Origin of the sequence: Bradyrhizobium arachidis, assembly GCF_024758505.1 — a bacterium.
GTDB lineage: Bacteria > Pseudomonadota > Alphaproteobacteria > Rhizobiales > Xanthobacteraceae > Bradyrhizobium > Bradyrhizobium manausense_C.
In genome coordinates, this window is record NZ_CP077970.1 from 3,427,975 (window position 1) to 3,543,317 (window position 115,343).

Here is a 115,343-nt window from a genome sequence, read left to right on the forward strand (position 1 = left end):
GCGGAGGGCAGGGTCTGGTTGAAGAACGTTCCGATCACGTTGTAGCGCATCGCGCGCGGCAGCTCGAGCGGCGCGCCGCATTCGGCGCTGATCTCGCGCCAGCGCAGCACGCCGACGAAGATCTGCAAAAACGTCACCGCGATCGCCATGGCGATCCAGAACAGGCTCGTCACGGTGAAGCGCGAAACCAGTTCGGATGGATTGACCTTGCGCAGCGCCAGATAGAGCAGCGCCGCTGAAATCACGATCTTGGCCGTCGACAGCAGAATTCGGCGCATCTCGCCCGCGTTTGGACAGGGTTTTTGAGAATAGGCTTAAATCGACGCCGCGCGCCGGATTTGGTCGCTTTGGTATGGTCTTGGCGTCAATCTTGCAATACCCCGATCCTGCAATACTCGTGGCAGGTTTCTTGGCAGGTTTCTTTTGGCAGGTTTCTTGGCCGGCACTTGCGATCCCTGCGATCCGCTGGCTAAAGAGACGCCAGCTGGCGCCACCACACAGGAAGCCTGGGCATACCAGGCTTTGGGAACAGGATGACGGATCAGGCGATTTTGGTTACGGGGGCCGCCGGCTTCATCGGGTTTCACGTCGCCCGCCAGCTCCTGGCCGAAGGCCGGCCGGTGATCGGGCTCGACAATCTCAACAGCTATTATGATCCCGCGTTGAAGCGCGCGCGGCTCGATGTCCTGCGCGCGGAGCGCGGCTTCTCCTTCGAGCAGACCGACCTTGCGGATCGCGAATCCATGGCTGATCTGTTCGGCAAGCACCGGTTTGCGACCGTCGTTCATCTCGGCGCCCAGGCCGGCGTGCGCTACTCGATCGACAATCCGCAGGCCTATGTCGATTCCAACCTGCAGGGCTTTCTCAACGTGCTGGAGGGATGCCGGCACAACGGCTGTCGTCATCTCGTCTACGCATCGTCATCTTCCGTTTACGGCGGCAACACAAAAATGCCGTTCGCCGAGGCCGACAGGACCGATCATCCGGTCAGCTTCTACGCCGCGACCAAGAAGGCCAACGAGGCCATGGCGCAGTCCTACAGCCACCTCTACCGGCTGCCGGTCACGGGATTGCGGTTCTTCACCATCTACGGGCCGTGGGGCCGCCCCGACATGGCCATGTTTCTGTTCGTAAACGCGATCATGGAAGGACGACCGATCCGGCTCTTTAACCATGGCAAGATGCGTCGCGACTTCACCTATGTCGACGACGTCACCCGTGTAGTATCAAGGCTGATCGCACGGATCCCCGCGGACAATCCGGCTGCCGCCAATGCGCCGTCCAAGATCTACAATGTCGGCAACCACCATCCGGAGGAGCTGATGCATGTGGTCGGGCTCATCGAGCGCGCACTGGGCCGGACCGCGATCAAGGAAATGCTGCCGATGCAGCCGGGAGACGTGCCCGCAACCTTCGCCGATGTCGCCGATCTGATGCGCGATACCGGATTTGCACCGTCGACCCCGATCGAAGAGGGCGTCCGCAATTTCGTCGCCTGGTATCGCGACTATTACAAGGTCTGAAATGACGATGAATAAACGTATCATTCCCCTGATCATGTGCGGCGGTGCCGGCACGCGGCTGTGGCCCGCTTCGCGCGAGGTGCGGCCGAAGCAGTTTCTGCCGCTGTTCGGAACGCGCTCGACGTTCCAGGACACGCTGCTGCGCGTCTCGGACGCCTCGCTGTTCGATCGTCCCATCGTCATCACCAATGCGGCCTATCGCTTCATGGTGCTGGAGCAACTCGTCGAGATCGGCATCGAGGCTGACGTCATCCTCGAGCCGATGCGCCGGGACTCTGGTCCAGCGATTGCTGCGGGTGCGGCTTTTGCGCAAACGCGCGACAGCGAGGCTATCGTGCTGGCGCTCGCTGCCGACCATGTGGTGAAGGACGCCGCCGCCTTCGTCGCCGCCTGCCGCCAGGGACTGGTCGCGGCGCAAGCGGGACAGATCGTCACCTTCGGCGTCAAGCCGGAGCGGCCGGCGACCGAATACGGCTACATCAACCCGGGCGAGGTGATCTCCGGCGAGGTGCATGCGGTCGCAAAATTCGTCGAGAAGCCGGACGCCGTGAAGGCATCCGACTATGTCAATTCGGGCTATTTCTGGAACAGCGGCAACTTCATGTTCCCGGCCGCGATGCTGCTCGACGAATATCGCAAGGTCGATGGGGCGAGCGTGCAGGCCGTGTCCGACGCGGTGACCAATGCCGGCCGCGACCTCGGCTTCGTGACGCTGGATCCGACGGCGTTTGGTGCGGCCAAGGCGATCTCGATCGACTATGCCGTGATGGAGAAGACCGCGCGCGCCGCCGTGGTGCCGGTGTCCTGCGGCTGGTCCGATGTCGGCTCCTGGCACGCGGTGTGGGAATTGTCCGACAAGGACGCGCAAGGCAATGCCGCGCACGGCACCGCCGTGTTCGAGGATTCCCGCAACTGCAACGTCACGAGCGATCACGCGCTGGTCGCGCTCGAAGGCGTCGACGATCTCGTCGTGGTGGCGACGGCCGACGCGGTGCTGGTGTCGCGCCAGAAGGATGCCAATGGCCTGAAGCGCCTGGTGACCAAGCTCAAGACGGTCGCGCCGAAGGTCACCGAGGAGCATCTCAAGGTGCATCGGCCCTGGGGCAGCTATCAGTCGGTCGACAACGGCGAGCGCCACCAGGTCAAGCGCATCGTGGTGAAGCCGGGCGGGCGGCTGTCGCTGCAGAAGCACCACCATCGCGCCGAGCACTGGATCGTCGTCCGCGGTGCGGCCCGCGTCACCGTCAACGAGACCGTGAAGACGGTGCACGAGAACGAGTCGATCTACATCCCGATGGGCGCGGTGCACCGGATGGAGAACCCCGGTAAAATCATGCTGGAACTGATCGAGGTTCAGACCGGCAGCTATCTCGGTGAGGACGATATCATCCGGATTGAAGACGACTATCAAAGGTCGTAACCAGCAACCTCGAATCACGCGAACCGGGCCGGCCATGGCGGTATAAGTCGGCGGCTAAGGCCCGGGGAACGTGTAACTTTTTGAATCAAATCGTGTCCGGACAGGTATCTCGGCATTCGCCACATTTGTGGCGACGTGCTAGGAGGGTGGCCGGGGATTTGCGCTGAATCGGGGTTCGAACACATGAGTTCCAAAGCGTCTGCACCGGCCAAGGGGGCCTTGCGCGTCGGCGTCATCGGCGCTGGCGTCATGGGCAGCAACCATGCGCGCGTGCTAGCGGGGCTGCCTGGCGTCAGCCTGGTCGGTGTCGTCGACCCATCGCCGGCGCACCGGACGCGCGCGACCGAGCTCGCCAATTGCGTGAGCTTCGAGAGCCTCGATCAGCTCTTTGCCGAAGGCGTCGATGCCGTCACCGTGGCGGCGCCGACACATCTGCATCACGAGATCGCGCTCGCCTGCATCGCCAAAAAAATTCACGTCCTCGTCGAGAAGCCGATCGCGTCCACGGTCGAGGAGGGGCGCGAGATCGTGACGGCGGCGCAAGCCGCAGGTGTCACGCTGATGGTCGGCCATGTCGAGCGCTTCAACCCGGCGGTCGCCGCCGTGAAGCAGGCGATCGCGGGCGAGGACATCCTGTCGATCGCGATCACCCGTGTCGGCCCGTTCCCGCCGCGCATGTCGAATGTCGGCGTGGTCATCGACCTCGCGGTGCACGACATCGATCTGATCCGCTGGTTCACCGAATCAGACATCGTCGAGGTGCAGCCGCAACTCTCGAGCGCGGTCGCCGAGCGCGAGGACATCGCGCTGCTGCAGTTCCGCACTGCCAACGGCGTGCTCGCCCACATCAACACCAACTGGCTGACGCCGTTCAAGGCGCGCAGCGTCACGGTTGCGACCCGCGACAAATATGTCATGGGCGACCTGCTGACGCGCCAGGTCACCGAATGTTTTGGCTTCAAGCCGGACGGCGCCTATTCGATGCGGCATCTGCCGGTCGGTCATGACGAGCCGCTCCGCGCCGAATTGATCTCGTTCCTCAAGGCCGTTCGCCACGGCGAGACGCCGGCGGTGACCGGTGACGAGGGGGTTGCCAGCCTTGAGATCGCCACGCGCTGCCTGGAGACGCCGAGCCGGCCTGCCGCGGCCTCCGCGACCCGCAAGGGACCGCGCCGCGTCGCCGGCTGATCCCAATCCATGTCGAGCACTCAAATTTCGCAAGGCGCCATGAACCAGCATCTGCGTTCCGATCCCATTCCCTTCATCGATGTCGGCGCGCAGCGCCGCCGGCTCGGCGCCTCGCTCGATGCGGCCGTCAAGCGCGTTCTCGACCATTGCCAGTTCGTCAACGGCCCCGAGGTCGCCGAACTCGAGAAGCAGCTGGCGGCCTATTGCGGCGCCAAGCACGTGATTGGCTGCGCCAGCGGCACGGATGCGCTGTTGATGGTGCTGATGGCGAAGAATGTCGGCCCCGGCGATGCCGTGCTCTGCCCGTCCTTCACCTTCATCGCAACCGCGTCGCCGGCGGCGCGGACCGGCGCAACACCGGTCTACGTCGATGTCGACGAATCGACGTTCAACATGAGCGCCGAGTCCCTGAAGCGCGGCATTGCGACCGCGCGGAAGGCCGGCCTGAGGCCCGCCGTGATCATTCCGGTCGACCTGTTCGGACAGCCCGCCGATCACGACGCCATCGCCGAGATCGCCAAGGCCGAAGGCTTGTTCGTGATCGACGACGCCGCCCAGAGCTTTGGCGCAAGCTACAAGGGCAATAAGCTCGGCACGCTGGCGCTGGCGACCACGACCAGCTTCTTCCCGGCCAAGCCGCTAGGCTGCTTCGGCGACGGCGGCGCGATCTTCACCGATGACGACGAACTCGCCGCCACGCTGCGCAGCATCCGCGTGCACGGCCAGGGCGTGGACAAATACGACAATGTCCGCCTCGGCCTGACCGGCCGGCTCGACACCATGCAGGCCGCGATCCTGATCGAGAAGCTGAAGATTTTTGACGACGAGATCGCCGCCCGCAACAGGGTTGCGGAGCGCTATGCGCGCGGGCTGAGCAACGTGGTCACCGTGCCGCGCCTCGCGCCGGGCAATACCTCGGTCTGGGCGCAGTACACCGTCCGCCTGCCCAAAGGCACCGATCGCGACGGCTTTGCAGCCGCGCTGAAGGCCCAGGGTGTGCCGACCGCGATCTATTATGGCAAGTCGATGCACCAGCAGACCGCCTACAAGCAGTATCCCGTCGCCGAGGGTGGGCTGCCCGGCTGCGAAAGCCTGTCGCAGGACGTCATCAGCCTGCCGATGCATCCCTATCTGGACGAGGCGGCCCAGGAGCGAATCATCGCCGCTGTGCGCGGCGCGATTTCAACCTGATTTCGCCGTTCTTACCCTCTCCCCTTGTGGGAGAGGGTGGCTTCGCGGCACGCGAAGCCGGGTGAGGGGTCTCTCTCCGCACGGAAAGCGCGGAGAGAAACCCCTCACCCGAATGAGTTTGCGTCTACCCGCGGCGATGCCCTCTCCCGCAAGGGGAGAGGGCGCAGCAACGCGCATCGCAAGATGCAATCGACGACCGTCCGATAAATCTCTAGAACGAACGCATGCTCGGACGCATCTTCACAGTCGGCGGATATACGCTGCTCTCGCGGCTGACGGGGTTTGCCCGCGACATCATGCTCGCGGCGATCCTAGGTGCGGGGCCGGTCGCGGACGCTTTCTTCGTCGCGTTGCGTCTGCCCAATCACTTTCGCGCAATCTTCGCCGAAGGCGCCTTCAACGCCGCCTGGGTGCCGGCCTATGCCCATGTCCATGGCGAGAAGGGCGAGGCGTCGGCAAAGCTGTTTGCCGACCGCATCTTCACGCTGCTGTTCGCCACGCAACTCGTGCTGCTGGTCGTGGCCTGGCTGTTCATGCCGCAGGCCATGAGCATCCTCGCACCGGGCTTCAGCGAGGATGCCGAGCAGCGCAAGCTCGCGATCGAGCTGACGCGGATCACCTTTCCCTATCTGCTGCTGATCACGCTCGTGACGCTCTATGGCGGCATGCTCAACGTGATGCAGCGCTTTGCCAGTGCCGCGGCCGCGTCGATCCTCCTTAACGTCGCGATGATGATGACGCTGGCGGTCGCCGTGTGGTTTCCGACGGCCGGACATGCCGCGGCCTGGGGCGTGTTGATCTCCGGCTTCCTGCAATATTTCCTGCTCGCCGGCGATCTCGCGCGCCACGGTGGTCTGCCGCGTTTTGCGCCGCTCAAGCTCGACGAGGATGTGCGCAGTTTCTTCAAGGCGTTGGGACCTGCGACATTGGGATCGATGGGGACCCAGGTCGCGTTGTTCGCCGACACCATCATCGCGACCTTCCTGCCCGCAGGCGCGCTGTCGGCGCTCTACTATGCCGACCGTCTCAACCAGTTGCCGATCGGCGTGATCGGCATCGCCATCGGCACCGTGTTGCTGCCGGAGATGTCGCGGCGGCTGACGGCAAACGACCATGATGGCGCGATGCAGGCGCAGCGCCGCGCCTTCGATTTCACGTTGCTGTTCTCGGTGCCGTTCGTGGCGGCTTTCCTCACCGTGCCCAATGAGATCATGCGCGCGCTGTTTGCTCGCGGCGCATTCTCCAAGGCCGATGCGGCCGCTGCTGGCGCCACACTCGCGGCCTATGCCATCGGCCTTATTCCGTTCGTGCTGATCCGTAGCGCAGTCGCGACCTTCTATGCCCGCAAGGACACGGCGACGCCGGTTCGGGCATCGCTGACAGGCATCGCGGTCAACGTCGCGCTGAAGTTTGCGCTGATGGGAACGTTGGCGCAGATTGGTCTTGCGCTGGCGACCGCCGTCGGCGTCTGGACCAATCTGCTCTTGGTGCTCTTCTTCGCCGTGCGTCGCGGCTTCCTCGTGCTCGATCGCGCTTGGCTGCTGTCGCTCGCGAAGTTCCTGTTGACAGGCGTCGTCCTTGCCGCGGCCTTCTGGCTGATCGCGCGCTTCAGCGCGACCAAATTTGCTCCCACGCAGCCCTTCCGGGACGAATTGACGCTGGTGCTGCTCGCCGTCGGCGGCACGGTCGTCTACGCGCTCGCGATCCTCGCACTGTTCGGCCGCCGCTGGCTGCTCTCGTTGGTGCGCGGCTAGACGAGCCTCAACGAAGTTATTTCTGCGCCACCTGCACCTGTCGTAGCGCGGCCAAGAGGCCAGCGCGCAGCTTCGGAGACGGGGCTGTGTCGCGGGCGACGGTGGAGAGGTGCAGGTCGATCCACGTGCCTGCCTCGACCCGCTCGGCCCGCAAATTGGACTGGACGGCGCCTGGTACGGAGACATCGAATGCCACCACCTCCCACGCGCCCTCCCGCAGCATCTCGACCCGGATTGGTGCGCGGGCGCCGGCGAAGGCTGGAGAGCGCGATTCGCCGTCTCAGAACGCTTTGAGCCCCTTGTAATTCTGTGCGGGCTCGAGCCAGCCGCTGACGATCAGCAGCGGCTCCTTCCGGGTCAGCTTCAAGTAATTGGGCTTGGCGCTCGCCGTATCTTGAACGAGCAAAGGGTCGGAGATTTTCACGAGCACCTTGCTTTGCGGCACCGTAAATGTGAACGGGCCTTCGGACCGGGCCACGCCGCTCGACGCGATGAGCGCGCCGATACAAATCGCGCACAGCAGCGCAAATCCAGGCCCGGCATGTGATCGCATGACTCCCCCTTTTCAAAATCGCGCAAAATCATAGCCTGCGCCGGAATTCACGCATACTCGCATCGTCCGTGCAGGCGTGCGGCGAGGCGCTCGCCTCCAGGATGCAAGGAAGTTCTGCACATCCCTTGATTTTGCGCTGTCGCCGTGGTATTGGCGCCGCATGATCAAATCGTGGCGCACCCTCAACTGCAACCATGTGACCCGCTTCGGCTGGGCGGTGGGAGGAGTCGCGCGCTAGGAATCTGACGACGACATCTTTTCACCAGGCCCCGCCGGCATCGGACGGGGCCTTTTGTTTGGCCACGCTCCCTGCCGGCACAACAGCAGGAGCATCCCATGCCACCCCAACAGACGAACGTCGCGTCCGAGGCCGGGCGCGATGCCACAGCGTTCCGCATCAAGCCCTCCAGCGCGTTGCCGAAAGGCGTAATGCGCGAGGCTGCACGCCTCAATGCGTCGATGGCAATCTCGGAAACGGAGGCTGCTCGACCCGGCGCGGCATCGACGCGAAACGTCCTGGGCCTGATTGGGCGATATTGGCTTGCGTTTCAAGAGCGGCGCCGGCGCCAGCGCTTGAACACTGCCCTGCACGAGCTGAGTGACAGGGAGTTGATGGATATCGGCTTGACGCGCGCTGACATCGACTACGTCACGCCTCAACGATCCATCGATACGCTCAGAGACAGTACGGCGCATTTGTGGAGTCGTGGTGTGATGTAATTGATCAGCCGCCACATGCCGGTTTCGTGACGCCGGGCCTCGCCCCGCATCCGTGCGGGGCGATGCTTTTCCCGGCCTGCGACCAATGGGTATGGGTAAAGCCGTTTGCGCTATCCGTTTTTCCGCTGCAATATGGCGGCAAAACAACCAATAGGAAACGGAGACAAGATGGCTGCTCCCATCAAGTTCGGCGTCGGTCAAAGCGTGCTTCGCAAGGAGGACGACGCGCTGATCCGCGGCAAGGGCCGCTACACCGACGATTATGCGCCGCAGGCAGCCCTTCGCTCCCTGGTGCTGCGCTCGCCGCATGCCCACGCCAAATATACGATCGATGTGAGCCGCGCCCGCGGGCTTCCCGGCGTCGCGCTGATCCTGACTGCCGACGATGTCAAGGATCTCGGCAACCTGCCGTGCCTGTTCAACCTCGAGACCGACCCGTTCACGGGACCGCCATATCCGATCCTGGCCAAGGACGAGGTGCGCCATGTCGGCGATTCCGTCGCCTTCGTGGTGGCCGAGACCATCGACCAGGCCCGCGACGCCATCGAGGCGATCGAGGTCAAGTGGACGCCGCTGCCGGCGGTGACCGGCGTCGTCAATGCCGTGAAGAAGGGTGCGCCGCAGGTCTGGCCCGACAAGCCCGGCAACGTCCTGTTCGACGTCTCGATCGGCGACAAGACGGCGACGGAAGCTGCCTTCGCCAAGGCGCATGCGGTGGCCGAGATCTCCATCGTCAATCCGCGCGTGGTCGCAAGCTTCATGGAGACCCGCGCGGCCGTGTGCGAATACGACGCGAAACACGACCATCTGACGCTGACGGTCGGCAGCCAGGGCAGCCATCGCCTGCGCGACATCCTCTGCCAGAACGTGCTCAATATCCCGACCGACAAGATGCGGGTGATCTGCCCCGATGTCGGCGGCGGTTTTGGTACAAAACTGTTTCCCTATCGGGAATACGCCCTGATGGCGGTCGCGGCGCGAAAACTGCGCAAGGCTGTGAAATGGGCGGCCGACCGCTCCGAGCATTTCATGGGCGATGCGCAGGGCCGCGATAATGTGACCACCGCCAAAATGGCGCTCGCCGAGGACGGCAAATTCCTCGCGATGGATTGCGACCTGATGGGTGACATGGGCGCCTATCTGTCGACCTTCGGGCCGTATATCCCGCATGGCGGCGCCGGCATGCTGCCCGGCCTTTATGACATCCAAGCCTTCCACTGCCGCGTGCGCACCATCTTCACCCACAGCGTGCCGGTCGATGCCTATCGCGGCGCGGGTCGCCCTGAGGCGGCCTATGTCATCGAGCGCCTGGTCGATGCCTGCGCGCGCAAGCTCGAGATGACGCCCGATGCGATCAGGCGCAAGAACTTCATTCCGACGAAGGCGCTGCCCTACAAGACCGCGACCGGCAAGGTCTACGATTCCGGCGACTTCGCCGCGCATCTGAAGCGCGCGATGGAGATCGCCGAATGGAAGGAGTTTGGAAAGCGCGCCAAGGCCGCGAAGAAGCAGGGCCTGATCCGCGGCATCGGGCTCGCGAGCTATGTCGAGATCTGCGGTGTGATGGGGGAGGAGACCGCCAACGTGCGGCTCGATCCCAATGGCGACGTCACCGTCCTGATCGGCACCCAATCAAGCGGCCAGGGCCACCAGACGGCTTACGCACAGATCGTTGCCGAGCAGTTCGGCCTGCCGCCGGAGCGCGTGCACGTTCACCAGGGTGACACCAAGGAGATCGCGACCGGGCTCGGCACCGGCGGCTCGGCCTCGATTCCCACTGGCGGCGTCTGCGTGGAGCGCGCCACGGGCGAGCTCGGCAAAAAGCTGAAGGAGATTGCGGCGCAGGCGCTGGAGGCCAGCGCGGGCGACCTCGAGATTTCCGGCGGCGTGATCCGCATCGCCGGCACCGACCGGTCGATCTCTTTCGCCGATCTCGCCAAGCGCCCGGGCGCCGATCCGTCCAAGATGAACGGCAGCGCGACCTTCGCCAGCGCCGATGGCACCTATCCCAACGGTACGCATCTGGCGGAAGTCGAGATCGACCCGGCCACCGGCATCATCAAGATCGTCAACTACGTGATCGTCGACGATTTCGGCAAGACGCTCAATCCGCTGCTGCTCGCGGGCCAGGTGCATGGTGGTGCCATGCAGGGCATCGGTCAGGCGCTGATGGAGCAGGTGGTCTATGGCGCGAGCGACGGCCAGCTCATCACCGCGACCTACATGGACTACGCGCTGCCGCGTGCGGCTGATGGTCCCGCCTTCATCTTCGAGACCCACAACGTCCCCTGCAAGACCAATCCGCTGGGCGTGAAGGGGGCGGGCGAGGCCGGCGCGATCGGCTCCTGTCCCGCGGTGGTCAACGCCATCGTCGACGGCCTCTGGCGCGAGTACAAGATCGACCACATCGACATGCCGGCGACGCCGGAGCGGGTGTGGGTCGCCGTCAACGAGCATCATCGCCGTCACAGCCTCTAGAGCCTTTTCCGTTCCGATAAAATCGGAACGAGGCTCTAGAGTCTTGTTATGACGCGTTTTCTTGACGCGAACCGGTATCCACTTCGCTTGAAAACGCTCTCAACCTTGATCTCCGCGTGCGGGAATAAACGCCCGCCGCGGGGTTCTACTCAGGGATGGCTGTTAATGCCCGCGAGGCGGGCGGGGCGGCCGCACCGTCAACGCCTGCGAGCGGGAGAGACTTTTCAATGAAGCGGATGATTGTTGTCATGGGCACCCTTCTGTTGGGTGCGGGCGCCGTGATGGCGCAGCAGGAGATTGCGGTTAAGCAGGACAATCTGATGCGATCGCAGGCCAAGAGCATGTACGGGGTCATCCTGAAGATGACCAAGGGGGAGATCCCCTACGACCAGAAGGCCGTCGACAATGCTATTGCCAGCCTGGAGGCCGACGTCGGCAAGATCGCAAAAACCTTCGAGGTCAACCCCAAGCAGGACGTGGTCGACGCGACCTACGGCTCGTCGCCAAAGGTCTGGCAGAACAAGGCCGATTTCGACTCCAAGATCCCGCCGGTGCAGAAGGCGATTGCGGACGTCAAGGGCAAGATCAAGGACGTCGCGAGCCTCAAGGCCGCCTATACGAGCATCAACGACCGTTGCAGCGACTGCCACGAGACGTATCGGCTGAAGCTGAAGTAGGCACGCGAATCCGCGTCATTGGTTCGCGTTGAGCAGCAGCTCCGTGATGCGGTTGTCGGCGCGGCGAAGCCGCCGACAAAGCTCGCGGTTGATGTTCAAGAGCACCATTACATAGGCCTGGATGTCGGCCTTGTAGCATTTGTAGAGTTCCCGTGCCGTGAGCTCATAGAGCACGGTCGGGTTCTGTGCGACGACGGTGGCCGACCGGTTCTGCATCTCGATCAGCGTCATCTCGCCGAAAAAATCGCCGGGTGCCAGACTCGAAATGGGAATTGCGCGTCCCGAATCCGCACGCTTGCTCACCACGAGCTCGCCGGAGTGAACGATGAACATCGAGCGCCCCGGATCTCCTTCCGCGACGACAATGGCGCCTGCATCGAAGTTGCGTTCGACCAGCATTGAGACCAGGAGATCGAGGCTTGCGTCCGAGAGGCCACCAAAGAAGGGCGTGGCGAGCAAAAATGCTTTCAGATCGGGGGAGCTGACAGCCATCGAGCCAATATACTCCCGCTCCCGGCGGCGGCAAGCGAGCCCGCCGCACTCTCGTGCCCCGGACGCAGCGCAGATGCGCTGCTGAGCCGGGGCCCATCTCACGGCGCGCGGCTGTGCGGCCATTTGGGTCCCGGCTCGGCGCCGCAACGCTTACGCGCTGCAGCGTCGGATACGAAAAGGCCGGCCGCTCTTTCGAGCGCCGGCCTTGCTGGCAATGTGCCGAAGCGTCTGGTGCTTCGCTTACTTCATCACTTACTTCATCACTTGGCCGCGGATCTCGCCGCCGGGGTTCGCCGCGGTGTGGATGTTGATGTAGTACTTGCCGGCCATGAGGTCGGCGGCCTGCGCGTCGGTGAGCGTGGCTTCGCCCTTGACCGGGCTCGTTCCGGCATTCGGGATCGCGACTGCAACGCCGGCGTTCTTGCCGGCCTCGGCGGGTCCGTGGAAATGCGCCGCGGTTGCCGGGCCCGACAGGCCAGAATAGGTCACGGTCCAGGTGAGCTTCTTGCTCGCGGCGTCATAGGTCAGCTCGGCCGTTCCGTTGCCGCCGGTGGTCGTCGCCGGCACTTCGGATTTGCCGTCCAGCGTCGCCTTGAGCGCGTCGGCCGCGCCGGCCTGACCGGCGAACGCAACGGCCACTCCAAGGGCAAGCGTGGCAAAAATGACCTTTTTCATGGTTCTCTCCCTGTTGACGTCAATGGTGGCAATTTCCAAACAGTGCGGCGTGGAATTTATTCCCGCTTTCGGGTCAGGCCATCTAAATTATTCGTGGCTGGAGCGATCGCGGTATGACCCCTATGTTCGCAGGTCTTCGATGAAGGCCTTATGAATGCGACGAACGCTCCTTGCCGCTCTGCTTGCCGCTGCCGCGGCGCTCGGTCTCTATTGGTGGTTCACCGCGCCCGCAGCGCTCGCATTGCCTGCGGCATCGCGCGCGCCCGATCTCGTCAACGGGCAGGAGGTCTTCAACGCCGGCGGCTGTGCGTCATGTCATGCCGTGCCGAACCAGGGCGATCGTTTGCGGCTCGGTGGCGGCCTGCCGATCAAGTCTCCGTTCGGCACCTTCTATGCCCCGAACATTTCCTCTGATACCACTGATGGAATCGGACGCTGGAGCGAGGCCGATTTCGTCAATGCGGTAATGAACGGCGTCTCGCCGCAAGGCGCGCATTATTTTCCGGCGTTTCCCTACACGTCCTATCGTCGCGCCAGGATCGATGATGTCAGAGATCTCTTCGCCTATCTGAAGACGCTGCCGGCCGTCTCAGGCCGCGTGCGCGATCACGACCTGCCGTTTCCGTTCAACATCCGCCGCAATGTCGGCGTCTGGAAATTGCTGTTCATGGACGACAGGCCGTTCGTGGCAGATAGCACGCAAACCGCGCAATGGAATCGCGGCGCCTATCTCGTGAATAGCTTTGGGCATTGCGCCGAATGCCACAGCCCGCGCAACCTCCTCGGCGGGCTCATCACGGCGCAGCGTTTTGCCGGCGGCCCCAATCCGGAAGGCGAGGGCTGGGTGCCCAACATCACGCAAAAGGGGATCGGGGAGTGGAGCGAGAAGGACATCGCCGATTTCCTCGAGACCGGCGACATGCCCGAGGGCGACAGCGCCTCCGGCGCCATGCGGCCGGTGATCAAGAACCTCGCGCAGCTCACACCTGAGGATCGCGCCGCGATGGCGGCCTATCTGAAATCGCTGCCGCCGGTCGAGGGGCCGAAGCCGCCGCCGCGCAAGCCGACGGGGGGGTAGATTCTTGTTTTGACGCGTTTTCTTGACGCGAACCGGTGCCCACTTCGCTCGAAAACGCTCTAGCTGCCCCCGAACGCCTTGAAGGTGATGATGGTGAGAGTGTCCTGGATGCCCGGCAGCACCTGCACCTTCTCGTTGATGAAGTGGCCGATGTCGGTGTCCTTGTCGACGTAGAACTTCACCAGCAAATCGTAATTGCCCGCCGTGGAATAGATTTCCGAGGCGATCTCGGCTTCGGCGAGCGCGTTGGCGACCGTGTAGGACTGGCCGAGCTTGCATTTGATCTGGACGAAGAAAGGAACCATCGCGTTACTCCGAAAGCATGATTTGGCGGCTAATAGGCCAAAAACAGGAGGCTTTAGCAAGCGAACTTGCTGACTGCGGGCATGCGCGAAGTCGCCGAAGAGAACACCAGCATCAAAGGACGTCGTCCCTGGCCACGACGCGAGCTGGAGGTCGTTGCGAATCGCGGCTTGCAACGCGCTCTCGAAGACGCGTTCGTCCGATCCGGGGCATCGCAGTGCACAACAGCCCCGCACGTCATCTCGACATCCCCAACCCCGTTTTGCGAGGGCATTGAGGACCCGGAGCGGAACCCCATATTTCCGGCAAGGGAGTTCTGGCTGTGCAGACGGTAAAGGCGACGCTCGTTGCGGCGATAGCAGTCGTCGCTCTGGTTGTCTCCCTCCTTCCCTGCCTAGCGGAGGAGACGGGCCCTCTTGCACTGAACGTTTCGATCGAGGGAGCGATCGGACCAGCGTCGGCCAGCTACGTGAAGGAGGCTCTGGCCAAGGCAGGCGAACGACGCGCCGAGATGGTCATTCTGCGTCTGAATACGCCGGGCGGTCTCAACACCAGCATGCGCGAGATCATTGCAGATGTGCTCGCCTCGCCCGTTCCTGTCATCGGTTACGTCGCTCCCTCCGGAGCGCACGCGGCGAGCGCCGGCACCTATATTCTTTACGCGACCCATATCTCGGCGATGGCGCCGGGCACCAATATCGGTGCCGCGACGCCGGTGCAGATTGGCGGTCCGATACCGGGCCTGCCGAGCGGCACTCCCGACAAGGAGCGCAAGGACAAGAAGGATGGCGACAGCCAGCCCGAGCCGAAGGACGCGATGACGGCCAAGGCGACGAACGATGCCGTCGCCTTCATCCGCAGCCTCGCCGAACTGCGTGGCCGCAATGCGGACTGGGCCGAGAAAGCGGTCCGCGAGGCCGCCACGCTCTCCGCCAACGGCGCGTTACAGGCAAGTGTCATCGACCTCATCGCACGCGACCAGGCGGACCTGCTCAGGCAGCTCGACGGTCGTGTGGTGGAAGTTGCAGGCGGCAAGACGCAACGACTGGCGACAAAGGATGCCGTGGTCGAGACGATCGATCCCGGATGGGTCTCGCGATTCCTCGCCGTGATCACCGATCCCAACGTCGCGTTCATTCTCCTGATGGTTGGCGTTTACGGGTTGATCTTCGAATTCATGTCCCCCGGCGCGGTCGCCCCGGGAGTCGTCGGCACGATCTGCCTCCTGCTGGGTCTCTACGCCCTCAACATGCTGCCGATCAACTATGCCGGCCTTGCCCTGATGCTGGTTGGGATCGTGCTTCTCGCCATCGAGGCTTTCAACCCGACCGTCGTGATCGGCCTTGGAGGGCTCGTCGCCTTTGTGCTGGGCGCGCTCATGCTGTTCAGGGTCGAGGCGCCCGGCTACCGGCTGTCATGGACGGTCGTTGCCATCGTCGCGGCGACACTCGTCGGCTTTGTTCTCGTCGTGTTCGGCGCGCTTCTGCGCGTTCGCGGTGGTCCAGTCAGGGTAGGCGCGCAAGCCATGCGAGGCCTGTCTGCCGAGGTCCTCGATTGGTCCGAGAATGAAGGTCACGTCTTCGCGCATGGGGAGCGCTGGCAAGCGCGCGGCGCCGAAGCGTTCAAGCCGGGCGAGGAGGTCGAAGTCGCCAACATCATCGATCTGACGCTAGTGGTGCGGCGCGCGCCCGCACGGACCGACGGAGGCACTTCATGACGCTCGATTATTTGACCTATGCAGCGGTCGTGCTGCTCGTCATCATTTTTTTGACCCAGGCGATTCGCATCCTGCGGGAATATGAGCGCGGCGTCGTCTTCACGCTCGGCCGCTTCACCGGAGTGAAGGGCCCGGGCCTGATATTGCTGATCCCCGTCGTGCAGCAACTCGTGAAGGTCGATCTCAGGGTGATGGTGCAGGTCGTCCCGCCCCAGGACGTGATCTCGCGCGACAACGTCTCGGTCAAGGTCAACGCCGTTCTCTATTTTCGTATCGTCGATGCCGAGCGCGCCATCATCAAGGTCGGCGACTACATGGCCGCGACGAGCCAGCTCGCGCAGACCACGTTGCGCTCGGTCCTTGGCAAGCATGAACTCGACGAGATGCTCGCGGAACGAGACAGGTTGAACGCCGACATCCAGGAGATCCTCGACAAGCAGACCGACGTCTGGGGCATCAAGGTCACCTCGATCGAGATCAAGGATGTCGACCTCAACGAAACCATGGTGCGCGCGATCGCCAAGCAGGCCGAGGCGGAACGGCTGCGGCGCGCCAAAGTGATCAACGCAGTAGGCGAGCAGCAGGCCGCCGAAAAGCTGGTCGAGGCCGGCAGGATCCTCGCGCAGGAGCCGCAGGCGATGCAGTTGCGCTATTTCGCCGCGCTGCATGACATCGCGGGCGAGCGGTCCTCGACCGTGGTCTTTCCGCTCCCGATGAATCTGCTCGACCATCTTAGCCCGCGGAGCTAGCCACGGATGCCGCCAAAGCCTCCCTGAGCCGCTTTGCCAGCTCGGCCGTCCGATAGGGCTTGGTCAGAACGATCGATTGCGCGTGCGCACGTCCCTGATCGACCAGGGTCTCCAGAGGGTAGCCGGAGGAGAACACCACGGGCAGGCCAGGGCGGATCTGGCGGGCCTGGTCGCCGAGATCCCAGCCGCTCATGCCTCCAGGCATGATGATATCGGTGAACAGCAGGTCGATGTCGGCATTGGTGCGCAGCAGGTGCAGGGCCTCGCTGCCGTTGACGGCGGCGATCACGCGATAGCCGAGCGCTTCGACCCTGAGGATGACGGAGGAGCGAACGAACGGATCGTCCTCCGCGATCAGGACCGTCTCATGGCCACGGGGCACCGCGTGCTCGCTATCGGGGACGGTGCCAAGCGAATGCTCGGCGGCTGCATTCGGCAGATAGATCCGCACCGTCGTCCCCAATCCGCTCTCGCTATAGATGGAGACGTGGCCGTTGGACTGTTTGGCAAAGCCATAGACCATGCTCAGGCCGAGGCCAGAGCCCTTGCCGACCTCCTTGGTCGTGAAGAACGGCTCGAAGGCGTGCTCGATGACCTCGGCGGTCATGCCTTCGCCGTCGTCGGTGACGGAGATCAAGGCGTAGCTGCCGGATATGACCTCCGGATGCAGGGTGCGGTAGTGGTCGTCGATCGACGATATCTCCGCGCTGAGCGTCAGATGACCGCCGCCCGGCATCGCATCCTGCGCATTGAGGGCGAGGTTGAGCACCCCGGATTCGAGCTGGGCCCGGTCCGCATAGGCCAGGATGGTGCCGGGACCGAAGGCGGTCTTGATCTCGATGTTCTCGCGCAAGGTGCGCTTGAGCAGCTTGTGCATGGAATCGAGCAACTGCCGGCAATCGATCGCCTGCGGTTGCAGAAACTGCCGGCGGCTGAATGCCAGCAGCCTCTGGGTCAGCTCCGCGCCGCGCTCGCCGGACTGGCAGATATCCTCGGCGAACCGCCGCAGGTCGGGCCGAGCCTTGAGCTGCTCGCTCAGGTGCTCGGCATTGCTGACGATGACTGTGAGCAGATTGTTGAAGTCGTGGGCGATGCCTCCGGAGAGCTGGCCGACGGCCTCCATCTTCTGCGCCTGCTGAAGCTGCTGCTCGGTCAACTTGCGCGCGGTCAGGTCGTGAACGATGCCGACGAAGATCGGCTCGCCGTCCTGCAGCGCGCCACCGACCGACAGATCCACCGGGAATGTCGATCCGTCCTTGCGAACGCCGAGGCCCTCGCCGCCATCGCGGAAGTAATTTTCATGCGCTGCACCCTGGTCGGCGGGCAACAGGAGTTTGACGTTTTGGTTGAGGACTTCGTCGGCGCGATAGCCGAACAGGCGCTCGCAGGCCGGGTTGAACAGCAGGATGCGATCGTCCGCATCGAACAGCATGACGCCGTCGACGGCGGTCTCGACCACGGCGCTGAGCCGCGCCACGCTCTCGCGCAGCGCGCGCTGGGCTTCGCTCACCTGCCGCAGCAGCATGGATGTGTCGCGGTTCTTGGTCTCCTCCTCCTGCAGCGCGGCCTGGACCTGGCGGAGCTCGAACGGGGAGGGGATCGTCAGGATCTTTGGCAGCAGCGGCCAGAGCGCGCCGGCCGTGAAGATGGAGGCCGCCGCCGTCAGCGCCTTGACCAGTCCCTCGATGCCGTAGGCCGGCACCCACAGCGTATAGATCGACAGGATGTGGGTCAGCCCGCAGGCCATGATGAAGACCGCAAACGCCCAATAGACCCAACCGAATTTGAGGTCGCGCCGCTTGGTGACCAGGATCGCCAGCGCGAAGGGGATCGAGAAATAGGCCGCGGCGATCAGTGCGTCCGATACCACATGAAGCCAGATCAGCTCAGGCTCCCACAACAGGCAGATCCCGTGTGGGGAGAGCATCGAGGAATCGAGCAGACGTTGGAGGAAGGCCCACATGATTGATCCTCACAGGCGTGCAGGCCGGGGACGCGGCCAGCCCCGCGGTCCCGCGGGCAGCGGTTCCGCATGCGTTCAACGTCTCATTCATCGATGCGTGGGCTAAATGCCAACCCAATTTTTTGCACCGTGCGCACGGTTGGGGGACGACAATCCCGCGGCAGACGGCCGTACGCATCTGATTCGCGGCCTGCGCTTGCCGGCCACCGGCGCTCGCGCTAGGACGTGCGATCACCCCCGTTCATCCCAAGCGAGCGTCCGGCGATGACGACACCGATAGCGCTGACAATTGCAGGCTCCGATTCCAGCGGCGGCGCGGGCATCCAGGCCGACCTCAAGACCTTTGCCGCGCTCGGCGTCTACGGGGCCTCCGCGATCACGGCGCTGACCGCGCAGAACACGACTGGCGTCACCGGCATCCACGCAGTGCCGGCCGATTTCGTCACCGCGCAGATCGATGCCGTGCTCTCCGATCTCGCGGTCGGTGCAGTCAAGATCGGCATGGTGGCGCAGCCCGGCAGCATCGAGGCGATCGCCGCCGCCCTGACGCGCTGGTCACCGCGGCACATCGTGCTCGATCCCGTGATGGTCGCGACCTCCGGCGATCGGCTGCTGGCGACTGAGGCGGTCGAGGCATTGCGCAGAAGACTCATTCCGCTCGCCTCGGTGATCACGCCGAACCTGCCCGAGGCGGCCGCGCTGCTGGACACGCCGATCGCAACCAGCGAGGCCGAGATCGAGGGCCAGGGGCGGCGCCTGCTCGCGTTCGGCTGTCGCGCCGTGCTGATCAAGGGCGGCCACGGGCAGGGGGCTGACAGCATCGACTATCTCGTCAGCGGCGACGGCACGATCGCACTGTCGGCGCCGCGCGTTGCCACCAAGAACACCCACGGCACCGGCTGCTCGCTGTCATCGGCGGTCGCAGCAGGCCTTGCCAAGGGCGAGGACCTCGAGCAAGCCGTGCGCGATGCCAAGCGCTGGATCAGCGCGGCGATTGCGGCTGCAGACCGCTTTGCCGTCGGCCACGGCCACGGGCCGGTGCATCATTTCCATAAATTCTACTGAGTGCGGCGGCCGCGTTCGTGCGGCCATCGCCTCGCCCCATGTCGCCAGATTGTCGCACGCGGCTGGTATCCGCTGAGTGCGCGAGGCGAAATATGATTCGTATCTGCAAGCGCCTCGCAGGTTCGAAAATCGTCATCCCCCTGTCACGGGACATTGTTACAGGCTGATGTATGGGAAGTTACGATATGAGTGACGAGAGTCCCGAACGGCGCTTCCGGACCTTGTTCATCTCCGACGTTCATCTCGGAGCCCGCGGTTCGCAAGCCGATCTTCTCCTCGACTTCCTGCGCTACCACGACGCCGACACCATCTACCTCGTCGGCGACATCGTCGACGGCTGGGCGCTGAAGTCAGGCTGGTACTGGCCGCAATCGCACAACGATCTCGTGCAAAAGCTGCTGCGGAAAGCGCGCAAGGGCGCCAAGATCGTCTACATCCCCGGCAATCACGACGAGTTCTTGCGCAACTATTACGGCACGCATTTCGGCGGCATCGACGTGGTCGAGAACACCGTCCACACCGGCGCGGACGGCCGGCGATATCTCGTGATCCACGGCGACATCTTCGACCTCGTGGTGCAGAACGCGCGCTGGCTCGCCCATCTCGGCGACAAGGCCTACGACTTCGCGATCCAGATGAACCGCTTCGTCAACTTCTTCCGGCGGCTGTTCGGCGTGCCCTATTGGTCGCTGTCGCAATGGGCGAAGCTGAAGGTCAAGAACGCCGTCAACTATATCGGCGCGTTCGAGCAGGCCCTCGCCGCAGAAGCGCGGCGGCACGAGGCCAATGGCGTGATCTGCGGCCACATCCACTACGCCGTGATCCGCGACGAGGGGGACATCCGCTACATGAATTGCGGCGACTGGGTGGAGAGCTGCACGGCGTTGGTCGAGCACGACGACGGCCATTTCGAGATCATCACCTGGGCCGACCAGTTGCAGAAGGCAGCACCCATCGTGCCGGTGCCAGCACGGGCGGCATAATGAGGATACTGGTCGCGACCGACGCATGGCATCCCCAGGTCAACGGGGTAGTTCGGACGCTGACCAAGCTGGCTGACGCGGCCAAATCGCTCGACGTCGAATTTTCGTTCCTGACGCCGCAATCGTTCCGCACCTTCGCGATGCCCAGCTATCGCGACGTGCGGCTGGCGATGCCGCGGCCGGCGCGGATCGCGCGGCTGATCGAGGAAGCCCGGCCCGACAGCATTCATGTCGCGACCGAAGGGCCGATCGGGTTGATGGTGCGCCGCTACTGCCTGCAGCGCGCGTTGCCGTTCACGACGAGTTTTCACACCCGCTTTCCCGAATATGTCCGGGCGAGGGTGCCGGTTCCGGAGTCGCTGATCTGGCGGGCGCTGCGCCGCTTCCACGGCGCGAGCCGGGCCGTGATGGCGGCGACACCAGCGCTGGTGCGCGAGCTCGGCGAACGGGGATTTGAAAATGTCGTGCTGTGGCCACGCGGCGTTGACACAAAACTGTTCCATCCCCGCGCCATCGACCTCTGCCTGCCGGCGCCGGTGTTCCTCTGCGTCGGCCGTGTCGCGGTGGAGAAGAACCTGGAGGCGTTCCTCGCGCTCGATCTGCCCGGCACCAAGGTGATCGTCGGAGACGGCCCGGCGCGGGCCTCGCTGGAGCAGGCCTATCCCGATGCTATTTTCCTCGGCGAGCGGCACGGCGAGGCGCCGGCTGAAATCTATGCAGCGGCTGATGTTTTCGTGTTCCCCAGCCGGACCGACACCTTTGGCCTGGTGCTGCTGGAAGCGCTGGCGAGCGGCCTGCCGGTCGCGGCCTTCCCGGTGAAGGGGCCCCGGGACGTGATCGGCGAAGCGCCGGTCGGCGTGCTGGACGAGGATTTGCGCAACGCCTGTCTCGCCGCGCTCGATATTTCCCGGCAGGCCTGCGTCGAATTCGCCGCTGACCATACCTGGGAGGCCTCGGCGCGCGCTTTCGTCGACAGCATCCTGGCTGTCGGTGCGGTGCTGCCCCCTGCCGGCGGGCTGGAACATCAGCGTTTCGTGGCCTGATATCCAAGACCCTATATCTAAGACCGTCACGCGGGGGTGTCTTTCCAGCCGTCACCCGCCGCGGTACTAATTGCACATGACGGAACAAACACTCCCGGTCGGCCCCGCCGACATCGATGCCGCAGCGCGCGTGATCGCGCCCTTCGCCATCCGCACGCCGCTATTGTCATTCCCCGTGCTCGACGAGCGCGTCGGCGCAAAAGTGTTCTTGAAGCCGGAGATGCTGCAGCGGACCGGCTCCTTCAAATTCCGCGGCGCCTTCAACAAGGTGGCGTCGATCCCGCAGGACAAGCGCAGGGGCGGCGTGGTCGCGTTTTCGTCCGGCAACCACGCCCAGGGCGTGGCGGCGGCCGCAAAACTCCTCGACATGCACGCGACCATCGTGATGCCGGCGGATGCGCCGCTCACCAAGCGCGAGCGGACAAAGTCCTATGGCGCCGAGGTCGTGCTCTACGATCGCGACCGCGAGGATCGCGAGGCGATCTCGCGCGGCATTGCCGAGAAGCGCGGCGCGACCCTGGTCAGGCCCTATGACGATCCCTTCGTCATCGCGGGGCAGGGCACGGCGGGGCGCGAGATCGCGGAGGACATGGCCGCGCGCGGCATTGCACCCGACATCGTGGTGGCGCCGGCTTCCGGCGGCGGCCTGATCGCGGGTGTCGCGACCGCCGTGAAGGCGCGCTATCCGCTGGCACAGCTCGTCGTCGCCGAGCCCGAGGCCTTCGACGATCACACCCTTTCGCTCGCCGTCGGCCATCGCGAGCCGCACGCGCCGGCCGGCCGCACCATCTGCGATGCGCTGATGGCGCTGATCCCGGGCGAGATGACGTTTGCCATCAACAGCAAGCTATTGTCGCGCGGCGTCACCGCGTCCGACAAGGAGGTCGGCGCGGCCGTGGCGTTTGCCTATCGCGAGCTGAAGCTGGTCGTGGAGCCCGGCGGCGCCGTCGGCCTCGCCGCGCTGCTCGCCGGCCGGCTCGATGTCGCCGGCAAGAACGTCGTCATCGTGCTCTCCGGCGGCAATGTCGATGCGGATCTCTTTGCAGAGCTCGTGGCCTGAAGCGGACTGACGTCATGCCCGGGCTTGTCCCGCCTGCGGGGCCGAAGCCCCTTCGGCGCGGCGAAGGCCCGGGCATCCACGTTCTTGGTTCTGCGAAAAGGTCGTGGATGGCCGGGCATAGGCGAGCGGAAGCGACGCCGTCCTTCGGACGGCTATGCCCGGCCATGACGATGTGGGAAGAGCTCGCGCGTTTCATGAAGCCTGAAATGTAGAAGGGGCGGAACGCTCGGCGTTCCGCCCCTTTGTCGTGTCTTGAAGCCGTGGATCAGTGCATGAAGCCGCCGCGGCGATTCATGCCGCCATTGTTGCCGCCATTGTTCTGCGGTGCCTGGTTCATCGACTGCTTGAAGTTGTTGTTCACGGTGACGTTGTTGATCCGGTTCGGTGTGTTGTTGAACTGCGGGCGGTTGTTGACCTGCACCGAGTTCGAGGGGTTGTTGTTCAGTTGCTTCACGATCCCGGTGTTGCCGGTGTTGACGCGGATCGGCGGCTGGCTCTGTCCGGTAGTCGCCGGACCATTGGTCTTCACGTCGATATTCTTGACGTCGACCTTCGTTCCGCCCTTGCCGACATTGGTCGGCGGCAGGGTCACGATCTTGCCCGGGTTGATGCCGGTGTTGCCAGTCGCAGTGTTGCCAGGCGTGGTGTTGCCGGCGGGCAGCGTCACGATCTTGCCGACGACACCGGTGTTGGACGGCGTGCCGGTCGTGGTGTTGGTCGGTGCCGGCAGCGTGACGACCTTGCCAGGAACCTGCGACGGCGTCTCGACCGGCTGCTTGGGCAGGTTGTTGCCGGCCGGCAGCGTCGTGACCTGACCACCATTCTGGCCGCCATTGCCGAGCTTGCCGATGACGTTGCTGTCGATCGGGATCGGCTTGTTCTGGCCGACCGGCAGGTTGCCATTGCCGAGCCCGCCACCCTGCTGAACGATCGGCAGGTACTTGTTCGGGCCGAGATTAGTGACCTTGAGCGGCGCGATGTTCTGCGGCGCAAGGAAGTGGGTCGCCTGCATCAGCGGGATTTCCTTCGGCTGCAACTGCAGCTTCAGGGCCGACTGGGCATAGGGGCTGTTGGAGTAGCTGTCGTAGAAGCTCTTGTAGGCGATCGGCGAGTTGGCAAGCACTGTCTTGTGCCAGGCGTTCGCGATCAGCAGGTTGGCGAGCAGCCAGCGGATGCGGTCGCACAGCGGGTCGTGCGGGTACATCTGGATGAACTCCTGATAGTACTGCGGCTGCCCCTCAGAGAGCACGTAGTCATAGGCTTGGCGGGCCGAGCGGCTTGGCAGGTTCGACGCCATCTGCACGACCGGGGCCTTGATCGGCGCGCGGTTGGCCGCAACCGCGGTGTCACCGAAGAAAGTGAAGTCGGAGGTTAGCGAGGAGCTCTCCCACGGCACCTGCGCGCCGTCGGTGGTCTGGTTCACTTCCAGGCGCACGCGCTTGAAGAGCTGCTCGATCGGCAGGTTCGGTTCACGCGCGATGTTGAGGAAGGCTTGCGTATAGGGGCTGTGGCCGCCCTGACCATCGAGCGCTTCAGAACCCGGCGCGGTGGAGTAACCGACGATGGAGCCGTTCGGCGCATCGACGATCGCAAGGCCACGGCCGGCATCGTTGACGCTCGGGAAGGGGTTGTTGCGGCAGGCGTCGAGAATGACGATGCGCATGCGGCTCGGGATCGTCTCCAGCGTCGACATCACGTCGACGAGACGAACCGAGTTGCTGACCAGCTCATTGGGGCTGGAGACCTTCGCATCGACAGGCACGAGATAGTTCTCGCCGGCGAGCTGCACGCCGTGACCGGCGTAGTAGACCATCGCCACCGTGTTGGTGCCGCGCGAGGCGACCTTGGCGGAGAAGTCCTGCACCACCCTCAGCATGTCGCTCTGCGTCAGGTCGGTCGCGGAGATCACCTCGAAGCCGGCGGAGTTGAGAAATTTTGCCATCGACTCGGCGTCGTTGTCGGGGTTCGCGAGTTGCGGCGCATTCCGGTAGTTCGAATTGCCGATCACCAGCGCCACGCGTTGCTCAGGGCTCTGCTGCGCGACCGGGATGGCCGGCGCGACGGGGGCGGCTTGCGCGGGGGCTACTTGCGCAAACGCCGGGTCGCAGGCGACGCCGACCAGGCTTCCCAGGACGCTGGCGGTCAACAGAAGGGATTTTAGGCGGAACATGGCGTGCTCCTTTGGCATTGGTCTCGATGCGAGATTGGTGGCCTGCACGCTAGAACGCGTTCGAGTTTTGGGACGTGATGTCAGTCACCATGGTACCATGCGTGATCTGGGTCACGCTGGAACCAGAGTATCGTCAGGAATCGATTGCCAACCGGGTCATGTTCGGGCGGCATTCATATCTCAGGAATCGCGTCCTTGTGCCCCGGACGCAGCGCGGCAACGCTCATGGCGTTGCAGCGCGTCCGGGACAAGAGAGGGGGCTGCTAGTTACATCCGTCATTGCGAGCGCAGCGAAGCAACCCAGGGTCTTTCCGCGGAGGGATTCTGGATTGCTTCGCTACGCTCGCAATGACGGCGTTTAAGCGGCGCGCACTCCTTACGAGAAGAACGCGATCTTCTCGACCTGGGTCATGCGGCGGATCGGCGCCAGCGGATCGTTGGCCGCAGTGCGCGGGGTCTTGAGCATGCCGCTGGCGAGGATGGTCGCGCCGAGCGAGGGCTCCGGGGCCGGCGCGGGCATGGGGACCGGTGAGGGCATCGGAAGCGACGTCACCTGCGCTACCACGGGCTCGGGACGCTCCATCACTGCGGTCGCGGCTTCGGCGATGGCTTCGCGCAATTGCGCGATCGTTTCGGCCATCCCGGCTGAAACGGGCTCCGCGACAACAGGCTCTGCTGCGAATGGCTCCGCGGCGATCGGCTCTGCTGCGGCCGGCTCCTCCGCGACGGGCTCTTCCGCGACCGGTGCCTGAACCTCTGCTGCAACGTCGCTGAACTCGCCAATGATCTCGTCGAACTCCGGATCGGGCGCGGCCATCTCCATCGCGATCGCCGCGAGAACGGCTTCGTCCTCGGCCTCTGCTGCGGCATCGAGCTGAGGTTCATCGATGACCTCGGCGAGTGCGGCAGGTTCAGCGACATCCACGTCGACAGCAATGGGGCTTTCCGCGACCTCGGCGATTTCAATCGCGCCGACGTTTTCGACGGCGGGGGCTTCCATCGTCTCGGCGACATCAGTTGCGGCGATCTCTGGCTCGGGCTCCACGGCGATTTCTTGCGCCGTCTCCGCAACGGCCGCAGGCGGTTCGCTCACCGCCATCTCCATCGCGATGTCCGCGGGCGGTGCTTCCGCAACGTCAGGCGCTTCCTGCGCCGGGGCGGGGGGAGGAGGTGCGGCCGGAGCCTGCCTGGCGGTGGCGCCGCCGCTGCCGGCCTGCTCGATCTGGTCCTTGAGCAGGTCGAAGGCGACCCTGAGCTCGACGCGCGGATCGATGGTGGTTACTTGCCCGCAGGCGCCCTCGATGGCCGCGAGCTGCGAATCAATCAGGTCGCAGATTCGGCCGTCGGCGCCGATCTCGCGCCAGCGCCAGGAGATCTCCTTGATGATCCGCACGCCCCGCTGGATCGGCCCCAGGCTCGCTTCGATCAAGCTCGGATCGAACGCTGCGCCTGCCAGAGTTTCGGCCTCACGCACGGCGCGGCGGATCGCGGCGAGCACCTCGGGCACGCGATCCTCGACGACCGGTTGACGCTGCGCCGCAAGGGTTTCCTCGATTTTGGCGACCGCGTCGAGCACCATCCTTGTGTCGGCGTTGCGGTTGCGCTTGGCGTATTCGCCGAGGAACCAGCGGCCGCGCGCGGTCTCCATAAAGGCTTCGCGGATCGCGTCGTAATCCTGCTCGTTCGGCTCGGCCGCACGGGCGGACATCGGCGAGAGGGCGAATGCTTCATTGGCCATGGCAATCTCGTCGCGCAAATCAGTGCGCGTTACTGTAACGATCACCACGATATCGACCGAATCGCAATTGAATTGATGCCGCCCGAATCACAAATCCCCACAGCATCTGCGTCGCAAGGCCGGCGATTCGCGATTCGGCTGGCGCTGTTCTACTCGACATCGTTCGGACTCCTCGGCACGCACCTGCCGTTCTTCCCGGTCTGGCTCAAGGCCGTCGGCATCGATCCCGGCTGGATCGGGATCATCTGCGCCGTGCCAGCGGTGACGCGCTTCACCTCGCTGCCCTTCGTGACCGCCGCGGCTGAACGCCGCCACGCGTTGCGCGCTGCCATGATCATCTCCGCCTTTGCCGCGGCACTCGGCTTCGCGCTGCTCGGCACGCAGCATCAGCCGATAGCGGTGCTGCTGCTCTATATCGTCACCTGCGGGTTCTGGACGCCGCTGATGCCGCTGACGGATGCCTATGCGCTGCGCGGCGTCGCCCGTTACGGACTCAGCTACGGCCCGCTGCGGCTGTGGGGATCGGTCGCCTTCATCGTCTGCGCGCTCGCTTGCGGGCTCGCGGTCGATGTGATCACGGCGCGCGCATTGATCTGGGTGATTGCATCGCTCGCGACGCTGTCGGCATTCACCGGTCTCCTGCTCCGGCCGCTCGACGATGTCAGGCGAAAGACCGCGGTGGTGCAGGGCGGCAAGCGCCTGCTGCGCGATGCGAACTTTGTTGCGATCATCGTTTCGGCGGCGCTGATCCAGTGCAGCCACGTCGCCTACTACACCTTCGCCTCGATCAACTGGCAGGCGCATGGTCTCAGCGGGCTGACGATCGCTGGACTCTGGGCGCTCGGCGTATTCGCCGAAATCATCGTGTTCGCGGTGTCGCCGCGGCTGTCGCTGCATCCGTGGCTGCTCGTGGTGATCGGTGGTGCCAGCGCGGTCGTGCGCTGGTCAGTCACGGCGAACGAGCCGCAGCTTGCCGTGCTCGCGATCGTTCAGCTCGGGCACGGCCTCACCTTCGGACTCACGCAGATCGGCGTCATGAACCTCCTGGTGCATCACGTGCCGTCGCACCAGATGGCGCGCGGGCAGGGCTATTACGCTGCTACCGCCGGCCTGTTGAGCTCGACGACGTCGATCATCTCGGGTGCGATCTACGCCCGCTATGGCGAGGGTCTCTACTACGTGATGGCCGCGATGGCCGGCACCGGCGCGCTGCTGATGTGGTCGATGCGGCACCGGCTGACCGCTCAGCCCCAGAGCGCGGCCTCCGGCGGATAGACCAGGCTGCCGTCGTAGCGCAGGGCGTTGTCGCGGTCGCGCTTGAGCAGCAGCGGGCCGTCGAGATCGACGAAGCGGGCCTGCGGAGTCAGCAGCATCGCAGGCGCCATCGATAGCGAGGTCGCCACCATGCAGCCGACCATGATCTCGAAGCCGAGCATCTGTGCCGCATCCGCCATTGCGAGCGCCTCGGTGAGGCCGCCGGTCTTGTCGAGCTTGATGTTCACGGCGTCGTAGCGGTCGCGCAAAGGCGCGAGCGAGGTGCGGTCGTGAACGCTCTCGTCGGCGCAGACGGCGAGCGGGCGCTTGATGCGGGCGAGCGCCGCATCCCGCCCGGCCGGCAGCGGCTGCTCGACCAGGGTGACGCCGGCTTGGGCGCAGGCGAACAGGTTCTGTTCGAGATTGGCGTCGGTCCAGGCCTCGTTGGCATCGACGATCAGCTCCGATTCGGGGGCGGCCTTGCGGACGGCTGCGATCCGTTCGGCATCGCCATCGCCGCCGAGCTTGATCTTGAGGAGCGCGCGCCGTGCCGCCTTGGCGGTCGCGGCCGCCATCGCCTCGGGGGTACCCAATGAGATGGTGTAGGCGGTGGTCCGCTCCCCCGGGACGGGACGGTCGAGCAGGTTCCAGGCACGCAACCCGGCCTGCTTGGCCTCAAGGTCGATCAGGGCGCAGTCCAGGGCGTTGCGGGCCGCGCCCGGCGGCATTGCTGCCTGGAGGGCCTGCCGGTTGAGGCCACTCGCAATCGCCCCCTGCATGGCCTCAATGGCCGCAAGCGCAGCTTCCGGGGTCTCGCCATAACGCGGATAGGGCACGCATTCGCCCCGGCCGATGAGGCCTGTGCGGCTGATCTCGGCCACGACGGTCACGGCCTCGGTCTTGGCGCCCCGGCTGATGGTAAAATGACCCGCGATGGGGAAGCGCTCGATTCGCGCAGTCAACATTGGAAGTTTGGGCGAAGTCATTTAAAACTCTGGCAATTTCGAACCGGTACGTTGCCTCGTGCAACTAACTATGACGGGTTGGGGATACCTTCTTCAAGGTAAGGGCGCGTGCGCAACCATCACTTTTCCGCTGCTTCATATGCCGCTTCAGGGGAGCGCGCATTTTGAGCGGCGATCCGAAACTCGAGCGGATTGCCAAGGGCAATGCGCTTGCATTGTGTGCGACCGGGGCCTGGACCGCGAGCTTCGCGCCCAGTCTCGAGCGCATCGTGGCGGATGCCGAAAAGCTCGCTGGCAGCCGGCAGAACATCTTCATCGACGTCTCCGAGGTTTCCAAGCTCGACACCTTCGGCGCCTGGCTGATCGAGCGGCTGCGCCGCAGCCTCACCCAAGGCAGCGTCGAGGCGCAGATCGCAGGTCTCTCGGCGAATTATTCCAGCCTCGTGGACGAGGTCCGGCGTGTGAAGGCCACGCCGGTGATCGACAGCAGCACGGTCACCATATCAGGCATGCTGGAGCAGATCGGCCGCGCGGTGGCGGGCGTTGCCGGCACGGTGACGAGCCTGGTCGACATGCTCGGCGCGGTGCTGGCCGCGGGCGGCCGCGTGCTGATCCATCCGCGCTCGTTCCGCCTGACCTCGACCGTGCATCACCTCGAACAGGTGTGCTGGCGCGCGGTGCCGATCGTCGTGCTCATCACCTTCCTGATCGGCTGCATCATCTCGCAGCAGGGCATATTCCACTTCCGCAAATTCGGCGCCGACATTTTTGTGGTCGACATGCTCGGTGTGCTGGTGCTGCGCGAGATCGGCGTGCTCCTGGTCGCCATCATGGTCGCGGGCCGCTCAGGCAGCGCCTACACTGCCGAGCTCGGCTCGATGAAGATGCGCGAGGAGATCGACGCGCTGCGCACCATGGGCTTTGACCCGATCGAGGTGCTGGTGCTGCCGCGCATGCTGGCGCTAGTGCTGGCCCTGCCGATCCTCGCCTTCCTCGGCGCGATGGCCGCGCTCTATGGCGGCGGGCTCGTCGCCTGGCTCTATGGCGGCGTCGATCCCGAGGCCTTCCTGCTCCGCCTGCGTGATGCGATCTCGATCGATCATTTCATCGTCGGCATCGTGAAGGCCCCGGTGATGGCGGCGGTGATCGGCATCGTCGCCTGCGTCGAGGGCCTCGCCGTGCAGGGCAGCGCGGAATCGCTCGGACAGCACACGACGTCCTCGGTGGTGAAGGGCATCTTCTTCGTCATCGTCATGGACGGCGTGTTCGCGATCTTCTTTGCGTCGATCGGAATGTGACGATGGCTGGCGAAATCCAAAATCCCATCATCCGCGTCCGCGACATCACCGTGCAGTTCGGTTCGACGCGCGTGCTCGACGGCCTCAACCTCGACGTCAAGCGCGGCGAGATCCTTGGTTTCGTCGGCCCGTCAGGCGCCGGCAAATCCGTGCTGACGCGCACCATCATCGGTCTGGTGCCGAAGGTTGCCGGCCGCATCGAAGTGTTCGGCGTCGACCTCGATGCATCTGACTCCTCGCAGCGCCGCGGCGTGGAGCGGCGCTGGGGCGTGCTGTTCCAGCAGGGCGCGCTGTTCTCCTCGCTCACCGTGCGGCAGAACATCCAGTTTCCGATGCGCGAATATCTCAACGTCACGCAGCGCCTGATGGACGAGATCACCATGGCCAAGCTCGCCATGGTCGGTCTCAAGCCGGAGGTTGCCGAGCGGTTTCCCTCGGAGCTGTCGGGCGGCATGATCAAGCGCGTGGCGCTGGCACGCGCGCTCGCGCTCGACCCCGATCTCGTCTTCCTGGACGAGCCGACCTCGGGCCTCGACCCGATCGGCGCGGGCGACTTCGACGAGCTGGTCAGGACCCTCCAGCGCACTTTGGGCCTGACCGTTTTCATGGTAACCCACGACCTCGACAGTCTCTACACAGCTTGCGACCGCATCGCCGTTTTAGGGAACGGTAAGATCATTGCTGCAGGGTCGATCGCCGACATGCAGGCCTCGCAGCATCCCTGGTTGAGGCAGTATTTCCATGGCAAGCGCGCCCGCGCGGTCATGAGCTGATGTAGCCGGAGCACCTGATGGAAACGCGGGCAAACTACGTGCTGATTGGATCGTTCACGCTGGCGGTGATCGCCGCGGCGATCGGCTTCGTGCTGTGGTTCCAGTCGCTCCACACCACCAAGCAGCGCAGCCCGCTGCGGGTCGTGTTCGAGGGGCCGGCGGCAGGCCTCCGCAACGGCGGCAGTGTCAACTTCAACGGTATCAGGGTAGGCGAAGTGGTCTCGGTGAAGCTGGACAATCCGCGTCGGGTTGTCGCGCTCGCCATGATCGAGAACAAGGCACCGATCCGCAAGGACACCCTGGTCGGCCTCGAATTCCAGGGCCTGACCGGCGTCGCCGCGATCTCGCTCAAGGGGGGCGAGGAGGCCGCACCGCCGCCGCCGCTGGACGAGGACGGCATCCCGATCCTCACCGCCGATCCGACCAAGCTTCAGGACGTCACCGAGGCGATCCGCGGCACGCTGCACAACATCAACAAGCTCGTCGCCGACAATCAGGAGTCGGTGAAGAACTCGCTGAAGAATCTCGAGACCTTCACGACGTCGCTGGCGCGCAATTCCGAGCGCATCGACGCCGTGATGGCCAAGGTCGACGGCGTGATCCTCAAGGCCGACAATCTCATGCTCGGCCTCAACACGCTCGCCGGCGGCAAGGACGGTGGCGAGCTGTTCCAGGCCGTGAAGTCGATCCGCGAGCTGGCCGACGATTTTGACAAGCGCTCGGGTGCGCTGATGGCCGACGGCCGTCGCACCCTCGGCGACATCAGCCGCGCCGTGAACAATTTTGACCGCAACCCGACCCGCGTGCTGTTCGGCGCGAGCAACAGCTCGCAACCGGCGGCCGCGCCGGCCGAGCCGCCGAAGCCGGCGCCCGCCGCCGCCAGCGGCAGGCGGCAATAGCGGTCGCACGCCTCACGGCCATTTCCTCGCGTTAGTCGAATGCAGCAACACCGCCATTGATTTTGGCGGTGACTGCACGCATGAGCCGCGCTGATCCCGCGCATCGCGAGCCCTCGCGATACGAAAGTATGGGGGGTGGCCGAGCCAAGGTAGGGGGAGGGGCTCGCAGCCGATCTCGGTTATATCGCGCGCAAGTCGCGCTCGAAGAAAGGCGCGTCGTTTCCACTCACAGGGAGGAAAGCGTGATACGCCTTTTGCTGCTGCTGCCGTTCATCGGCCTGATGATCGTGCCGTTCTACAATGTGAGGGAGCCCTATCTGTTCGGCTTCCCGTTCTTCTATTGGTATCAGCTCGCCTGGGTGCCGCTGACCTCGCTTCTGACTTTCATCGTCTACAGGAGCGTGCGTCATGCTGACTGACGTCGACAACGCCGCTTTCGCGGTCTTCATCGCGCTGTTCGTTCTCGTCACCGGGATGGGCTTCGTCGCAGCGCGCTGGCGCAAGCCGGAGACGCTCGCCCATCTCGACGAGTGGGGTCTCGGTGGTCGCAAGTTCGGAACGTGGATCACCTGGTTTCTGGTCGGCGGCGATTTCTACACCGCCTATACGGTGATCGCCGTCCCGGCGCTGGTCTATGCCGTCGGCGCCTACGGCTTCTTCGCGCTGCCCTACACGATCATCGTCTATCCCTTCGTGTTCGCGGTGATGCCGGTGCTGTGGAAGATCGCCAGGGACCGCGGTCACGTCACCGCCGGCGACGTGGTTCGCGGCAGCTACGGCTCGCGCGGCCTCGAGCTCGCGGTCGCAGCCACCGGCGTGCTCGCGACCATGCCCTACATCGCGCTGCAACTGATCGGCATGGAGGTGGCGATCAAGGCGCTCGGCCTGCATGGCGAGGTGCCGCTCGTCCTGGCGTTCCTGGTGCTCGCGCTCTACACCTATTCGTCGGGCTTGCGTGCGCCGGCCCTGATCGCCTTCGTCAAGGACATCATGATCTACATCGTGGTGATTGCCGCGATCGCGATCGTGCCGTCCAAGCTCGGCGGCTACGGCGCGATCTTCACGGCGGCGGATGCTGCATTCGCGGCCAAGGGTTCTGGCGGCGTGCTGCTGTCTCCGGCGCAGATCTTCCCCTATGCCTCGCTGGCGCTCGGGTCGGCGCTCGCCGCGTTCATGTATCCGCATACGCTGACCGGCATCTTCGCGTCTTCCGGCGGCAACACGATCCGCAAGAACGCGGTGCTGCTGCCGGCCTATACACTGCTGCTCGGCCTGCTCGCGCTGCTCGGCTACATGGGGCACGCGGCGGGGCTCAAGCTCGCCAGCAACAACGACGTGGTGCCGGCGTTGTTCAAGACGCTGTTTCCGAGCTGGTTCGCCGGCTTCGCCTTCGCCGCGATCGCGATCGGCGCCCTGGTGCCGGCCGCCGTCATGAGCATCGGCGCGGCCAATTTGTTCACCCGCAATTTCTGGAAGGTGTGGATCGATCCCGCCGTGACGCCGGCGGGCGAGGCCAAGGTCGCCAAGATCACCTCGATGCTGGTGAAGGTGGGCGCGCTGCTCGCGATCCTGCTGATGCCGACGCAGTTCGCGCTCGACCTGCAACTGCTCGGGGGGCTCTGGATCCTGCAGACCCTGCCGGCGCTGGTGTTCGGCCTCTACTTCAACTGGTTCTCCAGCACGCCATTGCTGATCGGTTGGGCCTGCGGCCTTGCGGGCGGATCGTGGCTCGCCTGGTCGGACGGTTTGAAGCCGCTGCACAGCATCGACTTCGGCGCCGGTCCGGTTGCGATCTATACCGGGCTCCTGGCGCTGGCGCTCAATATCGTCGTCGCGGTCGCCGTCAACCTGCTGCTCAAGGGCCTGCCCCAGGGCCGGCTGTCGCGCGAAGCTGCCTGATCGGCTAGCCGGGGATTGATCGAGGTCCGTCGGCCCGGGGTTCCCCGGACTTGATTGGGCCTCGATCGAGCTAAAAAAGGCTCAGTAGCTTCCGTTCCGGTAGAATCGGAACGGAAGCTCCTAGATTCTTGTTTTGACGCGTTTTCTTGACGCGAACCGGTGTCCACTTCGCTGGAAAACGCTCTAGTATCCGGCGCTCTCCGGCCCGGGGGATTATCCCAGGCCGGAGAGCCGGTCTCGGGTGAGGGATGTCTTGCAGGGGTGGTTCGTTCTCACGGTCGCAGCGGCCTATGTGACCGCGTTGTTCCTGATCGCCTGGTGGGGCGACAGGCGAAGCGTCGACGGTCCCCTGGTCTCGCCGGTGTCCTGGACGGCGGCGATCAGCTACTGCCTCACGCTCGCCGTCTACAACACATCCTGGAGTTTTTACGGATCGGTCGGGCGGGCCGCCACCACCGGGCTCGACTTCGTCACCATCTATGTCGGCCCGACATTGGTGCTGCTGTTCGGCCAGCGGCTGCTGGCCAAGGTGATCGTGATCGCCAAGGGCCAGAACGTCACCTCGATCTCGGACTTCATCGCCGCGCGCTACGGCAAGAGTCAGGCGCTGGCCGCGTTCGTGACGCTGGCTTCGCTGCTCGGCGTCCTGCCCTATATCGCGCTCCAGCTGAAAGCGGTGGGCAAGAGTTTTGACTATCTGATCCTGCAGCCGGAGCGGGCAAACGGCGAGAGCCTGCAGTTCTGGCAGGATTCGGCATTCGGCGTCGCCGCCTCGATGGCGCTCTTTGCGATCGTGTTCGGCGTCCGGCACGTTCATGCCAGCGAGCACCATCGCGGGCTGATGCTGGCGATCGCCTTCGAGAGCGTGGTCAAGCTGGTTGCATTCCTGGTCGTTGCGCTGTTCGTTTTGTTCGGCGTTTCCGGCGGGCCGGCCGGCCTGTTGGCGGAACTCCAGTCCGACCAGCAACTCGGACGTATCTTGACGTTCGATCCGTCGCAGCCGGTGTGGCCTTCGACGATCATCATCGCGGCGATCGCGTTCCTGTGCCTGCCGCAGGCGTTCCATGTCGCCGTTGTCGAGAACGAGACGCCCGCGCATACGCGCACCGCGGCCTGGCTCTATCCGGGCTATCTGCTGCTGTTCAGTCTGCTGATCCTGCCGATCGCGGCGGCCGGGCTCGCCAGGTTCGGGGCGATGATGGATCCCGACACCTACGTCATCTCGCTGCCGATCGCGTCGGGCGCCACGACCGTCAGCCTGATCGCGTTCCTCGGCGGGCTTTCGGCTGCGACTGGGATGGTCATCATGACCTCGGTGGCGCTGAGCACGATGCTTTGCAACGACGTCATCATGCCGCTTCTGCTGCGCTGGCAGTTTCTCGGACGGCGCACGCAGAGCTGGTCGGTCTCCTCGACCCTGGTGGCGGTGCGCCGGCTGTCGATCCTAGCCATCCTGCTGCTGGCCTATCTGATGCACCGGCTGGTCAATCAGGCCTATCCGCTCACCGTCATCGGCCTTTTGTCCTTCGTGGCGGTCGCGCAGTTCGGGCCGGCCTTCATCGGCGGATTGTACTGGCAGCGCGCCAGCAAGGTCGGCGCTTCCATGGGGATCGCCGCAGGCTTCTGCGTCTGGGCCTATACGCTGCTGTTGCCGTCGGCCGGACCGTTGTGGCCCGCGGTGGAGCGGATCGCGCACGACGGTCCGTGGCAGATCGCCTGGCTGAGGCCGAATGCGCTGTTCGGTCTCGACGGTTTTGACGCGATTTCGCACGCGACGCTCTGGAGTCTCGCCGCCAACATCGTCTGCTTCGTGGTGTTCTCCCTGCTCAGCAGGCAGACGACGGTCGAGCGCAACCAGGCTGCTGTGTTCGCCGAGGGCGCGGTCCACGATACGATCCCAAGACTGTCCTCGCGCGTGGTGGTGCGGCTCGAGGACCTTCGCGCGCTGGCGATGCGCTTCGTCGGGCTCGAGCGCGGCGCTGCGGCGTTCGACAGCTATGTCGCGACGCGCGCGGCCGGTCCCGGGCCGCGTCTCGACCAGTCCGGCCTGGTCGACCTCGACTCGATCCGGTTCACCGAAAACCTGCTGGCGGGCGCGATCGGCGCGGCCTCGGCGCGCGTGGTCATTGCCGCCTCGCTGGAAGGCCATTCATTGTCGCGCCGCGCGGCGATGGCGATGCTGGACGAGGCCTCCGAGGCGCTGCGCTTCAACCGCAGCCTGCTCCAGAGCACGCTCGAAAGCGTGCCGCAGGGCATCTGCGCGTTCGACGCCGACTTCAACATCACCGCCTGGAACGGACGCTTCATCGCGCTGTTGGACTTGCCGCCGGACCTCGTGCGGGTCGGCCTGCCGCTGGCGGAGCTGATCGCCTTCAATGTCGGGCGCGGCGAATATGCGGCCTCCGAATTCGCCGCACTGCTGGTCAATCGCGACGTCGCGGCGCAAATCTGGCCCTATGTCTATGAGCGCAAGCGGCCCGACGGCACCGTGCTCGAGATCGTTTATGACCGTGTTGCCGAAGGCGGCTTCGTATCGACCTACACCGACGTAACCGAGCGCCATCGGGCAGCCGAAGCGCTGCGCCGCGCCAACGAGGATCTCGAGCTGCGGGTTCGCGAACGCACCGAGGCGCTCGAACAGGCGAAGGCGGAGGCCGAGCAGGCCAATCTCGGCAAGACACGGTTCCTCGCCGCGGCCAGCCACGATCTGCTGCAGCCGCTGAATGCTGCGCGGCTGTTTCTCTCCGCGCTGGAGGAGGGCCTGCGCACTGTGCCCTCCGGCGCCGCGAAGGAGCGCACCCTGGCCGAGAGCGCGGTCACGGCGCTGCGCTCGACCGAGCACGTGCTCGATACGCTGCTCGACATCTCCTCCTACGATTCCGGCACCGTGCGCGCCGAGCCGGTCGACTTCCCGATCGCGGACCTTCTGGTGCAGTTGACGGTTGAGTTCTCCGCCATGGCGCGGGAGCGCGGGTTGGTCTTGCGCGTCGTCGACTGCGGGCTCATCGTGCGCAGCGATCCGCATCTGCTGCGCCGGATCCTCCAGAACCTGTTGTCGAACGCGCTGCGCTATACGCCGAAAGGGCGGATCCTGCTCGGCTGCCGCAGCCGCGGCGGCGCGCTGCGAATCGAGGTCTGGGACACCGGGGTCGGCATCGCCGAGAGCGATCACAAGCGCATCTTCGAGGAGTTCCAGCGGCTCGCGCCGGGAGCGGACAAGGGGTTGGGGCTCGGCCTTGCGATCGTCGAGCGCATTTCGCGCCTGCTCGGTCATGCCGTCGACCTGCGCTCGCGCCAGGGCCACGGCTCCTGCTTTGCCGTCGCGGTACCGCGAGCGCATGGGCGCGGAACGTCCCTGCAACGCAAGGCGATCGACGCGGCTGCGCAGGTCACGGAGCGACCGCTGACGATCCTGTGCCTGGACAACGACACGACGATCCTCGAGGGGCTGACGGCCTTGCTCACGGCCTGGGGGCATCGCACCGTGGTCGCTTCGGACATCACCGCGGCGATGCAGGCGGCAGCAAGCTGCCTGCCGGACGTCGTTCTGCTCGACTACCACCTCGACGGCGTCAGCAGCGGTCTGGATTTTCTCGACGATCTGCGGCAGACCACGGCCGGCGATATCCGCGCGCTGATCGTCACCGGCGATCGCAGCGAGCAGGTCCGCAAGGAGGCCAGGGTGCGGGGTTGCGAGATCCTGCACAAGCCGGTCAAGCCGGCCGCGCTGCGGCGATTTCTCGCCGGCGAGGCGCTGAGCCGGCAACTGGCCGCGAAACAGGTTACGGCATGACCACACGCATCGTGATTGGCGACGACCATCCGCTGGTGCAGGCGGCGCTCCGCAGCGCACTGTCGAGCGTGCTTGATGATCTCGACATCATCGCCTGCCAGTCGCTGGACGAGGCGCTGCAGGCGCTGACCGGGCGCTCGGAGGATGTCGATCTGATCCTGTGGGATCTGACCATGCCGGGCATCCAGGGCTTTGCCGCGCTGTTCATCCTGTCGGCGCAGTTTCCGACCGTGCCGGTTGCGATCATCTCGGCGCGGCAGGACGCGGCCACGATCCGCCGCGCCATTGCCTACGGCGCTTCCGGCTACATCCCGAAGTCGCTGAGCCTGCCGGAGATGGCGGACGCCGTCACGCGCATCCTTGCCGGTGAAATCTGGATGCCGCCGAATGTCGGCGGCCGCGGCTCGGTGCAGGGCGCCGACGTCGAACTCGGCGCACGCATGGCATCGCTCTCGCCCCAGCAATTGCGCATTCTGGCGATGATCGTCGAAGGCAAGCTCAACAAGCAGATTGCGGGCGAGCTCGACATCGCCGAGCAGACCGTGAAGGGCCACGTCTCGACCATCCTGCGCAAGCTCGGCGTCGGCTCACGCACCCAGGCTGCCGTGCTCGCGGAGCGTTTGGCGTTCGGACTTTGACCACGCAAAAACGAAAACGGAGGCCGCGAGGCCTCCGTTTCCTTTTTCGTTGCTGTTCGCTGCTTATCCCAGCCGTCCTGCCGCGTGGGCGAGCAGGGTGTAGACCAGGCCCGTCTCCGAGGTGAGGTGGCTGCGCAGCTCCTGCGGGCCGCGGCCGTCGCGGGCGACTTCGTCGAGCAGGCGTTCGAACTCCGCGACGTAGCGGTCGACGGTGCCCTTGAAGTTGCGGTCGGCGCGGTACTTGCGGGCGACCTCGTCAAAGGCCTTCTGGCCGGCAGGCGTATAGAGCCGCTTGGTGAAGGCCTTGTTCTCGCCGCGCTGGTAGCGATCCCACATCTCGGCGGCGAGGTTGCGGTCCATCAGCCGGCCGATGTCGAGCGACAGCGACTCCAGCGGATTGCCGCCGCCCTGCGGCGCCTGCGGCTGAGCTGGACGGCCGCGCGGTGCTTCACGGCCGTTCGGCGCGGTCTGGCCCGCGTCCGTCCGGCTCAAGAGGTCGGACAGCCAGCCGTCGCGGCCCTGGTCGTTGCCCGCGGGGGCGACCGGCGGTGCTTCCGTGCGGCGCGAGGCGGGCACGCCGAGGTCCGGCGGCGGCAGGGTCGAGGCGCTGCCGGTGTCGCGCATGCGCGTGTCGGTGCGAGTACCGGCAGTCGCCAGCATCGGCTCCTCCTGACGGGCGACCGAAGCGCGGCCCGTCGTGGAGACGTCGAGGCCGCGGCCGTGCTGGGCCACGATGCGGTTGAGCTCGGCGAGGGCCTCGATCTGGTCGACGATCACCTTGCGCATCTGCGCGGTGCTCTCGGCGGCCTCCTGCGGCATCTCGAGCACGCCGCGGCGCAGCTCATTGCGGGTGGCTTCGAGCTCGTTATGCATCTCGAACGCCATCTGCTTCATGCTGGACACGAGGTTGGCGAACTTCTCCGCCGACTGCTTGAACATCGCATCGGCTTCGTCGGTGGTCTGCCGATAGATGTCGTGCATGGCGTCGATGGTCTGGCGGTGCTCCTCTTCGGAGGCCGAGCGCACCGCCTCGAACTGGCGGGTGATCGCGGCCGATCCGGCGCCGGCGGTCTCGGCGACCACGCGAGCGATGTCGCGGGCGCGTTCCTCGGCGGCTCCGAGCGATTCATCGAGCAGCCCCGTGAAGCGCGACAGACGCTGGTCGAGATCGGCCGTGCGCAGGTCGATCGTGGTGACGAGCGATTCCAGCGCCTGCTTGCGTTCGGCGAGCGAGGCGGTGGTGTTCTTGTTGCTCTGTTCCACAACCTGGGCAGCGTCGACGAGCGCTTTGCCGTGCGCGTCGAACTGGGTCGAGAGCTGGCCGAGGTCTTCCAACGCCCTGGTGGTCTTGGCGTTGAAGACGTTGAGCTGATCTTCCAGCGTCTGAGTCGCCGCACCATTGCGCGAGGTGACGTCGTTCATGGCCGAGACGAAGTCGGCGACGCGGGTCACCAGCGCGCGCTCGAGCGAGTTGAGGTTGTCGTGCGCACCGGTCAGCACCTCCTGGAGGAGGATGTTGCCTTCGCGCAGACGCTCGAACAGGGCGACCGTGTCGGTGCGCAGGATCTTGCTGGTTTCCTGCATCTCGGTGACGGCCGCGATCGAGACCTGGCGCGACTGGTCGATTGCCGAGCGCGAGGCCTGCTCGAGGTCCTTGAGCGACTTGTTGACCGCGCCCGTCGCGATCTCGCTAGCCGAAGTGATGGTGCGGGCGACGTCGTTGCCGTTGCCCATCATCGACTGAGCGAACGCCTGACCACGCGTCTCGATCGACTTCAGCGCGTCGGAGGTGACGCGATCGATGTCGATGGTGAGCTGGCTGGTCTTCGAGCCGATCGCATCGACCAGCGCACCGCGCTTGGCGTCGATCATGTTCGACAGACGGTCGGCCTGCTGCTGGACGTAGGTGACGATCTCGTCGGTCTTGCCGGTCATGGCCTGGCCGAAGCTGCCGCTGGCGGCGAGCACCGAGCGTTCGACGTCCGCCGAGCTCGACTTGACCCGCGAGCTCGCCTCGTTCGAGGCGTTGATCAGCGCGTTCTGCGCATTGAGCGCGCTGGTCTGGATGTCGTTGGTCGCGTTCGTCGTCGCGGTGGAGAGCGCGCGCTCGATGTCGGTCGAGATCGCACGGATCTGGCTCGCCGTGTCGGCGGAGGTCGCGGTGAGCGAGGTCTGCGCCTCGCGTGCGCTGTTGAGGATCGTCGAGGCCGTGTCGGCACCGACCGCGGTCAGCGTGCGCTCGATATCGGAGGCGAGCGACTTGACGTGGTTGGCCGCTTCCGAGGACGCGGTGATCAGCGAGCCGTGGGCGTCGCGGACGCCCGCGGTGATGGACTCGATCGTCGCGCCGCTGGCTGACGACAGCGCACGATGCATCTCCGCCGCCAGCGACTTGACCTGCGTGGTCGAGTCGGCCGAGACCGCAAGCAGGGTGCTCTGCGCGTCGCGGGCGCTGGTGGTGATGGTCTCGGCGGTCGACAGGCCGGCCTGCGAGAGCGAGCGCTGCACTTCGGCCGTGAGCGACTTGACCTGGGCGGCCGCATCCGTCGACGCGGTGACCAGGGTGTTCTGCGCCTCGCGGGCACCGGCCGTGATGGTCTCGGCGGTGGCGGTGCCGGCGGTCGAGAGCGAACGTTGCACCTCGACTGCAAGCGACTTCACCTGTGTTGCCGCTTCGGTCGACGCATTGACCAGGGTGTTCTGCGCCTCGCGGGCGCCGGCCGTAATCGATTCGGCGGTAGCCGTGCCAGCCATCGACAGCGAGCGCTGCATGTCGGCCGACAGCGCCTTGATCTGGTTGGCGCTCTCGCTCGAGGCCGCAATCAGCGCGGTCTGGGCGTCGCGGGCGCCGGTGGTGATCGCCTCGGCGGTCGTGCTGCCGGCCATCGACAGCGAACGCTGCACGTCGGCGGTGAGCGTCTTGACGTGGTTGGCCGCGTCCGAGGAGGCGGTGACGAGCGTGGTCTGCACCTCGCGGGCACCGGCCAGGATCGAGGCTGCGGTTGCCGAGCCTGCCGCCGACAGCGTGCGTTCGACGTCGGCCGACAGCGCCTTGATCTGGTTGGAGGTCTCGCCGGAGGCGGAGACCAGGGTCGACTGCGCCTCGCGGGCGCTGGTCAGGATCGCGTTCGCGGCTCCCGTGCCGACCGCGGTCAGCGCGCGTTCGACGTCCGCCGAGGTCATCTTGAGCTGCGCATTGACGTCCGAGGAGACCGTCATCAGCGACTGCTGTGCGGTGCGCGCACCGGTCTGGATGGTCTCGCTGGTGTTGACCACGAGGTTGGTCAGCGAGCGCTCGGCGTCCTCGACATGCGAGCGGATCGTGGTGGAGATCATCTCGGCGCGCGACATCAGGTCGTCGCTGGCCTGGCGTCCGCTGCTCTCGATGCGGCCGGCGACGGCCTCGACCCGCGAACCGAGCAGGTCCTCGAACTGCGCCACGCGCACGTCGATGTCACTGGCGACCGAGCCGACCTTGGTCTCGATGGCCTGGTGGATATCCTGGAAGCGCGCCGTGACCGTGTCGGCGAGGTGCGTGCTGCGGGTGTCGATCGTGTCGGTAACGCTGGTGATGCGGCGGTCGACCGCCTCGATCGCCTGGGCGGTGCCGTCCGACAGGGTCGAGGTGAGGAGGGTGAGACGCGAGTCGACCGACTGCACGGCCTGGGCTGCCGTGTCGACCAGCGAGGTCGTCAGCACCGTCAGGCGCGAGTCGATCGAGTGGAGCGCGTCCGCGGCGCCACCGGTCAGCGACGTGGTCAGATGCGTCAGACGCGAGTCGATGGCCTGGAGCGCCTCGGCGGCGCCGCCCGTCAGCGACGTGGTCAGGTGCGTCAGGCGGGAGTCGACGGAGTGGATCGCCTGCGTTGCGCCGTCGGTCAGCGATGTCGTGAGGTGGGTGAGGCGGGAGTCGATCGACTGGATCGCCTGCGAGGCACCGTCGGTGAGCGAGGTGGCGAGCGTATTGAGACGGCCGTCGATGGTCTCCGTCACCGCCGTGGCGCGGGTGTCGAACGACTGCTCGAGCGCGGCGACGCGGCCGCCGAACTGCTCGTCGAAGAACTTGATGCGGCCCTCGACGGACGAGTCGAGCGTCGCGATCCTGGTGTTGAGCGAGGAGTCGAGGCTGGTGACGCGCTCGCCGAGCGTGGTCTCGAACTGCATCAGGCGCTGGTCGAGCGAGGCCGTGATCTCGCCGCCGTTCGAGGTGAGGCGGGTGTCGAAGGTGTCGACATAGGTCTTCAGCGTCTCGGCGATGTCCTGGGTCCGCTGGCCCATGCGGTCGACGATCTCGCCGCCGAAGGTCTTCACCGTGCGGTCGAACTCGGAGATGTGGCGCGTGATCAGCGCGCCGAGCGTGCCGGAATCGCGGGCGAACTTCTCCACCAGCTCGGAACCCTGGTTCCTGACCAGTTCGTCGAACGCGCTCATCTGCAGCGACAGCGAGTCGTGCGCGGTCTCGGTCTGGCTCACGACCTTGGCGACGAGGGTGTTGACCGTGGCGTCGAGCGCTTCGCTCGCTTTGTCGCCGCTTGTCATGATCTGGCCCGCCAGGCGGTTGCCGGCGTCGTCGATCTTGCTGGAGAGGTCGTTGGAGCGCAGCTCGAGCTCGAGCAGCAGCGAGTCCGAGGAGTTCTTCAGGGAGTCGTGGACCTGCTCAGTGCGTTCGGAGATGCCGTCGACGATCGCCGACGAACGCTGCTCGAATTCGCCGGTGATGCGGTCGATGCGCTCGTTCAGCATCTCGTGGACGCGGTCGGCGAGGTCGACGAACTCGTCGTGGACGTGGCCGGTCTTGAAGTTGAGGCTGGTCGTCAGCCGCTCGCTGGCGTCGAGCACGGCGCGTGTGGTCTCGGAACTGGCTTCCTCGAGGCGATCGAGCAGGTCGCCGCCGCGCTCGCCGAGCGCGAGGATCATGTTGTCGCCGGCGTTGCTGAGCGCCTGCGTGATGTGCGCGCCGCGCTCTTCCAGCGCGCCGGTGATGGACTTGGCGACCTCATCGACGCGGGAAGCGATGGCGTCGGAGATCAGCGCGATGTCGTGGCGGAGGTCGATCTGCACGCCGGAGATGGCGCTGCGCACCTGCTCGGCCTGGCCGACGAGGTTGTCGCGCTGATGCGCGATGTCCTGCAGCAGGGCGCGGATGCGCACCTCGTTGTCGCTATAGGCGCGCTCGAGCGCGGCGACTTCGTTGGCAACGAGCGTTTCGAGCTCGCCGGCGCGCGCGATCGCGCGCTCGATGCCGTCGCCCATCGCCGCGACCTCGCGGCGGATCGCCTGGCCGACGGTGACCATGGAATCGGAGGCCGAGCCTTCCGGCTCGGAGAAGCGGATCGCAACCTGCGACATCGCCTGCGCGATCATGCGCATTTCCTGGCCGCGCCAGACGAGGCTTGCCAGGAAGTAGAACAACATCACCGGCGCAAAGAACAGTGCGACGAGGCCGGCAAGCACCAGCACACCGCCGCTCTGGCCCATCGCCGACTGGATCGAGGGCAGGAAGCCGAACGTCAGCGCGGCACAGGCCGCGAGCCAGATGCCGGCGAACACGGTCGCGAAAGTATAGACGCTGCGGGCAGGGCGGCCCTTCTGCAATGCCTGGAGGATCTGGCCGATGGTCTCACGGTCGTCATTGGCGGCGCGGCGCGAGGTGCGCGGCTCCTCGATCGGCTCGAACACAGGCCGTTCGTTTGCGGCAGGGCGCGCCTCGAAGGTCGGCTCGTCGAAGACCGGCGGGGCGGGCGGCGCCACCGGGGGCGTCGTCTCGTTGCGCGCCGAGGCCACGCGGCTGGTATCCGCCGCGGTGTCGCTGATGTTCAGGGCTTCCTGGATTGCAGAAAGCGCGACTTCCGTGGGGTCTTTGACCTTCTTGGGAGTGTTCGCCATGTTCAGTTGAGCCCTCGTTACTAATACACGTCCCCCGCGAGCCTTGCCCCGTTGCAAGCCTACAGACCGGCGCATGCTGCTTGTGCGGATGCGAGCCGTCCCCACCCGGACGGCTTGTCCGCCAATTTCCGCAACATCCTATTGGCAGAGCGTCGCGAATGAAATGCCCGCGATTAAGACAATCTTAATCATCGTTAACAGGATTGGGGCGTAACGCCTTAGCAATAAATGAAATTCTCCACGGGACTCGCCGGATTGCGGCAACTTTTCGTCAATATGGCGGCGGAATTGGGTAAAATATGGATAACGTTCCGTTAACCATTTCCATGGTTGGGTTGACCCCACGCTCGCCGCCGGACCGGCGGTCCGAAATGCGATGCCGGGGCCCGCGCCATGATGCCTGAACTGCAACGGATGGACTGGATGCCCTCGCCGCCGCTTGCTCCGCTCGACAATCCCCTCGATCTCGACCATCTCGCGCGCATGACGCTCGGCGATGCCGCGCTGGAACACGAGGTGCTCGCAATGTTCGCCGAGCAGTCGACCCGGCTGATCGCGGCGATGGCGGCTCTGCCGGCGGATGCGTCAGCGCTCGCGCACAAGCTGAAGGGCTCGGCCCGCGGGATCGGCGCCTTCGCGGTGGCCGATGCCGCAGCAGGGCTCGAATGCGCGCTCCGGACCGGCGATCACCCGTCCCGTGCCTTCGCGGAGCTGAAGGAGGCGGTGGCCGAGGCGCAGGACGCGATCGAGACGATTTTGCGCCGGGCTTGAGCCGATCCCAAAATCCACCGTATTGCCGGGGCTTTGCGCACTAGCGCGCCGCCTATCGACCCGTTATAGGACAGCCCGGACCCTCCTCATTCCCAGCTTCCGGCAGCACGAGCGCACATGGCCAAAATTCACTATGTCGACCACAAGGGCGAAACCCGCACGGTAGAAGTCGAGAACGGCGCGACCGTGATGGAAGGCGCCATCCGCAACGCCATTCCCGGGATCGAGGCCGAATGCGGCGGCGCCTGCGCCTGCGCCACCTGCCACGTCTATGTCGACGAAGCCTGGCGCGAGAAGGTCGGCAGCCCGACGCCGATGGAGGAGGACATGCTCGATTTCGGCTTCGACGTGCGCCCGAGCTCGCGCCTGTCCTGCCAGATCAAGGTGTCCGACGACCTCGACGGGCTCGTGGTGTCGACACCGGAGCGGCAGGCCTAGAGCTTCCGTTCGGAAGCTCTGGATTCTTAGTTCTGACGCGTTTTCTTGACGCGAACCGGTGTCCACTTCGCTCGAAAACGCTTTGGTTTTTCTTACTCCTTCGGCGGCGCGACCTCGATGCCGCGCTTGTGCCAGGGTTTCAGTTTCTCCACGACTTCAGCCGTGAGCGGCGTCGGCCGCCGCGTCGCCTCGTCGATCATCACGCCCACCGACATCGCCGACGCGACGCATTTGCCTTCGGAAAACACCACCTGCTCGAAGGTGACCGAGGTCCGCCCCAGTTTCACGACGCCGAGCCCGAGCTCGATTTTCCCCGGCCAGTGCAGCTCGCTGCGGAAATGGATGTCGAGCCGCACCATGATCCACGCCAGCCCCGGTGGCGTAAGTCCGTATTCAGAGCTCTTCATCAGCGTGACGCGGCCGGTCTCGAAATAGGTGGCGTAGACCGCGTTGTTGACGTGCTGGTTGGGGTCGAGATCACCGAAGCGGACGTTGTCACTCAGCCGGTACGGAAAATCCTCCAGGCGCGGCGTCGAATCCAGGCGGCTTGGTGCATTCACCGATTGATCTCCCTCATTGTCCGCCCGTTACAGCCCAGTTATTCCGGCCCGACAAGTGGGCGGCGGGGAAGGCGGCTACCGCTTTTCTGCCTTCCCTGATCCGTTCCCGTTGGCTAGACAGATGGGGCCCTTCCTGCCCGCCGGGCCAACCGATCAAGACCGATAAAGAGACGACATGAGCGACGCGATCAAAACCGATGTGCTGATTATTGGCGCCGGCCCTTGCGGACTGTTCGCCGCCTTCGAGCTTGGCCTTCTCGACATGAAGGCGCACTTCGTCGACATCCTCGACAAGGTCGGCGGCCAATGCGCCGAGCTCTATCCGGAAAAGCCGATCTACGACATTCCCGGCATTCCGCATGTCTCGGGGCAGGGGCTCACGGACGCGCTGATGGAGCAGATCAAACCGTTCCACCCGACCTTCCATCTCGGCGAGATGGTCGAGACGGTGGAGAAGATCGGCGATCCCGGATTTCGCGTCACCACCGACGCGGGCAAGGTGTTCGAGTGCAAGGTCGTGGTGATCGCAGCCGGCGGCGGCTCGTTCCAGCCCAAGCGCCCGCCGGTGCCGGGCATCGAGGCCTATGAAGGCACCTCGGTGCACTATGCCGTGCGCAAGATGGAGACGTTCCGCGACAAGAACGTGCTGATCGTCGGCGGCGGCGATTCAGCGCTGGACTGGACGCTCAATCTGCATCCGCTCGCCAAGCGCATCACGCTCTTGCATCGCCGCGACGAATTCCGCGCCGCGCCTCACAGCGTCGAGCAGATGCGCGCGCTGGTCGCATCCGGCAAGATGGATCTCAGGCTCGGTCAGGTCACCGCGCTGTCCGGCGAGAGCGGCAAGCTCTCGGGCGCGACCGTCAAGGGCAACGACAACAGCATTGCCGAGATCGCCTGCGACGCCCTGCTGCCGTTCTTCGGCCTGACCATGAAGCTCGGCCCCGTCGCCAACTGGGGCATTGCGCTGGAGAACAATCTGGTGCCGGTGGAAACCAGCGCCTTCGAAACCAACGTGCCCGGCATCTTCGCCATCGGCGACATCAACACCTATCCCGGCAAGATCAAGCTGATCCTGTGCGGCTTCCACGAGGGCGCGCTGATGTCGCAAAAAGCCCACCGCTACGTCTATCCGGACAAGCGGCTCGTGTTCCAATACACGACCTCGTCGTCGAGTCTGCAAAAGAAGCTCGGAGTCAACTGACAGAGGGGCGCATACCCCCTGTTCGTGGCGCTGGAACCCTTCGCGAAATAGCCTTAGTCTGCGGCCATCCAGTCGTGGGTTAGCAAGGTGATCATAATGCGGAATATCTTTTCCAGCTTCCGACTGCTCTCTGCCGTGACAGGTGCGGCGCTGACGCTCGTGATGCTCCAGCCCGCATCAGCTCAAGTTCAGCAGCAGCCGACGGCCGCCGGGCTCTGGCAGAAGATCGAGGATGGCAAGCCGGTCGGCTGGTTCCTCTTCATCGATCGCGGTGGTGTCTTCGAAGGCGTGATCGCAAAAACCTTTCCGCGGCCGGGCGACGACCCGAACGAGGCTTGCAACAAGTGCACTGACGATCGCAAGAACGCGCCGGTGCTTGGCCTGTCCTTCGTGCGCGACATGAAGCGTGACGGCTTGAAGTACGAAGGCGGCAACGTGCTCAACCCGCGCGACGGCAATATCTGGAAGGCCAACATGAAGGTCAGCCCGGACGGGCAGACGCTGACCTTGCGCGGCTATCTCGGCATTTCCCTGCTCGGCAAGGACGAGAGCTGGACCCGCCTGCCTGATGCCAACATCGCGCAGATCGATCCCGCCATCGTCGCAAAATATCTGCCCGCGCAGGCCGCCGCCGCGGTGAAGCCGCCGGCCGCGCCGAAGAAGAACCCAGCCCCAGCAATGGCGCCCGCGCCGAAGCAGTAGGGCTGCGAGACGGCACGCAGGGCCGTCATTCAAAGGGCTAATCGCCCCAGCAATCTGAACAGTAGTTCCCCGGACTGCGCTTTGGCTCTTGTTTTGCATAGCCTGAAGCCAAAGCTGCTGGGGGAGCGAATCGCTGTTTCCACGCCTGCTGCAACCCTGCAGCCGGAGGACAGCGGCGCTTGCGCCCCGCGGCGAACACGATCCGCGGAGACGACGAATGCCTGCGAGACTGCGTGCGGCTTTGGTGCTCGGGCTCATGGCCGGGCTCGCCAATTCGGCACTGGCGCGCGATGACGGCCGTTTTGCCAATTCGCCGCTAAAACCCTGGTTCGAAAGCCTGCACAGCGAATTCGGGGCATGCTGCTCCGATGCCGACGGTTACGTGCTGGCTGATGCCGATTGGGAATCCTATCAGGGCAAGTACCGCGTGATGATCGACAATGTGTGGGTCATCGTGCCTGACGGCGCGGTGCTCACGCAGCCGAACAAGATCGGCCGCACGATGGTGTGGAAGCACTATATCGACGGCCACCCGCGCGTGCGCTGCTTCATGCCGGGCAGCATGACGTAGTTTTCCTATATTTGAGCATGATCTCCGCGCAAACGCGTTCCGCGTTTGTCGCGAGGGAAAACCGCGTCACACTTTTCGCTAACGCGGCCCTTCGGGTCCGGATCATGCTCTAGAACCTGTACGTCACGCTGCCGAGCACGGTGCGGCCGATGCCGTAAAAGCAGTCGCCGCGTGCCAGGCACGTGGTGACGTGGCGCTTGTCGAAGAGGTTGCTGGCGTTGACCTGTAACCGCCACGGACCGTTGTCGTAGCGGACCATGGCGTCGAACAACGTGTAGTCCGGCGTTCGGATGGTGTCGGTGCCGTCCCAGGACTGTCCGATATAGCGTACGCCGCCGCCGACGGTGACGCCGGGCAGGCCGAGCACCGTCAGGCGATATTTTGCCCACAGCGAGGCCTGCTGCTCCGGCACGGTCTCGACATGCTTGCCGGCATTGTCGCCGCTTTCGACGCGCGCATCGAGATAGGTGTAGGCGGCGATGAGGTCGAGATCCGGCGTGACGCGCGTCAGCACCTCGAGTTCCGCGCCGCGAATGCGCACCTTGCCGGTCTGGACCGAGAGCAGCGGATTGTCGGGGTCGCTTGCCAGCCGGTTTCGCTCTGTCGTATCGAAGATCGCGCCGTTGATCGCGTTGCCGGGCGCGGGATTGTACTTGAAGCCGAGCTCGACCATTTCGCCGCGCTGAGGCGCGCAGACGGTTGCGCAGACCGCTGCGCCAAAGATCGGATTGAACGATTGCGCATAAGTCACGTAGGGCGTCAGGCCAAACGGAAGTTCGTACATCAGCGCGGCGCGGCCGGTCGTCGCCTGGTGGGTCTCGACCGGCAAGCCCTGCGTAGCGCTGGTAACGTAGTCGTGGCGCAGGCCGAGGACCGCGAGCCATGGTCCCAACCGCAACTGGTCCTGCGCATAGATGCCGAGCTGGCTCTGTTTCAATTCCGGCTCGGCGCTCATGGCCGGCGGTGCGATGCCGGTATAGACCGGCGCGTAGAGGTCGAACGGCGTCGCATCATAGTCGCCGCCGGATGACGCGCGTTCCCTGAAATTGCGATAGTCGACGCCGAACAGCGTCTTGTGCTGGACGGGGCCGGTTGTGAACTTCAGCTCGGCGTTGCTGTCGGAGGTGAGGGTGTCCTTGACGCTGTCGCGGGCCCAGACGAAGCGTGCCACCGTGCGCCGCGCGGGATCGAGGAACGGATTGTCCGGGTTCGTGTACACGTCCGGATACATGCCGTGATAGATGCCCTCGACATGGGTGTAGCGCACGTTCTGCCGGACCGTGAGCGCATCGTTGAAGCGATGCTCGAACAGGCTGGAGATCGCGCCGGTTTCGGTCTGGTAGCGGTCCCAGCCCGGCTCACTGGTGAAGCGGTTGACCGGAATGAAGCCGTTGGGACCGGGATAGAGCGTGCCTTCATGCGGCAGGAAGGCGGTGGTCGAACCGGTCTTGTCCTTCTGATAGGTGCCGAGCACGGTCCAACTGGTGTTGTTGGTCGGCCGCCATGTCAGCGAGGGCGCGAGCAGGATGCGGTCGTCCTTGACATAGTCGGTCTGTGTGTCGCTGTCGCGGAACACGCCGACGAAGCGGTAGAGCCACTCACCGTCCCTGGTCAGCTTGCCCGTGGAGTCGAGCTGCACCTGCTTGCGATTGAAGCTGCCATACTGCACGCCGATCTCGTTGGCGCTTTCGGCCTGCGGCCGCTTCGAGATCAGGTTCAACAGGCCTGCCGTCGAGGTGTCGCCGTAGAGCACGGAGGAGGGGCCGCGCAACACCTCGATGCGCTCGAGCGTGTAGGGATCGGGCCGCCATTCGTTGAACAGCCAGGTGTTCACCACGCGCGTGCCGTCGAGATAGATGTTGGGATCCTGGCCGCGGACGCGCGGATAGTCGCCGCGCGAATCCGCGCCATAGGCATCCGCAAACACGCCGGGCACATAGCGCAACGACTCCTGCACATTGGTCGCGCCCTGGTCGATGACGCGGTCGGCGGTGACGACGGTGATCGATTGCGGCGTCTCACGCAGCGGCGTGTCGGTCTTGGTACCGGTCGCGCTGCGGCTCGCGACATAGCCGCGCACGGGGCCCGTCGCGGTTTCGCCGGCGCCGGCGCCTTGCCCCGCCACGGCTGCATCATTATTCGCCGGCGCGCGCTGAGCCTGGCGGCGGCGGCTTGCTGCTTGCGCAGCCTGGCGCGCGCGAGTCTGGTTGGCGCGCACAGCGGGACGCGACGACTGCTCGACGACGACGGGCGGCAAGTCCTGCGGCGCGGGTTGAGCCTCTGCTTCGGCGAACGCCATCATGCCGGCCAGCATCGGCAGCACGCTGCCGAGAATTCCCGTCGTCTTCAGATATGTTGTCATTCGCGACCCCATCATTTCGGTGGGGACGACTAACAAGCACCATCGTCACGCTGAAGAGCCGGAGGGACGCAACGGCCCCTCAATCACCCGTTTTAGAATTAGTATTCCTGTAAACGGAACGCACGCCGCTTGATGCGAACGCGCGCATGCATGAGAGTTAGCGTGGGGGCGTGCGTCTCCACACCAGCGCTCACATCATCCGAGCCCCAATGTTCGGCCAAAGTGCTGCGCACGCATCTGCAAGATGACGGAAAGAGTTTGGTGACGACGTTTCAGTCGCCTTGATGAACTGCGACAATATTCTTCCTTCGAATGCGCTCCTCAGTGGGCGCACGCGCGTTATCATCGGGGCGGCGCGAATTTGCGGAGGAAGGAATGGGTATCGAGGCAGAACTGAAATTCCGCATCCCCGCCCGCAATCTGAAGGCGCTGCGCCGGATTCCCGGAGCCAAGTTCGGCCCTCGATCTGAAACCGATCTGGTCTCGACCTATTTCGATACCGCGAACCACAAGCTGAAGCGCCGTGGCCTGACGCTTCGCGTCAGACAAAATGGCAAGACGAACATCCAGACCATCAAATCGGCCAACGGCGCGCAATTTGGTCGCGACGAATGGGAAACGGAGATCAAGGACAGTGCGCCTGACCTTGGCAAAGCCAAAGGCACGCCGGTCGAGCCGCTCGCGACCAGGAAGTTGCGCCGCAAGCTGAAGCCCGTGTTCGAGACCTCGGTCCATCGTACCACAGTGCCTTTGCGCACCCGACGAAGCGAGATCGAGCTTGCCGTCGATCGCGGTCGCATCACGGCGGGACGCCGTTCGAGCCCCATCGAGGAGGTTGAGCTCGAGCTCAAGAGCGGCCGGCCGGTCGATCTGTTCCGGATCGCCAGGGCGCTGCAGCGCAAGTCCGGGGCCGAGCTCGATCTGCGCTCGAAGGCAGAGCGGGGATATGATCTCCTCCGGAACAGCGGCCATCCAGTCACCGCCGTCGAGCCAATCGAGCTGAAGCCTGGCCTGACCCCAGGTGAGGTGTTTCGCTTGATCGGGCGCGCCGCGTTCCGGCATTTTTCGGCCAACGTGGACCCGGTCCGCAACGGCGATCCGGAAGGCATCCATCAGATGCGGGTTGGACTGCGGCGGCTGCGTACGGCCATATCGCTGTTCTCAAAAGTCCTCACCGGCGCCGGAATGGAAAGCATCAAGACCGAGCTGAAATGGCTCACGTCGGAGCTTGCGCCTGCGCGGGAGATCGACGTCTTCGTGACGGAAAACGTCGAACCGGCGACGCACGACGCATTGCTGCATCGGGGCGGCAAGGCGATCAAGAAAGAGTTCTCAGCGAGGCGCAAAGCCGCATTCGCGCGTGCGGCAAAGGCGGTCAATTCGCAGCGCTACCGGTCGTTGCTGATCGACACCCTGCAATGGATCGAAGCGAAACAAACGGTGGCGACCGGGGATGCCGGAGCGCGGATTGACGAATATGCCGACGACCTGCTGCGTCGCCGCATCAAGAAGGCACGCAAGGATGGCCGGCATCTCGGCGAGATGTCGATCCCGGAGCGGCACAAGTTCCGTATCAGGATCAAGAAGGTCAGATATGCAATCGAGTTCCTTGAAAGCCTTTATCCGGGCAAGCGCGAACAGAGACGGCTCGCGCGCATGTCAAAGCATCTCAAGCGGATTCAGGACGCGTTGGGCTCGCTCAATGACTTCGCCGCACATCGCGAGATCGCCGTCGATGCCGCGCTCAATGAGTCCCGTCGAAATGGCCGAGTGCGCGCTTTTGCATCGGGCATAGTGCTCGGCCGCGAGGATCAGGCGATCAAGCCGCTGATGAAGGTCGCGACCAGGGAAGCGCGCGGGCTCGCCGCATTTTGATCGGGATCAGGTCACTGGCGCGGGGTTGAACAGCGTGAGAAGCGCTCTGTCGACGGCCGTCCGCGCATTCGCTGCTTCATGCCGGGCAGCATGACGTGAAGCGCCTTCTTGCTTGCGTCCGGCGGCGTGGATCATCGCAGGCGGAATGCGGCGGAGCGGATGTCGGAGGGAGTCGCGTTGTAGGCGCGGCGGAACGCCCTGTTGAAATAGGAGATGTCGCTGAAGCCGCAATCGAAGGCGACCGCACTGATCGTGCGGGTCGCCAGGTCCGGGTCCTTCAGCATCTGCAGCGCGCATTCCAGCCGGCGGGCCATCACGAACTCCGAGAAGCTGGTGCCGTCACGCTCGAACAGCTTGTGCACGTAGCGCGGCGAGACGCCGTGGCGCAACGCGACGCTCGCCGCCGACAGTTCGTGATCGCCGACGTTCTTGCGAATGTCGGTCTTGATGGCCTGAAGCCGTGCGGCCGCAACGCCGCGCCGTTCCGCTTCGTGCGCCACGTCGGCGCTCGTGCCGAGCGCGAGCGCCGCGAGATCAATGATGTGGCTCGCGACCGCTTGTGCGATCGAGGGGTCATCGAGCGGACCCGCCGCATGAAGCGCATTCACATACTGCACGAGCAGTCGAAGCGCGCCATTCTCGGCAGGGATCTGGCTCGCATAGGCTGAATCGAGATCCTGCACCAGCGCCGCAAGTTCCGGCCGGGGCAGCACGATGGTCAGGAATTGTCCGGGGCGGTGCATCGTGCTGATCGACGGATCGGTGCCGGAGATCACGACGGCCGTGCCGGGACGGCCGATGATCTCGCGTCCGAGCTGCCGCGTGGTCGAGGCGCCACTGATCAATACCGAGAGGCCAAAGCCGTCCCGGGCGCCGACGAGGTGCTGCCGGGTGAGGTGATAATGCGCAGGCGATCGCGATCCAGCGACGAGGCCGATGCCCGGCAGGCTCTGGAAGGTCACGCTGGCATGAAACGGCTCATCGCCGATCGGCTCGATGTCCACATTCGCGATGCTGCGGCCGTAGAACTCGCGCCATTTGGCGAGGCGTTGCCGGGCGGGGAATGCGTCTGTGGAGATCCGGGCCGGAGCAAAGGGTGATTTGGGCGGGGCCATAGAGAATAGTTGCGGTCGAGCGTCCGGCGGTTCGATCGACTATCAGCCGGAAACGCACCGAGCAACTGCGTGAGGCGACATCTTGTTGTCCGAATGCATCATATGCGCAGCTTTGATGGTCGAGTTCGCATCCGTCCTGTTGTGTTCACTCCGGTCCAAGTCGCGCGCGGCGCCGACGATTAAATGATCCTGCGGCGGGCATGTTCGCCCGCTCGGGATTCGCGCAACGCGCGCAGGGCTGTCGGAAGGGACGTGGGAATGGTGGACGGGGCGGCGAAGCAGGAACGGTTCGGGGCGTTGGAGCGCGGGCAGAGCTCTCCTGCGGTGGCGCGTTATCCCGGCCTCGTGCGCCTCGGCATTGCATGCGCCTGGCTTGCCTTGCCGATCAGCGCCGCGACTGCCCAGACGGTGCGCGCTCCTGCACCTGCAGCGGCGACCGTCGCGAGTTGGGCCGGCTTTTATCTCGGCGCGGGCGCCGGCTACGGCGCGACCGCCTTCAACGAGGCGACATACAGCTTTGACGCGCAGTTCTCCGGGACGCAGCCTCGGGCGGGGCAGGGGGCGTTTGCCACACTGCTCGCGGGCTACGATTGGCAGTTCGCATCGCGCTTCGTCCTCGGGGCGATGATCGATGTCGATTTCGGCGGACCTGAGGCCCGCAACGACTTTTCGGGCTTTGGCGTTCCCGGCCCCTTTCATTTCAAGCGCGAAGGTGCGTGGTCGGCGGGCGTGCGTTTCGGCGTGTTGATGACGCCTGATACGCTCGTCTATGTGCCGGTGGGCTTCCGCCAGGCCAGGTTCTCCTGGGAAGATGCGTATTTCTCCTTCATGAGCCAGCCGATCGGGCGTTCGGCAACGACCCAGGGCTGGTTCGCAGGTCTTGGCCTTGAAACGCGGATCGGCGGCAACTGGACGCTGCGCGGAGAGTATCGCTACGCGGCGTTCGGCGATGTCTGCGCCGGCAGCCGAACGTTCCAGACCACCTCGATCTGCCAGGGCACGCAGCCGACCTTCGGCATCACCCGCATCGAAGACCTGGTCGAGCAATCGTTTCGCGTCGCGGTTGCCTATCGCTTTCCAACCGGCGCGCCGCTCGACACCACGGGATTTGGCGCGACGGCTGGCTTGCGCAACTGGACCGGCTTCTACCTTGGCGGCGGCGTCGGCGGTGGAAGCCAGCACATGAGCAACCGCAGCTACGACTACCTCACCGGCAGCTATCAGACGTCCGTTGATCTTGGCGGCCGGGGCGTGCTCGGGACCATTCTTGCCGGCTACGACCACAAGTTCGCGCCGCATTGGGTGGCAGGTGTGTTCGCCGATGGGGAGTGGAGCAACATCGGCTCGCGTCAGGTGCAGAACAACGGCATCAATTCGAGTAGCGGTTCGTTCACGCGCGATCGCGCCGTCTCGGCCGGTGCGCGCCTCGGCTGGCTCGCGATGCCCGATACGTTGCTCTATGTACCGGTCGGCTACACGCAATCGCACTATTCCTGGGACGGTTCGTTCCACAGCTTCAGCCCCGTCGACAAGAAGACCTTCGATGCCTCGCTCGGCGGAATCTTCGCCGGGTTCGGCATTGAGACCATGTTCGCCGATCACTGGTCGCTGCGCGGGGAGTACCGCTATGCCTGGCTGAGCGGCAACGTCTGCGGCGGCAGCACCGTGGTCCAGGTCACCCCGATCTGCAAAGGCGTCAACGACGGCGTCGATTACGTCCTGCGCACCGAGAATTTCCGCGAGCAGACGGTGCGCGCCGTCGTCTCGTACCGGTTCAATTGACGGCCGCAGCAGCGTCGTTGGCGTGAATCTCCTTGTTGCCGAAATGCACCGGCGATCGATGAAAGCAGGACGAATGCACTCCAGTCCAAGCTGATTTCGCTCCAGTCCAAGCCTCGATCGGCACGGTCCCGTAGATTCGTGCGACGTCGAACGAAAGGAATTGATCGTGAAGAACGCGCTTCTCGTTGCCGCTGCGATGGTCCTGGGTGGAGTGGCCGCTGCCGACGCGGCCGATCTGCCGCGGCCGTCCTATGTCAAGGCGCCGCGGCTCGAGGCCACGCTGTACGACTGGACCGGCTTCTATGTCGGCGTCAATGCGGGCTATGGCGTCGGCCGCAATCTCACGAGTTCCGGCTTCACCGGCACGATCTTCAATGAGACCAATCGGCTCGCGCCGCAGGGCGGGCTCGGCGGTGTGCAGGCAGGCTATAACTGGCAAGCCGGGAATTTCGGTCTCGGCAATGTCGTCGTCGGTGTCGAGGCGGACATCCAGGGTGCGGACCTCAACGACGATCGCTGTGGCATCTTTGCGCTGACGAACTGCACCGCCACCGGCGTGCGCTATGCGCAACGGCTCGGCTGGTTCGGCACGGCGCGTGGCCGCATCGGCCTCGCCAATGGTCCGGTGCTGAGCTACGTGACCGGCGGCGTCGCCTATGGCGGCGTGCGGACCAGTCTCAGTGAGACAACCGACAGCTTCGCCACCAGCGAGACGCGGACAGGCTGGACCATCGGCAGCGGCGTCGAAGCCGCTCTTGCCGGCAACTGGACCGGGAAAATCGAATATCTCTATCTCAATCTCGGCACCCAGACCGGTGCTGGCACCCTGCTGGCGGCGCCGACGAACTTCTCGTCGGATATCCGCGAGCACATCTTCCGGGTCGGGTTGAACTACCGCGTGGGCGGCGCCTCCTATCGAGAGCAACCGGTCGCGAACTGGGCAGGCTTTTATGTCGGCGGCAATGTGGGTTCGGCGATCGCTCGTAATGACAGCACCTATGGTGTCGCCGGCACGGCCGACCCCGGACGCCACGAACTGAGCCCGAAGGGATTCATCGGCGGCGCGCAGACCGGTTACAACTGGCAGGCATCCAACTGGGTGTTCGGCCTGGAAGCCGACTTTCAGGGCTCGACCCAGCGCGACAACGAGCTGTGCCTGGTGTGGTGTGGCATCGGCGGCGTGCCGTTCCTGGACGACGTCACCATCGATCAACGGATGACCTGGCTCGGCACGGCGCGGGCGCGCATCGGCTATTCGGTCGGATCATCCCTGTTCTATCTGACTGGGGGCGCGGCCTATGGCAATGTCAGGACGACTCTTGTCGACACCAGCAATTTCGGCGTCTTCGCCTCCCAACAGGTGACGTCGTCGCACAGCAGGAGCGGCTACGTCGTCGGCGGCGGTCTGGAGTCACCTGCCAATTTGTTCGGCCTGCTCGGACCGAACTGGACGGCGAAGACCGAATATCTGTTCGTGGACCTCGGCAGCGTCACCGACGTGCACACCACCATCTTCGGCGCAACCTTCGCTCATACCAGCCACTTGCAGGAGCACATCTTCCGCAGCGGGTTGAACTACCACTTCAACACGCCTGTTGTCGCGAAGTACTGAGGCGCCGTCACGTCACCGGCGCGGGGTTGAACAGCGTGAGATCGTTGTGGATGCCCCAGCGGTCCGACCACGGTTTTGTGCGGCCGCTGGCGACGTCGAGGATCAGGCGGAACAGGTCCCAGCCGGTTTCCTCGATGGTCTTCTCGCCGGTGGCGATGCGGCCGGCATCGAAGTCGATCAGGTCTTTCCAGCGCCGCGCGAGCTCCGAGCGCGTCGCGACCTTGATGACGGGTGCGGCCGCAAGGCCATAGGGCGTGCCGCGGCCGGTGGTGAACACCTGCAGCGTCATGCCGGAGGCGAGCTGGAGCGTACCGCAGATGAAGTCGCTCGCAGGCGTCGCCGCAAACAGCATGCCCTTCTGCGTCGCCTTCTCGCCCGGCGAGAGCACGCCGGTGATCGCGCTCGAGCCGGACTTGACGATCGAGCCCAGCGATTTCTCCACGATGTTGGCGAGGCCGCCCTTCTTGTTGCCCGGCGTGGTGTTGGCGCTGCGATCGGCGCCCCCGCGCGCAAGATAGGAATCGTACCAGGCCATCTCGCGCACCAGCGCGCGGCCGACGTCCTCGTTGATGGCGCGGCGGGTGAGGAGCTGGATGGCGTCGCGCACCTCGGTCACTTCCGAGAACATCACGGTGGCGCCGGCGCGCACGAGGAGATCCGCGGCAAAACCGACGGCCGGGTTCGCGGTGACGCCGGAAAACGCGTCGCTGCCGCCGCATTGCAGGCCGATGATGAGATCGGCGGCGGAACAGGTCTCGCGCTTGCGCCTGTTGAGCACTTTCAGGCGGGCTTCCGCCTGGGTCATGATGGCATCGACGATGGCACCAAAGCCGTCAAAGGCCTCGTCCTGCATGCGCACGATGGCATCGCTGACGCCTTCGGGCACGAGGCGCTCGGGCGCGAGCTTTTCGCAGCCGAGGCCGACGACGAGAATCTCGCCGCCAAAGTTCGGGTTGAGGGCGAGGTTTTGCAGCGTGCGGATCGGCACCACCGCATCGGGCGCAGTGATGGCGACGCCGCAGCCATAGGCATGGGTGAGCGGCACGACGTCGTCGACGTTTGGATATTTTGGCAGCAGCTCGGCGCGGATGCGCTTCACCGCATACTCCATCGTGCCCTTGACGCATTGCACGGAGGAGGAGATGCCGAGGATGTTCTTGGTGCCGACGGAGCCGTCCGGGTTGCGATAGCCTTCGAAGGTATAGCCTTCGAGCGGCGGCAGCGGCGCCGGTACGGCGGTCGAGATTTCGAGCTTGTCGAGCGCGGGCGCCTCCGGCATGCGGATGCGCGCCTCATCCACCCACTCGCCGGCGAGGATGAGGGAGGCGGCATAGCCGATCACCTCGCCATAGCGGATGATCGGCGCGTCCTGCGCGATGTCGACCAGCGCCGTCTTGTGCCCTTGCGGGACGAAGGCGCGCAGCGTCAGCCCGCAGGTAAAACGGGATCCGGCGGGAAGCCCGAAATCATTGACCACGATCGCGACATTGTCGCGCTCGTTGAGCTTGATGTAACGGGGCTGCTCTTTCGCTGCGACTGACTGGTCCATGAGGACTCCGAATGTGTAGGGCGGGTTAGCCTTGCGACTGCGCGAAGCGCAGTTCGCTCAGCGTAACCCACCAACGTCTTTATCCGCGTAAGCAGAAGAGGTGGGTTACGCCTCGCGGACTGCTCGCGCAGCCGCGGGGCTAACCCACCCTACGATATCGTCAACCCGGATTGGTGTAGGCGGTCTTCACTGTGGTGTAGAACTCCCGTGCATAGGAACCCTGCTCGCGGGCGCCGTAGCTCGAGCCCTTCCGGCCACCGAACGGCACGTGATAATCGACGCCGGCGGTCGGCAGATTGACCATCACCATGCCGGCCTCGCTGTTGCGCTTGTAGTGCGTCGCGTATTTCAGGCTGGTGGTGCAGATGCCGGAGGCAAGCCCGAACTCGGTGTCGTTGGAGATCGCGAGCGCCTCTTCGTAATTCTTCGCGCGGATGACGGCGGCCACAGGTCCAAAAATTTCTTCACGCGCAATGCGCATGTTGTTGTTGGCTTCCGTGAAGAGCGCCGGCTGGAGATAGTGGCCGGGCGTTTCGCGCTTCAACAGCTCGCCGCCGAAGGCGAGTTTTGCGCCTTCGTCCTGGCCGACCTTGAGGTAGCGCAGGTCCTGGTCGAGCTGGCTCTGGTCGACCACGGGGCCGATATGGACGCCGGCCTTGAGCGCGTCGTCGACCTGCAGCGCCTTCATGCGCTCGGTCATCGCCTCGACGAAGCGATCGTGAATGCCGGCCGTGACGATCAGACGCGAGGAGGCCGTGCAGCGCTGGCCGGTCGAGAAATAGGCGCCGTTGACGGCGACCTCGACCGCGGTCTTGAGGTCGGCGTCGTCGAGCACGACGAGCGGGTTCTTGCCGCCCATCTCGAGTTGGAATTTTTTCATCGGCGTCGAGAGCACGCAGGCCTGCGCGATCTTGCGTCCGGTCTGCACCGAGCCGGTGAAGGAGATCGCGGCCACGTCGGGATGGTCGAGCAGCGTCTGGCCGACCACGGAGCCCGAGCCGACCACGAGGTTGAACACGCCGGGGGGAATGCCGGAGCGGGTGATGATCTCGGACAGCGCATGCGCGGAGCCCGGCACCAGTTCGGCGGGCTTGAACACGACGGTGTTGCCGTAGCAGAGCGCGGGCGCGATCTTCCAGGCCGGGATCGCGATCGGGAAATTCCACGGCGTGATCATGCCGACGACGCCGACGGGCTCGCGGGTGATCTCGACTTCGAGGCCGGGACGGACGGACGCGCCTTTCTCGCCGGTCAGCCGCAGTGCTTCACCGGCGAAGAACGCAAAGATCTGGCCCGCGCGTGCGACCTCGCCGATGCCTTCGGGCAAGGTCTTGCCTTCCTCGCGGGCGAGCAGGCGGCCGAGCTCTTCCTTGCGGGCGAGGATCTCGGCCGAAATCTTGTTGAACGCGTCGTAGCGCTCCTGCGGCGTCGAACGCGACCAGGCGGGGAAGGCGGCCTTCGCGGCGGCGATCGCCTTCTCGGTCTGCGCCTTGTCGGCCTTGGCGTATTCGCCGACGACATCGTTCGTGTTGGAGGGGTTGATGTTCCTGGTGACGGCGGAGCCGTCGACCCATTCGCCGCCGATGAAGTTTTTCAGGATCGCTGTCATTCTTTCCTCCAGAGTTTCTTAGCGCACGAGGCAGGGACGCTTGTCGTCAAAGGTCCAGCCGGGGATCAGGTACTGCATGGCAATAGCGTCATCGCGTGCGCCAAGTCCATGCTGCTTATAGAGGCCATGCGCCGCTTCGATGGCAGCCCGGTCGATTTCGACGCCGAGGCCCGGCCTGTCAGGCACGGCGATCTTGCCGCCCTCGATCCTGAACGGCTCCTTGGTCAGTGCTTGACCGTCCTGCCAGATCCAGTGAGTGTCGATCGCGGTGACCTTTCCGGGCGCAGCGGCGCCCACATGGGTGAACATCGCGAGTGAAATGTCAAAATGGTTGTTGGAGTGCGAGCCCCAGGTGAGGCCATTGTCGCGGCAGGTTTGGGCAACACGCACCGAGCCCTGCATGGTCCAGAAGTGGGGATCGGCGAGGGGAATGTCCACCGAGCCGAGCCGTAGCGCATGGGAGAGCTGGCGCCAGTCGGTCGCGATCATGTTGGTAGCGGTCGGCAAGCCCGTGGCGCGGCGGAACTCGGCCATGATCTCGCGGCCGGAGAAGCCGGCCTCCGCGCCGCAGGGGTCCTCGGCATAGGCGAGGATGCCGTGCATGTCCTTGCAGAGCCGGATCGCCTCGTCGAGCGACCAGGCGCCGTTCGGATCCAGCGTGACGCGCGCATTGGGAAAGCGTTTGGCGATTGCGGTGACTGCCTCGATCTCCTGCTCGCCGCGCAACACGCCGCCCTTGAGCTTGAAATCGGCAAAGCCGTAGTGGTCGTGGGCGGCTTCGGCGAGCCGCACCACGGCTGCCGGCGTCATCGCCTCCTGATGGCGGAGATTGAACCAGGCGGGCTTGCCGGTCTCGCCTTCGATATAGGCGAGGCTGGTCTTGCTGACGTCGCCGACGAAGAAGAGGTAGCCGAGGGTCTCGACGCTGTCGCGCTGCTGTCCCTCACCGAGCAGGGCTGCGACGGGAAGGCCGAGATGCTTGCCGAGCAGGTCGAGCAGCGCCGACTCCACCGCGGTGACCGCATGGATCATGATGCGCAGGTCAAACGTCTGCTTGCCGCGGCCGCCGGCGTCGCGGTCGGCGAATTTTGAGCGCATGTCGGCGAGGATGTTGTTGAGCGAGCCGACGGTCTTGCCGATCACGAGCTCGCGTGCATCTTCCAGCGTCTTGCGGATCTTTTCGCCGCCCGGCACCTCGCCGACGCCGGTGTGGCCGGAGTCGTCGGTGAGGATCACGATGTTGCGGGTGAAGAACGGCGCGTGCGCGCCGCTTAGGTTGAGGAGCATGCCGTCGCGGCCGGCGACCGGGATCACCTGCATCGCCGTGACGACCGGTGCACCCAGGAATCCGATGTGGATCGCATCGTGAACCATTCGCCGCTCCTCCCTGTCTTGCCTTGGCTTATTCTGCCGCCTGCTGCGCCGATTGGATGGCGGGCAAGTTTTGCACGAGTGCGGTCAGTTCCGCCATCTCCTGTTCGGTCAGGTCGGTGAGCGGCGGACGGACCGGGCCGGAATCGCGGCCGATCACCTTCATGCCGGCCTTGATGATCGAAACGGCGTAACCCTTCTTGCGGTTGCGGATCGCGATCAGCGGCAGGATGAAGTTCTTCAAGCCGGCGTGGATCGCCTCGTGATCGCGCTTGCGCACCGCGGCGTAGAACTTCGTGGCGAATTCCGGCACGAAGTTGAACACGGCGGAGGAATAGGTGGTCACGCCCATGTCGAGATAGGGCAGTGCAAAAGTCTCGGCGGTCGGCAGGCCGCCGATATAGGTCAGGCGGTCGCCGAGCTTGGTGTAGACGCGGGTCATCAGCTCGATGTCGCCGATGCCGTCCTTGTAGCCGACGAGGTTCGGGCAGCGATCGGCGAGACGCGCGAGCGTGTCGGGCTGGAGAATGGCGTTGTCGCGGTTGTAGACGATGACGCCGATCTTGACACTGGCGCAGACGGCTTCGACATGGGCGGCAAGGCCGTCCTGCTCGGCATGGGTGAGATAGGGCGGCAGCAGCAACAGGCCGTCGGCGCCGGCCTTTTCCGCACCGATGGCAATCTCGCGGGCGGTCGCGGTGCCGTAGCCTGTGCCGGCGAGCACGGGCACGCGGCCTTTGGTCTCCTCGACCGCGACCTTGACCACTTCAGGAACTTCCGCCGCCGTCAGGGAGAAGAACTCACCGGTGCCGCCGGCGGCAAACAAGCCGGCGACGTCATAGCCGCACAGCCAGTCCATGTTGGCGCGGTAGGTCGCCTCATCGAACGAATAGTCGGCCTTGAACGGCGTGACGGGGAAGGACAGGAGGCCGGAACCGATCTTTGCGGCCATCTCCTGCGGGGTCATCTTGCTCATGGGCGCCACTCCCTTTTCTGGCTTTGGGGGACACGCGAGGGGCGCGCGTCGATGTTGTGGGGGACGCGAGGACGCGTCCATGGGCCATTTACTTAAGAGAGCATTCGATGCGCGTCCAAGCCAAAGCCTATATCGAATGATGCGTCTTGAGCATCAATCTTCCATCGCTTCCGCCGAGCCCAGCTCGCCCGCGATCTTCACCAGCGCCGACAGCAGCGGGTTCTCGTCGTCGCGGCGCCACACCATGAACAGCTCGGCCGGGACGCGCGTGCGCAGCTTCAACGGCCGCAACCGCACGTCCGAGATTTTCAGGCTGGCGGCGGCGGCCGGCACGATGGAAAGACCGAGGCCGGCGCGCACCATCGCGAGGATGGAATGGATCTGGCTCAAATGCTGGACGTAACGCGGCAAGATGTCGGCGCGCGTGAACAGCGCCACCAGCAGATCGTGGAAATAGCGGCTCTCATAGGGCGAGTACATCACGAAGGGCTGGTTGTCGAAGTCCTTGATCGTGACGGACTCTGCACCGGCGAGCGGATGCTTCTTCGGGATCGCGGCGAGCAGGGGCTCTGCGACCACCCGGCGGCTCGCAATCTCGGGCCGCGCGATCGGCGGACGCAGCAGGCCAGCGTCGATCTGGCCGGAGGCAAGCGCCTCGAATTGGTCGCCCGATACCATCTCCTTCAGCGAAAAATCGACCTCGGGCATTTTTGCGCGGCAGGCGGCGACGAGCTCGGGCAGGAAGCCGTAGGCGGCGGCCGCCGTGAAGCCGATCTTCAGCGAGCCGGTCTTGCCGAGCGCGATGCGGCGGGCGACCTGCGAGGCGCTCTCGGCGAGTTTCAGGATGCGGCGCGCTTCGGGCAGAAAACTGCGGCCCGCGGGGGTCAGGCGCACCGAGCGGCTGGTGCGCTCCAGGAGCGGCGCGTCGATGATGTGCTCGAGCACCTGGATCTGCCGCGACAGCGGCGGCTGGGTCATGTTCAACCGCGCCGCGGCGCGGCCGAAATGCAATTCCTCCGCCACGGTCACGAAACAGCGGAGTTGGTTGAGGTCGAACATCGATACAGACCGTAGATGGATAAGGCGCTTCTCCGGCATTTCTAGCATCGATCACCTCCGAAACAAAGACGGCGGCTTTTTGAGAGCCGCCGTGAGTTGCCTGATCCAGCTCCGCCTTTAGGCGGTGCGCTCAGGAGGAAGGCTTCAGCACCACCCGCTCGATCTTGCCGACGATCACCAGATAGGCGATGGCGGCGACCAGCGCGTTGGCGCCGACGAACACCAGCGCGCCGTTGAACGAGCCGGTCGCGGCCAGGATGTAGCCGATCACGATCGGGGTGGTGATCGAGGACAGGTTGCCAAACGTGTTGAACAGGCCGCCGGAAACGCCGCCGGCTTCCTTGGGCGAGGTGTCGGAGACGACCGCCCAGCCGAGCGCGCCGATGCCCTTGCCGAAGAAGGCGAGCGCCATGAAGCCGACCACCAGCGCCTGTCCATCGACATAGTTGCAGGCGATGATCGACATCGACAGCAGCATGCCGCCGACGATCGGGATCTTGCGCGCCAGCGTCAGGGAGCTCGTCTTGCGCAAAATCGCGTCCGAGATGACGCCGCCGAGCACGCCACCGATGAAGCCGCACAGGGCGGGGAGGGTCGCGACGAAGCCCGCCTGCAGGATCGACAGACCGCGCTCCTTGACGAGGTAGACCGGGAACCAGGTCAGGAAGAAATAGGTCAGCGTGTTGATGCAGTATTGGCCGATATAGACGCCGAGCATCATGCGGTTGCCGAGCAGTTGCCTTATGTGACCCCACTTCGGCCCGGAGTCCGGCGCGCGCTCGTGCTTCAAATCGTCCTTGGGCGCGTCGAGGTCGACCAGCGCGCCGCCCTCCTTGATGTAGTCGAATTCGGCTTCGTTGATGCCGGGGTGTTCCTTCGGCCCGTAGATGGTCTTGAGCCAGACCATGCCCATGATGATGCCGAGCCCACCCATGACGAAGAACACGTAGCGCCAGCCATAGGCGTGGGCGATCCAGCCCATCAGCGGCGCGAACAGCACGGTCGCGAAATACTGTCCGGAGTTGAAGAAGGCCGACGCGGTGCCGCGCTCATTGCCGGGAAACCAGGCCGCGACGATGCGCGCATTGGCCGGGAATGACGGGGCTTCCGCGATGCCGACCAGGAAGCGCAGCGCGAACAGCACGGTGACGGCGGCGGCTCCGTTGAAGAAGCCGATCCAGCCCTGCATCACCGTGAAGATCGACCAGACGATGATGCTGAAGGCGTAGACGATGCGCGAGCCGTAGCGGTCGAGCAGCCAGCCGCCGGGAACTTGCGCTGCGACATAGGACCAGCCGAAGGCCGAGAAGATGTAGCCCATGGCGACGGGATCGAGGTGCAGTTCCTTCGACAGCGCAGGACCTGCGATCGAGAGCGTGGCGCGGTCGGCATAGTTCACGGTCGTGACCAGGAACAGCATGGTCACGATGAAAAGCCTGACGCGGGATCTCCTCGCGTCCACCGCTGATGACACCACTGCGCTCATCGCGCGCCTCCTCGAATTATTTCCTCGAGGCCTTGTTAGTGGCGCGCGGCGCGCGGAGTCCAAGTTGAAGGGAGTATCGATTGATGCAGAATTTGGATCGATGTACCCGATCGCGAATGATCCAAAGCGGACAACGTCCGTGTTTTTGCTGTATAGTGCAGCTCATGAGCGAGCTGCCTGTTTTGGGGGCTAAGATCATGCACAGAATACTTGCTTCATTATCCTTGGCCTTCGTTGCCCTTCTTTGCGGTCCACAAGCAAGGGCGCAACAGGTTGCAGCCGAAACCCCGCAACAAATGCTGTCGGCTCAGATTCGCATGCAGGGTTTCATCTGTGAAAAGCCGCTTGGTGCAACGCGAGACAAAAAGCGTTCCCGGCCAGACCGCGCTGTCTGGGTGCTTAAGTGCAGCAACGCGACCTACAGAATCTCGCGCGCCCCAGACATGGCGGCGAAGGTCGAACAGCTTCCGTGAGCGAAGGACTCGTCGGAGACTGGATGCCAGTCTTTCGCAATGCCTGTTGGAGTGAATAGCAGGCGATTTGTTCGTGACCTTGGCGCAACAGCCGCGACGGATTTTTCGATTGGGACCGTGAACATCGACAGCAATGACGATCTGGAGAGCGGTGGCGCGCGCTACTGCTTCGTTCCGAGCGGCAGTGGCAGCAACTGCCCGCGCGTCACGCTCGGCGCCACCGCGTCGAGGCCGAGTACGGCGCTAGCGGCGGGCAGTGCGGCATCCGCCATCGCGGCATGGCCTTCGGCGGACGGATGCACCGCGCCGCCATAGACCGCCGAGAGCACGCCCCAGGTCGCGTCGTGAATGTCGGAGGGCTGGCTCGCGGCGGGCAGGCCTTGCGGATAGGTCATCGCGGCAAAGTAGCTGTCATTGGCGTCGCGGATCCAGCGCGCCCGGGGCAGGTAGGCGCGATAGTCGGAGGCGCCGTGGCCGCACAGCATCGGCTGGCTCGCCGCCGAGATGATGTCGGGGTTGAAGGTCTGGCCGTTCTCGGCAAAGCAGGTGCGGTCGAATTCCGGATCGTTGCCGGCGCGCGCGCAGAAACCGTGATCGGCGAACGTCGCCTGATGGGCGTCGACGAAGGTCATGCGGTCGGCCTCGGGATCCCTGCACAGCGCGCCGCGGGTGCAGGTGGCGAGCCCCTTCAACTGCGGCAGAAATTCCGTGTCGACGAAGGTCGAGACACGGGCGAGCCGCTGCGGATCGATGTTGAAGGCGGGGTGGACGTCGAAGCCTGCGCGGCCGCCGCGGCAGGGCACGCCGCCGTCGGCCAGCGCCGGATTGGCATAGGACACGTAGACCACGTGCGAGAGATCGCCGCCGACCAGCGGCTTCAGCGCCTCGCGCAGCTTGACGAAGTTTTGCGGCAGCTCGCGCACCAGCGCATCGCGGGAGTCGTCGACGCTTGCCATCACACCGCTGCGCGCGAACAGCGTACGCTCGGTCGCGGTCTCCACCATCACGTCGGCGACGAGGCCGGAGAAATAGACGTCGTTGGCGCCGACCGACAGCAGCACGAGGTCGAGCGTGCGATCCGGCTGGCGGCGCTTGGCCGCCGTCAACGCCTCGCGCAATTCGGCGACCTGTGCGTTGACGTTGACCTGGCAGTTGCCACCCTTGCCGGGCGGACATTCGCGCGCACGCTGCGAGCCGAGCAGGCCGGAGCCGATGCTGGCGCCGGTGCAGGCAAGCGGCAGATAGGTCACCGCGATGTGCGGGTAGCGCAGGGCGAGCGCGAGTGCGGTGCGGGTCTGGTAGCTGTAGAGCGAGCGGTGACAGGAAGCGTTGAACCACAGCGCACTGTATTTCTGCCAGTTGGCGAGCGTGTCCGGCGCCTCGCAGGCACGGCCCCCCTTGAAGCCGGCGCGGCTCGGCCGGTAGTACCCCGCGCCTGCGGTGCCGAGATAGGAGCGGAAGCAAAAACCTTCGTCGGAGAGTGCGATCGCCCGGTCCGGATTGCCTTCACCCGAGGCGATGCTGTCGCCGAGCCCCGCGACGAAGATGTCGCGGACCTGGATCTCGGCTTGGACACGCTGGGTCGGATCGGAGCCGGACGACACGTCGACGGTTGCAACCGTCGGCCTGCCGTAGCGGACGCGCAGATTGACCGGCTCGGCGCAGTCGAAGGTCGAACTTTGCGGTCCGTCGCCGTCGTCGAACGACCAGGCGCAGGTGGCGCCGACCGGCACCGCGCCGCTCAGGCGCACCGTGACGGGATGGTCGATCGGGGTGAGGTAGCTTTCCTTGACGTTGTCGCGGTTGCAGGGCTCGCTGACCCGGCCCGCAAGATCGATGCAGAGGCGGTTGACCGTGTTGCGCGCCCAGCCGCGGCCGTCGCTCTGCAATTCCAGCGCCTGTTCGGAGGCGAGGATGCTGCGGTTGCGGGCGCTGTCGAGCTGGAGCAGGAAGTCGCGCTCCTCGCGGAACAGCCGGAAGCGGTTGCGCACTTCCCAGCTGATCTGCATGGCGCCAATCTGCACAGCGCCCGCGCCCTGCGCGGCCGCCCGTTCGGCCGGCACGGAGGCAAGGGGGCCGGCCAGCAGGGCGGCGGCGAGCAAGGTGCGAATGGTAGGTCGGATCATGGCCCGAGTTTTCAACGTCAGAGTTGAGGCGGAAATAAGAGAAGCGCGCCGCATCGACTGCGACGTTTGGCTACCCCGTTCGCGCCCTGTCCCGGCTCGTGACTACCGTTTCGCCTGCCGCAGCGGCCGCTCCATGGGCGTCACCTGCTTGGGCAGGTTACCTTGCGCGCAGGCTTCCGCAAGCCGCCGCCGCTCCTGCCAGGGCTCCACCACGTTCATCCAGAGCTCCCGCGCTCCCATGATCGAGATGGCGATGCCGAACGGGATCATGAAATAGAGGATGCGGAAGACCAGGAGCGTGGCCAGCAGCTCCTCGCGGCCGAACTCCGGCAACGCCACCAGCATGGCGGCGTCGAACACGCCGATGCTGCCGGGCGCATGGCTGGCAAAGCCGAGCAGGGTTGCCAGGATGAACACCACGGAGAGCGACATGAAGTCGATATGGGGGTTTGCCGGCACCAGGAGATACATCGCCAGGGCGCAGAAGCCGAGATCGACCACGCCGATCAGGATCTGCACCAGCGTCAGCGGAGCCGACGGCAGCACCACCTTCCAGCCCTTCTGGCCGAGTTCGCGGCGCTTGTCGCCCATCGAGAGCCAGACCAGATAGGCGGCGATCGAGGCGAGGCCACCGAGCGCGATCAGCCGGTTGATCGCCGGCGGCAACTGGTCCATGGCGCTGGCCGCGTCGGGATGCCAGGCCATGCCGATCGAGAGCACGAAGATGTTACCCAGCCAGAAGGTCAGGCCGGAGAGGAAGCAGATTTTTGCGACATCGATCGCGTTCAGCCCGTAGTCCGAATAGATCCGGAAACGGATGGCGCCGCCCGTGAACACGGTGGCTCCGATATTGTGGCCGATCGAATATGAGGTGAAGCTGGAGAGCGCCGCGATGCGGTAGGGGACGTGCCGCTTGCCGATCGTTCGCAGTGCAAAGAAGTCGTAGAAGGTCAGCGTACAGAACGCGAAGAAGACGCACAGCGCCGCAAGCCCGATATGGCCGCGGGGAATCTCGGTCAGCGCGGTCAGGATGACGCCGGTATCGATGCCCTTGAGCGTTCGCACCAGCGTGGTCATCGCGAAGGCGATGATCATCACGCTCGCGGCAATACCCAGCCGTCGCCAGCCGATCCATCTTTTGAAGCCGCGTTTCAGCGCGGACAGCAGTTCGTGCATTCATCCTCCCGGCGGGGCGGCAAGACCGACCCAACCGGGCCTCTGGCCGATTGGGCGCGATCGTTGCCCAGGGTTAGGCGTCGATCGCTTGGCATATCCCCGTTCCTTAAGGCAAAAACGGCGGCTTGTGCAGCCCTTGACAAGGAGAGGTTCTGCATTTGGCCGACCTCTTTGTCATACGTCCTACACATTGCCGCGCGTTAAGGTTTTCGAGTCGCGAAAGTGCGGCATTCCGCAGCCCTTAGCATGTCAAACCGATGTGCTGCGCGCCTTGTTCCAGCTCAAGGTTATCAGCCGCTTCGGAACGTCCGCGCAGGCGGTCCGTTAGCGCTCTATCAGCAATCGAACGGAGCGGATGACGGCTTGCCTGCAAGCCGGCGCAGCGCTGTTCCCGAAGAAACGAGGATTGGAACGATGGGACTGTTCACCAAGGACATCAAGACCATGAACGACCTGTTCGTGCATCAATTGCAGGACATCTACTATGCCGAGCAGCAGCTCACCAAGGCGCTGCCGAAAATGGCAGATAAGGCGACCGATCCACAACTGAAGCAGGGCTTTTTGACGCATCTCGAGGAAACCAAGCAGCATGTGAAGCGCCTGGAAGAGGTCTTCAGGATGCACGGTGTAGCGGTGAAGGCGGTCGACTGCCCGGCGATCGATGGCATCATCGAGGAAGCGGAAGAAACTGCCGGCGACGTCGCCGACAAGGCGGTGCTGGACGCGGCCCTGATCAACGCGGCGCAGGCCGCCGAGCACTACGAGATCACGCGCTATGGCAGCCTGATCGCCTGGGCCAAGCAGCTCGGCCGCAGCGATTGCGCGAGCGTGCTCGCCAAGACGCTGGAGGAAGAGAAGGCGACCGACCAGAAGCTCACCAAGCTTGCCGAAAGCAAGGTCAATCTGCGCGCCGCGAGCTGAGCGGACGGCGCCATACGACGTCGCGCCGCAACGCGCGGCGTCGTTGCGTTCATCATTCGATAATTATCGAATCATGATGTCGCAAAACCGGCATAGTCTTCGCGCGGGGCTGCAATCCGGGTGGCAGCATGCGAAGCAACACCGTCAAGTATGAACCCTTTGAACCGGCGCGCGAGCGCGGAGCGCGGCCGGGTCTTGCATCGTCGCTGACGCTCGCGGCGATGAGTCTCGGCTATGGCGTGGTGCAGCTCGACGTCACGATCGTCAATACGGCACTCAATGCGATGGGCGAAGCGCTGGGCGGCGGCGTGGCCGAGTTGCAATGGGTCGTCAGTGCCTACACCATCTCCTTTGCCGCCTTCATTCTGACTGCGGGCGCGCTCGGCGACCGCATCGGCGCCAAACGCGTCTTCATGGCAGGCTTTGCAATCTTCACTGCGGCGTCGCTGGCCTGCGCGCTGGCGCCGAATGCGGCTGCCCTGATCGGTGCCCGGCTGCTCCAGGGATTGGCGGCGGCGATTTTGGTGCCGAACTCGCTCGCGCTGCTGAACCATGCCTATCCCGACGACAAACGGCGCGGACGCGCGGTCGCGATCTGGGCTGCGGGCGCAAGCTGCGCGTTGACCGCGGGTCCGTTCCTCGGCGGCGGGCTGATCGCGACGGTCGGCTGGCGCGCGATCTTTCTGGTCAATCTGCCGATCGGGCTCGCGGGCCTCTGGCTGACGTGGCGCTATGCCGATGAGACCGCGCGTTCGTCCGCGCGCGAGATCGATCTGCCCGGGCAATGCGCGGCGATCGGCGCGCTCGGTGCGCTTGCCGGCGCCATCATCGAGGGCGGCGAACTCGGCTGGAGCCATCCGGCTGTCATCGCCGGCTTTGCGGTAGCCGTCGTGTTGGGAGCGCTGTTCGTTTGGAACGAGCGGCGCGCGGCTCAGCCGATGCTGCCCTTGTCCCTGTTCGAAAACCGCCTGTTCGCGCTGACGTCTTCGGTCGGCCTGCTCGTCAACATCGCGATCTACGGCCTGATCTTCGTGCTCAGCCTCTACTTCCAGCGCGTCAACGGCCTGTCGGCGTGGCAGACCGGGCTCGCCTTCGTGCCGATGCTGGCGGCCGTGCTCCCGGTCAACCTGGCGGCGCCGCGCGTTGCCGAGCGGATCGGTCCCTGCATGACCATGATCATCGGCGCGCTGCTCTCGGCGCTCGGCTGTCTCGGCCTGCTCGGCGTTGCGCCCGACACCAGCTATTGGGCGATCTTCATCCAGATGATCATGATGAGTGCGGGCCTCGGCCTGTTGGTGCCGCCCTTGACGTCGACGCTGCTCGGCAGTGTCGAGAAGGCACGTTCGGGGATCGCAGCAGGCGTCCTGAATGCGACAAGGCAGACGGGTAGTGTGCTTGGCGTGGCCCTGTTCGGGTCGCTGATAGCGGGCGATTTCATGTCGGGGATGCATGTGGCGCTCATCATCGCCACAGTGGTGCTCTGTCTTGCGGCAGCGGCGATCTGGCGCGCCACCCCGGCGCGCCGATAACCAAATGCAAGCATCCGTCCAAATGCTTCGTTCACCATGAGCGGAGCCGGGACATAATCGGTTACATCGTATCCACTTCTGCTCATTTTAGTGCAGGCTCCAACAGGGACCTGCAATGTACCAAGTTCTCTATTGCCTCACCGCGGAGCACGATTGGCTCCTGGTTGCGCTCGGCGGCGCGGTGTGCCTGCTCGCCAGTGCCGCGGCGATCAGCCTGTTTCACCGGGCGCGGGCGGCTCGGGGACATTCGCGTGTGGCCTGGATCGCGCTGGATGCGGCCGTCAGCGGCTGCGGCATCTGGGCGACGCATTTCATCGCCATGCTGGCCTATGGGCCGGGCGCCGGCGCGGCCTACAACATTCCGGTAACCATCCTGTCCCTGGTCTTCGCGATATCAGTGACCTTCGTCGGCTTGAGCATCGCGGTCTCCGCGACTCGGCGGCGGTTCGTCGCCCTTGGCGGCGCGATCGTTGGCACCGGCGTTGCAGCCATGCACTACACCGGCATGATGGCGCTGGAGATGCCGGCGCGCATCGGCTGGACCGGCGGCACGGTTGCAGCTTCGGTCCTGTTCGGCATCGTCTTTGGCGCGATCGCGCTCTCCGTCGCCGCGCAGCGCGACGATATCCGTCACGGCCTGGGCGCTGCGGGCCTGCTGACGCTCGCCATCGTTGCGCACCACTTCACCGCGATGGGTGCGGTCTCGTTGACACCCGATCCGACGCTCGCGGTCGGCGGATTGTCGATCCCGCCGGGCGCGCTGTCGTTCCTGACGGCGAGCGCCGCGGTCGCCATCATTGCCATCGCGCTGGTCGCGGCACTTCTCGACCGGCGCGCCAAGGGCGAACTTGGCCGCCAGCAGGTCGTGCTCGACACCGCGCTCGAGAACATGTCGCAGGGCCTGTGCATGTTCGATGCGGACGGCAAGATCCTGCTGTTCAACGAGCGCTACGCCGCGATGCTGGGCCGCACCAACATGCAGCTCACGGGCCGCCTGCTGCTCGACGTGATCCGTGAACAGCAGGCCATGGGGCAATGGGACGGTGATCCCGAGGAGTTTTTCGACCGCCTGGTGACTGATGCTCGCGAGGGCCGCAGCACGACCACCAGCGTGAACCGCTTCAACCGCTCGATCCGCGTCGTCAACGAGCCGATGGCCGGCGGCGGCTGGGTTGCGACCTTCGAGGACATCACCGAATGGCTCGCGGCGCAGGAGAAGATCTCGCACATGGCGCGCCATGATGCGCTGACCAATTTGCCTAACCGCGTGCTGTTTCACGAGCAGCTCGATCAGGGACTGCGCCTGGCCAGGCCCGGCGACCAGCTCGCCGTGCTCTGCCTCGATCTCGATCACTTCAAGGACATCAACGACTCGCTCGGCCATCCCATTGGGGACGCGCTGCTCAAGGAGGTCGGCCGGCGGCTCGCCGCCTGCGTCGGCGAGAACGACACCGTGGCGCGGCTCGGCGGCGACGAGTTCGCCGTCGTGCAGCTCGGCAGGCAAGAGGAGGCCGCGGCGTCCGTGCTTGCCGGCCGGCTGGTCGAGGTGATCTCGGCACCGTATGACATCGCCGACCACCAGATCGTCATCGGGGTCAGCATCGGCATTTCGCTATTCCCCCAGGACGGCGACAATCCGAACGAGCTGCTGAAGAACGCGGATCTCGCGCTGTACCGCGCCAAGGCCGATGGCCGGGGCACCTATCGCTTCTTCGAGACCGGCATGGACGCGCGCGCCCAGGCGCGGCGCCTGCTGGAGATGGATCTGCGGGCCGCGGTGCAGCGCAACGAGTTTGCCGTCTACTATCAGCCGATCCGCGACGTGGCGCGCGACGTGGTCGTCGCCTTCGAGGCCTTGGTTCGCTGGAAGCATCCCGAGCGCGGTTTGATTTCGCCGGTCAACTTCATCCCACTGGCCGAAGAGACCGGCCTCGTCGTGGCGCTCGGCGAGCAAGTGCTGCAGGTCGCCTGCGCCGAGGCCGCGACCTGGCCGGACGACATCGGCGTCGCCGTCAATTTGTCGCCGGTTCAGTTCAAGAGCCCGAACCTCGTGGCGTCGGTCGTGGATGCGCTCGCGCTATCCGGACTCGATGCACGCCGTCTCGAGTTGGAGATCACCGAGTCCGTCCTGCTGCAGAACAGCGAGGCGACGCTGACGACCCTGCACGAGCTGCGCGCGCTCGGCGTGCGGATCTCGCTCGACGATTTCGGCACCGGCTACTCGTCGCTGAGCTATCTGCGCAGCTTCCCCTTCGACAAGATCAAGATCGACCGCTCCTTCGTGCAGGAGCTGTCGACGCGCGAGGACTCCATGGCGATCGTCCGCGCCGTGACCGGTCTCGGGCGAAGCCTCGGCATTGCAACGACCGCCGAAGGCGTCGAGAATGACGCGCAGCTCGAGTTGCTTCGGCGCGAAGGCTGCACCCAAGTGCAGGGTTATCTGTTCAGCCAACCGCGGCCGGCGTCCGAAGTCACCAATATGCTGGAACGGCCGAGGTTCCGCGCCTCGGCCTGAGGCTTACGCCCTGCGCAGGGAGAAATGCGCGCCGCAGAACGCCATGACTGCGCCGAGGCACAGCGCGGCGAGACCCGCGAGCACGCCCGAGATGGTCGGGATCGGGCTCGGCGCGGAGGCGGCCTGGCCGGCACCCGCGAGCAGCAGCACGCCGACCGCGATCAAAAACTGCCGCATCCGCTGCGGGATCTGCCCGGAGGCGGCGCTGTGCATCAGCGTTGCCGTGAAGTAGCCGCCGGAGAAGCCGACCGTCGCAATCAGCCACCAGGCAATTGCCGCGCCTGCCGGCATGAACTCATGCGCGTTCGAGCGCCAGAGGCCGCCGAGGTCGAGCCCGTAGCGCGCACCCAGCATGTGGACCGCGAGCGCGAGCAGCACGCCCGAGATCATGGCGCCACCGAGGATCAGGCGGCGTGGGAAATAGGTCGTCTCAGCCATGGTCCGCTTGTAGGATGGCGCAAGGCCGATGCGCAAGCTTGTCGCGGTGCGGCGCGGTGGATGAGTTTGGATCGATGCAGATATCCGAGGCGGAGGCGAGGGCGCCTGCCACGAGTTATGCCTACAAGGCCTCGCTGATCGGCTCGGCGCACCGGTTCGAGCTGACGGAGGAGGGACTGTCCTGGCACATCGCCGGCCGCTCCGGCCTGTGGGGCTACGGCGAGATTTCCGCGATCCGCCTGTCGTACCGGCCGGTGTCGATGCAGCAGCACCGGTTTCGCGCCGATCTCAGCCATGTCGATGGCGGTCGCATCGCGATTCTGTCGACGAGCTGGCAAACCGCGGCGCTGATGGCGCCACAGGACTATGGCTATCGCGACTTCATCGTCGAGCTGCATGCCCGGACGGCGAAGGCCGGTAGCCGCGCCGTCCTGACCGCGGGCCTCGGCCGCGTCACCTATGCGGCGGCGCTCGCCCTGTTGGCGTTTCTGGCGGTTGCGATGGCCGGGCTCTTCATCCGCGCAATCATGGTCGGCGAATTCGCGGGCGTGCTGTTCATCATAGGCTTTGCCGCGCTGTTCACCTGGCAAGTCGGCGGCTTCATCCGGCGCAACCAGCCGCGGACCTACCGTTTCGATGCGCTGCCGGCTGCCGTGCTGCCGTAAGCCTGCAACCGGCCGCAATCAATCGTGACTTCGCGACTGCGTGCCGGTGCCGCATCGTGCTGTTATGTCGGACATGGACCGCAGCACCCGGCTGCCGACGGCGGACGAGATCGCCGCCATCAACGCCACCCATCTGATCGAGACGCCGCTGCGGCCGGCCGACCTCCTGTTCCTGTTCGGCACAAGGGAGGACGTCGCCCTGCGCGCCGAGACCGCCGCGCGGCTGTGGCGCGAGGGCTATTTCCGCTGGTCGATTGTCAGCGGTGGGGTGACGCCGGGCTCGGAGCAATCCGAGTGCAATGTCATCAAGCCGGCGATGGTGGCGGCGGGCATTCCGGCCGAGCGGATCTTGGAAGAGCATTGCGCCATGAACACCGGCGAGAACGTCATCTTCTCGCTGCCGATCATCGATGCCGCCATCGGCCTGCGCAACATCCGCAGCGTGATCTGCCTCGGCAACACCTGGACCGCGCGCCGCTATCCGATGACGCTGCACCGGCACTGGCCGGAGGTGACGAAGATGCTTCTCACCGTCGACAGTTTTGCGACGCCGCGCGCGCTCTGGCACACGAACGCCGAACTTTGCCGCCGGATGCTGCGGGAATGGGACAAGATCGCGCCCTACAAGGCGAAGGGATTTATTGCGGAATGGCCGGAGGCGTAGGTCACTATTCGGTCGAGTCAAAATCCTCTTCCCGTGCACGCAGCATCGAGGCCAACGTGCGCAGGCCGGCGTCGAGTTGCTCGAAACTCGGTGCACCGAGCGCGAGCCGCACCGCGTTCGGCGCGTGACCGGAGGCGATTGCGAACGTCGTCGACGGCGTCAGCGCGATGTCGCGGCGGCCGGCGGCGGCGACGAAGGTCTGCGAGCGCCAATGATGCGGCAGCGCCAGCCACAGATGATAGGAGCGCGGGTCGGACTGCATGTCGAAGCCGGCAAGGCGCTGTGCCGCGAGGTGCTGACGCTTGCCCGCATCGATCCGCTTGAGCCGGGACAATTCGGCCGCGGTGCCGTCGCCCATCAGCCGCTGCCCGGCCGCGAAGGCATAGCCTGATGCGGTCCAACCGCCCGAGCGCACCGATGCCATCACGCTTTCGCGCAATTGCGGCGGACAGACGATGAAGCCGAGCGCGAGCCCAGGTGCCACCTTTTTCGACAGGCTGTCGACCACAAGGCAGCGGTCTGGCGCAAGTGCAGCGAGCGGTGCTTCGTCGGCCAGAAAACCGTAGACAGTGTCTTCGATGATCGGCAGGTCGAGCTTTTCGGCAACGCGCAAAATGTCGTTGCGACGCGCCAGCGGAATGGTGATGCCGAGCGGGTTCTGGATCGTCGGCTGCAGATAGAGCGCCGCCAGATGCGCCTCGCGATGCGCCTTCTGGATGGCGTCGGGACGCATGCCATGCTCGTCCATCGACAGCGGCACCAGCGTGATGCCGAGACGTGCGGCGATGCCCTTGATGAAGGGATAGGTCAGCGCCTCCACACCGCAGCGTCCGCCGGCGGGAACGAGTGCTGCGAGCGCAGCCGCGATGCATTGCCGGCCGTTGGACGTGAACACGAGGTGATCGGGATTCGGCGACCAGCCCTGGCGCGAGAGATAGGCGGCGGAAATGCTGCGCGTCGTCGCAGTCCCGGTGCTGGTCGCGGGACGCAGCGCGACTTCCAGTGCGTCGGGCCGTTCGAGGCCGGCAAGACTCTTGGCGATCATCGCGGTCTGCTGCGGCAGTAACGGATAGTTGAACTCGAAATCGACGCGCGCGCCGCGCGGCTCTGCCGGCGCAGTGATTCCGCGCCGCGCCTCTCCGGAAATGAACGTGCCGCGGCCGACTTCGCCGACCACGAGTCCGCGGCGCAGCAACTCCGTGTAAACCCGGCTCGCGGTAGAGACGGCAATTCCCCGCTCATACGCAAAACTACGTTGCGGCGGCAGGCGGTCGCCTGGTCTGCGGGCACCGCTCGAAATCTCGGCAGCGATGGTATCGGCCAGTTTCACGTATTCGAACTTCGACATTATTGCACCGAGAGCAATGTTTTCCTTGCACCGAGGATTGTACTGGAGCATTTAAGTTCCATCAAGTTCCGCGATTGGACCGAGGGCTGCGAGAGCAATCCGAGGGCAATAAGGAGCAGGCGCTTCAGCGCCTGGGCCGACGGCCAGCCGTCGCCGCGCGGGACCGATAGCCGGAGAAGAACAATGACCACGATCTTGCAGACTGCCGGGCAGAATTTGAGCCCATCCTCATCGGGCGGATTTCTCCGCTCCGTCGTCAACGGCGTGCAGGCGCTGTTCGACCATCTGGAGCGCCGTGCCGCGATCAAGACGCTGAACGAACTCGACGAGCGCGCGCTGCGCGACATCGGGATCTCGCGCTCCCAGATCGAGGATGCCGTCTACGGATCGGTAAAAACCGACCTGATGCGCTACATGTGACGCGCAGTGACGGCCGGGGCATGGCCCCGGCCGTCACGGGTGCGGGGCCCGCTCGCCCCGACGACGTTGCAAACTTTAGTGCCGCACCACCAGCACGGAGCACTTTGCGTAGCGCACGACGTGGCCCGCGTTGGAGCCCAGAAAATAGGTGCGCATCGCCGGCCGGTGTGAGGTCATGACGATGAGGTCGGCCTTCATCTGGGCCGCTTCCTCCAGGATCTCGTGATAGATGCCGCCCTGCCGCACCACGCTCGAGATGTGACCGGCCTCGATGCCGGATTCGCGTGCGACGATGGCGAGCGCCTCTTCGGAGGTCTGACGTTGTTGCTCGTCGAAATCGGCCGGGACGTATTCGGCCAGCATCACCGGCGTCATCGGCAGCACGTTGAGCAGGCGCACCGCGCCGCTCCAGGTCTGCGATAGCGTTGCCGCGGTCGCGATGGCCGGCTTCGCCAGATCGGTGTCGGCGAGGTCGATGGGCACGAGGATGGACTTGAACATCTGCGCCTCCCTGTCGGTCGATCAAGCCGGATCGGAAGACTTGAGACAGCGCCCGTCGTCTCACGCCTGCTTCAGCAGCTTGGGGCTGACGAACAGCGCCAGCTTCCCGCGGCGGTATGCCACGTCACCCCAATCCTTGACGTCAAAGTCGAAGATCGCAAGTCCCGCCGTCGGCAGATTGTGGGCGAGCGCCTTGCTGCTGGCCGCATCACCACTGCCTGTCAGCATCAGCGCGAACTCGTGCATGCCGGGATTATGGCCGACCAGCATCAGCCGTTTGGGATTTGCCGGAATTGTCGCGGTGCGAATGGTTACCAGGAGGTGCGCCGGATCGGCGCCGTAGAGTTCCGGCAGGAATTCGACCTGTGGCGCAGCGACGTGCGCCTTCATGGCCTCCCAGGCGAGGTCCCAAGTCTGCCTGGCGCGTACCGCCGGCGACACCAGTACCATGTCCGGGGAGGGCCCGTGATCGGCGATCCATTCGCCGATTCGGGCCGCGTCCTTGTGGCCGCGGTCGTCGAGGCGGCGATCCTTGTCCCGGCCGCTTGGCGCGTCAGTCTCGGTCTTGGCGTGACGCAGCAGCAACAGTCGGCGCATGGCATTCTCGAATCGTTGGGGACAGGAATTAATCTACAGACGCCGGTTGAGGACAAGGTGACAAGCGCCCGATCGGTCCTTTAAGAAAACGACATGAGCGAGACTTTCACAAGCGTGTCCCAGGACGAGGCCGGCTTTCGCGAGCGCGTACGGCTATCCTTCGATCTCGATGCCGATATCTGTGTCATTGGGGCCGGATTGGCCGGATTGACCATTGCGCTGGAAGCGGCCCGGCTCGGAGCGAGCGTCGCGGTCCTGGAGGGACGGCATATCGGCTGGAACGCCTCCGGCAACCAGCTCGGCACCGTGATGCCCGGCTTTGCGCTGCCGCTGGCCGATCTGATCGAGCGCATCGGTTTCGAGGATGCCCGTGAGCTCTGGACGTTGTCGCTGGACGGCGCCGAATTCGTCCGCGCCAACGCCACCGAGGACGCGATGCTGGGGATCGGCCTCAGCGAAGGTGTGCTCGAAGTCTCCAACGTCGATGCCGGTGATCGTCTGATCAGCCGCCTCCAGATGCTGTACGAGGACTTCGATACCGATGTCGAAGGATGGCAGGTCGAGCGCGTGCGCGAGACGCTGAAGACCGATCATTATTTCCACGGCGTCTATTATCCCAGGGCGTTTCAGGTCGACGGCCGCAAATACATCCATGCGCTCGCGGCGCTGGCGCGGCGGGCCGGCGCGCGGATTTTTGAGGATACGCCGGTTGTCAGCATCGATCATTCCGGCATTCGCAAGCGCATCGTCACGCCGTCGGCGCGCTTGCGTGCCTCACATATCGTGCTTGCCGGCAACATCCATCTCGGCGCGCCGCTGAGGCGCCTGTCGGAGACCTTGCTGCCGGTGTGGCGCTATGCCGGCATCACCGAGCCGCTCGGCGAACGCGTGCATGACATCGTCGCCTTCAAGGGCTCGGTGATGGATACCGATGGCATCGATCATTTCCGGATCGTCGACGGCGATCGGCTGCTGTGGGCGAGCCCGGAAACCACCTGGGAGGCCAAGCCGCAGCGCTTCGCCGGCGCGATCAAGCGGCGGATCAGCAGCATATTTCCTGATCTCGGCGATGTCGCGATCGCGGACGTCTTTGGCGGGGTCACCGGCCAGACCGTGCACGGCATGCCGCAGATCGGCCAGTTGCGCAAAGGCCTGTGGGTGGCCAGTGGCTTCGGCCGCCAGGGCATGAACACTTCCGCGATGGCCGGCCAGTTGATCGCCCGCAGCATTTTGTGGGGCGACGAGCGCTGGCGGCTGTTCTCGCCGTTCGAATTGGTGTGGGCGGGGGGCCCGACCGGCCGCGTGGCCGGCCAGTTGATTGGCATGTGGGGCAGGGCGAGCTCGGCAGCCGCGGGCACGCTTGCCCGCTACCGGGAGCGGGCCCGGGTCAAGGAGCGCGAACGCGAGACCCGTCTTGCGGAGGCCAACCGGGCTGCCGGTACCGGGCCGCGCCGTGCGCCGCCCGGCGCGGTCCGACCGGCCCGTCCGGAACCGGTGCGCCATGAAGGCGAGGGCATCTCGCAATAAGACGTCATCTCGCAATAAGTTGAGAAAATTCACCGCCTGACCGTGTAACGTCGGGCGTTGAAGCCCGTATCTCAGCGCGTGGACAGGTGAGAAGTCCCCTCGCACGGAGAAAGAGATGTTTGACCGCCGCATCCTGCTGACGACCGTTGCCGGCCTGTTTGGCCTTGCCGCGTTCCGCTGGCTGAGAGCCACGCCGGCACAAGCCGCGGAGAAGTTCGAGATCGAGAAGACCGAGGCGGAGTGGCGCGCCCAGCTCACGCCGCAGCAATATGAGATTTTGCGCAACCACGGCACTGAGCGGCCCGGCTCGAGTCCGCTCCTGAAGGAGAAGCGCAAGGGCACCTTCGCCTGCGCCGGCTGTGACCTGCCGCTGTTCTCCTCGGAGACGAAATTCGAGAGCGGCACGGGCTGGCCGAGCTTCTACCAGCCGATCGAAGGCAATGTCGGCAAGACGGAGGACCGCACCTACGGCATGGTCCGCACCGAGGTGCATTGCCGTCGCTGCGGCGGCCATCTCGGCCACGTCTTCGACGACGGTCCGAAGCCGACGGGACTGCGCTACTGCATCGACGGGTTTGGCCTGGTCTTCCATCCCGCCGCGGCGTCGGCAACGTAAGGCGTTCCGTCGGCCCGCACATGACGATACGCCCCGGCAAATGTTGCCGGCCCGGCAATTGTGCCCCGGTCGGTCGGCCGGGGCCTCTCCATTTAAGTCATTGATTTCACGAAAATACCCGCATTGGCATAGGCCTTGCGACTGTCTCCTTCGATTGCGGCCATGGGCACAAGGTGTCGACTGGCCGCCGAGATCGAATTTGGAGACAAAGTTATGGGTATCTTCGATGCGATGAACACGTCGGTGGGCGGCCTTCAGGCGCAGTCCTACGCGTTGCAGAACATCTCCGGCAACATCGCGAACTCCTCGACCACCGGCTACAAGGGCATCGGGACCAGCTTCGTCGATCTCATTCCCGACTCCTCCGTACCGAGCAAGCAGGTCGCGGGCGGCGTGACGGCCAACGCGAAAGCGACCATCACCACGCAGGGTACGATCTCGTCCTCCAGCGTCGCCACCAACATGGCGATCACCGGCGACGGCTTCTTCTCGGTGCAGAAAGCGAGCGGCGTCGTCGACAACGTGCCGGTGTTCGACGGCGTCACCTATTACAGCCGCCGCGGCGACTTCCAGGTCAACGCCAACGGCAATCTCGTCAACGGCGCCGGCTACTATCTGATGGGTGTCGCGGTCGACCCGAAGACCGGTAACCCGACCGGCAGCGTGCCGACGGTGCTGCAGTTCCAGAACAACTTCGTTCCGGCGCAGGCGACGACCTCTATCCAGTACGCGGCGAACCTGCCGACGCAGCCGAATACGGTGGCGAGCTCGACCGCGACGCCCGGTTCGCTGCTGGCCGCCGGTGGACTCAATCCGTCGGATTATGCCGCAAACCCGCTGGCGGTAGGCACCCCGCCGGCGCCCTATACCAACGCAACAGCTTCCGGCGCGGCAGCCACGGGCAACATCCGCTCGGCCTACTCGTCGACGACTGCAGTGGGCACGACCGCGCTCCAGAACAATTCCTCGGCTGCGGCATCGACGACCACGTCCCTCGATAATACCGCGGGCGTGCATCTCGCATCGAGCATCCTCACCGGATTGAGCGGTCAAACGCTGACGATCAACGGCAACACGATCACCTTCAACAACGGCACCACCGTCACGCCGGCCGGCAGCAACACCACGATCGGCCTCGGTGCGGGCACCACCGCGACAGTTGCCGACATCCTGAATGCGATCCAGTTGGCCGGCGGCGCCGGCGTCACGGCAACCCTGACCGCCAGCGGCAACATCCAGATCGTTTCTGGTGCAACGACGGACGTGGCGGTCGGCAGCGGCACGGCAGCAACAGCACTAGGTATCAGCAGCGTGACGCGCGGCGGCAACGTGCTGTCGACGCCTGCGATTTCGGGCGCCACGGTGCTGAGCGGTGCCGCAACGGCAGGCGGCGCACAAGTGCTCTCGTCGGGCTTTGCTGCCGGCGACACCATCACGGTCGACGGTCAGACGCTGACCTTCATGGCCTCCGGCGCCTCGGGTGCGAACCAGATCAATGTCACCGACAATATCACGACCTTGCTCGGCAAGATCGACGCTCTCTCCGGAGCCTCAGGATCCTCGGTCAGCGCCGGCGGTGTGATCACGCTCAACACCGGCACCGTCGCCAACCTGACGGTGTCCAGCTCCAACAGCTCCGCCTTTGCTGCGCTCGGCTTCACCTCGACCATCACCAAGAATCGCAACGGCGGCGGCACCGCCGGCACGGGGACCGTGATCGGCAACGACATCGCCACCTTTACAAAGGAATCGATCAGCGGTGGGGCGGTGACCGCTTACAACGCGGCCGGCACGCCGGTGAACCTGCAATTGCGCTGGGCCAAGACCGACAGCGCCTCGCTCGGCACGGGTCACTCCGACACCTGGAACCTGTTCTATCAGACCGACCCGAATGCGACCGGCACGACGGTCGGTTGGGTCAACACCGGGCAGGCCTTCACCTTTGCCAGCGACGGCTCACTGACCTCGCCCACCGGTTCGGGCATCACCATCAACAACGTCAGCGTCAGCGGCCAATCGCTCGGCTCGGTCGCCTTCAACATCTCCTCGGGCGGCCTGACGCAATATGCGAGCACCAGCGGTGCGGTGACCATCAACACCATCACGCAGAACGGCTACGCCGCCGGTCAGCTTCGCTCGGTCGCCGTCAACAACAACGGCCTTGTGGTCGGCACCTTCTCCAACGGTCAGAACCTCGACCTCGCCCAGGTGACGCTGTCGCACTTCAACGGCACCAACTACCTGAAGGCGCTGGACGGCGGCGCTTATGCCGTGACCGACCAGTCGGGTCCGGCGATCGCGGGTGCCTCGGGCAACATCTCAGGCTCCTCGCTTGAAGGCTCCAACACCGACATCGCCGACGAGTTCACCAAGCTGATCGTGACTCAGCAGGCCTATTCGGCCAACACCAAGGTCATCACGACGGCGAACTCGATGGTGCAGGATCTCCTGAACGTGTTGCGCTGATCGGCTTCTCGACGCGTAACGTAACCAAAGGCGGCCAGTAAGATGGGTTTGAGTTCAGCCCTAGCCAGTGCGATGAGCGGTCTGCGTGCCAACCAGGCTGCTCTGTCGATCGTCTCGTCGAACGTCGCAAACTCGCAGACGCCGGGTTACGTCACCCAGACGCCCAACCAGATCGAGGTCTCCACCGGCGATTTCGGATCGACGGTGGTGACGACCGGCGTCAGCCGGGATCTCGACAATTTCGTGCTGGGCCAGTTGCGCACCGAGACGGCCGGCAGCGGTTACGCCGACCAGATGGCCAACATTTTGAAGCAACTTCAGAACGTCTACGGCAATCCCGGCGGCAGCGGCACGCTTGAAACCGCGCTCAACACCTTCACCAACTCGCTCCAGGCGCTGTCGACCAGCGCCGGTTCCTCGTCGGCACAGACGGTCGCGCTGGCGGCGGCGCAGTCGCTGGCCCAGCAACTGAACGTCTCGACCAAGGGCATCCAGTCGCTGCGCTCCAATGTCGAGCAGGATCTCGGCACATCGGCGCAGCAGGCCAACGCGGCGATGCAGAAGGTCGCCGACATCAACACCAAGCTCCAGGGCCTGGCGGCGAGCGATCCGTCCGCCGCAACCCTGATGGACCAGCGCGACCAGGCGATCAACACGCTGTCGAAATTCGTCGACGTGCGCGTCACCGTCGACGGATCGAACCAGGCCAACCTCTACACCACCACAGGCATCCAGCTTGTCGGCGCCGGGCTCGCCTCGCAGTTCACCTTTGCATCGGCCGGTGCACTGACGGCGACCTCGCTCTACAACATCGACCCGGCGAAATCGACCGTCGGTGCACTCAACATCAAGCTGCCGAACGGCTCGCAGCTCGACGTCGTCGCCAACAACGTGGTGTCCTCCGGCCAGATCGCCGCCGATCTCAAGCTGCGCGACCAGACGCTGGTGCAGGCGCAGAACCAGCTCGACCAGCTCGCTGCGACGATGTCGAGTGCGTTGTCCGACAAGACCACGGCAGGCACCGCGACCTCGACCGCGCCGGCGGGCTTCGATCTCGACCTCGCGGGTTCTCTGCCGGGCAATACGGTCAACATCACCTATACCGACACCGCGACCAACACGCAGCGTCAGGTTACGCTGGTCAACGTTACCGATCCGGCGGCGCTGCCGCTCCAGAACGCCCCCAACGCCAACCCGGTGCAGGTCGGCGTCAACTTCTCCAACGGTATGGCCGCGATCGCGGCGGCGCTGAACAATGCGTTGCCCAGCTCGCATCTGGCGTTCTCTGCGGCGCCGTCGCCCGCGACGGCCACGACGCTGCGCGTCACCGACGACGGCTCGGGCCTTGCCAAGATCACGTCGACGTCCACCACCAAGACGATCTCGTCGCTGACATCCGGCAATCCGCAACTGGCACTGTTCACGGACGGCGGGCAGGCGCTCTATACCGGCGCGATCACCTCGTCTGGTTCGCAGATGACCGGCCTTGCCGGGCGCATCGCGGTGAACACGGCGGTTTCAGCCGATCCGACCAGACTGTCGGTGTACAACACGTCGCCGGTGACGCCGGCCGGCGATACCACGCGTTCGGACTTCCTCTATTCGCAGCTCACCAACACGGTGTTCTCCTATTCGCCGCAGACTGGCCTCGGTTCCGCGAACCAACCTTTCACCGGCTCCGTCTCGAGCTACCTCCAGCAGTTCCTGAGTATCCAGAGCAATGCCTCGACCCAGGCGACGCAATTGCAGCAGGGCCAGAGCGTCGTGGTCTCGACGCTGCAGGCAAAGTTCAACTCGACCTCCAGCGTCAGTCTCGACACGGAGATGTCGAACCTGATCCAGCTTCAGAATGCCTATGCCGCCAACGCCCATTTGATGTCGGTGGTGCAGAACATGATGAACACCTTGATCCAGGCTCAGATCTAACCGGCAGGCTCTGAAACATGTCGATCAGCAGCATCAACTATTCCTCGTCGATTCTCGGCGCGCAGGTCCGCAACATCAACCAGCAGCTCACCGATCTGTCGACGCAGCTCTCCACCGGCAAGCTGTCGCAGAGCTATTCCGGCATGGGCACCAACGAAGGCTTTGCGATCGCCTCGCGGGCGCAGCTGTCCAACATCGCGGCCTATACCGACACGATCACCAACGTGAATGTCAGCATCAACCTCGCCAACACGGCCTTGCAGGCGCTGACGACCATTCGCAGCAACACGCAGACTGGCGCTGCGAACACCGCGCAGGACCTCAACGTCAACGGACAGACGATCGCGCAGAACACGGCGGCGGCCCAGTTCGGCTCGATGGTCGGCGTGCTGAACACGCAGACCGGCAACCGCTATCTGTTTTCCGGGACGGCCTTCAATACGCAGCCGGTGACCAACGCCGGCGACATCATCAACGGCACCACGACCCAGGACGGCTTCAAGACCGTGATGGCCGAGCGCCAGGCGGCTGACCTCGGCACCAACGGCATGGGACGGCTGGTTCAGACGCAGCCGACCCCAAGCTCCATCAACGTGGCCGAGGACTCCGCCACGTCGCCGTTTGGCCTGAAGCTCAAGGCGGTCTCCTCGACGCTGACCGGCGCGACCTTGACCGGCCCGAGCGGATCGCCCGTATCGTTTTCGGTCGATCTCAACGGCAACAATCCCGCCGACGGCGACAAGCTCAGCGTCCAGTTCACGCTGCCGGACGGCACGACCGAGCAGATCGATTTGACCGCGAGCAGCAAGACGCCGACGCCCGTGGGCAGCTTCGCGATCGACACCACGACGCCGGCCAACACGGCGACCAACCTCAACAACGCGCTGAACATCGCCATCAAGAAGCTCGCCGGCACCTCGCTGGTCGCGGCATCAGCGATTACGGCGGGCGACAATTTCTTCAACACGGTGGGGTCGACGACCGCGAATGCGGCGGCCACCGGCAATCTGCGCTCGGCCTATACCTCCACGACTGCGACTGGCTCGGTCGCCTTGCAGGACAACGCAGCGGTCGCGGCAGCCTCGACCACCTCACTCGATGCGACCGCAGGTAACCATCTCGCTTCGGGCATCCTCACCGCGCTCGGCGGGACGACGCTGACGATCAACGGCAACACGATCACCTTCAACAACGGCACCACCGTCACGCCGGCCGGCAACAACACCACGATCGGCCTCGGTGCGGGCACCACGGCGACGGTTCAAGACATCCTGACTGCGATCCAGACCGCCGGCGGCGCTGGCGTCACCGCGACGCTGAGTCCCAGCGGCAACATCCAGATCTCCACCGGCACCACCACCGACGTCTCCGTCACCGGGGGCGCGGCAGCGACGGCGCTGGGCATCAGCAGCGTGGCGCGCGGCGGCAACGTGCCGTCGACGCCTCCGATCACCGGCTCAACCGTGCTGAGCGGTACTGCGACGGCGGGCGGCCCGGAAGTGCTCTCATCGGGCTTCGCGGCCGGCGACACCATCACGGTCAACGGTCAGACTCTGACGTTCATGACCTCGGGCGCCACCGGCCCAAACCAGATCAACATTACCGACGACGTGACAACTCTGCTCGGCAAGATCGACCAGATCACCGGGACCTCGAAGCCGTCGACCATCCATGGCGGCGTGATCACGATCAACACCGACGACCCCGGCAGCCTGAACATCACGAGCTCCAATGCGAGCGCGCTCGGATCGCTCGGCTTCTCCTCGACCACGATCACGGCGGCGAAGGCGCCGCTGCGGGTCGGTTCATCGCCCGCGGGATCGGCCACGACGCTCGTCAACGGCACGGCCAACACCGTCAGATGGTACAACGGCAATGACGGGCCGGGCTCGGCGCGCTCCACGGCGGTGGCCCGGGTCGACGACTCCATCACGGTCCAATACGGCGCGCAGGCCGACGAGGATGCGATCCGGCGGCAATTGCAGGCGATCGCCGTGTTCGGAACGTTCTCGACCTCGACCACGGGGCAATACTCCGGCGGTGCGGTCGCAGCCCTGAGCCAGAGAACGGCGCAGGCGCTGACCCAGCAGCCCGGCCAGCAGCGCATCGAGGACATCCAGACCGATATCGCGATGTCCCAGAATACGATGAAGGACGCGACCACGCGCCAGACCCAGGCCAAGGCGCAGCTCCAGACCATCATCGACCAGGCTGAGTCGGCCTCGCCCGATCAGGTCGCCAGCGAAATCCTGTCGCTCCAGAACGCCCTCCAGGCCTCCTACCAGACGACCGCCAGCCTGGCGCAGTTGTCGCTCGTGAAGTTCCTCTGAGGGCGTCCGTTAAGGTCCCGTTAACCATGCCTCTTTACCTCTTGGTGAGGAATTGGGGCGCGTGGGGAGCCGTCGATGTCGGAGCGGATGCAACTGGTCGTAGCCACGCCGTGTTTCGGCGGGCAGGTGTCGAGCATTTATGCGAGTTCGATCTTCGCGCTGCAGCGCGCCGTGCACGGCATGTCCAATCTCGAGCTCAAGGTGCTCTTGCGCGACGGAGACGCGCTGATCACGCGGGCGCGGGCCAATCTGGTCGCGATGTTCCTCGACGATCCCAAGGCGACGCATTTCCTGTTCGTCGACGCCGATATCGGATTTAAGCCCGAGCAGGTGTTCCGGCTGATCGAATGCGGTGCCGACGTCGTGGCCGGCTGCTACCCGATCAAGCGGGTCAACTGGAATAAGGCCAAGCGGGCGATCGAGGCGGGGCGGGCGGACGTTGCGGCGGCCTCGCTGGACTACGTGCTCGAGATCGAGGACCCCGACCGCATCGTGGTGGTCAACGGCTTTACGCGCGTGCGTTATGCGGGCACCGGATTCCTGATGATCCGGCGTCACGTGCTGGAGGCGATGTGCCGCCATCCTGACTACGCGAACCTGCAATTCTTCCGCGAGCATTCGCACGACACGCTGGCCGCGAGCCGCAACCGCTTCGCACTGTTCGAGTGCATGATCGACCCCGCGACCGGCACCTATCTCTCCGAGGACTTTGCCTTCTGCAAGCGCTGGACCGACATCGGCGGCGAGATCTGGGCCGACATCCAGAGCTCGCTCGATCACGTCGGGCCCTCGGTATTCCACGGCGACATCGCCTCGCAATTCGCGGCGGCGCCGGCCGTAGCCGCCGATGCCGCGTGAGCCTCGCCGATGAATGCCGGTGCGTCCCGTTTGCGTCCTGCGGATGGTCCGCGCTATCGCTTGCGCGATCTCTTCACGCCGCTCGAGACGCTGCTCGCGTCCGGCGGTGACGTCCGCCTCGCGCTCGATCCGCAAAGTCGCCTGAACGCCTATGGCTGTGCGCCGGTGCCGTCCGACGAGGTTTGGAACTTCGCGTCCTCGACCGCTTCGTCGATCTCCGAGTCCGCCTATGAGCGGGCCGCGCTGGCGCGCGAAGAGCTCGTCCACAAATCGCTGTTCGACGAGGTGGACGTCGCTTTCGATGCCCGCGTCGAGGACATGCGCGACGAGCTGCGCAGCCATCTGCAGATTCCGCCGCGGGTTGACGTGGTGTTCTCGCCCTCGGGCACCGACTCCCAGCTTCACGCGCTGTTCCTGGCGCGCGCCGCGCTCGGCCGTCCGCCGGTGGCGATCGTCGTCGGCTCCGATCAGACCGGAAGCGGCGCGGCTGCAACCGCGCGCGGACATCATTTCAGCAGCCTAACGGCGAGCGGCGTCTCGGTGCGCAAGGATGCTCCGATCGCAGGTCTTGCCGGTGATTCCATCGCGCTGCCGCTGCGCGATGCCGTCCCCGTCATCGCTCAGCGCCGGGATGCCGATGCCGAGATCTTGCGGGCGATCGAAACCACGGTCGCGCGGGGCGCGCCGGTGCTGCTTCAGATCATGGACTCCTCGAAGCTCGGCTGGCGTGCGCCGAGCGACGCCTGCCTCGATGAGATCGCGCGGCGCTGGCCCGGCAAGGTCAAGATCGTCGTCGATGCCTGCCAGATGCGGCTCGGGCGCCGCCGGCTGCGTTTCTATTTGGACCGCGGCTACATGGTGCTGGTGACCGGTTCGAAATTCTTCGGCGGACCGGCCTTCAGCGGCGCGTTGCTCGTGCCAAAGGGATTTTCGCGCGCGCTCGACCAGGATGCGGAGATTGCGCCGGGTTTCTTCGACTATGCGAGCCGTAGCGATTGGCCGAAGGGCTGGCCTGCGCTCAGATCCCGTTTCGAGAGCCGGCCGAATTTCGGCCAGTGGCTGCGCTGGGAAGCGGCGCTGAGCGAGATGGCCGCCTACTATGCAGTGCCCGGTGCATTCCGCGCCCGCGCGCTGGCCGAGCTTGAGGCCGGCATTGACAGCATGATCGCGCTGACGTCGTCGCTCAGTGCGGTGTCCGCGCCGCGGCAGACCGGCGTCGATGACGAGGAATTCGCCCACGCCACTATCTTTCCGTTCACGCTGCTACGGCAGGGCAAGCCGATCCCGATCGCCGACACCAGCGCCATCTATCGCGCGCTCGCACGCGACATGAATGGCGACATCGACGGCAGCGCTGCAGACCGCGAGGTCGCCGCGCAACGCTGCCTCGTCGGTCAACCGGTGCGGATCGATCTGCCCGATGGCACGCCGCACGCCGCGCTGCGGCTCTGCGTCGGCGCGCGGCTGGTGACCGAGGCCTGGTCGCCGGACGCAGCAAAAGCGCAGCGCAATCTGCAGCACATTCTCGATCGCATCGCCCATGTGATCGTGAAGATCGAGCTGTTGCTGGGCCGCGCTGACGGCGCGGCGCAAGTGACGACGTCTGTTTCCGGAGTTTGAGATGCAGCACTTTTCCGATCCGCATCGCCTGACCGCGCCGCAATTCGCGGACCGCATCGGCTTCGCGCGGCTGACGCATCAGGCTTTTGACGGCGTCGACCTGCGTCCGTTGCGCGATCGGCTCGTTGCCAAGATCGCCGATGGTACTGCGCAGGCAGGCGAGGGGCTCGATCTGTCGCTGATCGCCCAGCTCCTCGGCGACAAGGAGGGCGGGCTTGCGATCCAGGCGGAAGTGCTCGCCTTCCATCAACTGTTCCGCTCGCCCTGCGCCGTGACGAAACCGGCACTGCGTGTGCTTGCGCTTGCGGCGGCGATCGACATGGGCGGCAACACGCCGATCGAATTTTTGCTCGAAGGATCCGAGATCGAGCTGCTGACGCTCTATGTGGTGAAGGACGTCGGTCTGCCCGAGCCGCTGCCGGATCACGACGTCGCCATCGTCGTGGCATCCGACTCCGAAGAGTGTCGCGAGGCACTCGCGTCGATCGACAATGCCGCATCGCGCTGGCCGCGGCCGCTGCTCAATCGTCCGGACCGCATCGCCAATCTCGATCGCGACAAGCTCTACCGCCTGCTTGCGGACATTCCGGGGCTCGACATTCCCGCAACGATCTGCGCCATGCGCTCGCAATTGACGGCACTTGCGGCTGGCGAGATGCGTTGCGGCGACATCGCCGACGAACTTTGCTTTCCGATGATCGCGCGCCCGCGCGGATCGCATGCCGGCGTCGGCCTCGCCAAGATCGACGATGCCGCTTCGCTCGCAAGCTATCTGACCGAACGAAGCGAGCAGGAGTTTTTCGTCGCGCGCTTCGTCGATTATGCGAACGCTGACGGTCTCTACCGCAAATATCGTCTCGCCATCGTCGACGGCCGCCCTTACGCCTGTCACATGGCAATCGCGGATCGCTGGGACATATGGTACCTCAATGCCTACATGGCGTTCAGCGAGGAGAAGCGCGCCGAAGAGGCGGCCTTCATGCACGACTTCGACGACGCGTTTGGTCGTCGCCATCGCGCTGCGCTCGACGAGATGAGCCGGCGCGTCGGGCTCGACTATTTCACCATCGACTGTGCCGAGAATAGCGACGGCGAGCTCCTGATCTTCGAGGCCGACAACACGGCAGTCGTGCACAACATGGATTCGCCGGACGTGTTTCCTTACAAACAGCCGCAGATGCGCAAGATCTTTGCTGCGTTCACTGCGATGCTGGCGCGTCACGCGAAAGCCGGGAGCCAGGCATGAACGAGATCGTCAGGAACGACGTGAACACCGCAGTCGAGAGCGCATCGCTCGATCCGCAAGATTGGAGCGCGTTTCGCGCGCTTGCGCATCGCATGCTCGACGAGACGATCGATTCCATCGCCAATGTTCGCGAGCGGCCTGTCTGGCAGCCGATTCCGGATCGCGTTCGCGCGGAGTTCAGAGCCGATGTGCCGCGCGCAGCCGCCGAGCTCGGCGATGTCTATCGCGAGTTCTCGGAAAACATTGCGCCGTACGCCACCGGCAATGTGCATCCCGGCTTCATGGGCTGGGTACATGGCGGCGGCACCGCGGTCGGCATGGTTGCAGAGATGCTGGCGGCGGGACTGAACGCCAATCTCGGTGGCCGCGATCACATGCCGATCGAGGTGGAGCGGCAGATCGTCGAATGGATGCGTCAGTTGTTCGGCTTCCCGCAAGGTGCGAGCGGCATCCTCGTCACGGGCACGTCGATGGCCAACCTGATGGCAGTGCTGGTGGCGCGGAGCTCCGCACTCGGCACGCTGGCTCGGCAGCATGGTATCGGCAATGACGGCGCCTTGCTCACGGCCTACACGTCGAAGGCGGCGCATGGCTGCATTTCTAGGGCAATGGATATTGCGGGCCTCGGCACCGATGCGCTGCGCAGGATCGATATTGATGCCGATCATCGCATCGACGTCGCCGCGCTACGCGCGCAGATCGCGATCGATCGCGAAGTCGGGTTCAAGCCGTTCCTCGTCGTCGCATCCGCCGGCACGGTCGACATCGGTGCGATCGATGACCTCGAGGCGCTCGCGGCGCTGTGCCGCGAAGAGCAGATCTGGTTTCATGTCGATGGTGCATTCGGTGCGCTTGCCGTCTTGTCGGACGAGCTTGCGCCGCTGCTCGCCGGCATCGAGCTCGCGGACTCCATCGCGCTGGATTTCCACAAATGGGGGCAGGTGCCTTACGATGCCGGCTTCCTGTTGGTCCGCGACGGCGAGCGGCATCGGCAGGCGTTTGCGCAGCCTGCGGCCTATTTGCGCCGCGAGGCGAGGGGGCTTGCCGCAGGTTCACACTGGCCGTGCGATTTCGGACCTGATCTGTCGCGCGGCTTCCGCGCGCTGAAGACCTGGTTCACGCTGAAGACGTTCGGCACCGAACGGCTCGGCGCGGCGATCGCGCGCACCTGCGCGCTCGCAAAGTATCTCGAAGCGCGCGTCGTCGCCGAGCCAAAACTCGAGCTGCTCGCGCCGGTCAACCTCAACATCGTCTGCTTCCGCTATCGCGCCGATGATGCGGATGGGATCAACGGCGAGATCGTCGCGGATATCCAGGAGTCTGGTATCGCGGCGCCATCGAGCACGACGCTCGACGGCAAGCTCGCGATCCGCGCGGCGATCGTCAATCACCGCACCGATGCGAGCGACATCGATGCGCTGGTATCGGCCGTGCTCGAGTTCGGCGCGCGCCGCAGCGGCGATGGCGTCGTCGAGATCGCAGCACCGCCGCTCGCGGCACAATAAGTCCCGACAACGACACCACCAAAACAAAACGCCCCGGACATGGTCCGGGGCGAGTCTGCGTTGGAGGTGCGTCGGTCGGATCAGGCCGCCGAACTGACGTCGCCGGTTTGTGTAGCGAGGTGGGTGCGAAGCTTCTCTTCGTAGGCGATCAGCTTGCGGGCCTCTTTCAGCGCCCTGTAGAGGTCGCCGTTCAGAATGTGGTTGTTGATGTTCTCGATGATCGGCCAGGAGCTCGGCACCGCCGTGACGATGTCGCGCACCAGGTTGAAGTAGGTGCCGTGCTGGGTCTGCGGATCCGGCGAGATGTACATAAGCTGCACCGCCAGATAGACGAGCTTGGCGGGCGTGTCAGCCGTCTCGGGCGTCAGAATGTCCCGCTCGCGCAGGATCGGCACGTTCTCGCCGTCGATCAGGAGGCGGGCGCGCTGATCGGTGTTGGTTATCACGCAGTTACCGACGATGATGCGTTCGTGCGGTCTGAGCTCGACCTTGAGAGCCATGCCTGTTCTCCATCAACGCTTTCGTAACCAGCGCTGTTTTGGGGCTTATCAGGCTGCAATCCTTCCCTAACATTAGTTAACGAGTTGTGAAGGTCTCGGGTGCATCGAGAAAAGCAAAGCAAGATCAATAAGATGATTGAGGGTGAAAATACGCGGCGGGTGCCGCGATACCCCCATTTCGCGCGCCGACTCAGAGAATGCGGCGTTTTCATTTCATGCTTCGTTAGATTCTCAAACGCACGGTCCGCCTGTCTCGCGATCAATCACGATCGACAAGACACGCACGCTTACCAGAAAGGTAACACGCAATGACCGGCATCGTCCTCTCAGCATCCGTTCGTCAGAACCTGCTGTCCCTCCAGTCCACCGCTGACCTCCTCGCCACCACCCAGAACCGTCTCTCGACCGGCAAGAGCGTCAACTCGGCTCTCGACAATCCGACCAACTTCTTCACGGCACAGTCGCTCGACAACCGCGCCAGCGACATCAACAACCTGCTCGATGGCATTGCCAACGGCGTGCAGGTTCTGCAGGCTGCCAACACCGGCATCACCTCGCTGCAGAAGTTGATCGACAGCGCGAAGTCGATCGCCAACCAGGCGCTGCAGACCACGGTCGGCTACTCCACCAAGTCCAACGTCTCGGCCACCGTTTCGGGCGCGACGGCTGCGGACCTCCGTGGCACGACCTCCTATGCCAGCACCGTTGCCACCAGCAACGTGCTGTATGACGGCACCGCGGGCGGCACCCATGCCGCGACCTCGGCCATCACGCTGGGCGCGACCCAGGGCGTTACCACGGGTGCTACGGCAACCGCCGGTGACGGTTCGACGGCTCTGTCCGCCGGCATCACCCTGATCGCGAACGGTGCGGCGACCGCGACCGGCCTGATCGGCAACGCTCAGCCTGCCGATGGCGACACGGTTACCGTCAACGGCCACACGATCACCTTCCGCGCCGGTGCTGCTCCGGCCTCGACCGCTGTCGCCAGCGGCTCGGGCGTCAGCGGCAACATCGTGACGGATGGCAGCGGCAACTCGACCGTCTTCCTCGGCACGACCGCTGCTCCGGCGGCGACCGTTGGCGATCTCGCCACCGCGATCGACCTCGCCAGCGGCGTCAAGGTTGCCGTGAACAGCGCGGGTGCTGCGACCATCAGCACGAGCGCTGGTGAGACGGCCTCCGACATCGGCGTCACCACGGCCAGCAAGGTTACGCTGCGCAGCTCCACCGGTGCCGATCTCAACGTCACCGGCAAGGCTGACCTCTTGAAGGCTCTGGGTCTGACCTCTTCGGTCGGCGGCGGCAACGCCACCGTGACCGTCGCGCGCAGCACCAGCGCGGCTTCGCTCGGTCAGCTGATCCAGGACGGCTCGACGCTGAACGTGAACGGTCACGTCATCAGCTTCAAGAACGCCCCGGTCCCGGGCTCTGCCGGTGCGCCGGCGATCCCGACCGGCTCCGGCAAGAGCGGCAACGTCATCACCGACGGCGCCGGCAACTCGACGGTCTATCTGCAGGCCGGTACGGTTGCTGACGTCCTGAACGCGATCGACCTTGCCACCGGCGTGCAGTCCGCCACGATCGCCGCCAACGGCACCGCGACCCTTGCGGCCGCGTCCGGCCAGACGGCTTCGTCGGTCAACGCCTCCGGTCAGCTCAAGATCTCGACCGGCGTCAATGCTGACCTGTCGATCACCGGCACGGGCAACGCGCTGAACGCGCTGGGTCTCGCCGGCAACACCGGCACGGCCTCGGCCTTCACGGCGGCTCGCACCTCCGGCATCGGCGGCATCTCCGGCAAGACCTTGACCTTCACCTCCTTCAATGGCGGTTCGGCGGTCAACGTCACCTTCGGCGATGGCACCAACGGCACGGTCAAGACGCTCGATCAGCTCAACTCGCAGCTCCAGGCCAACAACCTGTCTGCGACGATCGACGCCAACGGCCGTCTGACGATCTCGACGACGAACGACTACGCGTCTTCGACGATCGGTTCGGCGGCTGCGGGTGGTGTGATCGGTGGTACGCTCACCACCGCGCTCACCTTCTCGACGGCGTCTTCGCCGGTTGCTGACACTGTTGCACAGACTTCCCGGGCAAACCTGGTCAGTCAGTACAACAACATCCTGAACCAGATCGACACGACCTCGCAGGACTCCTCGTTCAACGGCGTCAACCTGTTGAACGGCGACCAGCTCAAGCTGGTGTTCGACGAGACCGGCAAGTCGAGCCTGAACATCACGGGTGTGACCTACAACTCCAAGGGTCTGGGCCTCGCTGCGTTGACCGGTGGTGTCGACTTCATCGACAACTCCGCCACCAACAAGGTGCTGTCCGGTCTGAACTCTGCGTCCAGCACGCTGCGTTCGGAAGCGTCGAGCTTGGGTTCGAACCTCTCGGTCGTGCAGGTGCGTCAGGACTTCAACAAGAGCCTGATCAACGTGCTGCAGACCGGTTCGTCGAACCTGACGCTGGCCGACACCAACGTCGAAGCGGCGAACAGCCAGGCACTGTCGACCCGTCAGTCGATCGCGGTCTCCGCGCTGTCGCTGGCCAACCAGTCGCAGCAGAGCGTGCTGCAGCTCCTCCGCTAATCGCGGCGGACATCGCCAACAAGACAATGGCGGCGGGGCTTCGGCCCCGCCGCTTTCTTTTTGTCTCGGCGGTTCGTCGAGGCAGCGCTCGCGAGCAAGGTAAATGCTTTCCGCGATATGCCGCTTTGCTCACTGTGAGTTATGGTTGACAAGTCGCAAACGTCACGTCGCTGCGCGAAAAATCATCATCCGATCATGACGATACGCGTGGGCTCGATCTGGCTCTGACGATCCATATGGTGAATCCGCGCAAGGACTGGCGCGACGCGCTTCATGCTTTGTTAGCCGTCTGCGTTCACCGTCCCGGCCATCGATTAATCTTGATCGAAGTTAGTTGCGTAGCGTACCAGAAAGGTAACACTCTATGTCCGGTATCGTTCTCTCGTCGTCGGTTCGTCAGAACCTGCTTTCTCTCCAGTCGACCGCTGATCTTCTCGCCACCACCCAGAGCCGCCTTTCCACCGGTAAGAGTGTCAACTCGGCTCTCGACAATCCCACCAACTTCTTCACGGCACAGTCGCTCGACAACCGCGCCAGCGACATCAACAACCTGCTCGATGGCATTGCCAACGGCGTGCAGGTTCTGCAGGCTGCCAACACCGGCATCACCTCGCTGCAGAAGCTGATCGACAGCGCCAAGTCGATCGCCAACCAGGCGCTGCAGACCACGGTCGGCTACTCCACCAAGTCCAACGTCTCGGCCACCGTTTCGGGCGCGACGGCTGCGGACCTCCGTGGCACGACCTCCTATGCCAGCACCGTTGCCACCAGCAACGTGCTGTATGACGGCACCGCGGGCGGCACCCATGCCGCGACCTCGGCCATCACGCTGGGCGCGACCCAGGGCGTTACCACGGGTGCTACGGCAACCGCCGGTGACGGTTCGACGGCTCTGTCCGCCGGCATCACCCTGATCGCGAACGGTGCGGCGACCGCGACCGGCCTGATCGGCAACGCTCAGCCTGCCGATGGCGACACGGTTACCGTCAACGGCCACACGATCACCTTCCGCGCCGGTGCTGCTCCGGCCTCGACCGCTGTCGCCAGCGGCTCGGGCGTCAGCGGCAACATCGTGACGGATGGCAGCGGCAACTCGACCGTCTTCCTCGGCACGACCGCTGCTCCGGCGGCGACAGTCGGCGATCTCGCGACCGCGATCGACCTCGCCAGCGGCGTCAAGGTTGCCGTGAACAGCGCGGGTGCTGCGACCATCAGCACGAGCGCTGGTGAGACGGCCTCCGACATCGGCGTCACCACGGCCAGCAAGGTTACGCTGCGCAGCTCCACCGGTGCCGATCTCAACGTCACCGGCAAGGCTGACCTCCTGAAGGCTCTCGGCCTGAGCTCGGCCGTCGGCGGCGGCAACGCCACCGTGACCGTGGCGCGCACCACCAGCGCGGCTTCGCTCGGTTCGTTGCTGCAGGACGGCTCGACGCTGAACGTGGATGGTCACGTCATCAGCTTCAAGAACGCCCCGGTTCCGGGCTCTGCCGGTGCGCCGGCGATCCCGACCGGCTCCGGCAAGAGCGGCAACGTCATCACCGACGGCGCCGGCAACTCGACGGTCTATCTGCAGGCCGGTACGATTGCTGACGTCCTGAACGCGATCGACCTTGCCACCGGCGTGCAGTCCGCCACGATCGCCGCCAACGGCACCGCGACGCTTGCGACTGCCTCCGGCCAGACCAACTCGTCGGTCAATGCCTCCGGTCAGCTCAAGATCTCGACCGGCGTCAACGCCGATCTGTCGATCACCGGCACCGGCAATGCGCTGAACGTTCTCGGCTTCGCCGGCAACACCGGCACCGGGACGGCCTTCACCGCGGCTCGCACCTCCGGCATCGGCGGCATCTCCGGCAAGACCCTGACCTTCACCTCCTTCAGCGGCGGTTCGGCGGTCAACGTCACCTTCGGTGATGGCACCAACGGTACGGTCAAGACGCTCGATCAGCTCAACTCGCAGCTCCAGGCCAACAACCTGTCTGCGACGATCGACGCCAACGGCCGTCTGACGATCTCGACGACGAATGACTACGCGTCCGCGACGATCGGTTCGGCGGCTGCGGGGGGTGTGATCGGTGGTACGCTCACCACCGCGCTCACCTTCTCGACGGCGTCTTCGCCAACGCAGGATACGGTTGCACAAACGACCCGTTCAAACCTGGTCAACCAGTACAACAACATCCTGCAGCAGATCGACTCCACCTCGCTCGACTCCTCGTTCAACGGTGTCAACCTCTTGAACGGCGACCAGCTCAAGCTGGTGTTCGACGAGACCGGCAAGTCGAGCCTGAACATCACGGGCGTGACCTACAACTCGAAGGGCCTGGGCCTGGCCGCGTTGACCGGCGGCGTCGATTTCATCGACAACTCCGCCACCAACAAGGTGCTGACCAACCTGAACACCGCGTCCAGCACGCTGCGTTCGGAGGCTTCCGCGCTCGGTTCGAACCTCACGATCGTGCAGGTGCGTCAGGACTTCAACAAGAACCTGATCAACGTGCTGCAGACCGGTTCGTCGAACCTGACGCTGGCCGACACCAACGTCGAAGCGGCGAACAGCCAGGCGCTGTCGACCCGTCAGTCGATCGCGGTCTCCGCGCTGTCGCTGGCCAACCAGTCGCAGCAGAGCGTGCTGCAGCTCCTCCGCTAATCGCGGCGGACATCGCAAGCAAGACAATGGCGGCGGGGCTCTAGCCCCGCCGCTTTTTTGCGTCGGCAGGAGAGGGGAGGCAGCGCACCGCATAAAAAAGTAACCGTAAAAAGTAACTGGCGGTTATGGTTAATGGCGCACTAACGAGCAAAAAACGCCAGCGATTACAGGACTTATTCTGATCGCCTCAGCTGTCCTGCGTGCGATTATGGTGAACCGACGCTTATGAGCGCGAGCGCCATTTCACCCTTTGTTAGCCATGATCCCTCAGGCTGTCCTCGTCACTCGATCCATCGCGATCGAAGGAAGACGCGTAAGCCAGAAGGGTAAAACTATGTCCGGTATCGTTCTCTCTGCGTCGGTTCGTCAGAACCTGCTTTCTCTCCAGTCGACCGCTGACCTCCTCGCCACCACTCAGAACCGTCTGTCGACCGGCAAGAGCGTCAACTCGGCGCTCGACAATCCCACCAACTTCTTCACCGCCCAATCGCTCGACAACCGCGCCAGCGATATCAACAACCTGCTCGATGGCATCGCCAACGGCGTGCAGGTGCTGCAGGCCGCCAACACCGGCCTGACCTCGCTGCAGAAGCTGATCGACAGCGCGAAGTCGATCGCCAACCAGGCGCTGCAGACCACGGTCGGCTATTCCACCAAGTCCAACGTCTCGACGACGATCGCGGGTGCAACTGCCGCCGACCTCCGCGGCACTACCAGCTTCGCCAGCGCTCTCGCTTCGAGCAACGTGCTGTATGACGGCACTGCGGGCGGCACCCATGCCGCGACCTCGGCCATCACGCTGGGCGCGACCCAGGGCGTTACCACGGGTGCTACGGCAACCGCCGGTGACGGTTCGACGGCTCTCTCGGCCGGCATCACCCTGATCGCCAACGGTGCGGCGACCGCGACCGGCCTGGTCGGCAACGCCCAGCCCGCCGACGGTGACACGCTCACCGTCAATGGCCACACGATCACCTTCCGTGCCGGTGCTGCGCCGGCCTCCACCGCTGTTCCGGCTGGTTCGGGCGTCAGCGGCAACATCGTCACCGACAGCAGCGGCAACTCGACCGTCTACCTCGGCACGACCGCTACGCCGGCCGCGACCACCGGCGACCTCGTCACCGCGATCGACCTCGCCAGCGGCGTGAAGGTTGCCGTCATCAGCGCCGGTGCCGCGACGATCAGCACGAGCGCCGGTCAGACGGCCTCCGACGTTGGCGTCACCACGGCCAGCAAGGTGACGCTGCGCAGCTCAACCGGCGCCGACCTCAGCGTCACCGGTAAGTCGGACCTCTTGAAGGCTCTCGGCCTCAGCTCCGCGACCGGCGGCGGCAACGCGTCGGTGAGCGTCAGCCGCACCACCAGCGCGGCCTCGCTCGGTCAGTTGGTGCAGGACGGTTCGACGTTGAACGTGGATGGTCACACCATCACCTTCAAGAATGCTCCGGTTCCGGGCTCTGCGGGTGCTCCCGCGATCCCGAGCACCTATGGCAAGACGGGCAACGTCATCACCGACGGCAACGGCAACTCGACGGTCTATCTGCAGGCCGGTACGGTCGCCGACGTCCTGAACGCGATCGACCTTGCCACCGGCGTCCAGACGGCCAGTATTGCCGCCAACGGCACCGCGACGCTGTCGACCGGCACGGGCCAGTCCAACTCGTCGATCAACACCTCCGGCCAGCTCCGGATCTCGACCGGCATCAACGCCGACCTGTCAATCACCGGCACGGGCAATGCCCTGAACGTGTTCGGTCTCGCCGGCAACACCGGCACGGCGAGTGCGTTCACCGCCGCGCGTACTTCCGGCATCGGCGGCATCGCTGGCAAGACCTTGACCTTCACTTCCTTCAACGGCGGCACGGCGGTCAACGTCACCTTCGGCGACGGCACCAACGGCACCGTCAAGACGCTCGATCAGCTCAACACGCAGCTTCTGGCCAACAACCTAGCTGCGACGATCGACGCCAATGGCCGCCTGACGATCACTGCCTCTAACGACTACGCGTCGTCGACGATCGGTTCGCTGACGGCGGGTGGCACGATCGGCGGTACCCTGACCGCGGCACTGACCTTCTCGACGGCCTCGACCCCCGTTCAGGACGCAGTTGCCCAGACCGCGCGTGCCAACCTGGTGTCGCAGTACAACAACATCCTCAACCAGATCGACACGACCTCGCAGGACTCCTCGTTCAACGGCGTCAACCTGTTGAACGGCGACCAGCTCAAGCTGGTGTTCGACGAGACCGGCAAGTCGAGCCTCAACATCACCGGCGTGACCTACAACTCCAAGGGTCTGGGCCTCGCCGCGCTGGTCGTGGGTGTCGACTTCATCGACAACTCGGCGGCCAACCGGGTGCTCACCAACCTCAACGCTGCCTCGAGCACGCTGCGGTCGGAATCCTCCACGCTGGGTTCGAACCTCTCGGTGGTGCAGGTGCGTCAGGACTTCAACAAGAACCTGATCAACGTGCTGCAGACCGGTTCGTCGAACCTGACGCTTGCCGACACCAACGTCGAAGCGGCCAACAGCCAGGCGCTGTCGACCCGCCAGTCGATCGCGGTCTCCGCGCTGTCGCTGGCAAACCAGTCGCAGCAGAGCGTCCTTCAGTTGCTCCGCTAATAAGCAGCTGAAATCACTAAATAAATCGAGCGACGGGGCCTTTGCCCCGCCGCTCTTTTTTGCCGTCCGGGAGGTCGTTTTGGCGTTAACCCGCCACTAACCGTAACGCTTAAGTCGTCGTTAACCATACTTTAAAGGACAGACCCTACAACTGGACAAAAGCCCGCTTTCCAGATCGGCGAGCCCCGATTCGTACCCGGTATCGCGCTTCAAGAGGAAGACCCGCCAATGTCCAACATCGTTCTCTCGGCGTCGGTTCGCCAGAACCTGTTGTCGCTGCAGTCGACGGCCGACCTGCTGGCCACGACGCAGGAGCGCCTGGCCACCGGCAAGAAGGTGAACACGGCGCTCGACAATCCCACCAACTTCTTCACTGCACAGGGGTTGGACAACCGGGCGAGCGACATCAGTAACCTCCTCGACGGTATCAACAACGGTGTGCAGGTGCTTCAGGCGGCGAATACCGGCATCACCTCGCTGCAAAAGCTGATCGACAGCGCGAAATCGATCGCCAACCAGGCGCTCCAGACCACCGTCGGTTACTCCACCAAGTCGAACGTCTCGACCACGATCCCCGGCGCAACGCCGGCCGATCTGCGCGGCACGACGAGTTACGCGAGTGCGACGGCCAGCAGCAACGTTCTCTACGCAGGCGCGCCGGGTGGTACGACCGCGGCGACCGCGGCGGCGACCCTGGGCGCACCGCAGGGTGTGACGACCGGCGCGGCGGCAACCGCCGGCGACGGCACCACGGCGATCACCCCCGCCATCACCCTGATCGCAAACGGTGCTGCGACTGCGACCGGTCTCGTCGGCAATGCCCAGCCGGCCGACGGCGACACGCTGACCGTCAACGGCCACACCATCACCTTCCGCGCCGGTGCAGCTCCGACGACCTCGACCGTCACGAACGGCTCCGGCGTCAGCGGCAACATCGTCACCGACGGCAACGGCAATTCGACGGTCTATCTCGGCACCACCGCGGCGCCGACCGGCACCGTCGGCGACCTTTCGACCGCGATCGATATCGCCAGCGGTGTGAAGGTTGCCGTGATCAGCGCGGGTGCCGCGACGATCAGCACCAGCGCCGGTGAAACCGCCTCCGACATCGGTGTCACCTCGGCCGGCAAGGTCACGCTGCGCAGCTCCACCGGTGCTGACCTCAGCGTCACCGGCAAGGCCGATCTTCTGAAGGCCCTCGGCCTGACCACGGCGACCGGCGGCGGCAATGCCTCGGTGAACGTGAACCGCACCACCGGTGCCGGCTCGCTCGGCCAGCTGGTCCAGGACGGCTCCACGCTGAACGTCGATGGACACATCATCACCTTCAAGAATGCTCCCGTGCCGGGATCGGCGGGTGCCCCCGCGATCCCGACCGGCTACGGCAAGACCGGCAACGTCATCACCGACGGCAACGGCAACTCGACGGTCTACCTCCAGGCCGCCAGCGTCACCGATACTCTCAACGCGATCGATCTCGCGACGGGTGTGCAGACCGCAAGCATCGCCGCCAACGGCGTTGCGACGCTGTCGACAACGTCGGGCCAGGCCAACTCGACGATCAATTCGTCCGGCCAGCTCAAGCTTTCGACCGGTATCAACGCCGATCTCTCGATCACGGGCACCGGCAACGCACTGAACGTGTTCGGCCTCGCCGGCAACACCGGGACGGCGACCGCGTTCACCGCAGAGCGCACCTCCGGTATCGGCGGTATCTCCGGCAAGACGCTGACGTTCACGTCCTTCAACGGCGGCACGCCCGTGAACGTCACGATCGGTGACGGCACAAACGGCACCGTGAAGACGCTGAACCAGCTCAACGTCGCGCTCCAGGCCAACCATCTGACCGCCACGATCGATGCCAACGGCGTGCTGACGGTCACCACCGTCAACGAATATGCCTCCTCGACGCTCGGCTCGGCGCTCGCGGGCGGCGTGATCGGCGGCACCATCACCGGGACACTTGCCTTCACCACCGCACAGCCGCCGATCGAAGATCCGGTCGCACAGACTGCGCGTGCGAACCTGGTCAACCAGTTCAACAACATCCTTGCGCAGATCGACACGACCTCGCAGGATTCCTCGTTCAACGGCGTCAACCTGCTCAACGGCGACACGCTGAAGCTCGTCTTCAACGAGACCGGCAGCTCGACGCTCAGCATCAACGGCGTTGTGTTCAACGCAGCCGGCCTGGGACTCAGCAACCTCGTCAGCGGTGTCGACTTCATCGACAACGGCGCGACCAACAAGGTGCTCACGAGCCTCAACGCGGCGTCGAGCACGCTGCGCTCGGAAGGTTCGGCGCTCGGCTCGAACCTCTCGATCGTGCAGGTGCGTCAGGACTTCTCGAAGAACCTGATCAACGTGCTGCAGACCGGTTCGTCGAATCTCACGCTTGCCGACACCAACGAGGAAGCGGCGAACAGCCAGGCGCTGTCGACGCGTCAGTCGATCGCGGTCTCCGCGCTGTCGCTGGCGAACCAGTCGCAGCAGAGCGTGCTGCAGCTCCTCCGCTAATCGGAAGGCTGAGAACCGTCGTTCAAATCGTCGCGGCGGAGCCAATGCTCCGCCGTTTGTTTGAGTGAAATCGTCAAGACACGATTAGCTCAAATCTTCACGTAACGAGCATCACCGTTTACAGCCTGCGCGAGCGAATCTAGTTTCGAGAAGTGGAAGCATCCGCGACCCGTAATTCTCCGGAGGGGCTTCCATCGTGTCACGTAAGCAAATCTTAAGCGGTGCTGCCTAGGGTTGGGAAAGAAATCCTTAAGCCTGTGTATTGGGCGAGGAAACCTCCAGGGTGACGAATGTCGAATTCTGCTGCTTCGGCCTACGCGCGTGTTGCCACGACTACTGCATCTCCTCGAGACATCGAGGCGCAGACGCTGCTCAAGGCCGCCAACAAGCTGCAGGATGCGATCAACAATGCTGATCCGCTCAGCGAGCAGACCATGCAAGCCCTGATGTTCAACCGCAAGCTCTGGACCATCTTCCTCAGCGAAGCGATGCGCGAGAACAATCCGCAGCCGCTCGACGTCCGGCAGAAGATCGCCAACATCAGCGTGTTCGTGCTGAGCCAGACCGCTGCGCTACAAATGAGCCCGCAGTTCGATCACTTCCGTCCCCTGATCGAGATCAACCGCAACATCGCGGCCGGTCTCTCCGGCCGTCCGTAACGGGGGCGCGCCCGTGGCCGACATCCTGAGCATCCTGTCGAAGTCGTATCGTTCGAGTGCTCTGTCGTCCGCGCCGACCAGCGGCAAGTACGTCGCCGTCGATCCGGATGCCTATCAGGGCACCTGGAGCGGCAAGTATGCCAACGGGAAATCGTTCTCGCTCAGCATCACCAATGTCAGCGGCTTTCGCGCGCAGATCAGATACCAGAGCGAGGGGACTACTCAGTATCAGCAGGTGCTGATCAAGGATAATTCGTTCCGCTTCGGCGATACGAAGTTCACGCTGAGCAAGCAGGGGCAGGCGGTCATCAAGAACGTCGTTACCGATCCCGCGACCGGCACGACGTATCTGGATACGGCCTACGCGACCCAGGATAGCTGACAGCGACGCTCAGGCGCTGCGGTCGGTGCTGATCGGACGCGAGGGCTCGGATTTGCTCATGTCGAGGGCGTGGAAATAAGCTCGCCGCCGCAGCATGGCCTCGTCAGGAAATTGATTCACAACCGCGTCGGTCTTGTCGTTGACGACCTGGAAGACGAACGACGCTGCCGCCTGGTCGAACACGACCTGCCGGGAAATATTCTCGTTGTGCTGCAGATCGTTGCGCACGCTCGCGCCAGCCTCGCTCGCGCTCACCGTTTGGCTCGCGGGCAAGTCAGTTTGCACAGCCTCGTTCGCCGCCGGACCGGGCGTCGGTGCGATCTGCACGGGGGCCGGGATCCCCACCGGCCGAATGCTGAAATCTGTACTCATGGCGCCCTCCTGGTGCCTCGCGAGTCAAATCCCAACCCATCACTGGCCGCAACTATGGAACGGCAGTCTTAAAGGTCTGGTTAGGAATTATGGCTAACGGGGCGCCTGATTCGGGGCGCGACTTTTAATAAAGTCTGTCAGCTCAGAGCGAGCGGCTGACGGCGAGCGGCGTGATGTGACGCGGGCCCGGTGCGGCGCGACGGCCGGCGGCGGTATAGGTGTTGGGCACGTTGCGCTTCTGGATCTCGGCGTTGACGCCGCGCACGACGCTCTCGGACACCGCGTGGGCGGTCGCGAGCACCGTGAGATTGACCTGGAGCATGGCGCGGAAGGCATCGTGGTGGCGGTGCAGCGTGGAGAGCAGCTCCGGCGCCGACTTGGCGAGCTGGGCCTGGTTCGCCTTCAATTGCCCGACGGCGCCGACATAGCGGCGCGACAGTTCCTGCTTCTGGGCTTCGAACGCCATCGCCTCGCGCAGCTTGCCGGCGCGCACCAGCTCGGTCTCGCGCTCGACCAGGCCGAGCAGGGCGTTCATCGCGTCCATCAGCTCCTTGGCGAGCCTGTGGGCCTCAGTGCTGCCGGGCGCGGGTGCCGGGCGTTGGGCGGGCATCGGCTGACGTGACGCGCTGAAGTGGTTCATGTCGTTCGATCCTTACGCCGAGCGGGCGATGTTCGGCGAGGCTTTGGCCTGCTGGAGGATGAGGGTGCGATAGACGTCACTGGCGATGCCGACGCCGCCGGCATTCGCAAAATTCTTCGAATATTGCTCGGTCAGCATCGAGCGCCACACGCCGGTGCCGGTCGTGCTGCCGAACGGGCCTTCGCCCTTCACGCCCGACGTCATCTGCGAGAACATCGCATTGAGGAACATGCCCTCGAAGTCGGTGGCGGTCTTCTGGGCGCGTGCCTGCTGCTGCGGCGAGACCTTTTGCAGCGCCGCGGCGAGCTCGAAATCCGGGCGCCCGTTGCGGCTCTGCACGGAGAAAGCCGAGGAGACGAGGGAGGCGGAGTTGATCATGCCGGTCGCCATCACATCACCTCGATATCGGCTTCGATCGCGCCGGCGGCCTTGATCGCCTGCAGGATGCTGATGAGGTCGCGCGGGCCGATGCCGAGACCATTGAGGCCGTCGACGAGCTGTTGCAGCGAGACGCCGTCCTTGACGACGGCGAACTTCTTGCCGTCCTCGGTGACGCTGACGCCGGTGCGCGGCGCGACCACGGTGCGGCCGCGCGACAGCGGGTTGGGCTGGCTGACCTGCGGGCTCTCCGAGATCGTGACGGTGAGATTGCCTTGCGCAACGGCGACGGTGGCGACGCGGACATCGCGGCCCATCACGATGATGCCGCTTCGTTCGTCGATGACGATCTTGGCGGCGAGATCAGGATCGACCTGGAGCTGCTCGATCTCGGTGAGGAAGGCGACGACGTTGCCCTTGAACTCCGCCGGAATGGAGAGCTGCACCGTCGAGGGATCGAGCGGCTCGGCGGTCTTGACGCCGAGATAGTCATTGATGGCGGCCGCAATGCGCTTCGCGGTGGTGAAGTCGGCGTTGCGCAGGGCCAGGCGGACGTTCGGCAGCCGGTTGAGCGCGAATTCGATCTCGCGCTCGATGATGGCGCCGTTGGCGATACGTCCGACCGTGGGCACGCCGCGTACGATCTTGGCGGCTTCGCCCTCGGCCTGAAAGCCGGAGATCGCGAGCGAGCCTTGGGCCACGGCATAGACGTTGCCGTCGGCGCCGAGCAGGGGGGTAACGAGCAGGGTGCCGCCCTGGAGGTTCTTGGCGTCGCCGAGCGCCGACACCGTGACGTCCATCCGGGTGCCTTGCGTGGCGAAGGCCGGCAGGTTGCCCGTCACCATGACGGCGGCGACGTTGCCGGTGCGGATGGTGGCGCCGCGGATGTTGACGCCCATGCGTTCCAGCATCGCCTGCAGCGACTGCTTGGTGAAGGGGATGTTGTTGAGCGTGTCGCCGGTGCCGTTGAGGCCGACGACGAGGCCATAGCCGATGAGCTGGTTCTGCCGCACGCCTTCGATGTTGGCGAGGTCCTTGATGCGCGAGGTCGCGCCAGCGGATGCGACTGTGAACGCCAGCGCTGACAGCGCGGCGCAAGCCACTCCCAAAACCCTTGCCCAACGAACGCCTGACATCCTCTGCTCCCCGAGGCCCTTCAACATTCGGACCTTTCGACACTCCCATGACGATGCGGTCCGCCTTCCTCCATGCGAGCGCTGTGCCAGAGCGATGCGACGCGATTAGGTGCTTGAGGGGATTGACTAAATGTCTTCTGATCAGCTCCAGGAGGCGTTCGCCTTGAGGAGCGAAACTGCCGCCTGTCGGCAGATTTTGCCGGGCTGTTTACGCGTCATTAACCATAAAGCGGCGAAGCTGCGGCTCGATCGATCACCCGGATTCCAACCGATGCGCATCTACGGACCGAACGGCACGACGCTTGGAACGCCCGCTGGCCAGGCCAAGCGGACGGGCTCCAGCACCTTCGTGCTGCCCGATACCTCCTCGACGCAGGAGACTCGCGCTGCGGCCGCGCCGAAGGCCGCCGCCAACATCGATGCGCTGCTGGCCTTGCAAGGCATCGAGGAGGATCCGGTCGAGCGCCGCAAGCGCTCGGTCGCCCGCGGCCGCACTGCGCTCGACGTGCTCGACGACCTCAAGCTCGGCCTGCTCTCCGGCAATCTCGACTCCTCGACGGTGATGCGGCTGCGCGACGCGGCTGCGAACCTGAAGTCGTCATCCGGCGATCCCGGGCTGGATGCGGTTCTGTCCGAGATCGAGCTGCGCGTGGAAGTCGAGCTCGCCAAGGCCGGGCAGGCGTAGTCGTTATCCGTCACCCTGAGGTGCGCGCCCTGCAGCGCAGGGCGAGCCTCGAAGGGCGACGGCCCGGCTGCTACCGTGAAGACATCAGCGAGCGTTGCTACACCTCGGCCGTACATCCTTCGAGGCTCCCCGCGCGGTGCTTCGCGCCGCGCAGCTCGCACCTCAGGATGACGGGGCCCCTGTGGGCCTCCTTTACGCCGCTTCCTGCTTCTGCTGCGCATCGTAACGGCGCTGGGCGGCGAGCACGTCCTTCAGATTCTGCTCGGCCCAATCGCGCAACGGATCGACGGCGGCGGCGAGCGTCAGGCCGAGCTGCGTGATCGAATACTCCACCGTCACAGGCACGGTTGCGATGGCACGCCGTCTGATCAGCCCGTCGCGTTCAAGTGACTTGAGAACCTGGCTCAGCATCTTCTGCGAAATGCCTTCAATCGTTCGGCGCAACTGATTGAAACGCATCGGCTCCTCGCGCAGCAGCAGGAGGATCAGCACCGCCCATTTGTCGCCGACGCGATCGAGGATCTGACGCGTCGGGCAGTTGGCAGCGTAGACGTCCGGTTTCATGTCGCTCATTCCTCGCAAGTCGTTCCGGTTGGCTTGAAGTTACGTTTGAAGTTACATTTGAAGTTACCTGGGCGTAATCAGGTAAGCACAAAGTGCTCTCTTAACACCAGCGTTCTTTGCGATATCTAGTCTCCGTTGGTTACTATACGAGTACCAGACAAGCCAAGGAGCCTTCCATGAAAATCGCAGTTGCCGGTGCCTCGGGTCGGGCCGGTTCGGAGATCACCAAGGAACTATCCCGCCGCGGCCATACCGTCACCGCCATCGCCCGCAACCCCGAGAAGATCGCCAAGCTGCCTGATGTCACGGCCGTGAAGGGGGATGTGCTCGACCAGGCCGGCCTGACGAAACTTTGGGCCGGGCACGACGTCGCCGTCAGTTCCGTCCACTTCCTTGCCAGCGATCCCCACAAGCTGATCGCCGCCGCCAAGGACTCGAAGGTCGGCCGTTACCTCGTGGTCGGCGGTGCCGGCAGCCTCGAGGTCGCGCCGGGCGTGAAACTGGTCACAACTCCCGGTTTTCCCGCCCAATACAAGGCCGAGGCGGAGAAGGGCTCGGAGTTCCTGGACTTGCTGCGGCAAGAAAAGGACCTGAACTGGACCTTCATCTCGCCGTCCGCCCTGTTCGTCGAAGGCGAGCGGACCGGAAAGTTCCGTCTCGGGACCGATCAGCTTCTCGCAGATGCGAACGGAAAAAGCTGGATCACCTTCGCCGACTACGCCATCGCGCTGGCCGATGAGATCGAGCGCCCGGCCCATCAGCGGGCTCGCTTTACGGTCGGCTACTGAACCTGCCCGCCGCCCCCGTGCCCTTCCGGATAAACCTTCCTGTGCAAGGGCTTGGGGGCGGTAACCGCGGGATCAGGGAAATATTGTCTGTCACATGAGGCCACTATATAAGCCCCGGCTCAACGGACCTTGGTCCGTGCGAGTCGTTGCTTAGAAAGATAGGCCGCCCTTGGAAAAGTTGAAAAACTACCGACCGACCGAAAAAGAGCCTTTCATGAACGACCGGCAGAAGGAGTACTTCCGTTTGAAGCTCCTCGCCTGGAAGGATGAGATCCTCAAAGAGTCCAAGCTCACCCTGCAGGCTCTGCAGGAGGAGAACGTCAACCACCCCGATCTCGCCGATCGGGCCTCGTCCGAAACCGACCGTGCCATCGAACTGCGTGCCCGCGACCGCCAGCGCAAGTTGATCGCCAAGATCGACGCGGCGTTGCAGCGTATCGAGGACAACACTTACGGTTATTGCGAGGAGACCGGTGAGCCGATCTCGTTGAAGCGGCTCGAGGCGCGTCCGATAGCAACCCTCTCGGTGGAAGCGCAGGAGCGCCACGAGAAGCGCGAGAAGGTCTATCGCGACGAATAGAGCGGCGTCGCGCTACCGCGCGGCTCCTCATAAAGACGCATTTGGCGCGCATGTTCGTGCCGTGCCCGTCATTGACGCGCCGATTGCCGTGGCGCGTGTCAGCCCATCGCGCCGATCCCGAAAATTGAATCGCGATCAACGCCCTAGACTCAACTCCTTCATCCTCACGTGAACTCGGATGAGAAACAGCCTTCACTTGAGCTGAGGGCGGTTTCGCGAGTCCGGCCAACGGGATCGATTCAGGTCTTGAGGTGAGGGGCAGCGAGCGCTTGTCAGGCGGCAGCCGGGGTGCTGAACTGCCCGACCTGAGTTGCGTAGCGTGGGAGGCGGCGCCGATGGACAAAATTCTAGCAGCCGCAAAGGCGATCGCGCTGGCGCGGCGCAACCGTGCGCCGCTCGCGCCGCTGGAGGTTCCGCCCGCCGACGAGGCTGACGGCTACAAGGTCCAGCGCGCGCTGCATGACTTGCTCTTGCCGCATGTCGGCGCGCTGGTCGGCTACAAGATCGGCTGCACCAGCCAGGTCATGCAGGACTATATCGGCATCCCGCACCCCTGCGCCGGCGGCGTGTTCGAGAAGGGCGTATATGACAGCGGCGCAAAACTGGCCGCCTCCGACTATGTCCGCGTCGGCGTGGAATGCGAGATTGGCGTGCGGCTGAAGCGCGACCTTGCCCCTGGCGAAGCGCCGTTCACCGCCGAATGGGTGGAAGAGGCGGTCGATGCCTACGCTCCCGCAATCGAGATCGTCGACGACCGCTATGTAAAGTGGGAGACGATGGGTGCGCCGACGCCGATCGCGGATGATTTCTTCGCCGCCGGCTGCGTGCTTGGCGAGGCTGTCCCGCGTTCGTCTGTGCCCGACCTCAAGGCGGTCGCCGGCCGCGTCATCCTCAACGGCGAGGAGGTCAGCAAGGGAACCGGCGCCGACGTGCTCGGCCATCCCCACAACGCACTTGCCTGGCTCGCCAATCATCTCGCCGCCGAAGGCAAGGGTCTGCATGCCGGTCAACTCGTGCTGACGGGGAGCCTGGTGAAGACGCTGTGGCTGAAGCCCGGCGACAAGGTGCGGATGGAACTCGACGGCCTCGGCACGGTCAAGGCGCAGTTTACGTGATAAGCACGTCATTCCGGGATGGTGCGAAAGCACCAGACCCGGAATCTCGAGATTCTCAGGTGCGCAATTGCGCACCGTAGTTCGATACTTCGTATCGCCCCGGAATGACAGGTGGCCGGCTCACCGTCCTCCGCACACCGGCCGGTCCATGTCCCAGAAACCCGTGACCGCGTCGAACGGCACCACCAGCCATTTGTATTGACGCTTGAACCACACGCCGACCTCAAAGCCGTCGTCCGTCACGGTGAGCTTGTGGAACTCGTGCTGAAGCACGATCGCCAACTCGTCCGGATGCTTCTCGATCAGGTCGACTGGTATCCTCACGCCGGGGGCGCGGGTCTTGAACTGCACGTGGATCGGCCGCTCCTCCGAGGCGAGCTTTAGCGTCGCCATCGACTCCGCCTGCCGCAGCACGATCCCGCAAACCTCGGCGCGCACAGGGGAGGTGAGGGCGAGGAGGGCTTCGAGAAGGAAGAGTTGTCGCGTGATCATCTTGATGTGCAATTTCATGGGCCTGGCTGCATTCCTTCATCCTTCAGTGGCAGCGTCGCCCATCTTGGTTCAAGTCTGCGCTCGCAAGGCACGGTGGAAATTCATGCGGCCCTCGCCAGGGGAGCTAGCGAGGGCCGCGTAGAACATCGCGGGTCGCGCCTAGGTTCGCGACACGAGATGTGGGAGCTCGGGAGAAAGTCTTAGAAGGGCAGCAGCACGTCCATCACTTGCTGGCCGTAGCGCGGCTGTTGCACGTCGGTGATCTGGCCGCGGCCGCCATAGGCGATGCGGGCCTGGGCGATCTTGGTGGAGTCGATGGTGTTGTCGCTCTGGATGTCCTCGGGACGGACGACGCCGGCGACGATCAGCTCGCGGATCTCGAAGTTGACGCGGATCTCCTGCTTGCCTTCGACCACGAGATTGCCGTTCGGCAGCACCTGGGTCACGACGGCTGCGACGTTGGTTTGCAGGGCTTCCTTGCGGTCGACGCTGCCTTTGCCTTCGCTGGAGGAGGTGGAATCGGTGGTGAGGATGCGGCCGGGCAGGATCTTGAGGGGCTGCGTGACCGTCTTGGAGCCGATAAAATCGGTGATCCCTGAATCTTCCTTGCTGGTGCGGCTGCGCGAGGTGTCGTTCTCGATATTGGCCTTGTCGGTGATGTTGACCGTCACCGTCAGGAGGTCGCCGACCTGCCGGGCGCGCTGGTCCTTGAAGAAGGCGCGGCTGCCGTTCCGCCACAGCGAGTTCGGGTTGTAGGAGGCCACTTCCGGCTTCGGCATCGGCATCTGCACGGGCTTGTAGCCGGGCGCGGCCGTCGGATTGTCGATCGCCGACAGCTTTGGCTGCTCACCGATCTGCGACAGGCGGTCGATCGAGGAGCACCCGCTCGCGAAGGCAAAGGTGGCCAGCAGAGCGCCGGAGAGGACGATGCGACGAAGACGGGCGGCGGAACCGAACTGGGACATGACTTACTCTGACTTGGCTTGAGCTTGCGATATCTGGGTTTTGGCGAGCGCTGCGGGCGGGCGGCTTTCGTCACGCTGGAGTACTGGGGCTTCGCGCTGCAGCGAGGAGGTTTGCTCGGCCGGTGCAACAATCGGCGCGGACTGGCTTGCGCCCTGGACCGTTACCTGGCCGCGGCCGGTGACAACGCCCATCAGCGTCCGCTTGGACTGGAGATTGAGCACGCTGACGGTGTCGCCCTCGGCGCCATTGTCGACGGCCTTGCCGCGGGTCGTCAGATAGAGCCCGGGCACCTGGTAGATGATGGTGACGTTCTGGTCGCGCTGCACGAGATCCGGCCTGGAGATGTCGGCGACCCGGAGCGGCGTGCCGGCGCGCATCGGGCGGCGGAGCTGCATGCCGACGGCGCGCTCGCGCGAGGCGGCTTCGCCGGTGACCTCCGCCCGCGGGCGGCGCTCGGTCGCGACATCGGAGGATTTCAACATCTCGGTGCGGTCGATGTCGCGGGTCAGCACGGCGACTTCCACGGTCTCCACCGCAGTGCCGGTGAAGCGCAGCTTGGTCGGCGCGGCGCTGGCGTCGTTGTGGATCTCGAAGGTCAGATCGAAGCGGGTGCTGCGCGGGTCGTAGCGGACGGCACTCGGCTGCAGTGCGCCGGTGTTGGTGGCGTCCAGCCGTACGTCGGAGAAGCCGCGGTCGAGCGTGACGCTGATGTTGGCGGCCTCGCCGAGGCCGAAGCGGCGCTCCAGCGCAGAGGCGATCGCAAGCTCCAGATCCTTGTTGGCGAGCGTGCGGGCGAGCCGGGTGACCGAGACTTCCTTGATGTCGCCGGTCATCACGCCGATCACCTGCTTGGCGCGCAGCACGTTGATCACTTGCGCGACCGGCAGGGCACCCGTCGTGCCGAGGTCGGGCGAGCGATAGACCGGGATCAGCGCGGCCGAGCCGGCATTCTCGACGAGGTCGCCGACGCGGACCACGTCGGACGTCACGGTGATGCTGGGCCGCAGCGTCGGCTGCGCGATGACGTCGTCGGCCGCGCGCACGGGCAGCGTCAGCGCGAGCAGGGCGATGAGGGTTGCGATTGTCTTCAGCATCGTCATGGCTCAGCGGAACAGCGCGGTGGTGGACTGCATCATCTGGTCGGCGGCGCTGATCACCTTGGCGTTCATCTCGTAGGCGCGCTGGGCGGCGATCAGGTCGCTCATTTCAGAGACGACGTCGACATTGGCCTGTTCGAGGCTGCCTTGCGTGATGTGGCCGTAGCCTTCGGAGTTCGCGGTGCCGTCCTGCGGCGCGCCGGAGGAGGGCGTCTCGGTGAACTGGTTGTTGCCGACCGGCTGGAGGCCCGCCTTGTTGATGAAGCGCGTCACGCCGATCTGGCCGATGATGGTCGAGCTCGTCGAGCCCGGCAGCGTGACCGAGACCTGACCCTGCATGCTGACGGAGATGCCCGAGGCGTTGTTCGGGATCGTGATCGTCGGCTGCACCGGGTTGCCCTGCGCGGTGACGATGCGGCCCTGATTGTCCATCTGGAAGGTGCCGTCGCGGGTGTACTGGTAGGAGCCGTCGGGCTGCAGGATCTTGAAGAAGCCTTCGCCGGAGACGGCGAGATCGAGATCGTTGCCGGTCTGCGACAGCGTGCCTTGCGTCATGCTGCGCGGCGTGCCGACGGTCTTGACGCCGCCGCCGATGTCGACGCCGACCGGCAGGATGGTGCCCTGGTCGGACGACTGCGCGCCGACGCGGCGGATGTGCTCGTAGATCAGGTCCTGGAACGCCGCGGTCTGCTTCTTGAAGCCGGTGGTGCGCAGGTTGGCGATGTTGTTGGAGATCACCTGAACGTTCAGTTCCTGTGCCGCCATTCCGGTCGCTGCGGTGTGAAGCGCCTGCATGTCAGTTTTCCCCTGGTGGCGTTACGCTGGAACGTCGGCGAGCTTCTCGATCGCCGATTTGTGGAGGTCGCTCTGCTGCTGGAGCAGGGTGGAGAGCTGGGTGTAGGCGCGGGTCACTTCGAGCATGCGGCTCATCTCGGCGACCGAGTTGACGTTCGACTTCTCGACAAAACCCTGCTGCACGGTGGACTTGGTGTCGGCCTGCGCGGTGGCGCGGCCGGTGCCGTAGAGATTGAAGCCCAGCTTCTCCAGCCGCTGCGGGTTGTCGAATGCGACGAGGCGGATCTTGCCGCGGATCGAGTCGGCCTTGCCGGAGCCTTCCAGCACGGTCACGGTTCCGTCGGGCGCGATGTTGATGTCGTGGTCGGTCGGCTGGAAAGTGATCGGGCCGGCATTGCCGAGCACGGGATTGCCGTCCGACGTCACGAGCTGGCCGACATTGTTCATCGAGAACTTGCCGTCGCGGGTGTAGCGCTCGCCGCCGGCGGTCTGCACCGCGAAATAGGCGTCGCCGCTGATGGCGACGTCGAGCGGGCTCTTGGTCTGCTCCATCGGCCCCTGGCTGACGTCGCGGAAGGTGCCGCGGTCCTGCACATAGGAGACCCGGCGGTCGGAGCCGATGAAATTGTCCTCGCGCGCGCCGGAGTTGAGGTACTCCTCGAACAGCGAGCGGTCGGCCTTGAAGCCGTTGGTGTTGGCATTGGCGACGTTGTTGGCGATGGTGTCCATCTGCCGTTCCAACGTGACCTGCCGTGCCAAGCCGATCAGAAGCGCGTTCTGCATCGGTCGATCTCCCCTGAAGTAGAGGTCTTCCGCGCCGCTCTCCCAAGCGTCTTGGCCGACCCGCCGATGAGACCTTCGGGCTCTCCCAAACCATCCGGCCTCGGCCCTCTCTCAGCGAAAGCCGTGCCAACGCGAAAAATGATTGTTTTTCAATTGTTTGATCGTTCGATGAGGCTGCGGAGAGGCGGCAGAAAGGTTCTGTTGACCATGTTTGCCCGGCAGATTTTTCCTAGTGGGAGGCCGATCGAAAGGTTCTGTTAACCATGATTACCGTAGCGTTTGCGTGAGGGGAGCGCGGTTCGCGCTGGGGCATCTGTATCGCGTCGCAGGCTGCCAGCAGGCATCGGGCTCAGACCCTTTATATTAATGAGCGGGCCTGGCGGTCATGGCAGAGAACGAAGAAGGCGCAGCAGCCGCCGAAGGCGAAGGTGCCGCTCCGCCGAAGAACAAGCTCAAGCTCATCATCATGATCGTCGGTGTGCTCGCCGTTCTCGGCGGCGGTGCTGCGACCTGGTTCTTCTTCTTCCGTCACGGTGATGACGAACACCATGCCGAGGCCGCACCGCC

General features: G+C 64.8%; 94 protein-coding genes (2 of these 94 only partly in view). 58 read left to right on the forward strand and 36 right to left on the reverse strand.

What is annotated here, in order from left to right; translation table 11 throughout:
• Positions 1–278: the beginning of a lysylphosphatidylglycerol synthase transmembrane domain-containing protein gene (locus KUF59_RS15400; protein WP_212457570.1), read on the reverse strand. It extends 694 nt beyond the left edge of the window; the window shows 278 of its 972 coding nt (coding positions 1–278); its start codon is at positions 276–278; the stop codon falls past the left edge of the window.
• A gap of 255 nt (positions 279–533) precedes the next feature.
• Between KUF59_RS15400 and KUF59_RS15405 the strand changes: the two genes are divergently transcribed.
• From KUF59_RS15405 to murJ, 5 genes are all read left to right on the forward strand, one after another.
• Entirely contained in the window at positions 534–1,523 is a 990-nt protein-coding gene (locus KUF59_RS15405; RefSeq protein WP_212457569.1) for an NAD-dependent epimerase, read from the forward strand.
• A gap of 7 nt (positions 1,524–1,530) precedes the next feature.
• Complete coding sequence (locus KUF59_RS15410) at positions 1,531–2,943, forward strand: mannose-1-phosphate guanylyltransferase/mannose-6-phosphate isomerase (protein WP_258769656.1); 1,413 nt, start codon at positions 1,531–1,533, stop codon at positions 2,941–2,943.
• A gap of 183 nt (positions 2,944–3,126) precedes the next feature.
• Complete coding sequence (locus KUF59_RS15415) at positions 3,127–4,131, forward strand: Gfo/Idh/MocA family protein (protein WP_212457567.1); 1,005 nt, start codon at positions 3,127–3,129, stop codon at positions 4,129–4,131.
• Between the two features lie 39 nt (positions 4,132–4,170).
• Complete coding sequence (locus KUF59_RS15420) at positions 4,171–5,322, forward strand: DegT/DnrJ/EryC1/StrS family aminotransferase (protein WP_212457797.1); 1,152 nt, start codon at positions 4,171–4,173, stop codon at positions 5,320–5,322.
• A gap of 224 nt (positions 5,323–5,546) precedes the next feature.
• Positions 5,547–7,076: a murein biosynthesis integral membrane protein MurJ gene (murJ, locus tag KUF59_RS15425; RefSeq protein ID WP_212457566.1), complete on the forward strand. Its 1,530-nt coding sequence runs from the start codon at positions 5,547–5,549 to the stop codon at positions 7,074–7,076.
• Positions 7,077–7,356: 280 nt separating this feature from the next.
• Here murJ and KUF59_RS15430 read toward each other — a convergent pair whose 3' ends face one another.
• Entirely contained in the window at positions 7,357–7,629 is a 273-nt protein-coding gene (locus KUF59_RS15430) for a hypothetical protein (protein WP_258769657.1), read from the reverse strand.
• 336 nt (positions 7,630–7,965) lie between these two features.
• Between KUF59_RS15430 and KUF59_RS15435 the strand changes: the two genes are divergently transcribed.
• The 3 genes from KUF59_RS15435 (at position 7,966) to KUF59_RS15445 (ending at position 11,504) form a co-directional block, all read left to right on the forward strand.
• Entirely contained in the window at positions 7,966–8,349 is a 384-nt protein-coding gene (locus KUF59_RS15435; RefSeq protein WP_212457564.1) for a DUF1127 domain-containing protein, read from the forward strand.
• Between the two features lie 168 nt (positions 8,350–8,517).
• Positions 8,518–10,827 carry a xanthine dehydrogenase family protein molybdopterin-binding subunit gene (locus tag KUF59_RS15440; protein ID WP_212457563.1) on the forward strand — a complete coding sequence of 770 codons (2,310 nt, stop codon included), beginning with the start codon at positions 8,518–8,520 and terminating at the stop codon, positions 10,825–10,827.
• A gap of 227 nt (positions 10,828–11,054) precedes the next feature.
• Positions 11,055–11,504: a c-type cytochrome gene (locus tag KUF59_RS15445; protein WP_212457562.1), complete on the forward strand. Its 450-nt coding sequence runs from the start codon at positions 11,055–11,057 to the stop codon at positions 11,502–11,504.
• 15 nt (positions 11,505–11,519) lie between these two features.
• Here KUF59_RS15445 and KUF59_RS15450 read toward each other — a convergent pair whose 3' ends face one another.
• Positions 11,520–11,996: a Crp/Fnr family transcriptional regulator gene (locus KUF59_RS15450; RefSeq protein WP_212457561.1), complete on the reverse strand. Its 477-nt coding sequence runs from the start codon at positions 11,994–11,996 to the stop codon at positions 11,520–11,522.
• 252 nt (positions 11,997–12,248) lie between these two features.
• Positions 12,249–12,671, reverse strand: coding sequence for a CHRD domain-containing protein (locus KUF59_RS15455; RefSeq protein ID WP_212457560.1), 423 nt, complete (start codon positions 12,669–12,671; stop codon positions 12,249–12,251).
• A gap of 154 nt (positions 12,672–12,825) precedes the next feature.
• On the opposite strand from KUF59_RS15455, the gene KUF59_RS15460 reads away from it, so the two are divergent.
• Positions 12,826–13,749, forward strand: coding sequence for a c-type cytochrome (locus tag KUF59_RS15460; protein ID WP_212457559.1), 924 nt, complete (start codon positions 12,826–12,828; stop codon positions 13,747–13,749).
• Between the two features lie 59 nt (positions 13,750–13,808).
• Here the strand turns inward: KUF59_RS15460 and KUF59_RS15465 are convergent, their stop codons facing one another.
• The gene (locus tag KUF59_RS15465) at positions 13,809–14,054 is read right to left on the reverse strand and encodes an Lrp/AsnC ligand binding domain-containing protein (protein ID WP_212401007.1); all 246 of its coding nucleotides are present in this window, start codon (positions 14,052–14,054) and stop codon (positions 13,809–13,811) included.
• Between the two features lie 320 nt (positions 14,055–14,374).
• On the opposite strand from KUF59_RS15465, the gene KUF59_RS15470 reads away from it, so the two are divergent.
• Together KUF59_RS15470 and KUF59_RS15475 are read left to right on the forward strand one after the other, a co-directional pair.
• Positions 14,375–15,769 carry an NfeD family protein gene (locus KUF59_RS15470; RefSeq protein ID WP_212457558.1) on the forward strand — a complete coding sequence of 465 codons (1,395 nt, stop codon included), beginning with the start codon at positions 14,375–14,377 and terminating at the stop codon, positions 15,767–15,769.
• Positions 15,766–16,518, forward strand: a complete 753-nt coding sequence (locus tag KUF59_RS15475; protein WP_212457557.1) for a slipin family protein — start codon at positions 15,766–15,768, stop codon at positions 16,516–16,518. Before KUF59_RS15470 ends, KUF59_RS15475 begins: the two co-directional genes overlap by 4 nt.
• Here the strand turns inward: KUF59_RS15475 and KUF59_RS15480 are convergent.
• Positions 16,502–18,481 carry a PAS domain S-box protein gene (locus KUF59_RS15480; RefSeq protein WP_258769658.1) on the reverse strand — a complete coding sequence of 660 codons (1,980 nt, stop codon included), beginning with the start codon at positions 18,479–18,481 and terminating at the stop codon, positions 16,502–16,504. The two genes, KUF59_RS15475 and KUF59_RS15480, sit on opposite strands and share 17 nt — an antisense overlap.
• A gap of 264 nt (positions 18,482–18,745) precedes the next feature.
• Between KUF59_RS15480 and thiD the strand changes: the two genes are divergently transcribed.
• From thiD to KUF59_RS15500, 4 genes are all read left to right on the forward strand, one after another.
• Complete coding sequence (thiD, locus tag KUF59_RS15485; protein WP_212457555.1) at positions 18,746–19,546, forward strand: bifunctional hydroxymethylpyrimidine kinase/phosphomethylpyrimidine kinase; 801 nt, start codon at positions 18,746–18,748, stop codon at positions 19,544–19,546.
• Positions 19,547–19,716: 170 nt separating this feature from the next.
• On the forward strand, positions 19,717–20,529 hold the full coding sequence (locus KUF59_RS15490) for a UDP-2,3-diacylglucosamine diphosphatase (RefSeq protein ID WP_212457554.1): 813 nt from the start codon (positions 19,717–19,719) through the stop codon (positions 20,527–20,529).
• Positions 20,529–21,572, forward strand: a complete 1,044-nt coding sequence (locus KUF59_RS15495) for a glycosyltransferase family 4 protein (RefSeq protein ID WP_212457553.1) — start codon at positions 20,529–20,531, stop codon at positions 21,570–21,572. Before KUF59_RS15490 ends, KUF59_RS15495 begins: the two co-directional genes overlap by 1 nt.
• A 76-nt stretch (positions 21,573–21,648) precedes the next feature.
• Positions 21,649–22,632 carry a threonine/serine dehydratase family protein gene (locus KUF59_RS15500; RefSeq protein ID WP_212457552.1) on the forward strand — a complete coding sequence of 328 codons (984 nt, stop codon included), beginning with the start codon at positions 21,649–21,651 and terminating at the stop codon, positions 22,630–22,632.
• Between the two features lie 265 nt (positions 22,633–22,897).
• Here the strand turns inward: KUF59_RS15500 and KUF59_RS15505 are convergent, their stop codons facing one another.
• Complete coding sequence (locus tag KUF59_RS15505; protein ID WP_212457551.1) at positions 22,898–24,802, reverse strand: caspase family protein; 1,905 nt, start codon at positions 24,800–24,802, stop codon at positions 22,898–22,900.
• 376 nt (positions 24,803–25,178) lie between these two features.
• The gene (locus tag KUF59_RS15510; RefSeq protein ID WP_212457550.1) at positions 25,179–26,540 is read right to left on the reverse strand and encodes a hypothetical protein; all 1,362 of its coding nucleotides are present in this window, start codon (positions 26,538–26,540) and stop codon (positions 25,179–25,181) included.
• Positions 26,541–26,615: 75 nt separating this feature from the next.
• On the opposite strand from KUF59_RS15510, the gene KUF59_RS15515 reads away from it, so the two are divergent.
• A complete protein-coding gene (locus KUF59_RS15515) occupies positions 26,616–27,815 on the forward strand; it encodes an MFS transporter (protein ID WP_258769659.1) in 1,200 nt (399 codons plus the stop codon).
• On the opposite strand, the gene dgcA is transcribed toward KUF59_RS15515, so the two are convergent.
• A complete protein-coding gene (gene dgcA / locus KUF59_RS15520; RefSeq protein ID WP_212457548.1) occupies positions 27,785–28,780 on the reverse strand; it encodes an N-acetyl-D-Glu racemase DgcA in 996 nt (331 codons plus the stop codon). The two genes, KUF59_RS15515 and dgcA, sit on opposite strands and share 31 nt — an antisense overlap.
• A 143-nt stretch (positions 28,781–28,923) precedes the next feature.
• Between dgcA and KUF59_RS15525 the strand changes: the two genes are divergently transcribed.
• The 7 genes from KUF59_RS15525 (at position 28,924) to KUF59_RS15555 (ending at position 38,059) form a co-directional block, all read left to right on the forward strand.
• A complete protein-coding gene (locus KUF59_RS15525; RefSeq protein WP_212457547.1) occupies positions 28,924–30,057 on the forward strand; it encodes an MlaE family ABC transporter permease in 1,134 nt (377 codons plus the stop codon).
• A 2-nt stretch (positions 30,058–30,059) separates the two neighbouring features.
• On the forward strand, positions 30,060–30,830 hold the full coding sequence (locus KUF59_RS15530; RefSeq protein WP_212457546.1) for an ABC transporter ATP-binding protein: 771 nt from the start codon (positions 30,060–30,062) through the stop codon (positions 30,828–30,830).
• A gap of 17 nt (positions 30,831–30,847) precedes the next feature.
• Positions 30,848–31,729 carry an MlaD family protein gene (locus KUF59_RS15535; RefSeq protein WP_212457545.1) on the forward strand — a complete coding sequence of 294 codons (882 nt, stop codon included), beginning with the start codon at positions 30,848–30,850 and terminating at the stop codon, positions 31,727–31,729.
• 281 nt (positions 31,730–32,010) lie between these two features.
• Positions 32,011–32,148: a DUF3311 domain-containing protein gene (locus KUF59_RS15540; RefSeq protein WP_249140237.1), complete on the forward strand. Its 138-nt coding sequence runs from the start codon at positions 32,011–32,013 to the stop codon at positions 32,146–32,148.
• Positions 32,138–33,628: a monocarboxylate uptake permease MctP gene (mctP, locus tag KUF59_RS15545; RefSeq protein ID WP_212457543.1), complete on the forward strand. Its 1,491-nt coding sequence runs from the start codon at positions 32,138–32,140 to the stop codon at positions 33,626–33,628. The genes KUF59_RS15540 and mctP overlap by 11 nt, the downstream gene beginning before the upstream one ends.
• A 241-nt stretch (positions 33,629–33,869) precedes the next feature.
• A complete protein-coding gene (locus tag KUF59_RS15550) occupies positions 33,870–37,421 on the forward strand; it encodes a hybrid sensor histidine kinase/response regulator (RefSeq protein ID WP_408918096.1) in 3,552 nt (1,183 codons plus the stop codon).
• The gene (locus KUF59_RS15555; RefSeq protein WP_212457541.1) at positions 37,418–38,059 is read left to right on the forward strand and encodes a response regulator transcription factor; all 642 of its coding nucleotides are present in this window, start codon (positions 37,418–37,420) and stop codon (positions 38,057–38,059) included. The genes KUF59_RS15550 and KUF59_RS15555 overlap by 4 nt, the downstream gene beginning before the upstream one ends.
• 63 nt (positions 38,060–38,122) lie before the next feature.
• Here KUF59_RS15555 and KUF59_RS15560 read toward each other — a convergent pair whose 3' ends face one another.
• Positions 38,123–43,945, reverse strand: a complete 5,823-nt coding sequence (locus tag KUF59_RS15560) for an apolipoprotein A-IV repeat region-like domain-containing protein (protein ID WP_212457540.1) — start codon at positions 43,943–43,945, stop codon at positions 38,123–38,125.
• Positions 43,946–44,338: 393 nt separating this feature from the next.
• Here KUF59_RS15560 and KUF59_RS15565 point away from each other — a divergent pair, with 393 nt between their 5' ends.
• Together KUF59_RS15565 and KUF59_RS15570 are read left to right on the forward strand one after the other, a co-directional pair.
• Positions 44,339–44,716, forward strand: a complete 378-nt coding sequence (locus tag KUF59_RS15565; protein ID WP_212457539.1) for an Hpt domain-containing protein — start codon at positions 44,339–44,341, stop codon at positions 44,714–44,716.
• 117 nt (positions 44,717–44,833) lie between these two features.
• Positions 44,834–45,154, forward strand: coding sequence for a 2Fe-2S iron-sulfur cluster-binding protein (locus KUF59_RS15570; protein WP_212457538.1), 321 nt, complete (start codon positions 44,834–44,836; stop codon positions 45,152–45,154).
• Positions 45,155–45,246: 92 nt separating this feature from the next.
• On the opposite strand, the gene KUF59_RS15575 is transcribed toward KUF59_RS15570, so the two are convergent.
• Complete coding sequence (locus KUF59_RS15575; RefSeq protein WP_212457537.1) at positions 45,247–45,714, reverse strand: acyl-CoA thioesterase; 468 nt, start codon at positions 45,712–45,714, stop codon at positions 45,247–45,249.
• Positions 45,715–45,889: 175 nt separating this feature from the next.
• Between KUF59_RS15575 and KUF59_RS15580 the strand changes: the two genes are divergently transcribed.
• The 3 genes from KUF59_RS15580 to KUF59_RS15590 all read left to right on the forward strand — a co-directional run bounded on the left by KUF59_RS15580 (position 45,890) and on the right by KUF59_RS15590 (position 48,191).
• Complete coding sequence (locus KUF59_RS15580; protein ID WP_212457536.1) at positions 45,890–46,918, forward strand: NAD(P)/FAD-dependent oxidoreductase; 1,029 nt, start codon at positions 45,890–45,892, stop codon at positions 46,916–46,918.
• A gap of 96 nt (positions 46,919–47,014) precedes the next feature.
• The gene (locus KUF59_RS15585; RefSeq protein ID WP_212457535.1) at positions 47,015–47,620 is read left to right on the forward strand and encodes a DUF2147 domain-containing protein; all 606 of its coding nucleotides are present in this window, start codon (positions 47,015–47,017) and stop codon (positions 47,618–47,620) included.
• A gap of 217 nt (positions 47,621–47,837) precedes the next feature.
• Positions 47,838–48,191: a hypothetical protein gene (locus KUF59_RS15590; RefSeq protein ID WP_212457534.1), complete on the forward strand. Its 354-nt coding sequence runs from the start codon at positions 47,838–47,840 to the stop codon at positions 48,189–48,191.
• A gap of 109 nt (positions 48,192–48,300) precedes the next feature.
• Here KUF59_RS15590 and KUF59_RS15595 read toward each other — a convergent pair whose 3' ends face one another.
• Positions 48,301–50,553: a TonB-dependent siderophore receptor gene (locus tag KUF59_RS15595; RefSeq protein WP_258769660.1), complete on the reverse strand. Its 2,253-nt coding sequence runs from the start codon at positions 50,551–50,553 to the stop codon at positions 48,301–48,303.
• Between the two features lie 375 nt (positions 50,554–50,928).
• On the opposite strand from KUF59_RS15595, the gene KUF59_RS15600 reads away from it, so the two are divergent.
• Positions 50,929–52,428: a CYTH and CHAD domain-containing protein gene (locus tag KUF59_RS15600; protein ID WP_212457532.1), complete on the forward strand. Its 1,500-nt coding sequence runs from the start codon at positions 50,929–50,931 to the stop codon at positions 52,426–52,428.
• A 131-nt stretch (positions 52,429–52,559) separates the two neighbouring features.
• On the opposite strand, the gene KUF59_RS15605 is transcribed toward KUF59_RS15600, so the two are convergent.
• Positions 52,560–53,543, reverse strand: coding sequence for an AraC family transcriptional regulator (locus KUF59_RS15605; RefSeq protein ID WP_212457531.1), 984 nt, complete (start codon positions 53,541–53,543; stop codon positions 52,560–52,562).
• Positions 53,544–53,801: 258 nt separating this feature from the next.
• On the opposite strand from KUF59_RS15605, the gene KUF59_RS15610 reads away from it, so the two are divergent.
• Together KUF59_RS15610 and KUF59_RS15615 are read left to right on the forward strand one after the other, a co-directional pair.
• The gene (locus KUF59_RS15610; protein ID WP_258769661.1) at positions 53,802–55,325 is read left to right on the forward strand and encodes an outer membrane protein; all 1,524 of its coding nucleotides are present in this window, start codon (positions 53,802–53,804) and stop codon (positions 55,323–55,325) included.
• A gap of 166 nt (positions 55,326–55,491) precedes the next feature.
• Positions 55,492–56,937 (forward strand): outer membrane protein, encoded by a 1,446-nt coding sequence (locus KUF59_RS15615; protein WP_258769662.1) that lies wholly within the window; start codon positions 55,492–55,494, stop codon positions 56,935–56,937.
• A gap of 7 nt (positions 56,938–56,944) precedes the next feature.
• Here the strand turns inward: KUF59_RS15615 and garD are convergent, their stop codons facing one another.
• The 6 genes from garD to KUF59_RS15645 form a co-directional block, all read right to left on the reverse strand.
• Positions 56,945–58,486, reverse strand: coding sequence for a galactarate dehydratase (garD, locus tag KUF59_RS15620; protein ID WP_212457529.1), 1,542 nt, complete (start codon positions 58,484–58,486; stop codon positions 56,945–56,947).
• A 160-nt stretch (positions 58,487–58,646) separates the two neighbouring features.
• Entirely contained in the window at positions 58,647–60,095 is a 1,449-nt protein-coding gene (locus tag KUF59_RS15625) for an aldehyde dehydrogenase family protein (RefSeq protein WP_212457528.1), read from the reverse strand.
• An 18-nt stretch (positions 60,096–60,113) separates the two neighbouring features.
• Entirely contained in the window at positions 60,114–61,469 is a 1,356-nt protein-coding gene (gene gudD / locus KUF59_RS15630) for a glucarate dehydratase (protein ID WP_212457527.1), read from the reverse strand.
• Between the two features lie 28 nt (positions 61,470–61,497).
• On the reverse strand, positions 61,498–62,442 hold the full coding sequence (gene kdgD / locus KUF59_RS15635; RefSeq protein WP_212457526.1) for a 5-dehydro-4-deoxyglucarate dehydratase: 945 nt from the start codon (positions 62,440–62,442) through the stop codon (positions 61,498–61,500).
• Between the two features lie 153 nt (positions 62,443–62,595).
• A complete protein-coding gene (locus KUF59_RS15640) occupies positions 62,596–63,501 on the reverse strand; it encodes a LysR family transcriptional regulator (protein ID WP_212457525.1) in 906 nt (301 codons plus the stop codon).
• Between the two features lie 130 nt (positions 63,502–63,631).
• A complete protein-coding gene (locus tag KUF59_RS15645; protein ID WP_212457524.1) occupies positions 63,632–64,987 on the reverse strand; it encodes an MFS transporter in 1,356 nt (451 codons plus the stop codon).
• A gap of 164 nt (positions 64,988–65,151) precedes the next feature.
• Here KUF59_RS15645 and KUF59_RS15650 point away from each other — a divergent pair, with 164 nt between their 5' ends.
• Positions 65,152–65,460: a hypothetical protein gene (locus tag KUF59_RS15650; protein ID WP_249140218.1), complete on the forward strand. Its 309-nt coding sequence runs from the start codon at positions 65,152–65,154 to the stop codon at positions 65,458–65,460.
• A gap of 161 nt (positions 65,461–65,621) precedes the next feature.
• Here KUF59_RS15650 and KUF59_RS15655 read toward each other — a convergent pair whose 3' ends face one another.
• Positions 65,622–67,586, reverse strand: coding sequence for an SGNH/GDSL hydrolase family protein (locus KUF59_RS15655; RefSeq protein ID WP_212457523.1), 1,965 nt, complete (start codon positions 67,584–67,586; stop codon positions 65,622–65,624).
• A gap of 102 nt (positions 67,587–67,688) precedes the next feature.
• The gene (locus KUF59_RS15660) at positions 67,689–68,762 is read right to left on the reverse strand and encodes a lysylphosphatidylglycerol synthase transmembrane domain-containing protein (protein WP_212457522.1); all 1,074 of its coding nucleotides are present in this window, start codon (positions 68,760–68,762) and stop codon (positions 67,689–67,691) included.
• Between the two features lie 414 nt (positions 68,763–69,176).
• On the opposite strand from KUF59_RS15660, the gene KUF59_RS15665 reads away from it, so the two are divergent.
• The 3 genes from KUF59_RS15665 to KUF59_RS15675 all read left to right on the forward strand — a co-directional run bounded on the left by KUF59_RS15665 (position 69,177) and on the right by KUF59_RS15675 (position 73,727).
• Entirely contained in the window at positions 69,177–69,683 is a 507-nt protein-coding gene (locus tag KUF59_RS15665; RefSeq protein WP_212457521.1) for a YciE/YciF ferroxidase family protein, read from the forward strand.
• Positions 69,684–69,811: 128 nt separating this feature from the next.
• Entirely contained in the window at positions 69,812–71,212 is a 1,401-nt protein-coding gene (locus KUF59_RS15670) for an MFS transporter (protein WP_212457520.1), read from the forward strand.
• 115 nt (positions 71,213–71,327) lie between these two features.
• A complete protein-coding gene (locus KUF59_RS15675; protein WP_212457519.1) occupies positions 71,328–73,727 on the forward strand; it encodes a bifunctional diguanylate cyclase/phosphodiesterase in 2,400 nt (799 codons plus the stop codon).
• Positions 73,728–73,730: 3 nt separating this feature from the next.
• On the opposite strand, the gene KUF59_RS15680 is transcribed toward KUF59_RS15675, so the two are convergent.
• Positions 73,731–74,165 carry a hypothetical protein gene (locus KUF59_RS15680; protein ID WP_212457518.1) on the reverse strand — a complete coding sequence of 145 codons (435 nt, stop codon included), beginning with the start codon at positions 74,163–74,165 and terminating at the stop codon, positions 73,731–73,733.
• Between the two features lie 74 nt (positions 74,166–74,239).
• Between KUF59_RS15680 and KUF59_RS15685 the strand changes: the two genes are divergently transcribed.
• Both KUF59_RS15685 and KUF59_RS15690 read left to right on the forward strand, forming a co-directional pair.
• Positions 74,240–74,830 (forward strand): hypothetical protein, encoded by a 591-nt coding sequence (locus tag KUF59_RS15685; protein ID WP_212457517.1) that lies wholly within the window; start codon positions 74,240–74,242, stop codon positions 74,828–74,830.
• Between the two features lie 64 nt (positions 74,831–74,894).
• Positions 74,895–75,494: a YdcF family protein gene (locus tag KUF59_RS15690; RefSeq protein ID WP_212457516.1), complete on the forward strand. Its 600-nt coding sequence runs from the start codon at positions 74,895–74,897 to the stop codon at positions 75,492–75,494.
• A gap of 4 nt (positions 75,495–75,498) precedes the next feature.
• Here the strand turns inward: KUF59_RS15690 and KUF59_RS15695 are convergent, their stop codons facing one another.
• Positions 75,499–76,842 carry an aminotransferase-like domain-containing protein gene (locus KUF59_RS15695; protein WP_212457515.1) on the reverse strand — a complete coding sequence of 448 codons (1,344 nt, stop codon included), beginning with the start codon at positions 76,840–76,842 and terminating at the stop codon, positions 75,499–75,501.
• 183 nt (positions 76,843–77,025) lie between these two features.
• Here KUF59_RS15695 and KUF59_RS15700 point away from each other — a divergent pair, with 183 nt between their 5' ends.
• Positions 77,026–77,262 (forward strand): DUF1127 domain-containing protein, encoded by a 237-nt coding sequence (locus KUF59_RS15700; protein WP_212457514.1) that lies wholly within the window; start codon positions 77,026–77,028, stop codon positions 77,260–77,262.
• 75 nt (positions 77,263–77,337) lie between these two features.
• Here the strand turns inward: KUF59_RS15700 and KUF59_RS15705 are convergent, their stop codons facing one another.
• Entirely contained in the window at positions 77,338–77,763 is a 426-nt protein-coding gene (locus KUF59_RS15705; protein ID WP_212407388.1) for a universal stress protein, read from the reverse strand.
• Positions 77,764–77,823: 60 nt separating this feature from the next.
• Entirely contained in the window at positions 77,824–78,360 is a 537-nt protein-coding gene (locus KUF59_RS15710) for a SixA phosphatase family protein (protein WP_212457513.1), read from the reverse strand.
• A 93-nt stretch (positions 78,361–78,453) separates the two neighbouring features.
• Here KUF59_RS15710 and KUF59_RS15715 point away from each other — a divergent pair, with 93 nt between their 5' ends.
• From KUF59_RS15715 to KUF59_RS15755, 9 genes are all read left to right on the forward strand, one after another.
• Positions 78,454–79,887, forward strand: a complete 1,434-nt coding sequence (locus tag KUF59_RS15715) for an NAD(P)/FAD-dependent oxidoreductase (RefSeq protein ID WP_258769663.1) — start codon at positions 78,454–78,456, stop codon at positions 79,885–79,887.
• Positions 79,888–80,002: 115 nt separating this feature from the next.
• Positions 80,003–80,503: a peptide-methionine (R)-S-oxide reductase MsrB gene (gene msrB, locus KUF59_RS15720; protein WP_212457511.1), complete on the forward strand. Its 501-nt coding sequence runs from the start codon at positions 80,003–80,005 to the stop codon at positions 80,501–80,503.
• A gap of 213 nt (positions 80,504–80,716) precedes the next feature.
• On the forward strand, positions 80,717–82,969 hold the full coding sequence (locus tag KUF59_RS15725; protein ID WP_212457510.1) for a flagellar hook-basal body complex protein: 2,253 nt from the start codon (positions 80,717–80,719) through the stop codon (positions 82,967–82,969).
• 42 nt (positions 82,970–83,011) lie between these two features.
• The gene (flgK, locus tag KUF59_RS15730) at positions 83,012–84,895 is read left to right on the forward strand and encodes a flagellar hook-associated protein FlgK (RefSeq protein ID WP_212457509.1); all 1,884 of its coding nucleotides are present in this window, start codon (positions 83,012–83,014) and stop codon (positions 84,893–84,895) included.
• Positions 84,896–84,912: 17 nt separating this feature from the next.
• On the forward strand, positions 84,913–87,225 hold the full coding sequence (locus KUF59_RS15735; RefSeq protein WP_212457508.1) for a beta strand repeat-containing protein: 2,313 nt from the start codon (positions 84,913–84,915) through the stop codon (positions 87,223–87,225).
• A 75-nt stretch (positions 87,226–87,300) separates the two neighbouring features.
• Entirely contained in the window at positions 87,301–88,083 is a 783-nt protein-coding gene (locus tag KUF59_RS15740) for a hypothetical protein (protein WP_212457507.1), read from the forward strand.
• Positions 88,084–88,092: 9 nt separating this feature from the next.
• Complete coding sequence (locus tag KUF59_RS15745) at positions 88,093–89,703, forward strand: hypothetical protein (RefSeq protein ID WP_212457506.1); 1,611 nt, start codon at positions 88,093–88,095, stop codon at positions 89,701–89,703.
• Position 89,704: 1 nt separating this feature from the next.
• Positions 89,705–90,949 (forward strand): ATP-grasp domain-containing protein, encoded by a 1,245-nt coding sequence (locus KUF59_RS15750; protein WP_212457505.1) that lies wholly within the window; start codon positions 89,705–89,707, stop codon positions 90,947–90,949.
• On the forward strand, positions 90,946–92,454 hold the full coding sequence (locus KUF59_RS15755; RefSeq protein WP_212457504.1) for a pyridoxal phosphate-dependent decarboxylase family protein: 1,509 nt from the start codon (positions 90,946–90,948) through the stop codon (positions 92,452–92,454). Before KUF59_RS15750 ends, KUF59_RS15755 begins: the two co-directional genes overlap by 4 nt.
• An 80-nt stretch (positions 92,455–92,534) precedes the next feature.
• Here the strand turns inward: KUF59_RS15755 and flbT are convergent, their stop codons facing one another.
• On the reverse strand, positions 92,535–92,954 hold the full coding sequence (gene flbT, locus KUF59_RS15760; protein WP_212457503.1) for a flagellar biosynthesis repressor FlbT: 420 nt from the start codon (positions 92,952–92,954) through the stop codon (positions 92,535–92,537).
• Positions 92,955–93,262: 308 nt separating this feature from the next.
• On the opposite strand from flbT, the gene KUF59_RS15765 reads away from it, so the two are divergent.
• The 6 genes from KUF59_RS15765 (at position 93,263) to KUF59_RS15790 (ending at position 104,385) form a co-directional block, all read left to right on the forward strand.
• On the forward strand, positions 93,263–95,551 hold the full coding sequence (locus tag KUF59_RS15765) for a DUF1522 domain-containing protein (protein ID WP_258769664.1): 2,289 nt from the start codon (positions 93,263–93,265) through the stop codon (positions 95,549–95,551).
• Between the two features lie 364 nt (positions 95,552–95,915).
• Positions 95,916–98,204 (forward strand): DUF1522 domain-containing protein, encoded by a 2,289-nt coding sequence (locus KUF59_RS15770; protein WP_258769665.1) that lies wholly within the window; start codon positions 95,916–95,918, stop codon positions 98,202–98,204.
• 334 nt (positions 98,205–98,538) lie between these two features.
• Positions 98,539–100,827: a DUF1522 domain-containing protein gene (locus KUF59_RS15775; RefSeq protein ID WP_258769666.1), complete on the forward strand. Its 2,289-nt coding sequence runs from the start codon at positions 98,539–98,541 to the stop codon at positions 100,825–100,827.
• Between the two features lie 228 nt (positions 100,828–101,055).
• Entirely contained in the window at positions 101,056–103,344 is a 2,289-nt protein-coding gene (locus KUF59_RS15780) for a DUF1522 domain-containing protein (protein ID WP_212457501.1), read from the forward strand.
• Positions 103,345–103,634: 290 nt separating this feature from the next.
• On the forward strand, positions 103,635–104,003 hold the full coding sequence (gene flaF / locus KUF59_RS15785; RefSeq protein WP_212457500.1) for a flagellar biosynthesis regulator FlaF: 369 nt from the start codon (positions 103,635–103,637) through the stop codon (positions 104,001–104,003).
• Between the two features lie 13 nt (positions 104,004–104,016).
• Positions 104,017–104,385 (forward strand): hypothetical protein, encoded by a 369-nt coding sequence (locus tag KUF59_RS15790; protein WP_212457499.1) that lies wholly within the window; start codon positions 104,017–104,019, stop codon positions 104,383–104,385.
• Positions 104,386–104,394: 9 nt separating this feature from the next.
• On the opposite strand, the gene KUF59_RS15795 is transcribed toward KUF59_RS15790, so the two are convergent.
• The 4 genes from KUF59_RS15795 to KUF59_RS15810 form a co-directional block, all read right to left on the reverse strand.
• Positions 104,395–104,757, reverse strand: coding sequence for a hypothetical protein (locus KUF59_RS15795; protein ID WP_212457498.1), 363 nt, complete (start codon positions 104,755–104,757; stop codon positions 104,395–104,397).
• Positions 104,758–104,899: 142 nt separating this feature from the next.
• Complete coding sequence (locus KUF59_RS15800; protein WP_212457497.1) at positions 104,900–105,397, reverse strand: hypothetical protein; 498 nt, start codon at positions 105,395–105,397, stop codon at positions 104,900–104,902.
• Between the two features lie 12 nt (positions 105,398–105,409).
• Positions 105,410–105,787, reverse strand: coding sequence for a flagellar assembly peptidoglycan hydrolase FlgJ (gene flgJ, locus KUF59_RS15805; protein ID WP_212457496.1), 378 nt, complete (start codon positions 105,785–105,787; stop codon positions 105,410–105,412).
• Entirely contained in the window at positions 105,787–106,911 is a 1,125-nt protein-coding gene (locus KUF59_RS15810) for a flagellar basal body P-ring protein FlgI (protein ID WP_212457495.1), read from the reverse strand. Before KUF59_RS15810 ends, flgJ begins: the two co-directional genes overlap by 1 nt.
• A 271-nt stretch (positions 106,912–107,182) precedes the next feature.
• Here KUF59_RS15810 and KUF59_RS15815 point away from each other — a divergent pair, with 271 nt between their 5' ends.
• Positions 107,183–107,596, forward strand: coding sequence for a flagellar assembly protein FliX (locus tag KUF59_RS15815; RefSeq protein WP_212457494.1), 414 nt, complete (start codon positions 107,183–107,185; stop codon positions 107,594–107,596).
• A gap of 192 nt (positions 107,597–107,788) precedes the next feature.
• Here the strand turns inward: KUF59_RS15815 and KUF59_RS15820 are convergent, their stop codons facing one another.
• Positions 107,789–108,160: a winged helix-turn-helix transcriptional regulator gene (locus KUF59_RS15820; protein WP_212457794.1), complete on the reverse strand. Its 372-nt coding sequence runs from the start codon at positions 108,158–108,160 to the stop codon at positions 107,789–107,791.
• 176 nt (positions 108,161–108,336) lie between these two features.
• Between KUF59_RS15820 and KUF59_RS15825 the strand changes: the two genes are divergently transcribed.
• From KUF59_RS15825 to KUF59_RS15835, 3 genes are all read left to right on the forward strand, one after another.
• Complete coding sequence (locus KUF59_RS15825; protein ID WP_212457493.1) at positions 108,337–108,948, forward strand: NAD(P)-dependent oxidoreductase; 612 nt, start codon at positions 108,337–108,339, stop codon at positions 108,946–108,948.
• Positions 108,949–109,162: 214 nt separating this feature from the next.
• The gene (gene dksA, locus KUF59_RS15830) at positions 109,163–109,528 is read left to right on the forward strand and encodes an RNA polymerase-binding protein DksA (RefSeq protein WP_085966600.1); all 366 of its coding nucleotides are present in this window, start codon (positions 109,163–109,165) and stop codon (positions 109,526–109,528) included.
• A gap of 335 nt (positions 109,529–109,863) precedes the next feature.
• Positions 109,864–110,643: a 2-keto-4-pentenoate hydratase gene (locus tag KUF59_RS15835; protein WP_258769667.1), complete on the forward strand. Its 780-nt coding sequence runs from the start codon at positions 109,864–109,866 to the stop codon at positions 110,641–110,643.
• Positions 110,644–110,763: 120 nt separating this feature from the next.
• Here the strand turns inward: KUF59_RS15835 and KUF59_RS15840 are convergent, their stop codons facing one another.
• The 5 genes from KUF59_RS15840 to flgF form a co-directional block, all read right to left on the reverse strand.
• Entirely contained in the window at positions 110,764–111,153 is a 390-nt protein-coding gene (locus KUF59_RS15840; RefSeq protein WP_212457491.1) for a ClpXP protease specificity-enhancing factor SspB, read from the reverse strand.
• A 182-nt stretch (positions 111,154–111,335) separates the two neighbouring features.
• Complete coding sequence (gene flgH, locus KUF59_RS15845) at positions 111,336–112,100, reverse strand: flagellar basal body L-ring protein FlgH (RefSeq protein ID WP_212457490.1); 765 nt, start codon at positions 112,098–112,100, stop codon at positions 111,336–111,338.
• 3 nt (positions 112,101–112,103) lie between these two features.
• Positions 112,104–113,201, reverse strand: a complete 1,098-nt coding sequence (flgA, locus tag KUF59_RS15850; RefSeq protein WP_408918097.1) for a flagellar basal body P-ring formation chaperone FlgA — start codon at positions 113,199–113,201, stop codon at positions 112,104–112,106.
• A gap of 3 nt (positions 113,202–113,204) precedes the next feature.
• Complete coding sequence (gene flgG, locus KUF59_RS15855; protein ID WP_212457488.1) at positions 113,205–113,993, reverse strand: flagellar basal-body rod protein FlgG; 789 nt, start codon at positions 113,991–113,993, stop codon at positions 113,205–113,207.
• A gap of 21 nt (positions 113,994–114,014) precedes the next feature.
• Positions 114,015–114,776, reverse strand: coding sequence for a flagellar basal-body rod protein FlgF (flgF, locus tag KUF59_RS15860; RefSeq protein WP_212457487.1), 762 nt, complete (start codon positions 114,774–114,776; stop codon positions 114,015–114,017).
• Between the two features lie 385 nt (positions 114,777–115,161).
• Between flgF and fliL the strand changes: the two genes are divergently transcribed.
• On the forward strand, positions 115,162–115,343 hold the start of the coding sequence (fliL, locus tag KUF59_RS15865) for a flagellar basal body-associated protein FliL (RefSeq protein ID WP_212457486.1). 316 nt of this gene lie beyond the right edge of the window; only the first 182 of its 498 coding nucleotides appear in the window; its start codon is at positions 115,162–115,164; its stop codon lies off the right edge, out of view.

Excerpts from the sequence above, each read along its gene's own strand:
- KUF59_RS15435 (WP_212457564.1), top strand. The coding sequence starts at position 7,966 with ATGCCACCCCAACAGACGAACGTCGCGTCCGAGGCCGGGCGCGATGCC.
- KUF59_RS15795 (WP_212457498.1), bottom strand. The coding sequence starts at position 104,757 with ATGAGTACAGATTTCAGCATTCGGCCGGTGGGGATCCCGGCCCCCGTG.
- dgcA (WP_212457548.1), bottom strand. The coding sequence starts at position 28,780 with ATGACTTCGCCCAAACTTCCAATGTTGACTGCGCGAATCGAGCGCTTC.
- KUF59_RS15570 (WP_212457538.1), top strand. The coding sequence starts at position 44,834 with ATGGCCAAAATTCACTATGTCGACCACAAGGGCGAAACCCGCACGGTA.
- KUF59_RS15670 (WP_212457520.1), top strand. The coding sequence starts at position 69,812 with ATGCGAAGCAACACCGTCAAGTATGAACCCTTTGAACCGGCGCGCGAG.
- KUF59_RS15600 (WP_212457532.1), top strand. The coding sequence starts at position 50,929 with ATGGGTATCGAGGCAGAACTGAAATTCCGCATCCCCGCCCGCAATCTG.
- gudD (WP_212457527.1), bottom strand. The coding sequence starts at position 61,469 with ATGGTTCACGATGCGATCCACATCGGATTCCTGGGTGCACCGGTCGTC.
- KUF59_RS15625 (WP_212457528.1), bottom strand. The coding sequence starts at position 60,095 with ATGACAGCGATCCTGAAAAACTTCATCGGCGGCGAATGGGTCGACGGC.
- flgF (WP_212457487.1), bottom strand. The coding sequence starts at position 114,776 with ATGCAGAACGCGCTTCTGATCGGCTTGGCACGGCAGGTCACGTTGGAA.
- thiD (WP_212457555.1), top strand. The coding sequence starts at position 18,746 with ATGACGACACCGATAGCGCTGACAATTGCAGGCTCCGATTCCAGCGGC.
- flgJ (WP_212457496.1), bottom strand. The coding sequence starts at position 105,787 with ATGGCGACCGGCATGATCAACTCCGCCTCCCTCGTCTCCTCGGCTTTC.
- KUF59_RS15515 (WP_258769659.1), top strand. The coding sequence starts at position 26,616 with ATGCCGCCCGAATCACAAATCCCCACAGCATCTGCGTCGCAAGGCCGG.
- KUF59_RS15585 (WP_212457535.1), top strand. The coding sequence starts at position 47,015 with ATGCGGAATATCTTTTCCAGCTTCCGACTGCTCTCTGCCGTGACAGGT.
- KUF59_RS15695 (WP_212457515.1), bottom strand. The coding sequence starts at position 76,842 with ATGTCGAAGTTCGAATACGTGAAACTGGCCGATACCATCGCTGCCGAG.
- KUF59_RS15825 (WP_212457493.1), top strand. The coding sequence starts at position 108,337 with ATGAAAATCGCAGTTGCCGGTGCCTCGGGTCGGGCCGGTTCGGAGATC.
- KUF59_RS15500 (WP_212457552.1), top strand. The coding sequence starts at position 21,649 with ATGACGGAACAAACACTCCCGGTCGGCCCCGCCGACATCGATGCCGCA.
- KUF59_RS15410 (WP_258769656.1), top strand. The coding sequence starts at position 1,531 with ATGAATAAACGTATCATTCCCCTGATCATGTGCGGCGGTGCCGGCACG.
- KUF59_RS15715 (WP_258769663.1), top strand. The coding sequence starts at position 78,454 with ATGAGCGAGACTTTCACAAGCGTGTCCCAGGACGAGGCCGGCTTTCGC.
- KUF59_RS15840 (WP_212457491.1), bottom strand. The coding sequence starts at position 111,153 with ATGAAATTGCACATCAAGATGATCACGCGACAACTCTTCCTTCTCGAA.
- KUF59_RS15415 (WP_212457567.1), top strand. The coding sequence starts at position 3,127 with ATGAGTTCCAAAGCGTCTGCACCGGCCAAGGGGGCCTTGCGCGTCGGC.
- KUF59_RS15445 (WP_212457562.1), top strand. The coding sequence starts at position 11,055 with ATGAAGCGGATGATTGTTGTCATGGGCACCCTTCTGTTGGGTGCGGGC.
- KUF59_RS15710 (WP_212457513.1), bottom strand. The coding sequence starts at position 78,360 with ATGCGCCGACTGTTGCTGCTGCGTCACGCCAAGACCGAGACTGACGCG.
- KUF59_RS15700 (WP_212457514.1), top strand. The coding sequence starts at position 77,026 with ATGACCACGATCTTGCAGACTGCCGGGCAGAATTTGAGCCCATCCTCA.
- flbT (WP_212457503.1), bottom strand. The coding sequence starts at position 92,954 with ATGGCTCTCAAGGTCGAGCTCAGACCGCACGAACGCATCATCGTCGGT.
- KUF59_RS15740 (WP_212457507.1), top strand. The coding sequence starts at position 87,301 with ATGTCGGAGCGGATGCAACTGGTCGTAGCCACGCCGTGTTTCGGCGGG.
- KUF59_RS15420 (WP_212457797.1), top strand. The coding sequence starts at position 4,171 with ATGAACCAGCATCTGCGTTCCGATCCCATTCCCTTCATCGATGTCGGC.
- KUF59_RS15465 (WP_212401007.1), bottom strand. The coding sequence starts at position 14,054 with ATGGTTCCTTTCTTCGTCCAGATCAAATGCAAGCTCGGCCAGTCCTAC.
- murJ (WP_212457566.1), top strand. The coding sequence starts at position 5,547 with ATGCTCGGACGCATCTTCACAGTCGGCGGATATACGCTGCTCTCGCGG.
- KUF59_RS15495 (WP_212457553.1), top strand. The coding sequence starts at position 20,529 with ATGAGGATACTGGTCGCGACCGACGCATGGCATCCCCAGGTCAACGGG.
- KUF59_RS15685 (WP_212457517.1), top strand. The coding sequence starts at position 74,240 with ATGCAGATATCCGAGGCGGAGGCGAGGGCGCCTGCCACGAGTTATGCC.
- KUF59_RS15645 (WP_212457524.1), bottom strand. The coding sequence starts at position 64,987 with ATGAGCGCAGTGGTGTCATCAGCGGTGGACGCGAGGAGATCCCGCGTC.
- KUF59_RS15780 (WP_212457501.1), top strand. The coding sequence starts at position 101,056 with ATGTCCAACATCGTTCTCTCGGCGTCGGTTCGCCAGAACCTGTTGTCG.
- dksA (WP_085966600.1), top strand. The coding sequence starts at position 109,163 with ATGAACGACCGGCAGAAGGAGTACTTCCGTTTGAAGCTCCTCGCCTGG.
- KUF59_RS15765 (WP_258769664.1), top strand. The coding sequence starts at position 93,263 with ATGACCGGCATCGTCCTCTCAGCATCCGTTCGTCAGAACCTGCTGTCC.
- KUF59_RS15815 (WP_212457494.1), top strand. The coding sequence starts at position 107,183 with ATGCGCATCTACGGACCGAACGGCACGACGCTTGGAACGCCCGCTGGC.
- KUF59_RS15460 (WP_212457559.1), top strand. The coding sequence starts at position 12,826 with ATGCGACGAACGCTCCTTGCCGCTCTGCTTGCCGCTGCCGCGGCGCTC.
- flgA (WP_408918097.1), bottom strand. The coding sequence starts at position 113,201 with ATGACGATGCTGAAGACAATCGCAACCCTCATCGCCCTGCTCGCGCTG.
- KUF59_RS15455 (WP_212457560.1), bottom strand. The coding sequence starts at position 12,671 with ATGAAAAAGGTCATTTTTGCCACGCTTGCCCTTGGAGTGGCCGTTGCG.
- KUF59_RS15755 (WP_212457504.1), top strand. The coding sequence starts at position 90,946 with ATGAACGAGATCGTCAGGAACGACGTGAACACCGCAGTCGAGAGCGCA.
- KUF59_RS15405 (WP_212457569.1), top strand. The coding sequence starts at position 534 with ATGACGGATCAGGCGATTTTGGTTACGGGGGCCGCCGGCTTCATCGGG.
- KUF59_RS15735 (WP_212457508.1), top strand. The coding sequence starts at position 84,913 with ATGTCGATCAGCAGCATCAACTATTCCTCGTCGATTCTCGGCGCGCAG.
- KUF59_RS15475 (WP_212457557.1), top strand. The coding sequence starts at position 15,766 with ATGACGCTCGATTATTTGACCTATGCAGCGGTCGTGCTGCTCGTCATC.
- KUF59_RS15580 (WP_212457536.1), top strand. The coding sequence starts at position 45,890 with ATGAGCGACGCGATCAAAACCGATGTGCTGATTATTGGCGCCGGCCCT.
- KUF59_RS15555 (WP_212457541.1), top strand. The coding sequence starts at position 37,418 with ATGACCACACGCATCGTGATTGGCGACGACCATCCGCTGGTGCAGGCG.
- KUF59_RS15705 (WP_212407388.1), bottom strand. The coding sequence starts at position 77,763 with ATGTTCAAGTCCATCCTCGTGCCCATCGACCTCGCCGACACCGATCTG.
- flgG (WP_212457488.1), bottom strand. The coding sequence starts at position 113,993 with ATGCAGGCGCTTCACACCGCAGCGACCGGAATGGCGGCACAGGAACTG.
- KUF59_RS15725 (WP_212457510.1), top strand. The coding sequence starts at position 80,717 with ATGGGTATCTTCGATGCGATGAACACGTCGGTGGGCGGCCTTCAGGCG.
- KUF59_RS15565 (WP_212457539.1), top strand. The coding sequence starts at position 44,339 with ATGATGCCTGAACTGCAACGGATGGACTGGATGCCCTCGCCGCCGCTT.
- msrB (WP_212457511.1), top strand. The coding sequence starts at position 80,003 with ATGTTTGACCGCCGCATCCTGCTGACGACCGTTGCCGGCCTGTTTGGC.
- KUF59_RS15440 (WP_212457563.1), top strand. The coding sequence starts at position 8,518 with ATGGCTGCTCCCATCAAGTTCGGCGTCGGTCAAAGCGTGCTTCGCAAG.
- KUF59_RS15505 (WP_212457551.1), bottom strand. The coding sequence starts at position 24,802 with ATGTTCCGCCTAAAATCCCTTCTGTTGACCGCCAGCGTCCTGGGAAGC.
- KUF59_RS15660 (WP_212457522.1), bottom strand. The coding sequence starts at position 68,762 with ATGCACGAACTGCTGTCCGCGCTGAAACGCGGCTTCAAAAGATGGATC.
- KUF59_RS15680 (WP_212457518.1), bottom strand. The coding sequence starts at position 74,165 with ATGGCTGAGACGACCTATTTCCCACGCCGCCTGATCCTCGGTGGCGCC.
- KUF59_RS15610 (WP_258769661.1), top strand. The coding sequence starts at position 53,802 with ATGGTGGACGGGGCGGCGAAGCAGGAACGGTTCGGGGCGTTGGAGCGC.
- KUF59_RS15650 (WP_249140218.1), top strand. The coding sequence starts at position 65,152 with ATGAGCGAGCTGCCTGTTTTGGGGGCTAAGATCATGCACAGAATACTT.
- KUF59_RS15810 (WP_212457495.1), bottom strand. The coding sequence starts at position 106,911 with ATGTCAGGCGTTCGTTGGGCAAGGGTTTTGGGAGTGGCTTGCGCCGCG.
- mctP (WP_212457543.1), top strand. The coding sequence starts at position 32,138 with ATGCTGACTGACGTCGACAACGCCGCTTTCGCGGTCTTCATCGCGCTG.
- KUF59_RS15775 (WP_258769666.1), top strand. The coding sequence starts at position 98,539 with ATGTCCGGTATCGTTCTCTCTGCGTCGGTTCGTCAGAACCTGCTTTCT.
- flaF (WP_212457500.1), top strand. The coding sequence starts at position 103,635 with ATGTCGAATTCTGCTGCTTCGGCCTACGCGCGTGTTGCCACGACTACT.
- flgH (WP_212457490.1), bottom strand. The coding sequence starts at position 112,100 with ATGTCCCAGTTCGGTTCCGCCGCCCGTCTTCGTCGCATCGTCCTCTCC.
- kdgD (WP_212457526.1), bottom strand. The coding sequence starts at position 62,442 with ATGAGCAAGATGACCCCGCAGGAGATGGCCGCAAAGATCGGTTCCGGC.
- KUF59_RS15510 (WP_212457550.1), bottom strand. The coding sequence starts at position 26,540 with ATGGCCAATGAAGCATTCGCCCTCTCGCCGATGTCCGCCCGTGCGGCC.
- KUF59_RS15540 (WP_249140237.1), top strand. The coding sequence starts at position 32,011 with ATGATCGTGCCGTTCTACAATGTGAGGGAGCCCTATCTGTTCGGCTTC.
- KUF59_RS15675 (WP_212457519.1), top strand. The coding sequence starts at position 71,328 with ATGTACCAAGTTCTCTATTGCCTCACCGCGGAGCACGATTGGCTCCTG.
- KUF59_RS15595 (WP_258769660.1), bottom strand. The coding sequence starts at position 50,553 with ATGACAACATATCTGAAGACGACGGGAATTCTCGGCAGCGTGCTGCCG.
- garD (WP_212457529.1), bottom strand. The coding sequence starts at position 58,486 with ATGGACCAGTCAGTCGCAGCGAAAGAGCAGCCCCGTTACATCAAGCTC.
- KUF59_RS15450 (WP_212457561.1), bottom strand. The coding sequence starts at position 11,996 with ATGGCTGTCAGCTCCCCCGATCTGAAAGCATTTTTGCTCGCCACGCCC.
- KUF59_RS15480 (WP_258769658.1), bottom strand. The coding sequence starts at position 18,481 with ATGTGGGCCTTCCTCCAACGTCTGCTCGATTCCTCGATGCTCTCCCCA.
- KUF59_RS15605 (WP_212457531.1), bottom strand. The coding sequence starts at position 53,543 with ATGGCCCCGCCCAAATCACCCTTTGCTCCGGCCCGGATCTCCACAGAC.
- KUF59_RS15655 (WP_212457523.1), bottom strand. The coding sequence starts at position 67,586 with ATGATCCGACCTACCATTCGCACCTTGCTCGCCGCCGCCCTGCTGGCC.
- KUF59_RS15530 (WP_212457546.1), top strand. The coding sequence starts at position 30,060 with ATGGCTGGCGAAATCCAAAATCCCATCATCCGCGTCCGCGACATCACC.
- KUF59_RS15490 (WP_212457554.1), top strand. The coding sequence starts at position 19,717 with ATGGGAAGTTACGATATGAGTGACGAGAGTCCCGAACGGCGCTTCCGG.
- KUF59_RS15665 (WP_212457521.1), top strand. The coding sequence starts at position 69,177 with ATGGGACTGTTCACCAAGGACATCAAGACCATGAACGACCTGTTCGTG.
- KUF59_RS15690 (WP_212457516.1), top strand. The coding sequence starts at position 74,895 with ATGTCGGACATGGACCGCAGCACCCGGCTGCCGACGGCGGACGAGATC.
- KUF59_RS15820 (WP_212457794.1), bottom strand. The coding sequence starts at position 108,160 with ATGAAACCGGACGTCTACGCTGCCAACTGCCCGACGCGTCAGATCCTC.
- KUF59_RS15640 (WP_212457525.1), bottom strand. The coding sequence starts at position 63,501 with ATGTTCGACCTCAACCAACTCCGCTGTTTCGTGACCGTGGCGGAGGAA.
- KUF59_RS15835 (WP_258769667.1), top strand. The coding sequence starts at position 109,864 with ATGGACAAAATTCTAGCAGCCGCAAAGGCGATCGCGCTGGCGCGGCGC.
- KUF59_RS15750 (WP_212457505.1), top strand. The coding sequence starts at position 89,705 with ATGCAGCACTTTTCCGATCCGCATCGCCTGACCGCGCCGCAATTCGCG.
- KUF59_RS15560 (WP_212457540.1), bottom strand. The coding sequence starts at position 43,945 with ATGGCGAACACTCCCAAGAAGGTCAAAGACCCCACGGAAGTCGCGCTT.
- KUF59_RS15590 (WP_212457534.1), top strand. The coding sequence starts at position 47,838 with ATGCCTGCGAGACTGCGTGCGGCTTTGGTGCTCGGGCTCATGGCCGGG.
- KUF59_RS15745 (WP_212457506.1), top strand. The coding sequence starts at position 88,093 with ATGAATGCCGGTGCGTCCCGTTTGCGTCCTGCGGATGGTCCGCGCTAT.
- KUF59_RS15800 (WP_212457497.1), bottom strand. The coding sequence starts at position 105,397 with ATGAACCACTTCAGCGCGTCACGTCAGCCGATGCCCGCCCAACGCCCG.
- KUF59_RS15770 (WP_258769665.1), top strand. The coding sequence starts at position 95,916 with ATGTCCGGTATCGTTCTCTCGTCGTCGGTTCGTCAGAACCTGCTTTCT.
- KUF59_RS15535 (WP_212457545.1), top strand. The coding sequence starts at position 30,848 with ATGGAAACGCGGGCAAACTACGTGCTGATTGGATCGTTCACGCTGGCG.
- KUF59_RS15430 (WP_258769657.1), bottom strand. The coding sequence starts at position 7,629 with ATGCGATCACATGCCGGGCCTGGATTTGCGCTGCTGTGCGCGATTTGT.
- flgK (WP_212457509.1), top strand. The coding sequence starts at position 83,012 with ATGGGTTTGAGTTCAGCCCTAGCCAGTGCGATGAGCGGTCTGCGTGCC.